This is a genomic window from Enterobacter sp. V87_3 (assembly GCF_029967835.1).
Classification (GTDB): domain Bacteria; phylum Pseudomonadota; class Gammaproteobacteria; order Enterobacterales; family Enterobacteriaceae; genus Enterobacter; species Enterobacter cancerogenus.
Genome location: NZ_JASCAM010000035.1, coordinates 1 through 115,343 on the forward strand (window position 1 = coordinate 1; position 115,343 = coordinate 115,343).

The 115,343-nt window shown below is 56.8% G+C and carries 99 protein-coding genes and 1 pseudogene (1 of these 100 running past the window's edge); 39 read left to right on the forward strand and 61 right to left on the reverse strand.

The genetic code is table 11. The features are described from left to right. Positions 1–147: 147 nt before the first annotated feature. Together mobB and mobA are read right to left on the reverse strand one after the other, a co-directional pair. On the reverse strand, positions 148–651 hold the full coding sequence (mobB, locus tag QLG21_RS21605; RefSeq protein WP_137903736.1) for a molybdopterin-guanine dinucleotide biosynthesis protein MobB: 504 nt from the start codon (positions 649–651) through the stop codon (positions 148–150). Continuing rightward, complete coding sequence (gene mobA, locus QLG21_RS21610) at positions 648–1,232, reverse strand: molybdenum cofactor guanylyltransferase MobA (RefSeq protein WP_137903737.1); 585 nt, start codon at positions 1,230–1,232, stop codon at positions 648–650. The genes mobB and mobA overlap by 4 nt, the downstream gene beginning before the upstream one ends. Positions 1,233–1,300: 68 nt before the next feature. Here mobA and QLG21_RS21615 point away from each other — a divergent pair, with 68 nt between their 5' ends. The 3 genes from QLG21_RS21615 (at position 1,301) to dsbA (ending at position 3,283) form a co-directional block, all read left to right on the forward strand. Beyond that, positions 1,301–1,570: a YihD family protein gene (locus QLG21_RS21615; protein ID WP_003861904.1), complete on the forward strand. Its 270-nt coding sequence runs from the start codon at positions 1,301–1,303 to the stop codon at positions 1,568–1,570. Between the two features lie 75 nt (positions 1,571–1,645). Then, positions 1,646–2,632, forward strand: coding sequence for a serine/threonine protein kinase (locus QLG21_RS21620; protein ID WP_137903738.1), 987 nt, complete (start codon positions 1,646–1,648; stop codon positions 2,630–2,632). A 27-nt stretch (positions 2,633–2,659) separates the two neighbouring features. Then, on the forward strand, positions 2,660–3,283 hold the full coding sequence (gene dsbA, locus QLG21_RS21625) for a thiol:disulfide interchange protein DsbA (protein ID WP_006179098.1): 624 nt from the start codon (positions 2,660–2,662) through the stop codon (positions 3,281–3,283). 16 nt (positions 3,284–3,299) lie between these two features. On the opposite strand, the gene QLG21_RS21630 is transcribed toward dsbA, so the two are convergent. Next, positions 3,300–4,208, reverse strand: coding sequence for an acyltransferase (locus tag QLG21_RS21630; protein ID WP_282485202.1), 909 nt, complete (start codon positions 4,206–4,208; stop codon positions 3,300–3,302). Between the two features lie 437 nt (positions 4,209–4,645). On the opposite strand from QLG21_RS21630, the gene polA reads away from it, so the two are divergent. Beyond that, entirely contained in the window at positions 4,646–7,438 is a 2,793-nt protein-coding gene (gene polA / locus QLG21_RS21635; RefSeq protein ID WP_282485203.1) for a DNA polymerase I, read from the forward strand. 312 nt (positions 7,439–7,750) lie between these two features. Here the strand turns inward: polA and yihA are convergent, their stop codons facing one another. Continuing rightward, on the reverse strand, positions 7,751–8,380 hold the full coding sequence (yihA, locus tag QLG21_RS21640) for a ribosome biogenesis GTP-binding protein YihA/YsxC (RefSeq protein ID WP_006179101.1): 630 nt from the start codon (positions 8,378–8,380) through the stop codon (positions 7,751–7,753). 578 nt (positions 8,381–8,958) lie between these two features. On the opposite strand from yihA, the gene yihI reads away from it, so the two are divergent. Both yihI and hemN read left to right on the forward strand, forming a co-directional pair. Then, positions 8,959–9,474: a Der GTPase-activating protein YihI gene (gene yihI / locus QLG21_RS21645; RefSeq protein ID WP_282485204.1), complete on the forward strand. Its 516-nt coding sequence runs from the start codon at positions 8,959–8,961 to the stop codon at positions 9,472–9,474. Between the two features lie 188 nt (positions 9,475–9,662). Beyond that, positions 9,663–11,036: an oxygen-independent coproporphyrinogen III oxidase gene (hemN, locus tag QLG21_RS21650; protein WP_282485205.1), complete on the forward strand. Its 1,374-nt coding sequence runs from the start codon at positions 9,663–9,665 to the stop codon at positions 11,034–11,036. A gap of 100 nt (positions 11,037–11,136) precedes the next feature. Here hemN and QLG21_RS21655 read toward each other — a convergent pair whose 3' ends face one another. From QLG21_RS21655 to QLG21_RS21675, 5 genes are all read right to left on the reverse strand, one after another. After that, positions 11,137–11,247, reverse strand: coding sequence for a YshB family small membrane protein (locus tag QLG21_RS21655; RefSeq protein ID WP_042322634.1), 111 nt, complete (start codon positions 11,245–11,247; stop codon positions 11,137–11,139). 110 nt (positions 11,248–11,357) lie between these two features. Further along, a complete protein-coding gene (glnG, locus tag QLG21_RS21660) occupies positions 11,358–12,770 on the reverse strand; it encodes a nitrogen regulation protein NR(I) (RefSeq protein WP_006179104.1) in 1,413 nt (470 codons plus the stop codon). 11 nt (positions 12,771–12,781) lie between these two features. After that, on the reverse strand, positions 12,782–13,831 hold the full coding sequence (gene glnL / locus QLG21_RS21665) for a nitrogen regulation protein NR(II) (RefSeq protein WP_088209358.1): 1,050 nt from the start codon (positions 13,829–13,831) through the stop codon (positions 12,782–12,784). A gap of 298 nt (positions 13,832–14,129) precedes the next feature. After that, positions 14,130–15,539, reverse strand: a complete 1,410-nt coding sequence (gene glnA, locus QLG21_RS21670) for a glutamate--ammonia ligase (RefSeq protein WP_137903744.1) — start codon at positions 15,537–15,539, stop codon at positions 14,130–14,132. A gap of 2 nt (positions 15,540–15,541) precedes the next feature. Then, positions 15,542–15,826 (reverse strand): hypothetical protein, encoded by a 285-nt coding sequence (locus QLG21_RS21675; RefSeq protein WP_042322639.1) that lies wholly within the window; start codon positions 15,824–15,826, stop codon positions 15,542–15,544. A 101-nt stretch (positions 15,827–15,927) separates the two neighbouring features. Here QLG21_RS21675 and typA point away from each other — a divergent pair, with 101 nt between their 5' ends. Further along, on the forward strand, positions 15,928–17,751 hold the full coding sequence (typA, locus tag QLG21_RS21680; RefSeq protein WP_006179110.1) for a ribosome-dependent GTPase TypA: 1,824 nt from the start codon (positions 15,928–15,930) through the stop codon (positions 17,749–17,751). A gap of 82 nt (positions 17,752–17,833) precedes the next feature. Here the strand turns inward: typA and QLG21_RS21685 are convergent, their stop codons facing one another. Genes QLG21_RS21685 through yihU form a run of 6 tightly spaced genes read right to left on the reverse strand, consistent with a single transcriptional unit; the run spans position 17,834 to position 25,810 of the window. After that, positions 17,834–19,258 carry an MFS transporter gene (locus QLG21_RS21685; protein ID WP_101738524.1) on the reverse strand — a complete coding sequence of 475 codons (1,425 nt, stop codon included), beginning with the start codon at positions 19,256–19,258 and terminating at the stop codon, positions 17,834–17,836. 43 nt (positions 19,259–19,301) lie between these two features. Further along, the gene (locus QLG21_RS21690; protein WP_282485206.1) at positions 19,302–20,684 is read right to left on the reverse strand and encodes an MFS transporter; all 1,383 of its coding nucleotides are present in this window, start codon (positions 20,682–20,684) and stop codon (positions 19,302–19,304) included. A 45-nt stretch (positions 20,685–20,729) separates the two neighbouring features. Beyond that, entirely contained in the window at positions 20,730–22,754 is a 2,025-nt protein-coding gene (locus QLG21_RS21695; RefSeq protein ID WP_282485207.1) for an alpha-glucosidase, read from the reverse strand. A 16-nt stretch (positions 22,755–22,770) separates the two neighbouring features. After that, positions 22,771–24,012 carry a sulfoquinovose isomerase gene (yihS, locus tag QLG21_RS21700; RefSeq protein ID WP_058610705.1) on the reverse strand — a complete coding sequence of 414 codons (1,242 nt, stop codon included), beginning with the start codon at positions 24,010–24,012 and terminating at the stop codon, positions 22,771–22,773. A 14-nt stretch (positions 24,013–24,026) separates the two neighbouring features. Further along, on the reverse strand, positions 24,027–24,902 hold the full coding sequence (yihT, locus tag QLG21_RS21705; protein ID WP_137903746.1) for a sulfofructosephosphate aldolase: 876 nt from the start codon (positions 24,900–24,902) through the stop codon (positions 24,027–24,029). A 17-nt stretch (positions 24,903–24,919) separates the two neighbouring features. Further along, positions 24,920–25,810, reverse strand: a complete 891-nt coding sequence (gene yihU / locus QLG21_RS21710) for a sulfolactaldehyde 3-reductase (protein ID WP_137903747.1) — start codon at positions 25,808–25,810, stop codon at positions 24,920–24,922. Positions 25,811–25,964: 154 nt separating this feature from the next. Here yihU and QLG21_RS21715 point away from each other — a divergent pair, with 154 nt between their 5' ends. The 6 genes from QLG21_RS21715 to fabY all read left to right on the forward strand — a co-directional run bounded on the left by QLG21_RS21715 (position 25,965) and on the right by fabY (position 30,701). Continuing rightward, positions 25,965–26,861, forward strand: a complete 897-nt coding sequence (locus QLG21_RS21715) for a sugar kinase (protein WP_137903748.1) — start codon at positions 25,965–25,967, stop codon at positions 26,859–26,861. Positions 26,862–26,895: 34 nt separating this feature from the next. Then, positions 26,896–27,687 carry a DeoR/GlpR family DNA-binding transcription regulator gene (locus QLG21_RS21720; RefSeq protein ID WP_282485208.1) on the forward strand — a complete coding sequence of 264 codons (792 nt, stop codon included), beginning with the start codon at positions 26,896–26,898 and terminating at the stop codon, positions 27,685–27,687. A gap of 119 nt (positions 27,688–27,806) precedes the next feature. Beyond that, positions 27,807–28,406: a glucose-1-phosphatase gene (gene yihX, locus QLG21_RS21725; protein WP_042322647.1), complete on the forward strand. Its 600-nt coding sequence runs from the start codon at positions 27,807–27,809 to the stop codon at positions 28,404–28,406. Continuing rightward, complete coding sequence (locus QLG21_RS21730; protein ID WP_006179120.1) at positions 28,400–29,281, forward strand: virulence factor BrkB family protein; 882 nt, start codon at positions 28,400–28,402, stop codon at positions 29,279–29,281. The genes yihX and QLG21_RS21730 overlap by 7 nt, the downstream gene beginning before the upstream one ends. Beyond that, the gene (gene dtd / locus QLG21_RS21735; RefSeq protein WP_006179121.1) at positions 29,278–29,715 is read left to right on the forward strand and encodes a D-aminoacyl-tRNA deacylase; all 438 of its coding nucleotides are present in this window, start codon (positions 29,278–29,280) and stop codon (positions 29,713–29,715) included. Before QLG21_RS21730 ends, dtd begins: the two co-directional genes overlap by 4 nt. Positions 29,716–29,759: 44 nt before the next feature. Further along, a complete protein-coding gene (gene fabY, locus QLG21_RS21740; protein ID WP_042322650.1) occupies positions 29,760–30,701 on the forward strand; it encodes a fatty acid biosynthesis protein FabY in 942 nt (313 codons plus the stop codon). A gap of 48 nt (positions 30,702–30,749) precedes the next feature. On the opposite strand, the gene QLG21_RS21745 is transcribed toward fabY, so the two are convergent. The 9 genes and pseudogenes from QLG21_RS21745 to fdnG all read right to left on the reverse strand — a co-directional run bounded on the left by QLG21_RS21745 (position 30,750) and on the right by fdnG (position 49,411). After that, complete coding sequence (locus QLG21_RS21745) at positions 30,750–31,310, reverse strand: Ail/Lom family outer membrane beta-barrel protein (RefSeq protein ID WP_282485209.1); 561 nt, start codon at positions 31,308–31,310, stop codon at positions 30,750–30,752. A gap of 828 nt (positions 31,311–32,138) precedes the next feature. Beyond that, positions 32,139–32,681 (reverse strand): immunity 42 family protein, encoded by a 543-nt coding sequence (locus QLG21_RS21750; protein ID WP_282485210.1) that lies wholly within the window; start codon positions 32,679–32,681, stop codon positions 32,139–32,141. A 2-nt stretch (positions 32,682–32,683) separates the two neighbouring features. Then, the gene (locus tag QLG21_RS21755) at positions 32,684–41,494 is read right to left on the reverse strand and encodes a hemagglutinin repeat-containing protein (RefSeq protein ID WP_282485211.1); all 8,811 of its coding nucleotides are present in this window, start codon (positions 41,492–41,494) and stop codon (positions 32,684–32,686) included. An 18-nt stretch (positions 41,495–41,512) separates the two neighbouring features. Continuing rightward, positions 41,513–42,025, reverse strand: a complete 513-nt coding sequence (locus QLG21_RS21760; protein ID WP_282485212.1) for a toxin-activating lysine-acyltransferase — start codon at positions 42,023–42,025, stop codon at positions 41,513–41,515. Between the two features lie 2 nt (positions 42,026–42,027). After that, positions 42,028–43,713: pseudogene (locus QLG21_RS21765) on the reverse strand (ShlB/FhaC/HecB family hemolysin secretion/activation protein). 174 nt (positions 43,714–43,887) lie between these two features. After that, a complete protein-coding gene (gene fdhE, locus QLG21_RS21770; protein ID WP_137903757.1) occupies positions 43,888–44,817 on the reverse strand; it encodes a formate dehydrogenase accessory protein FdhE in 930 nt (309 codons plus the stop codon). After that, positions 44,814–45,449 carry a formate dehydrogenase cytochrome b556 subunit gene (fdoI, locus tag QLG21_RS21775; protein ID WP_006179126.1) on the reverse strand — a complete coding sequence of 212 codons (636 nt, stop codon included), beginning with the start codon at positions 45,447–45,449 and terminating at the stop codon, positions 44,814–44,816. Before fdoI ends, fdhE begins: the two co-directional genes overlap by 4 nt. Further along, positions 45,446–46,348 carry a formate dehydrogenase subunit beta gene (gene fdxH, locus QLG21_RS21780; protein WP_006179127.1) on the reverse strand — a complete coding sequence of 301 codons (903 nt, stop codon included), beginning with the start codon at positions 46,346–46,348 and terminating at the stop codon, positions 45,446–45,448. Before fdxH ends, fdoI begins: the two co-directional genes overlap by 4 nt. 12 nt (positions 46,349–46,360) lie before the next feature. Beyond that, positions 46,361–49,411: a formate dehydrogenase-N subunit alpha gene (gene fdnG / locus QLG21_RS21785; protein ID WP_088209362.1), complete on the reverse strand. Its 3,051-nt coding sequence runs from the start codon at positions 49,409–49,411 to the stop codon at positions 46,361–46,363. Between the two features lie 381 nt (positions 49,412–49,792). Between fdnG and fdhD the strand changes: the two genes are divergently transcribed. Both fdhD and QLG21_RS21795 read left to right on the forward strand, forming a co-directional pair. After that, on the forward strand, positions 49,793–50,629 hold the full coding sequence (gene fdhD / locus QLG21_RS21790) for a formate dehydrogenase accessory sulfurtransferase FdhD (RefSeq protein WP_042322655.1): 837 nt from the start codon (positions 49,793–49,795) through the stop codon (positions 50,627–50,629). Positions 50,630–50,744: 115 nt separating this feature from the next. Next, complete coding sequence (locus QLG21_RS21795; protein ID WP_102892110.1) at positions 50,745–50,957, forward strand: DUF1471 domain-containing protein; 213 nt, start codon at positions 50,745–50,747, stop codon at positions 50,955–50,957. 51 nt (positions 50,958–51,008) lie between these two features. Here the strand turns inward: QLG21_RS21795 and QLG21_RS21800 are convergent, their stop codons facing one another. The 6 genes from QLG21_RS21800 to QLG21_RS21825 form a co-directional block, all read right to left on the reverse strand. Next, a complete protein-coding gene (locus QLG21_RS21800) occupies positions 51,009–52,751 on the reverse strand; it encodes a putative frv operon regulatory protein (RefSeq protein ID WP_137903758.1) in 1,743 nt (580 codons plus the stop codon). 9 nt (positions 52,752–52,760) lie between these two features. Continuing rightward, complete coding sequence (locus QLG21_RS21805; RefSeq protein WP_137903759.1) at positions 52,761–53,822, reverse strand: aminopeptidase; 1,062 nt, start codon at positions 53,820–53,822, stop codon at positions 52,761–52,763. Next, the gene (locus QLG21_RS21810) at positions 53,812–55,257 is read right to left on the reverse strand and encodes a PTS fructose-like transporter subunit IIBC (RefSeq protein WP_137903760.1); all 1,446 of its coding nucleotides are present in this window, start codon (positions 55,255–55,257) and stop codon (positions 53,812–53,814) included. Before QLG21_RS21810 ends, QLG21_RS21805 begins: the two co-directional genes overlap by 11 nt. A 9-nt stretch (positions 55,258–55,266) precedes the next feature. Beyond that, complete coding sequence (locus QLG21_RS21815; RefSeq protein WP_137903761.1) at positions 55,267–55,713, reverse strand: PTS fructose transporter subunit IIA; 447 nt, start codon at positions 55,711–55,713, stop codon at positions 55,267–55,269. A gap of 186 nt (positions 55,714–55,899) precedes the next feature. Beyond that, positions 55,900–56,223: an AzlD domain-containing protein gene (locus QLG21_RS21820; protein WP_006179137.1), complete on the reverse strand. Its 324-nt coding sequence runs from the start codon at positions 56,221–56,223 to the stop codon at positions 55,900–55,902. Continuing rightward, the gene (locus QLG21_RS21825) at positions 56,223–56,882 is read right to left on the reverse strand and encodes an AzlC family ABC transporter permease (RefSeq protein WP_006179138.1); all 660 of its coding nucleotides are present in this window, start codon (positions 56,880–56,882) and stop codon (positions 56,223–56,225) included. The genes QLG21_RS21820 and QLG21_RS21825 overlap by 1 nt, the downstream gene beginning before the upstream one ends. Before the next feature lie 102 nt (positions 56,883–56,984). Between QLG21_RS21825 and QLG21_RS21830 the strand changes: the two genes are divergently transcribed. Continuing rightward, positions 56,985–57,533: an XRE family transcriptional regulator gene (locus QLG21_RS21830; RefSeq protein ID WP_282485213.1), complete on the forward strand. Its 549-nt coding sequence runs from the start codon at positions 56,985–56,987 to the stop codon at positions 57,531–57,533. A 79-nt stretch (positions 57,534–57,612) separates the two neighbouring features. Here QLG21_RS21830 and tssD read toward each other — a convergent pair whose 3' ends face one another. From tssD to rhaB, 12 genes are all read right to left on the reverse strand, one after another. After that, entirely contained in the window at positions 57,613–58,104 is a 492-nt protein-coding gene (gene tssD / locus QLG21_RS21835) for a type VI secretion system tube protein TssD (RefSeq protein WP_042322658.1), read from the reverse strand. A 1-nt stretch (position 58,105) separates the two neighbouring features. Then, positions 58,106–58,378 carry a hypothetical protein gene (locus QLG21_RS21840; protein ID WP_137903763.1) on the reverse strand — a complete coding sequence of 91 codons (273 nt, stop codon included), beginning with the start codon at positions 58,376–58,378 and terminating at the stop codon, positions 58,106–58,108. Then, entirely contained in the window at positions 58,353–58,874 is a 522-nt protein-coding gene (locus QLG21_RS21845; protein WP_137903764.1) for a DUF2778 domain-containing protein, read from the reverse strand. Before QLG21_RS21845 ends, QLG21_RS21840 begins: the two co-directional genes overlap by 26 nt. A 355-nt stretch (positions 58,875–59,229) precedes the next feature. Beyond that, positions 59,230–59,544: an L-rhamnose mutarotase gene (rhaM, locus tag QLG21_RS21850; protein ID WP_137903765.1), complete on the reverse strand. Its 315-nt coding sequence runs from the start codon at positions 59,542–59,544 to the stop codon at positions 59,230–59,232. After that, the gene (gene fucO, locus QLG21_RS21855; RefSeq protein WP_137903766.1) at positions 59,541–60,689 is read right to left on the reverse strand and encodes a lactaldehyde reductase; all 1,149 of its coding nucleotides are present in this window, start codon (positions 60,687–60,689) and stop codon (positions 59,541–59,543) included. The genes rhaM and fucO overlap by 4 nt, the downstream gene beginning before the upstream one ends. A 96-nt stretch (positions 60,690–60,785) precedes the next feature. Beyond that, positions 60,786–61,793: an ABC transporter permease gene (locus QLG21_RS21860; RefSeq protein WP_006179145.1), complete on the reverse strand. Its 1,008-nt coding sequence runs from the start codon at positions 61,791–61,793 to the stop codon at positions 60,786–60,788. Next, on the reverse strand, positions 61,790–62,794 hold the full coding sequence (locus QLG21_RS21865; protein ID WP_006179146.1) for an ABC transporter permease: 1,005 nt from the start codon (positions 62,792–62,794) through the stop codon (positions 61,790–61,792). Before QLG21_RS21865 ends, QLG21_RS21860 begins: the two co-directional genes overlap by 4 nt. Further along, positions 62,794–64,296 carry a sugar ABC transporter ATP-binding protein gene (locus QLG21_RS21870; RefSeq protein ID WP_282485214.1) on the reverse strand — a complete coding sequence of 501 codons (1,503 nt, stop codon included), beginning with the start codon at positions 64,294–64,296 and terminating at the stop codon, positions 62,794–62,796. Before QLG21_RS21870 ends, QLG21_RS21865 begins: the two co-directional genes overlap by 1 nt. Positions 64,297–64,406: 110 nt before the next feature. After that, complete coding sequence (gene rhaS / locus QLG21_RS21875; RefSeq protein WP_006179148.1) at positions 64,407–65,393, reverse strand: rhamnose ABC transporter substrate-binding protein; 987 nt, start codon at positions 65,391–65,393, stop codon at positions 64,407–64,409. Between the two features lie 78 nt (positions 65,394–65,471). After that, entirely contained in the window at positions 65,472–66,302 is an 831-nt protein-coding gene (gene rhaD / locus QLG21_RS21880; RefSeq protein ID WP_137903768.1) for a rhamnulose-1-phosphate aldolase, read from the reverse strand. Between the two features lie 96 nt (positions 66,303–66,398). Then, positions 66,399–67,658: an L-rhamnose isomerase gene (rhaA, locus tag QLG21_RS21885; protein ID WP_282485215.1), complete on the reverse strand. Its 1,260-nt coding sequence runs from the start codon at positions 67,656–67,658 to the stop codon at positions 66,399–66,401. Then, positions 67,655–69,124, reverse strand: a complete 1,470-nt coding sequence (rhaB, locus tag QLG21_RS21890; protein WP_282485216.1) for a rhamnulokinase — start codon at positions 69,122–69,124, stop codon at positions 67,655–67,657. The genes rhaA and rhaB overlap by 4 nt, the downstream gene beginning before the upstream one ends. A gap of 301 nt (positions 69,125–69,425) precedes the next feature. Between rhaB and rhaS (QLG21_RS21895) the strand changes: the two genes are divergently transcribed. Beyond that, on the forward strand, positions 69,426–70,262 hold the full coding sequence (gene rhaS, locus QLG21_RS21895; protein ID WP_088209376.1) for an HTH-type transcriptional activator RhaS: 837 nt from the start codon (positions 69,426–69,428) through the stop codon (positions 70,260–70,262). A 73-nt stretch (positions 70,263–70,335) separates the two neighbouring features. Beyond that, on the forward strand, positions 70,336–71,184 hold the full coding sequence (gene rhaR / locus QLG21_RS21900) for an HTH-type transcriptional activator RhaR (RefSeq protein ID WP_006179153.1): 849 nt from the start codon (positions 70,336–70,338) through the stop codon (positions 71,182–71,184). Here rhaR and rhaT read toward each other — a convergent pair whose 3' ends face one another. After that, positions 71,185–72,219, reverse strand: coding sequence for an L-rhamnose/proton symporter RhaT (rhaT, locus tag QLG21_RS21905; RefSeq protein ID WP_058610685.1), 1,035 nt, complete (start codon positions 72,217–72,219; stop codon positions 71,185–71,187). A gap of 288 nt (positions 72,220–72,507) precedes the next feature. On the opposite strand from rhaT, the gene sodA reads away from it, so the two are divergent. Together sodA and yiiM are read left to right on the forward strand one after the other, a co-directional pair. Then, positions 72,508–73,128, forward strand: coding sequence for a superoxide dismutase [Mn] (sodA, locus tag QLG21_RS21910; RefSeq protein WP_014833772.1), 621 nt, complete (start codon positions 72,508–72,510; stop codon positions 73,126–73,128). A 66-nt stretch (positions 73,129–73,194) separates the two neighbouring features. Next, entirely contained in the window at positions 73,195–73,869 is a 675-nt protein-coding gene (gene yiiM / locus QLG21_RS21915; protein WP_006179157.1) for a 6-hydroxyaminopurine reductase, read from the forward strand. 116 nt (positions 73,870–73,985) lie between these two features. On the opposite strand, the gene cpxA is transcribed toward yiiM, so the two are convergent. Continuing rightward, a complete protein-coding gene (gene cpxA / locus QLG21_RS21920; RefSeq protein WP_006179158.1) occupies positions 73,986–75,359 on the reverse strand; it encodes an envelope stress sensor histidine kinase CpxA in 1,374 nt (457 codons plus the stop codon). After that, positions 75,356–76,054 carry an envelope stress response regulator transcription factor CpxR gene (gene cpxR / locus QLG21_RS21925; protein WP_006179159.1) on the reverse strand — a complete coding sequence of 233 codons (699 nt, stop codon included), beginning with the start codon at positions 76,052–76,054 and terminating at the stop codon, positions 75,356–75,358. The genes cpxA and cpxR overlap by 4 nt, the downstream gene beginning before the upstream one ends. 150 nt (positions 76,055–76,204) lie before the next feature. On the opposite strand from cpxR, the gene cpxP reads away from it, so the two are divergent. From cpxP to QLG21_RS21955, 6 genes are all read left to right on the forward strand, one after another. After that, complete coding sequence (gene cpxP / locus QLG21_RS21930; protein WP_006179160.1) at positions 76,205–76,711, forward strand: cell-envelope stress modulator CpxP; 507 nt, start codon at positions 76,205–76,207, stop codon at positions 76,709–76,711. A gap of 153 nt (positions 76,712–76,864) precedes the next feature. After that, positions 76,865–77,758 carry a CDF family cation-efflux transporter FieF gene (fieF, locus tag QLG21_RS21935; protein ID WP_042322666.1) on the forward strand — a complete coding sequence of 298 codons (894 nt, stop codon included), beginning with the start codon at positions 76,865–76,867 and terminating at the stop codon, positions 77,756–77,758. A gap of 174 nt (positions 77,759–77,932) precedes the next feature. Then, on the forward strand, positions 77,933–78,895 hold the full coding sequence (pfkA, locus tag QLG21_RS21940; protein ID WP_131635617.1) for a 6-phosphofructokinase: 963 nt from the start codon (positions 77,933–77,935) through the stop codon (positions 78,893–78,895). 212 nt (positions 78,896–79,107) lie between these two features. Then, the gene (locus QLG21_RS21945) at positions 79,108–80,097 is read left to right on the forward strand and encodes a sulfate ABC transporter substrate-binding protein (protein ID WP_006179164.1); all 990 of its coding nucleotides are present in this window, start codon (positions 79,108–79,110) and stop codon (positions 80,095–80,097) included. Between the two features lie 110 nt (positions 80,098–80,207). After that, positions 80,208–80,951 (forward strand): CDP-diacylglycerol diphosphatase, encoded by a 744-nt coding sequence (locus tag QLG21_RS21950; protein WP_042322668.1) that lies wholly within the window; start codon positions 80,208–80,210, stop codon positions 80,949–80,951. Between the two features lie 73 nt (positions 80,952–81,024). Next, positions 81,025–82,329 (forward strand): SLC13 family permease, encoded by a 1,305-nt coding sequence (locus tag QLG21_RS21955; protein ID WP_137903773.1) that lies wholly within the window; start codon positions 81,025–81,027, stop codon positions 82,327–82,329. A gap of 80 nt (positions 82,330–82,409) precedes the next feature. Here the strand turns inward: QLG21_RS21955 and tpiA are convergent, their stop codons facing one another. Together tpiA and QLG21_RS21965 are read right to left on the reverse strand one after the other, a co-directional pair. Next, positions 82,410–83,177: a triose-phosphate isomerase gene (gene tpiA / locus QLG21_RS21960; RefSeq protein WP_042322670.1), complete on the reverse strand. Its 768-nt coding sequence runs from the start codon at positions 83,175–83,177 to the stop codon at positions 82,410–82,412. Between the two features lie 111 nt (positions 83,178–83,288). After that, positions 83,289–83,885 (reverse strand): DUF1454 family protein, encoded by a 597-nt coding sequence (locus QLG21_RS21965; protein WP_137903774.1) that lies wholly within the window; start codon positions 83,883–83,885, stop codon positions 83,289–83,291. A gap of 112 nt (positions 83,886–83,997) precedes the next feature. On the opposite strand from QLG21_RS21965, the gene QLG21_RS21970 reads away from it, so the two are divergent. Then, entirely contained in the window at positions 83,998–84,417 is a 420-nt protein-coding gene (locus tag QLG21_RS21970; protein ID WP_006179169.1) for a DUF805 domain-containing protein, read from the forward strand. Here QLG21_RS21970 and fpr read toward each other — a convergent pair whose 3' ends face one another. From fpr to QLG21_RS21990, 4 genes are all read right to left on the reverse strand, one after another. After that, entirely contained in the window at positions 84,418–85,164 is a 747-nt protein-coding gene (gene fpr / locus QLG21_RS21975; protein ID WP_282485217.1) for a ferredoxin--NADP(+) reductase, read from the reverse strand. A gap of 96 nt (positions 85,165–85,260) precedes the next feature. Then, the gene (gene glpX, locus QLG21_RS21980; protein WP_282485218.1) at positions 85,261–86,271 is read right to left on the reverse strand and encodes a class II fructose-bisphosphatase; all 1,011 of its coding nucleotides are present in this window, start codon (positions 86,269–86,271) and stop codon (positions 85,261–85,263) included. Positions 86,272–86,393: 122 nt separating this feature from the next. Continuing rightward, a complete protein-coding gene (glpK, locus tag QLG21_RS21985; protein WP_006179172.1) occupies positions 86,394–87,902 on the reverse strand; it encodes a glycerol kinase GlpK in 1,509 nt (502 codons plus the stop codon). Positions 87,903–87,923: 21 nt separating this feature from the next. Next, entirely contained in the window at positions 87,924–88,769 is an 846-nt protein-coding gene (locus QLG21_RS21990; protein WP_006179173.1) for an MIP/aquaporin family protein, read from the reverse strand. Between the two features lie 398 nt (positions 88,770–89,167). On the opposite strand from QLG21_RS21990, the gene zapB reads away from it, so the two are divergent. The 3 genes from zapB to QLG21_RS22005 all read left to right on the forward strand — a co-directional run bounded on the left by zapB (position 89,168) and on the right by QLG21_RS22005 (position 90,552). Beyond that, positions 89,168–89,407, forward strand: coding sequence for a septal ring assembly protein ZapB (gene zapB / locus QLG21_RS21995; protein ID WP_006179174.1), 240 nt, complete (start codon positions 89,168–89,170; stop codon positions 89,405–89,407). Between the two features lie 93 nt (positions 89,408–89,500). After that, the gene (locus tag QLG21_RS22000) at positions 89,501–90,169 is read left to right on the forward strand and encodes a hypothetical protein (RefSeq protein ID WP_282485219.1); all 669 of its coding nucleotides are present in this window, start codon (positions 89,501–89,503) and stop codon (positions 90,167–90,169) included. After that, positions 90,166–90,552, forward strand: coding sequence for a hypothetical protein (locus QLG21_RS22005; RefSeq protein ID WP_282485220.1), 387 nt, complete (start codon positions 90,166–90,168; stop codon positions 90,550–90,552). The genes QLG21_RS22000 and QLG21_RS22005 overlap by 4 nt, the downstream gene beginning before the upstream one ends. Positions 90,553–90,588: 36 nt before the next feature. Here the strand turns inward: QLG21_RS22005 and rraA are convergent, their stop codons facing one another. The 7 genes from rraA to priA all read right to left on the reverse strand — a co-directional run bounded on the left by rraA (position 90,589) and on the right by priA (position 98,563). Beyond that, positions 90,589–91,074: a ribonuclease E activity regulator RraA gene (gene rraA, locus QLG21_RS22010; protein ID WP_006179176.1), complete on the reverse strand. Its 486-nt coding sequence runs from the start codon at positions 91,072–91,074 to the stop codon at positions 90,589–90,591. A 92-nt stretch (positions 91,075–91,166) separates the two neighbouring features. Continuing rightward, positions 91,167–92,087, reverse strand: a complete 921-nt coding sequence (menA, locus tag QLG21_RS22015) for a 1,4-dihydroxy-2-naphthoate polyprenyltransferase (RefSeq protein ID WP_006179177.1) — start codon at positions 92,085–92,087, stop codon at positions 91,167–91,169. 68 nt (positions 92,088–92,155) lie between these two features. Beyond that, entirely contained in the window at positions 92,156–93,487 is a 1,332-nt protein-coding gene (gene hslU / locus QLG21_RS22020) for an HslU--HslV peptidase ATPase subunit (RefSeq protein WP_006179178.1), read from the reverse strand. A 9-nt stretch (positions 93,488–93,496) separates the two neighbouring features. Further along, on the reverse strand, positions 93,497–94,027 hold the full coding sequence (gene hslV, locus QLG21_RS22025; protein WP_101738496.1) for an ATP-dependent protease subunit HslV: 531 nt from the start codon (positions 94,025–94,027) through the stop codon (positions 93,497–93,499). A gap of 94 nt (positions 94,028–94,121) precedes the next feature. Continuing rightward, entirely contained in the window at positions 94,122–95,129 is a 1,008-nt protein-coding gene (ftsN, locus tag QLG21_RS22030) for a cell division protein FtsN (RefSeq protein WP_042322677.1), read from the reverse strand. Positions 95,130–95,221: 92 nt separating this feature from the next. Further along, positions 95,222–96,247, reverse strand: coding sequence for a DNA-binding transcriptional regulator CytR (gene cytR / locus QLG21_RS22035; RefSeq protein WP_058610680.1), 1,026 nt, complete (start codon positions 96,245–96,247; stop codon positions 95,222–95,224). A gap of 120 nt (positions 96,248–96,367) precedes the next feature. Continuing rightward, positions 96,368–98,563, reverse strand: coding sequence for a primosomal protein N' (gene priA / locus QLG21_RS22040; protein ID WP_101738494.1), 2,196 nt, complete (start codon positions 98,561–98,563; stop codon positions 96,368–96,370). A gap of 200 nt (positions 98,564–98,763) precedes the next feature. Here priA and rpmE point away from each other — a divergent pair, with 200 nt between their 5' ends. Further along, the gene (gene rpmE / locus QLG21_RS22045; RefSeq protein WP_003862040.1) at positions 98,764–98,976 is read left to right on the forward strand and encodes a 50S ribosomal protein L31; all 213 of its coding nucleotides are present in this window, start codon (positions 98,764–98,766) and stop codon (positions 98,974–98,976) included. A 48-nt stretch (positions 98,977–99,024) separates the two neighbouring features. Here rpmE and metJ read toward each other — a convergent pair whose 3' ends face one another. After that, on the reverse strand, positions 99,025–99,342 hold the full coding sequence (metJ, locus tag QLG21_RS22050; protein WP_006179183.1) for a met regulon transcriptional regulator MetJ: 318 nt from the start codon (positions 99,340–99,342) through the stop codon (positions 99,025–99,027). A 275-nt stretch (positions 99,343–99,617) separates the two neighbouring features. On the opposite strand from metJ, the gene metB reads away from it, so the two are divergent. The 4 genes from metB (at position 99,618) to katG (ending at position 106,754) form a co-directional block, all read left to right on the forward strand. Then, positions 99,618–100,778, forward strand: coding sequence for a cystathionine gamma-synthase (gene metB, locus QLG21_RS22055; RefSeq protein WP_058610678.1), 1,161 nt, complete (start codon positions 99,618–99,620; stop codon positions 100,776–100,778). A 2-nt stretch (positions 100,779–100,780) separates the two neighbouring features. Further along, complete coding sequence (locus tag QLG21_RS22060) at positions 100,781–103,213, forward strand: bifunctional aspartate kinase/homoserine dehydrogenase II (protein WP_006179186.1); 2,433 nt, start codon at positions 100,781–100,783, stop codon at positions 103,211–103,213. A 261-nt stretch (positions 103,214–103,474) separates the two neighbouring features. Beyond that, entirely contained in the window at positions 103,475–104,365 is an 891-nt protein-coding gene (gene metF / locus QLG21_RS22065) for a methylenetetrahydrofolate reductase (RefSeq protein ID WP_006179187.1), read from the forward strand. A 208-nt stretch (positions 104,366–104,573) separates the two neighbouring features. Continuing rightward, positions 104,574–106,754, forward strand: coding sequence for a catalase/peroxidase HPI (gene katG, locus QLG21_RS22070; RefSeq protein ID WP_282485221.1), 2,181 nt, complete (start codon positions 104,574–104,576; stop codon positions 106,752–106,754). Between the two features lie 93 nt (positions 106,755–106,847). Here the strand turns inward: katG and ppc are convergent, their stop codons facing one another. Together ppc and argE are read right to left on the reverse strand one after the other, a co-directional pair. Next, positions 106,848–109,499 (reverse strand): phosphoenolpyruvate carboxylase, encoded by a 2,652-nt coding sequence (ppc, locus tag QLG21_RS22075; RefSeq protein WP_101738491.1) that lies wholly within the window; start codon positions 109,497–109,499, stop codon positions 106,848–106,850. Positions 109,500–109,770: 271 nt separating this feature from the next. After that, complete coding sequence (gene argE / locus QLG21_RS22080) at positions 109,771–110,922, reverse strand: acetylornithine deacetylase (RefSeq protein WP_058610676.1); 1,152 nt, start codon at positions 110,920–110,922, stop codon at positions 109,771–109,773. 88 nt (positions 110,923–111,010) lie between these two features. Here argE and argC point away from each other — a divergent pair, with 88 nt between their 5' ends. From argC to oxyR, 4 genes are all read left to right on the forward strand, one after another. Further along, positions 111,011–112,015: an N-acetyl-gamma-glutamyl-phosphate reductase gene (gene argC, locus QLG21_RS22085; protein ID WP_088209382.1), complete on the forward strand. Its 1,005-nt coding sequence runs from the start codon at positions 111,011–111,013 to the stop codon at positions 112,013–112,015. Between the two features lie 6 nt (positions 112,016–112,021). After that, a complete protein-coding gene (argB, locus tag QLG21_RS22090) occupies positions 112,022–112,798 on the forward strand; it encodes an acetylglutamate kinase (RefSeq protein ID WP_282485222.1) in 777 nt (258 codons plus the stop codon). Between the two features lie 77 nt (positions 112,799–112,875). Then, on the forward strand, positions 112,876–114,249 hold the full coding sequence (gene argH / locus QLG21_RS22095; protein WP_282485223.1) for an argininosuccinate lyase: 1,374 nt from the start codon (positions 112,876–112,878) through the stop codon (positions 114,247–114,249). 324 nt (positions 114,250–114,573) lie between these two features. Then, a protein-coding gene (gene oxyR, locus QLG21_RS22100; RefSeq protein WP_006179194.1) for a DNA-binding transcriptional regulator OxyR crosses the window boundary here: on the forward strand, positions 114,574–115,343 show its 5' portion. The gene runs 148 nt beyond the window's last position; the window shows 770 of its 918 coding nt (coding positions 1–770); it begins with the start codon at positions 114,574–114,576; its stop codon lies beyond the right edge, outside the window.

Consider the following 115,343-nt stretch of genomic DNA (forward strand, 5'->3'; position numbering starts at 1 on the left):
GCCGATGGTAGTGTGGGGTCTCCCCATGTGAGAGTAGGGAACTGCCAGGCATCAATTAAGTAAAGAGGCCATCCGGAAGGATGGCCTTTTTGCGTTTATACGATGCATAAAATTCAGTTCGGCTAAGGCAAATTCGCTATCCGGCAATCAGACCGCACACCACCCCACAATAAACGCCGCAATCTCATCGATATTGTTCAAATCCAAAACCGGCACGTCCAGCGACAACGCAATATCACTGGCCACCGCAATCACATGCTCGTCCAGCGTCAGTTCGGCAATATCATGCCCGGCATCGCGTCTGAACAGCAGGATCTTTGCAACAGCCTCATGCTTAAACCCCTCAACCAGCACCAGATCCAGCGTGGTATGGTCCATCCTGCTCACCAGATAAGCGAGATCCAGCGGCGCTTCGTCAGGGGTTTCCGACATTAACGCCCAACGTTGCTGACTCGCCACCATCGTTTGTGCTGCACCTGCCTTACGCAACTCATAACTGTCTTTCCCCGGTTTATCGACATCCATATTATGGTGCGTGTGCTTAATCAGCCCGGGGCGTAAACCTCTGGCGCACAGGGCAGGTATAAGTTGTTTCAGCAGCGTGGTTTTTCCGGTGCCGCTCCAGGCTGAGATAGCTAAAACAGGCGTCATTTTTTCTCCTGCATTGTCTGTAAATCTTCCAGCGTATTGACGTTCACAAACGCAGATTTCAGATCGCTAAAATCAACGGAATGGCCGCCTGACTGGCGCATAAAGACCATTACCCTGCGTTCGCCTGCCGCCAGATAATCCTGCAACGCTGGGATTAACGTTCTGTGTATCAACGCAATCGTCGGGTGGTCGCGCTCGCCGTCATGCGCCCAGACCACGGGGGAATCACCGCGCTGCTGAACCATCCGCTCAACCAGACACGCGGGAATAAATGGCGTATCGCATGAACAGAAGACAAACCATTCCCCCCGATCCTGCTGCATGACTGAGAGCATTCCAGCCAGCGGCCCGGGATAATCAGCTAGCGTATCCTGATAGACAGGCAGCCCGCTACGCTGATAAATATCGATATGGCGGTTAGCACTCAGTACCCTTGCAGATACCTGGCCCGCAAGCGCATCCGCAACGTGCTGCCATAAGGGTTTTCCATTAAGAAGCTGGAGGCCCTTATCTTTTCCGCCCATACGCGTCGCTCTCCCCCCGGCCAGAACGACCCCAATAATTTCCTGGCTCTGATTCACTAATATCGCCTCTTTTATTGTGGGTTTGACCCTGTTAACGTATCTCTCTAAATGAAAGGAGCACGACCATGAAATGTAAACGTCTGAATGAAGTTATTGAACTCCTTCAGCCAGCCTGGCAAAAAGAGCCGGAGCTGAATCTGATGCAATTTTTACAGAAACTGGCGAAAGAGTCAGGTTTTGACGGTGAACTGGCAGACCTTTCTGACGACATCCTGATCTACCACCTTAAAATGCGTGATTCTGCGAAAGATGCTGTTATTCCTGGTATTCAGAAAGATTATGAGGAAGATTTTAAAACCGCATTGCTGCGCGCACGTGGCGTAATTAAAGAGTAAAAGCTTGTAAGCGGCCCCACCGAAATCGCCACAAGATGATATCCTGAATCATTCGTATAATTTCCGGATGATCGGATGAACGACCAGGCTTTTACTTTCCAGACACTACACCCGGATACCATTATGGATGCCCTCTTTGAGCAGGGAATTCGGGTGGATTCTGGGCTTACTCCGTTAAATAGCTATGAAAACCGCGTTTACCAATTTCAGGACGAAGATCGTCAGCGCTTTGTCGTAAAGTTTTATCGCCCTGAGCGTTGGTCTGCAGAACAAATCCAGGAAGAACATCAGTTCGCCCACGATCTGCTGAATGACGATGTTCCCGTTGCCGCGCCGCTGATGTTCGATAATCAAACGCTGCTCACGCACCAGGGGTTTTACTACGCCGTATTTCCAAGCCTGGGTGGACGGCAGTTTGAAGCCGATAATATCGATCAGATGGAGTGGGTTGCGCGCTACCTTGGCCGCATTCATCAAACGGGACGCAAAACGCCGTTTATTGCACGCCCGACAATCGGTATTCAGGAATACCTTCTTGAACCCCGCCAGGTATTTGCTACCTCAACCCTTATTCCTAAAGCATTAAAAGATGATTTTCTTAATGCGACCGATAAACTGATTGATGCGGTGACAGCCTGCTGGCGGGATGATATTCCCACCTTGCGGCTGCATGGTGATTGCCACGCCGGGAATATCCTCTGGCGCGATGGTCCGCTGTTTGTCGATCTCGATGATGCCCGTATGGGGCCAGCGGTTCAGGATCTGTGGATGCTGCTTAACGGCGATAAAGCCGAGCAGCGAATGCAGCTTGAAACCATCATTGAAGCTTACGAAGAATTCAGCCCGTTCGATTCAGACGAAATTGCCTTGATTGAACCTTTACGTGCGATGCGTTTTGTTTATTATCTCGCATGGTTAATCAGGCGTTGGGATGACCCCGCATTTCCCCGGAATTTCCCATGGCTTACCGGGGAGGATTACTGGCGTAACCAGATATCCACATTTACTGAGCAGGTTAAGGTTTTACAGGAACCCCCTTTGCAATTAACGCCGATGTATTAATAGGACACACCCAGGAGAGAGTTGATCATGAAAAAAATTTGGCTGGCGCTGGCAGGTATGATTCTGGCATTTAGCGCTTCTGCTGCGCAGTTTACCGACGGCAAGCAGTACATCACGCTGGACAAGCCCGTTGCTGGCGAGCCTCAGGTGCTGGAGTTCTTCTCATTCTATTGCCCGCACTGCTATCAGTTCGAGGAAGTTCTTCATGTTTCTGACAACGTGAAGAAAAAGCTGCCGGAAGGCACCAAAATGACTAAATACCACGTTGAGTTCCTTGGCCCACTGGGCAAAGACCTGACTCAGGCGTGGGCGGTTGCGATTGCACTGGGTGTAGAAGATAAAGTTACTGCGCCACTGTTTGAAGCCGTACAGAAAACCCAAACCGTCCAAAACACCGCGGATATTCGCAAAGTATTCGTAGATGCGGGCGTAAAAGGTGAAGATTACGATGCGGCCTGGAACAGCTTTGTCGTGAAATCCCTGGTTGCTCAGCAGGAAAAAGCCGCTGCCGATCTGCAGCTGCAGGGCGTTCCGGCGATGTTTGTTAACGGTAAATACCAGCTGAATATGCAGGGTATGGATACCAGCAGCATGGATATCTTCGTACAGCAGTACGCCGATACCGTGAAATACCTGGTCGAGAAGAAGTAATAAAACAAAACGCCGGTCAATGACCGGCGTTTTTGTATGAATCTTTGATGTTGTCTATCTGCTCGTCTTTCTCTTTCCAGAGCGTATTAAGCCACTGCTGGAAACGACGTTTGAAGTTCTTGTCATTCACGTAATCGCCGTGTAGCCCGGTATCAATGGGAACCAGGTCAACGCGAACCACAATGCGCGTCAGTTTCCCGCTGAGCATATCGTAAAACGGCGTCTTGTCATTTTCCGGATAGCAAAGCGTAACGTTAAGTAGCTTGTCGAACTGCTCACCCAGAACGTTAAGCGCCATCGCAATACCGGCAGCCTTCGGTGGCAGCAAATTTCGGAAGGGAGAACGCGTCTGCAAATGCTTCTCGTGGGTAAAACGAGAGCCCTCGACAAAATTCACAATGGTTGTCGGGTGCGCGCGAAACTTCTCGCAGGAGAGACGCGTGGTTTCCACATCCTTGCCGCGCCGCTCAGGGTGACGAATCAAATAGCTGCGTGAATAGCGTTTCATAAACGGCATATCCAGCGCCCAGCAGGCCAGGCCGATAAAAGGCACCCAGGCCAGCTGCTGCTTGAGAAAATATTTATTCATGGGAATGTGGTTGCGAAACAGCACGCATAAAATCACGATATCCGCCCAGCTGCGATGATTGCAGATAAGCAGGTACCAGTTCTTTTTGTCCAGCGCTTCCAGACCTTCTACATCCCATTTCAAATGCGGATTCAAACGCAGCAGGAGCGCCAGCCCTTCGCACCAGCAATACATCATAAAATTGCAAAACGTGGAAACCGCTCGCCAGACACCAGGCACGGGAAGCAGCAGTTTAATTATTCCGGCGACGATAATGGGCACAGAACAGGCGACAGTAACCAGAATAGTTAAAATGACGCTTAACAGCAGTGTTAATGCAGCGAGTAATCTCGACATGGTGAGCTTTTTCAAATAGTTAGCTTAAATTGGCAGCCGGCTACCCGGTGCTGGGCGCTGATTCTATCAGAAATTAGCCAGATAAATGGTGCTTTCACGCGGCAAGCTTGCCGCTTTTAACGGGCAGGCCCGAATTTCCAAACGCCATTCAGCGAACGGTTCTTATATCCACATAGACTAAAAAGTCAGCAATAAGACATATTATTTAAGATCGCCATTTATATTTCTGATTTTAAAGATGAAATTTTAAATTGAGTAACGATCGTTGCGCTCGTTTTTAAAATGAATTGAAAGTATTCACAAACTTATCCACAGTTTGATCTTTGCGAGCGATCTTCACGATCGCAAAATCTTTTGCTGTATCAGGCGCTAATAACTGATGTTTTCATCCTTATGTGGCATCCTTTACCCATAAATTGATTAAAGGCACGCACACTATGGTTCAGATCCCAGAAAACCCTCTTATTCTCGTCGACGGCTCTTCATACCTGTATCGGGCGTATCATGCGTTTCCTCCTCTGACCAATAGCGCAGGGGAACCAACCGGCGCGATGTACGGCGTGCTTAACATGCTGCGCAGTTTGATTCTCCAGTATCAGCCAACCCATGCGGCTGTCGTTTTTGATGCGAAAGGCAAAACGTTCCGCGACGAGCTGTTCGAGCATTACAAATCTCATCGCCCGCCAATGCCAGACGATCTGCGTGCGCAGATCGAACCGCTGCATACCATGGTAAAAGCGATGGGCCTTCCGTTACTGGCGGTTTCAGGCGTTGAAGCGGATGACGTGATCGGCACGCTGGCGCGCGAAGCTGAAAAAATGGGCCGCCCCGTTCTGATCAGCACCGGCGATAAAGACATGGCGCAGCTGGTGACGCCGGGGATCACCCTGATTAACACCATGACCAACACCATTCTGGGGCCAGAAGAGGTGGTGGCTAAATATGGCGTGCCGCCAGAGTTGATCATCGACTTCCTCGCCCTGATGGGCGACTCGTCGGATAACATTCCTGGCGTACCGGGTGTCGGTGAAAAAACCGCTCAGGCGCTGCTGCAGGGCCTCGGTGGATTAGACACGCTATACGCTGAGTCTGACAAAATCGCCGGTCTCACCTTCCGTGGCGCAAAAACCATGGCGACGAAACTGCAAGATAACAAAGAGGTTGCCTACCTTTCCTATCAGCTGGCAACCATTAAAACAGACGTGGAGCTGGAACTGACCTGCGAGCAGCTTCATGTTCAGGAGCCTGCTGCTGAAGAGCTGCTCGGCCTGTTTAAGAAATACGAATTCAAGCGCTGGACCGCCGATGTCGAAGCAGGCAAATGGCTTCAGGCTAAAGGGTCTAAACCGGCAGCGAAGGTGAAAGAGACCATTGCGGTGGATGCCGAAGAACCAGAAGACGAAGAGGCCGTCACGCTCTCGTTTGAACACTATGAAACCATTCTCGACGAATCACTGCTGGTTGAATGGATTGAAAAGCTGAAAAAAGCGCCGGTATTTGCCTTTGATACCGAAACCGACAGCCTCGATAACATCTCTGCCAATATGGTAGGTCTCTCCTTTGCCACAGCGCCGGGCGTGGCCGCCTATGTGCCTGTCGCGCACGACTACCTTGATGCACCCGATCAGATCCCGCGCGACCGCGTGCTGGAGCTGATGAAACCTGTTCTGGAAGATGAAAAGGCGCTTAAGGTGGGGCAAAACCTGAAATTTGACCGCGGCATTCTGCAAAACTACGGCATTGAGCTGCGCGGGATCGCCTTTGACACCATGCTGGAATCCTACATTCTGGACAGCGTGGCTGGCCGTCATGATATGGATTCACTCTCCGATCGCTGGCTGAAGCACAAAACCATCACCTTTGAAGAGATTGCGGGGAAAGGCAAAAATCAGCTGACCTTTAACCAGATCGCCCTCGAAGAAGCGAGCCGCTACGCGGCGGAAGATGCTGACGTAACGCTGCAGCTGCACTTGAAAATGTGGCCGAAACTGCAGAAGCACGAAGGTCCGCTGAATGTGTTCCAGCATATTGAAATGCCGCTGGTGCCGGTGCTGTCTCGCATTGAGCGTAACGGCGTGAAGATTGATCCAACCGTACTGCATAACCACTCTGGCGAGCTGGCGCAGCGCCTGACCGAGCTTGAGCAAAAAGCCCATGAGCTGGCGGGCGAACCGTTTAACCTCTCGTCACCGAAACAGCTGCAAACGATTCTGTTTGAAAAGCAGGGGATCAAGCCGCTGAAGAAAACCCCTGGCGGCGCGCCGTCGACCTCTGAAGAGGTGCTTGAGGAGCTGGCGCTGGATTATCCGCTGCCAAAAGTGATCCTTCAGTATCGCGGGCTGGCGAAACTGAAATCGACCTACACCGACAAGCTGCCGCTGATGATCAACCCGAAAACGGGCCGCGTGCACACCTCTTATCATCAGGCGGTTGCGGCAACCGGGCGTCTCTCATCGACCGATCCGAACCTGCAAAATATCCCGGTGCGCAACGAGGAAGGGCGTCGTATTCGTCAGGCCTTTATTGCGCCGGACGATTATCTGATTGTTTCTGCGGACTACTCGCAAATCGAGCTGCGCATTATGGCGCATCTGTCCCGTGATAAAGGCCTGCTCACCGCCTTCGCGGAAGGTCAGGACATTCACCGGGCAACGGCTGCCGAAGTCTTTGGCCTGCCGCTGGAGAGCGTGACCAACGAACAGCGCCGTAGCGCGAAGGCGATCAACTTCGGTCTGATTTACGGGATGAGCGCCTTTGGTCTTTCTCGTCAGCTCAACATCCCGCGCAAAGAGTCGCAGAAGTATATGGATCTCTACTTCGAGCGCTACCCGGGCGTGCTTGAATATATGGAATGTACGCGCGCGCAGGCGAAAGAGAAGGGCTACGTAGAGACGCTGGACGGCCGCCGTCTCTACCTGCCGGACATCAAATCCAGCAACGCAGCACGCCGTGCGGGTGCTGAACGCGCCGCGATCAACGCCCCAATGCAGGGCACCGCAGCGGATATCATCAAACGCGCGATGATCGCCGTGGATGCCTGGTTGGAAAAAGAGAAGCCGCGCGTAAAAATGATTATGCAGGTACACGATGAACTGGTGTTCGAAGTGCACAAAGACGATCTGGAATCGGTCTCCCGCAAGATCCACGAACTGATGGAAAACAGCATGACGCTGGACGTGCCGTTGCTGGTGGAAGTCGGAAGCGGTGAAAACTGGGATCAGGCTCACTAAGCGTTCACGGAATAACGCGCGTTTTATGTAAGTAAGCAACATAATGACGCGCGTTTTGTGACGATCATTAGAATTACCTATGTAAAGAATGAAAAAAAACTACGAAAAGTGCTTTTTCTACAGATAAAAAAGGGGTAGAGTTAACGACGTAGGGTACAGAGGTAAGATGTTCTATCTTTCAGACCTTTTACTTCACGTAATCGGATTTGGCTGAATATTTTAGCCGCCCCAGTCAGTAATGACTGGGGCGTTTTTTATTGCGGCAAAGAAAATGCCGGGCAAAAAAAAGCGCGGACTGTGCCGCGCCTGAAATTACTCTTCTTCCGCTTCGGTTGCGGGTTCCAGGTCGTTAAACCAGCTGTCGAGCTTCTGACGCAGCTTATCCACGCCCTGCTTTTTCAGCGAAGAGAACGGTTCAACCTGCACGTCGCCGTTGAAAGCCAGCACCGCTTCGCGAACCATATTCACCTGCGCTTTACGCGCGCCGCTTGCCAGCTTATCCGCTTTTGTCAGCAGCACCAGTACGGCAATATCACTCTCTACCGCCCAGGCGATCATCTGCTGATCGAGATCTTTAAGCGGGTGACGAATATCCATCAGCACCACCAGGCCTTTCAGGCACAGGCGTTTCTCCAGGTATTCACCCAGCGCGCGCTGCCATTTGATCTTCATCTCTTCCGGGACCTGGGCATAACCGTAGCCCGGCAAGTCGACCAGGCGTTTGCCTTCTGCCACTTCAAACAGGTTAATCAGCTGAGTACGGCCAGGTGTTTTTGAGGTACGGGCCAGGCTCTTCTGATTTGTCAGCGTATTCAGAGCGCTGGATTTCCCCGCATTGGAGCGGCCAGCAAATGCCACCTCAATACCGGTATCGGATGGCAGGTGGCGGATATCGGGCGCACTGGTGACAAAATGCGTCTGTTGGTAGTTCCAGGTAGTCACGTGGTCGTCTCCAAAATTCGTAATCTGGGGGGATTATACCTGAATGCGGGCAAAAGGCTTTTCCCATCGTAACAAGCCTGTAAGCTAAAACCATGAGGTTTGTAAGAGATCTGCCATCCATACTATGGGAGATTTAAGAGAAATCGCAGAGGCGAAAAAAGGCAATTCATTTAAAATCAGATAGTTGGTAATGAGTAATTATCTGAAAATCCGTTTTTGTACTCTTTTGATGCTTGTTAGTTTAAGTGAACAAGGTAAAGTGTGCGTCAAGGCGAGGACGCCAACAGGATAACGACTTAAGGATAAGGGTCAGGAGCGCCAGGAGGCGAAGACTCAGGATTGTCAGGATGACCAGCGCCTGGAGGCGTTTTAACAGGAAACGGAACCGTATCACGGACGGTATCAGCCAACGGATAAACAGGGTTTGTTGTAGGCGAACACGGAATGTGTAACCCGTTAAGGGTTGAGAGTCAGGAAAAAAGGCGACAGATTGCTCTGTCGCCTTTTTTCTTTGCTTGCTTTCTGCTAGATTTCGCCGCAATTCTATACTGAATAAAACGACGTTAAGATAAAACATCATGAAAAAACCGACATCCGCAGCGGGTGCTAAGCGCCCTGCAAAAGCACGCCGCAAAACGCGCGAAGAACTCAACCTGGAAGCGCGCGATCGCAAACGCGATAAAAAACATCGTGGTCATGCAGCGGGTAGCCGTACAAGCGGTGACGGTGCAGCAGGCGCTTCTGCGAAAAACAAACAGCAGAAAGATCCGCGTATTGGCAGCAAAACGCCCATTCCTCTGGGCGTGACAGACACCCCGGTCACTAAGCAGCACAAACCAAAGAGCGAGAAACCTATGCTTTCACCGCAGGCTGAGCTGGACATGCTGGAGAACGACGAGCGCCTGGACGCGCTGCTGGAACGTCTTGAAGAAGGTGAAACCCTGACCGCAGAAGAGCAGTCCTGGGTGGATGCCAAACTGGACCGCATCGACGAGCTGATGCAGAAGCTTGGTCTGTCTTACGATGATGAAGACGACGAAGAGGAAGAAGAAAAGCAGGAAGACATGATGCGTCTTCTGAAGGGTGGAAACTAACATTTGCACCCGGCAGGTACAGTCGTCCTGCTTATAACCCTTCCGGTTATATGTTATCTGGTGTGGTTATTCGTTAAACTACGGCGGTTGTCGCGGCGACAGACGTGGCTGCGCACCCGAATGATGGCCCGCAATGGGGCCAGAACGGGCCGCCGTATACGAACGCGACACCAACGGAAGGAGTGAGCATGTCTGTACCATCAATCGACTGGGATTTGGCCCTGATTCAGAAATATAACTATTCCGGGCCGCGCTATACCTCATACCCCACGGCGCTGGAGTTTTCCGACGCCTTCGGTGAGGCTGATTTTCAGCAGGCCGTCGCGCGCTACCCCGAGCGTCCGCTGTCGCTCTACGTCCACATTCCGTTCTGCCACAAGCTCTGCTACTTCTGCGGCTGCAATAAAATCGTGACCCGCCAGCAGCATAAGGCCGATCAGTATCTGGATGCGCTTGAGCAGGAAATCCTGCACCGCGCACCGCTGTTTGCTGGCCGTCAGGTTAGCCAGCTGCACTGGGGCGGCGGCACGCCAACCTATCTTAATAAAGCACAAATCAGCCGTTTGATGACGCTGCTGCGCGGCAACTTCAGGTTTAACGACGATGCCGAAATCTCGATCGAAGTCGATCCGCGCGAAATTGAGCTGGATGTGCTGGATCACTTACGCGCAGAAGGTTTTAACCGCCTGAGCATGGGCGTGCAGGACTTTAACAAAGAGGTGCAGCGTCTGGTGAACCGTGAGCAGGACGAAGAATTTATCTTTGCCTTGCTCAACCACGCCCGCGATATCGGCTTTACCTCGACCAATATTGACCTGATCTACGGCCTGCCGAAGCAGACGCCGGAGAGCTTTGCCTTTACGCTCAAGCGCGTGGCCGAACTTAATCCGGATCGCCTGAGCGTGTTTAACTACGCGCATCTCCCGACGCTGTTCGCCGCTCAGCGCAAAATTAAAGATGCCGATTTGCCTTCTGCCCAGCAGAAGCTGGATATCCTGCAGGAAACCATCGCGTCGCTGACCGAAACCGGCTATCAGTTTATCGGTATGGACCACTTCGCCCGTCCGGATGACGAACTGGCGATTGCCCAGCGTGAAGGGGTCTTGCACCGCAATTTCCAGGGTTACACCACCCAGGGCGATACCGATCTGCTCGGGATGGGCGTTTCCGCCATCAGCATGATTGGCGACTGCTACGCGCAAAACCAGAAAGAGCTGAAGCTGTACTATCAGCAGGTGGATGACACCGGCAACGCGCTGTGGCGCGGCATCGCGTTAACGCGCGATGACTGCATTCGTCGGGATGTGATTAAAGCGCTTATCTGCAACTTCCGCCTCGATTTCAGCGAGATTGAAGCGCAGTGGGATCTGCAGTTCAGCGAGTACTTTGCGGAAGATCTGAAGCTGATTGCGCCGCTGGCAAAAGATGGGCTGGTGGACGTCACCGACAACGCGATTGTGGTTACGCCAAAAGGGCGTCTGCTGATCCGTAACATCTGCATGTGCTTTGACGCCTATCTGCGGCAAAAGGCGCGTTTACAGCAGTTCTCGCGGGTGATTTAAGCGGCAATGCCGGGTGGCGCTTCGCTTACCCGGCCTACGTTTCACGCTTTTGTAGGCCGGGTAAGGCGAAGCCGTCACCCGGCTTCTCATCGCCAGCTCTCTAGCTAAGCAGCCCCACCAGCGCTGCACACAGGACGGCAGCAACGGCGGTTTGCGGTGTGTGGCTTTCAGCGGCTCCGCTTGAGAGCAGAGTGATTAATGATTCCAGCATGATGGTCCCCCCAAATTTCCGGGCACGATCATACAAAACTCATCGGAACAGTAAAGCGCAAAATAACGGCAATTTGCGCTCAACTAATAATCTTTACACAGCGGTAAAGATCACTCCATTCCCAGCTCTTTTAGCTTACGCGTCAGGGTATTACGGCCCCATCCCAGCAGGCGAGCCGCCTCCTGTTTATGTCCCTGCGTATGGCGCAGCGCGGTGGTTAACAGCGTGCGTTCCATCTCAGGCTGCGCTTCGGAAAGCAGGTTTTGATGACCGGAACGCAACGCGCGGTCGGCCCACTGCGCCAGAAGCGTCGCCCAGCTGTCCGAAATCGTAGAGCCGGTGTTGCTTTCTGGGGCGGTGGCCTCAAAGAGTTCTGCCGGTAAATCCTGAATCAAGACTTCCTGGCCCGCCGCCATCACCGTAAGCCAGCGGCAGGTATTTTCCAGCTGACGCACGTTACCCGGCCATGCCAGCCGGGTGAGGGCCGCATCGGTCTCCGGATGGAGCAGTTTGGCTTCCACACCGAGTTCACGCGCGGCGACCTGCAGGAAGTGACGCGCCAGGCGGGGAATATCCTCCCGACGCTCACGCAGCGGTGGGAGATGAACGCGGATGACGTTCAGGCGATGGAACAAATCCTCGCGGAATTTGCCCTCCTGCACGCGCAGCTCCAGGTTCTGGTGGGTGGCGGCAATAATGCGCACGTCCACTTTTACCGGAGCGTAGCCGCCCACGCGATAAAACTGACCGTCAGCCAGCACGCGCAGCAGGCGGGTCTGAACATCCAGCGGCATATCGCCGATTTCATCCAGGAACAGTGTTCCCCCGTCGGCCTGTTCGAAACGCCCCTGACGAATGGTATTCGCCCCGGTAAACGCCCCTTTTTCATGGCCGAACAGCTCGGATTCAATTAAATCTTTTGGAATGGCCGCCATGTTCAGGGCGATGAAAGGCGATTTTGCGCGCGGGCTATGGCGATGCAGCGCATGCGCGACCAGCTCTTTACCCGTTCCCGATTCACCGTTAATCAGAACGCTGATGGACGAACGCGACAGGCGGCCAATAATGCGAAACACATCCTGCATGGCAGGCGCTTCACCGATAATATCCGCCGTCGGGCCAAAAACGGGCGCGTTACGGGGCTGCTGCTGCTCCTGATAGTGGCTGATGGCGCGCTCAACCAGCGCAACCGCTTCGTCAATATCAAACGGCTTAGGCAGATAATCAAATGCCCCTTGCTGGTAGGCGCTGACGGCCGCATCCAGATCGGAGTGCGCCGTCATTATGATGACCGGAAGCATAGGATGGCGCTGCTTGATCTGCTTTAACAGCGCCAGACCGTCCATACCCGGCATGCGAATATCGGAGAGCAGCACGTCCGGCGTTTTTGTGGTCAGGGCATCAAGCACGTCGCTGCCGCTTTCAAACGTCGTACAGGTTAATCCCGCCCCCGTGAGTGCGCGTTCAAGCACCCAACGGATGGAGCTATCGTCATCGACTACCCAGACTATCCCTCGTTGCATAAACGTCACCTTTATTTTTTAATCGGCAGGAAAACCGAAAACTCGGTATGTCCCGGCCAACTGGTAAATTCAATTTTGCCGGAGTGTTGGTCGATCAGATTACGGGCAATGGATAACCCTAAACCGGTACCGCCCTCGCGGCCGCTGACCATCGGGTAGAACAGGGTGTCCTGCAAATGCGGCGGAATACCCGGCCCGTTATCTTCAACGTCGATACGCGCCGCCAGACGATAGCGTTCGCCATGAAGCGTCAGCTGGAACGCGGTACGGGTGCGCAGAATGATTTCGCCGCCCTCCGGGCCTAACGCCTGGAGCGCGTTGCGTACAATATTCAGCAGAACCTGTTCAATCTGGTCCGGATCGTGCGCAAGTTCCGGCAGGCTTGGGTCGTAATCACGCACCAGCGTGACGTTCTTCGGCAGCTCCATCGAGACCAGCTTCACGACGCGCTCAGCCACTTTGTGGATGCTTTCAGAGATGTGCATGCCAGGCTGTTGCGGCCCGAGCAGGCGGTCAACCAGATTACGCAGGCGGTCTGCCTGCTCAATGATGACGTTGGTGTACTCGGCAAGCTCCGGGTCCGGCAGCGCTTTGGTTAACAGCTGCGCTGCGCCCCGTAATCCGCCCAGCGGGTTTTTGATTTCATGTGCCAGGCCGCGCACCAGATCGCGGGCGGCAATCTGCTGAGCGTGCTGGAGCTGCTCCTGACTCAGGCGTCGTTGGTTATCCATCGGGGCCATTTCCAGCAGGATAAGGCCGTCAGGCAGGCGCTGCGCCGTCAGCGAAAGAATATGCGACCGCCCGTCGATCACCAGCGTCACTTCGTTATCGGTAAACCCCTGGCCCGCCAGCAAGCTTTCCTGCATCAGTGCGATGTTCAGCGAAAAATAGCTCAGCAGTTCAGGAAGCGGGGTACCAAACAGTTTGCGCGCGCTTTGGGCGAGCAGTTGCTGCGCCGCCGGGTTGGCGTAATGCACCGCCAGCTCGTCGTCGACCAGCAAAATACTGTTAATCAAAGAATTGAGGATCTGCCCAGCATCGGGCAGCGTGCCAGTTGCCATTCAGCAGTCTCCTGGAGTTGGCTGCACTAATTTAGTGCAGTATAGCGTTTTAGACGAAAAAAGCGCGTGAGATCAGTTTGTTGGTGGAGAAAAAAGCCCATCCGAAGATGGGCTGAAAGTTTCCACGGCAACTAAAACCTGCGTCTTTCTCGCGACACCTGCGTTGGCCGCTTTCGTTCACCCCGATCACTTACTGATGTAAGCTCCCGGGGACTCACTCAATTGCCGCCTTGCTGTAGCAAGAAATCCATTGGTTTTTAAACTCTCACGACACATCGTGCAGAGTTTTCATTCTTCATTAAACGCTGTAGTACAGTTCGAACTCAACCGGGTGCGGCGTCATGCGTACGCGGTCGTTTTCTTCGGTGCGCAGCGCGATATAAGCGTCGATAGCTTCATCGGTGAACACGCCACCCGCGGTCAGGAACTCACGGTCTGCGTCCAGCGCCTGCAGGGCTTCTTCCAGAGAGCCAGCAACCTGTGGGATCTCTTTCGCTTCTTCTGGCGGCAGGTCGTACAGGTTTTTGTCCATGGCTTCGCCAGGGTGGATCTTGTTCTTAATACCGTCCAGGCCGGCCATCAGCAGCGCGGCGAAGCACAGGTACGGGTTAGCCGCTGGATCCGGGAAGCGCACTTCGATACGACGCGCTTTCGGAGACGCAACAACCGGGATACGGATAGACGCAGAACGGTTACGGGCAGAGTAGGCCAGCATGACCGGCGCTTCGTAGCCTGGGACCAGACGCTTGTAGGAGTTCGTGGTTGGGTTCGCCAGGGCGTTGATGGCTTTAGCGTGTTTGATCACACCGCCAATGTAGTGCAGCGCCTGCTCGGACAGACCGGCATACTTGTCGCCAGAGAACAGGTTGGTACCGTTCTTGGACAGAGACATGTGGCAGTGCATACCGGAACCGTTATCGCCAAACATCGGTTTTGGCATGAAGGTCGCGGTTTTACCGAAACGGTGCGCCACGTTGTGAACAACGTATTTGTAGATCTGAATCTCGTCCGCTTTTTTGGTCATGGTGTTGAAGCGGGTCGCGATTTCGTTCTGGCCAGCGGTCGCCACTTCGTGGTGATGCGCTTCAACGACCAGGCCCATCTCTTCCATGATCAGACACATGGTAGAGCGGATGTCCTGTGAAGAATCGACCGGAGGAACCGGGAAGTAACCGCCTTTCACGCCAGGACGGTGACCTTTGTTACCACCTTCGTATTTGGTGGAAGAGTTCCATGCGCCTTCGATGTCATCGATAGCCACGTGGGAACCCGAAATGGTCGCGCCGAAACGAATGTCGTCAAACAGGAAGAACTCTGGCTCTGGCCCAAACAGAACGGTGTCTGCAATACCGGTAGAACGCAGGTACTCTTCAGCACGTTTCGCGATGGAACGCGGGTCGCGGTCATAGCCCTGCAGCGTGCCTGGCTCAAGGATATCGCAACGGATGATCAGCGTAGACTCTTCGAAGAACGGGTCAATGAGCGCAGTCGTGGCATCTGGCATCAGAACCATGTCGGATTCGTTAATACCTTTCCAGCCACCAATGGAGGAGCCGTCAAACATTTTGCCTTCTTCAAAGAATTCGGCGTTTACCTGATGAGCAGGAATTGTGACGTGCTGTTCTTTACCTTTGGTATCGGTGAAGCGCAGATCAACAAACTTCACTTCATGTTCGTTCAGCATCGTCAAAACGTGTTCAGCGGACATACTTAACTCTCCAGATTGGTCATTGTCGTCGTGGTAACGAGGTCTTCAAATTCTGCTTTGGCCTGGCTGCGAGCCATTTTTTTGGCGTATTTTTGTAAAGCGAAATCTGTGCCAACTTTTAAAACACCCCCAAAAGGCGTTATCATGCGCACCATAGTGCAAAAGACCTGCACTACAATGGATTTGTTGCACCAGTATAGTGCTTCAATGTGAACATTGAGCACCATATTGGTGCAATTTACGTTAAAGTGCCCTGTTACCGCTCCGTGAAAGCGATCACAAAGCATCTCTGCAATACTTGTTTGCGGGGGATGTTTGTGATCCTGTTTTGTAGTGCGATTAATCCGTGTACAATAACGCGCTATTTCTAAATGCCTGAGGCAAAGTTGTGATCGAAAAATTGCGTAACATCGCCATCATCGCGCACGTTGACCATGGTAAAACTACCCTGGTTGATAAGCTGCTGCAGCAGTCCGGTACGTTTGATGCTCGTGCCGAAACTCAAGAGCGTGTGATGGACTCCAACGATTTGGAGAAAGAGCGTGGGATTACCATCCTCGCCAAAAACACCGCCATCAAATGGAATGACTACCGTATCAACATCGTTGATACCCCAGGCCACGCCGACTTCGGTGGTGAAGTTGAACGTGTAATGTCCATGGTAGACTCCGTTCTGCTGGTCGTTGACGCAATGGATGGCCCAATGCCGCAGACGCGCTTTGTGACCAAAAAGGCGTTTGCCCATGGTCTGAAGCCAATCGTCGTTATCAACAAAGTTGACCGTCCGGGCGCGCGTCCTGACTGGGTTGTAGACCAGGTATTCGACCTGTTCGTTAACCTCGACGCGACCGACGAGCAGCTGGACTTCCCTATCGTTTACGCGTCTGCGCTGAACGGTATTGCAGGTCTGGACCACGAAGATATGGCGGAAGACATGACCCCGCTGTATCAGACGATTGTTGACCGTGTTCCTGCACCAAACGTTGATCTCGACGGCACCCTGCAGATGCAGATCTCTCAGCTCGACTACAACAACTACGTTGGTGTTATCGGCATTGGTCGTATCAAGCGCGGTAAAGTTAAGCCTAACCAGCAGGTCACTATCATCGATAGCGAAGGCAAAACCCGTAACGGTAAAGTGGGCAAAGTGCTGACTCACCTGGGTCTTGAGCGTATCGATAGCGACATCGCTGAAGCGGGCGACATCATTGCCATCACCGGTCTGGGTGAGCTGAACATCTCCGACACCATCTGCGACCCGCAGAATGTTGAAGCGCTGCCAGCCCTGTCCGTTGATGAACCAACCGTATCCATGTTCTTCAACGTCAACACCTCTCCGTTCTGTGGTAAAGAAGGTAAGTTCGTTACCTCTCGTCAGATCCTTGACCGCCTGAACAAAGAGCTGGTGCACAACGTTGCGCTGCGCGTTGAAGAAACCCCAGATGCGGACGCTTTCCGCGTTTCCGGTCGTGGTGAGCTGCACCTGTCAGTTCTGATCGAAAACATGCGTCGTGAAGGTTTCGAGATGGCGGTTTCCCGTCCGAAAGTTATCTTCCGCGAAATCGATGGCCGTAAACAAGAGCCGTTCGAGAACGTAACGCTGGACGTTGAAGAGCAGCATCAGGGTTCTGTCATGCAGGCTCTGGGTGAGCGTAAAGGCGACCTGAAAAACATGAATCCAGATGGCAAAGGCCGCGTACGTCTCGACTACGTGATCCCAAGCCGTGGCCTGATCGGCTTCCGTTCTGAGTTCATGACCATGACCTCTGGTACCGGTCTGCTGTACTCCACCTTCAGCCACTACGACGACGTTCGTCCAGGCGAAGTTGGTCAGCGTAACAACGGCGTTCTGATCTCCAACGGTCAGGGTAAAGCGGTTGCGTTCGCCCTGTTCAGCCTGCAGGACCGCGGTAAGCTGTTCCTGGGTCACGGTGCAGAAGTTTACGAAGGCCAGATCATCGGTATTCACAGTCGTTCTAACGACCTGACTGTAAACTGCCTGACCGGTAAGAAACTGACCAACATGCGTGCGTCCGGTACTGACGAAGCGACGGTTCTGGTTCCACCGATCAAGATGACGCTGGAGCAAGCTCTGGAATTCATCGATGACGACGAACTGGTAGAAGTGACTCCACTGTCTATCCGTATCCGTAAACGTCACCTGACCGAGAACGATCGTAAACGTGCTATGCGCGGTGCGAAAGAAGAGTAATACGGTCTTCCGTAGGCCGGGTTAAGCGTACGCGCCACCCGGCAAGTAAAAAGCCGCTGATCCCTCAGCGGCTTTTTTATGGCTAAACGCTGGTGGCGGAAACCCGCTTTTCCGGACCGTACGCGGCCATAACTTCCGCTGTTTTTTTCCGTTTGCCGATCTCCTCGATAATAAACGCGAAGCGCGCTTCGTTGAGTTTATAGAAGAGTCCCATGGTCACGGCGGCGATAATCGCCAGGCCGCACGGCCAGAGGAAAATTAGCTGGCGCAAGCCGAGCAGCGTACTGGCGCTCTGCACGGCATGAGGAATATACCCAATCTGCGTCAGCATTATGCCCGGCAGGAATCCGGCGAGGGCGGCGGAGATTTTGCGCGAGAAGGTATAGCCGGTATACACCGACCCTTCGGCGCGAATGCCCGTTTTCCATTCGCCGTAATCTACCGTATCCGGCACCAGCGCCCAGTTCAGGCTGTTCACAAACGCCGTGCCGAAAAAGGCCATACAGGAAAAGAGCACGAACAGCAGCGAGCTGGTCCCCCAGAAGAAGTTCAGCACATCGCCTATCGCCCACAGCGCCAGCCCACCCAGATAGACCGGCTTCTTGCCAAAACGCTTCACCGCACCGGGCACCAGAAACACGCCAATCAGAATGCAGCCCATGCTGAAAAAACCCATCCACGACAGCAAATGCAGATCGTTGAGCACGTACTGGGTGTAATAGACCTGAATCGCCAGCTTGATGTTAAACGCCGCCAGGGTGCAGAGGTTCGCGATGCACAGCACCAGCAGCGGTGGGTTGCGGAAGATAGCGCAGAATGACTTCAGGATGCCGGGCTTATGGTGATCGGGCGAGATTTCGACATACCGCTCTTTTACGCCGCTGTAGCACCACCACATGCAGAATAAGCCGCCGGTGACAAACACCAGCGCGGCCACCAGATAGCCGAGGGAGGGCTGGCTGACGAACAGCGCCTGAATGGGCATAAAGCCGACGGTGCAGAGTAACAGCCCCACCGTCGCGCCGCCCTGACGCCAGGCCGCAAGCTGCGCCCGCTCATTCGGGTTTTTGGTGATAGCCGGCACCATCGCACCGTAAGAGCAGTTCATCAGGCTATAGCACAGGCCGAACATCATAAAGAGCACGGTGGCGAGGGCCGTTTTCACCGTCAGGCTAAAATCGTTGGCCATAAACTGCGCCGTGGCAACCAGCGCCACCGGTACGGAGGCATACAGAATGAATGGCCGGAACTTTCCCCTCGCGCCGATATGACGCCGGGAGTCCAGCAGCACCCCGGTCAGCATGTCGGTAAAGGCGGTAAAAAACTTCGCAACCAGAAAAATAATGCCGCCGTAAAAGGCGGGCATACCCAGCTCGTCGGTATAAAACTTCAGCAGATACAGCGTGCCGATACAGAGCATCAGGTTCGAGCCAAAATCGCCCATCCCATAGGCGCACTTCTCGCGCAGGCTCAGCTTCAGGGTTAACGGATCAGGAGTGTGTGTCATGGTCGATCCTCTACGCGCCCCGCAGGGCGCGCGCTCAAGTCATTCAGGCTGTACGTTTGCGCAGTTCAATTTCTTCCACGATGCGCACATACATCTTCTCGTTGAGGTTGTAGAAGCAGCCCATCGCCACGATGGTGATGACCGCCAGCAGGCTCGGGTAGATAAATATCAGCTGCCGTAGCCCTTCAACCGTTCCGTCAGACTGCACCACGTTGGGCACATAGCCGATTTGCGTCAGCATAATCCCCGGGAAAAAGCCCGCCAGCGCCTGGGAAACCTTACGGAAGAAGGTAAACCCGGTATAGACCGTCCCTTCGGAGCGTACGCCGGTGCGCCACTCGCCGTACTCCACGGTATCGGACACCAGCGCCCAGTTCAGGCTGTTCACAAACGCGGAGCCGAAGAACGCCAGGCATGAGAACGCCACAAAGCTCACCGAGCCGCCGCCGAAGAAGTAGTTGAGCAGATCGCCGGCCACCCAAATCATCAGCCCGCTGATGTAGACCTTTTTCTTACCGAAGCGACGCACCGCGCCGGGCATCATAAACACGCCGATAAAAATACAGCCCATACTGAAGAAGCCCATGTACGACAGCAGGATCGGGTTGTTCAAAACGTACTGCGTGTAGTAGACCTGGATGGCGAGTTTGACGTTAAAGGCCCCCAGCGTGCAGAGGTTGGCAATGCAGAGAATAAACAGCGGGCGGTTGCCGGCGATGGCGCGAAACGACTGCAGCAGGCCCGGCTTTTGAGCGGGGTTAGCGGGCTGCGCCTCGACGTAGCGCTCGGTCACGCCCTTATAGCACCACCACATAAAGAACAGCCCGAACAACGAGAACAGGGTGGCGGCAAAGATATAGCCCAGCTGATCATTGCCTTCAATCAGGTTCATCACCGGGACAAAGCCGACGGTACACAGCAGCAGGCCCAGCGTCGCGCCGCCCTGACGCCAGGCCGCCAGCGCGGCGCGCTCGTCCGGGTTTTTGGTAATGGCGGGCACCATGGCGCCGTAAGAGCAGTTCATCATGCTGAAGAACAGGCCGTACAGCATGAACAGCACCGTCGCCATCACCGTTTTGCCGGTCATCTCAAACGGTGTGCCGACGAAGTTTGCAATCGCCAGCAGCGTGACCGGAAACGCCGCATACAGCACGAACGGGCGGAATTTGCCCTTCGGCCCAATCTTGCGCCGGGAATCAAGCATGATCCCGGTACCCATATCGGTAAAGGCGGTAAAGAACTTGGCGATCAGGAAAATAATGCCGCCGTAGGTGCCCGGCAGGCCCAGCACGTCGGTGTAAAATTTCAGCAGGTACAGCGTGCCGATATCCAGCAGGATGTTAGAGCCGAGATCGCCCATCCCGTAGGCGAGTTTTTCTTTAAACGGCAGGCGTAGGGTTGCCGGATCAGAAGTATGTTGACTCATTATTGTTCTCCGTCTGCCCGCAGGTCTCCCTGCGGGCGAGCCTTATCAGATATGACGTAAGGTGCTAAATAGATCTGCCCATTCGCTTTGCTGGCGATAGAACACCGGCGGTTTGCCGAGCGGGGCTTCAACGGTCACGTCACCGCCCTGACAGGTTTCTCCCGTCCAGGCATTCACCCAGGTGTCCTGTGGCAGGTACAGGGTCCAGTCGGTGCGGCCCTCTTCGTGAACGGGTGCCACCAGCAGATCGCGGCCAAACAGGTACTGATACTTCAGCGTGTAGGCGCGCGCGTCGTCTTCGTAGTGCAGGAACAGCGGGCGCATCACCGGCAGGCCCGTTTTAGCGTTCCGCACAACCGCGGCTTTGATATACGGCTTGAGCGTGGTGAAGACCCTGGTCATCCGCGCGAAGTGGGCGATGGTTTCGGCGTCGGCGTCGAACTGCCAGTTATCGCCAGGGCGATTGCCTTCGTGGGTACGCATCATCGGCGTGAAGGCGCTGAAATCGCACCAGCGCAGCAGCAACTCTTTGCTGCGCTTCATCCCGAACAGCGTGGTATAACCGCCGATATCGCTGTGGTGCAGGCCGTGGCCGGTCATCGCCAGCGAGAGCGCCGCGGGAACAACCGAGGCCAGGCCGTCGTCGAGGCTCCAGTCGACGTTTTGATCGCCAGCCCACATCATCACCGAGTGCTTCTGGCTGCCGGTATAGCCCGCGCGCATAAAGAACAGGATCTCACCGAGTTTGCCGGTCTCCTCCAGCGCCTCGTAGTTACATTTCGCCCACAGTGCAGGCCAGGCGTTATGCATAATTTCCGCGCTTACGCCGTTATGCAGGAAGGTGTCGGTCGGCAGATACTCGCCGAAATCGGCCATCCAGCCGCCGCAGCCCAGTTCGATCAGGTTCTTTTTGATGACCTCTTTGTACCAGTCATAGGCTTCGGGGTTGGTCAGGTCGATAACGCCCGCGTAAAACTCGCCGAATTCGACGTGATAATCCTTACCCTCGGCGTTTTTGGTCAGATAGCCGCGTTTCGCTGCTTCTTCGCACAGGTCGCGATCGCTGGCGACGTACGGGTTGATGTAGGAGAGGAACTGCACGCCCTCCTGCTTCCATTGCGGAATGCGGGTATCCAGCTGCGGATAAAGCTCGCTGTTCCACTTCCAGTTCCACATCACGCGTTTGCCGAAGGAGGTCATGCGAATGCCGGACCAGTCCTGCGCCCAGATACCGTTCACCTTCACGCCGCCGTTACGCATGGCATCGAGCTTCTGCTGACACACGTCGGTGCCGCCCTGAATGCCGAGCGTCACGCCATCATAAACCCAGTCCGGCAGTTCCGGCTGACGGCCCAGCAGGGCGGTGAGTTTTTCCAGCAGATCGACGTAGGTTTCTGCACATTCGAAGCGCAGCGTGGCGTTATCTTCCCAGAAGGCCAGCTCATGGTAGCCCGGCGCGCTGAAGTCGAAATTCATGTAGCAGCTGTTATCGACGTGGCAGTAGTACTTTTGGGTGCTCACAAAGGTGGGCTGCGGGAAGAAGGTCCAGTAGTAGTCGCCGCCGGCGTTCTCTTTACAGTCGGCCTGCCAGGTCACGTAAGTTTGCTTGTTACGGCCCACGCCCTGCTCGCTGGTCCACAGCGGGAACGGCTTGCCGCGCAGGTCAAAGTAGGAGAACTGCTCCCCGCAGCCGTAGATATGATCCTCCGGCTGCGCTGCCAGCCGCAGCCAGATGCGGTTATGGCTGGTGGCGTCGTTTTGCAGCTTGAGTTCCAGGCGACCTTCTGCATCCACACCGATCCGCAGCGTGGCGCTCACCGCGTCGCCGCGGGTGAAGCGGATCGCCCAGCCCGCGTCTTGCTGCGTAACCGTAGCCTCGGTCAGCGCGATCTTCTCATTGAGATTATCTTTGATGCTGAAGTTGCCGCGAAACATCTCAATGTCCGCCTCACCCGCACCGATCCACAGGCAGGGCGCATCGGCGGAGTGGGACACAATCAGGCGATCCTGCCAGCGCAGGGTGAAACCTGTTTCAGTATTCTTTAAATCAATATCATGTAGGGTACGCATATAAACTCCGTTTTTATTATTTAGCCAGGCTGTCCAGCAAACCGGCGGCTACGGCAGGGGCTAAGCCCGGTGCCAGCGGCAGGCGGGGGATCACCAGGCAGTGCAGCAGATGATAGATATCCTGCTTGCCGTCCCAGACTTTGGTGGTCACTTCGTTATGGATGTCCAGCTCCTGCCACCACGACCCGTTTTCGTAATCCATCAGGTATTTGATGCAGTAATCCCACCACGTCTGATACCACGTCTCGTACTGCGCCTCACCGGTGACCGTATAGAGCGCATAGGCCGTGCCCATCGCCTCGACGATCGGCCAGCGCACGCGTTCGCGCACGATAGGCTTGCCGTCCCAGCCCACGGAGTAGACAAAACCATCGGCCCCGTCGGGCGCCCAGGCGTCGCGGATGGTGGCGTGGAACAAGCCTTTCGCATCTTCCAGCAGCCACGCTGGCGGTGTTTCAAAGCGCGCTTCCAGCGCGGCGCGCAGGTGCAGCATCAGGCGGCCCCACTCGATCCAGTGGCCCGGCGTGCCGCCGTAGGCGCGGAAGCGGTGGGCGGGGTTATCGATGTTGTAATCGCGGATCGGGTTCCAGTGAGTGTCGAAATGCTCGTTAACGCGATAATCTCCCTTGCGCGCCACGTCGTGAATAATCACCGAGGCAATGCGCAAGGCGCGGTCGAGCCATTTACGATCGTGCGTCACGTCATAGACGATCAGGAAGGCTTCCACGGCGTGCATATTGGCGTTACCGCCGCGGTAATCTTCGGTCTTGCTGAATGCTTCATCCCAGGATTCGAGGCACATCTGCTCCTCTTCGCTCCAGAAATAGCGCTCGATCACCGCAATCGCCTCGTCGAGAAGCGGGCGCGCCTGCGGGTGGCCGGTGGTTACGGCGCTTGCCGCACCCAACAGCACGAAGAAGTGCTGATAACCCTGCTTGGAGGCGTCGACCACGCCCTCGTCGTTAACGCAGGCGTACCAGCCGCCGTGCTGGCTGTCGCGCAGCGGGCCGTTAAGGGCGTTGATGCCGTGCTCAACCAGCGCATACGCGCCGGGACGCCCCATGTTGGCGGCAACGGCGTAAACGTGCAGCATGCGGGCGGTGATCCACAGGTGGGTGCCCATATCGCTACGCACCTGGCCGTTATTGCCCAGCCAGCCGAAGCCGGTCGGCACGGCGGCGTTTTTACCGAAATCGAGAATGCGGTCAGTCTCTTGCTCAAGCCAGCGGTTGTGGCTCAGGGTGTTAAACCATTTCATGTTCAGGTCCTTTCTTAACGGCGTGCCATCATTTCGTCGACGATCTCACCTAAACGCTGCAATTTCGGTACAGAAATATCGCGAAGCATCATTTCGGTGTCCGGCAGACCCACCACCGATGACCAGACGGCCCGACCAGCGAGGAAACCGGATGCGCCCGCCTGCATGGCAACCTGTACCGCGCGGGGGAAGAGTTTGTCGTCCACGCCGGAAGAGAGGATCACCCACGGCATGGCGATGTTCTCGTTCAGCTTCTGCGAGGCGGTCAGCAGCGCCTGCTGAGAACCTTTGCCGAACAGCGGCATCTCCACCTTGTAGAGATCGGCACCGCTGTCGCCGAGCTCTTTTGCCGCCTCAATAATCGCCTGTTCGCGATTAAAGGTGGCCCCGCGACGCGGCGGGCGAACAACGGGCTCGATAATGCTCAGCAATCCGTTGTCGTGACACAGCTGGTTAAACGCCTTCACCATCTCCAGACGCTGCTGCGGATCTTCATCGCTGCGCCAGAGCACCAGCAGTTTCAGCGCCTTGCCGCCGTCGCGTTTAACCGCCTGTGTGTCGATATTTTTATCAATCACCACGCTGTCGACCGGAATACCGTTCCCCGGAATAAACTCGTCGGCGGCCACAATCATTGCGCAGCTTTTGGCCACCGCCTGCTGCTCGACAATCTGGCGATAGCAAAACTGCTGGTCGACCAGGATCGCAGAGGCATACGGCGAGAGAATTTTGGCCGCGTTGACCTTAAAATCGGTCAGGTGTTGGTCGCTGACCGGCACCGGGGCACCCGCCGCGGCAAACATCAGGCGCATCGCCTCGCGCTGGTCAACGGCCAGCATTGCAAAACCGCCGGAAGGCCGGGTGATATCGTTCAGGGTGTACGTCGTCATTTCTCAATCCTTTCCTGTCAGTGTGATTTTTTCAGCCCGGCGGATGTACGAACCTGTTCAAGAATGGCCGTCCAGTCTTCGCGCCCGCGTCCGGCGGCGCGCGCCTGGTTATAGACCTCACGCGAGGCGGCACCCAGCGGCATCGGGACGTGCAGCTGGTTTGCGACATCCAGGGCGATCCCCAGATCTTTATGCGCCAGGTCGATCATGAACGCGGGCGTAAGATCGCCTTTCAGCACCTTGTTCGGCCAGGAGGTGGTGAAGTGGCCTTTACCCGCTGGCGTACCGCTCATCACCTTCAGCGCGACATCGAAGGAGAGGCCGAGTGCTTCACACAGCACGGCTGCCTCGGCGGAAAGCGCGTTGAGGGCGATGCTCATGTAGTTGTTGATAAGCTTCACGCGGATCCCCATGCCCGGGCCGCCCGCGTTGACCAGTTCGTTGCCCATCGCCATCAGCACCGGGGTGGCGCGCTCAACCTGCTGCGCTGTGCCGCCCGCCAGCAGGAGTAATGTCCCGGCGATGGCATGGTCGGAGGTGCGTCCGACGGGAACGTCCATCATGCTGAAACCTAACTCAGCCATTTCGCCGATCAGGGCGTCGGTTTGCAGCGGGTGAATAGTGGACATATCAATGACCAGCGCGTCGCGGGATAATCCTTCACACACGCCCAGCTCGCCAAACAGCACCGAGCGCACCAGGTCGCCATTTGGCAGCATGGTGATGACAAACTCGGCCCCTCTTGCTGCCTGTTCAGGCGTTTCTGCTGCCTGCGCGCCGCAGTCCACCAGCGCCTGTACGGCCTGCGGGTTCACGTCGAAGACGCGAAGCGAATGGTCGTGCTTCAGCAGATTCTTCGCCATTGGCGCGCCCATCTGCCCTAAACCGATAAATGCGATTGCTGACATCTCTCTCTCCTGTCACATCGTGTCAAGTATTGCGCGTTTTTGTTGTCTGTTTTTGATCGTATTTGTAATTTATGGTCAAAAAATTGACACGGGTCACTTTTTAAACATTTGGTGAAATTAAAATGAGAGCATCAAAAACGCATAAGGATTGACCATGACTCGCATCGTTTGTGTCGGCATTACCGTGCTGGATCGCATCTGGTATCTCGATGATTTGCCGAAAGAAGGGGGGAAATATGTCGCTCAAAACTATACGGAAGTGGGCGGTGGTCCGGCGGCTACGGCGGCGGTGGCGGCAGCGAAACTCGGGGCAAGCGTGGACTTTATTGGCCGGGTGGGTGATGACGATACCGGCAACCGACTGCTCGCGGAGCTGGAGTCCCTGGGGGTGAAGACGCGTTTTACCCGCGTAGTGAAGGGGGCGCGTTCTTCGCAATCGGCGGTTCTGGTGGATGCGAAAGGGGAGCGGATTATCGCTAACTACCCCAGCCCTGACCTTCCGCCAGACGCAGACTGGCTTGCGGATATCGATTTTTCACAGTGGGATATAGTGCTGGCGGACGTGCGCTGGCACGACGGCGCAAAGCAGGCGTTCACCCTTGCGCGCCAGCAGGGGGTGCAAACCCTGCTTGATGCGGATGTCACGCCGCAGGACATTGCTGAGCTAATTGCGCTAAGCGACCATGCGGCCTTTTCCGCACCGGGCCTGTGGCGTTTAGCGCAGCGGGAGGAGACGGAGGAGGCGCTCAATAAAGCGCAAACGCTCACAAACGGTCACGTCTACGTTACGCAGGGCAGTGAAGGGTGCTACTGGCTGGAGAACGGACAGCTTTGCCATCAGCCGGGATTCAGCGTGGACGTTGTGGATACCACGGGCGCGGGGGATGTTTTTCACGGTGCGCTGGCGGTCAGCCTGGCGCAGCGCGCGCCTGCACGGGACGCCGTGCGCTTTGCCAGCGCGGTCGCGGCGCTGAAGTGTACCCGCCCCGGCGGACGTGCGGGGATCCCTGACTGTGATCAAACCCGCTCTTTCTTGTCACTTTTTGTATAAAATGCTCAATGTGATGGTTTTCAAAGGACAACCCATGAGCCTTACCGAATTGACCGGTAACCCGCGTCACGATCGGCTGCTTACGCTTATCGCCGAACGTGGCTATATGAACATCGATGAACTGGCGCAGCTACTGGATGTCTCGACGCAGACGATACGACGGGATATTCGTAAGCTGAGCGAGCAGGGGCTGATCACGCGTCATCACGGTGGCGCGGGGCGGGCGTCAAGCGTGGTCAACACGGCCTTTGAACAGCGCGAAGTCTCCCTGACGGAAGAGAAGCGGGCCATTGCCGAAGCCATAGCTGATTACATTCCCGATGGGTCGACCGTGTTTATCACCATTGGTACAACGGTGGAGCACGTTGCGTGGGCGTTGTTAAACCATAACCACCTGCGCATCATCACCAACAGCCTGCGGGTGGCGCACATTCTCTACAAAAATCCGCGCTTTGAGGTGATGGTGCCGGGCGGGACGTTACGCCCGCATAACGGGGGCATCATCGGCGCTGCCGCCACGGCGTTCGTCTCGGGCTTTCGGGCGGATTACCTGGTCACCAGCGTCGGGGCGATTGAGCAGGACGGTGCGATGATGGAGTTTGATGTCAACGAGGCCAGCGTGGTGAAAACGATGATGACCCACGCCCGACACATTTTGCTGGCGGCCGATCACACCAAGTACCACGCCTCGGCTGCGGTCGAGATCGGTAACGTGGCGCAGGCGACGGCGCTCTTCACCGACGAAGGTCCGGGTGCCACGCTGCAAAACTATCTCAAATCCAGCAAAGTCGAGGTGGTGGTCGTTAACGACCACGTGCCGGGTTAATTCCTATCACGGCCCGACGGTGTGGTCGGGCTATGCCTTTCCCGAAGCTGAATCTGGCGCATAGCCAAACCTTATCTTTCCCGCTACAGTTACTTTTCCACGGCGAAAAGGAGATAAACATGCTTTATATCTTTGACTTAGGAAATGTAATCGTCGATATCGATTTTAATCGAGTGCTGGGCGCATGGAGCGATTTTAGCCGTGTACCGCTGGCGACGATAAAACAGAATTTTAAGATGGGTGAGACTTTCCATCAGCACGAGCGCGGTGAAATCAGCGACGAAGAGTTCGCAGAGCGTCTCAGCCATGAAATGGATCTGCCGTTAAGCTATGAGCAGTTTTCTCACGGCTGGCAGGCGGTATTTGTGGCGATCCGCCCGGAAGTGATCGCGATCATGCAAAAACTGCGCGAGCAGGGGCACCGTGTGGTGGTCCTGTCGAACACCAACCGCCTGCATACCACATTCTGGCCTGATGAATACCCTGAGATCCAGACGGCTGCAGACAAAATCTACCTGTCTCAGGAGATGGGCATGCGCAAACCGGAAGCGCGGATCTATCAGGCCGTGCTCCAATCGGAAGGTTTCACTGCCGCCGATGCGGTCTTTTTCGACGACAATGCCGATAATATAGAAGGCGCTAACCAGCTAGGCATCACCTCTATTCTGGTGACCGGAAAAGAGACGATACCGGACTACTTTGCGAAGCAGTTATGCTAAAAACCGTTCATCAAAAAGCCACGCACCATACGCGTCCGCTGCGTGCGTGGCTGAAACTCCTCTGGCACCGCATTGATGAGGACAACATGACCACGCTGGCGGGTAATCTCGCCTATGTGTCGTTGCTTTCGCTCGTGCCGCTGGTGGCCGTTATTTTTGCGCTGTTTTCCGCCTTCCCCATGTTTTCGGACGTCAGCCTGCAGCTTCGCCATTTCGTGTTTGCGAACTTCATTCCGGCAACGGGCGATGTGATTCAGAACTACATCGAGCAGTTCGTTGCCAACTCCAGCAAAATGACCGCCGTCGGCGCATGCGGGCTAATCGTCACGGCGCTGCTGCTGATGTACTCCATTGATAGCGCGCTTAACGCGATCTGGCGCAGCAAAAAGGTTCGCCCCAAGGTTTACTCCTTTGCCGTGTACTGGATGATTTTGACGCTGGGTCCGCTGCTGGCGGGGGCCAGTCTGGCCATCAGTTCGTATCTCCTTTCACTGCGCTGGGCGAGCGATCTCAACACCGTGATTGATAACGTTTTGCGCATCTTCCCGCTGATTTTATCGTGGCTGTCGTTCTGGCTGCTTTACAGTGTCGTTCCCACGACGCGCGTGCCAAACCGCGATGCGGTTGTTGGAGCGCTGGTGGCGGCTGTGCTCTTTGAATTGGGCAAAAAAGGCTTTGCCCTTTACATCACGATGTTCCCGTCTTACCAGCTGATTTACGGCGTGCTGGCGGTGATCCCCATTTTGTTTGTCTGGGTTTACTGGACCTGGTGTATCGTCTTGCTAGGCGCCGAAATAACTGTCACTCTCGGGGTCTACCGCGAACTCAAACAAGAAGCACTGGCTGAAAAACAACGAGAAGCAGACCAACCATGATTGCATTGATTCAACGCGTAACCCGTGCCAGCGTCACCGTGGAGGGTGAGGTGACGGGTGAAATTGGCCCGGGACTTTTGGTGTTGTTAGGTGTCGAAAAGGATGACGACGAACAAAAGGCTAATCGCCTGTGCGAGCGCGTGCTGGGCTACCGCATCTTCAGCGATGCCGAAGGTAAGATGAACCTGAACGTTCAGCAGGCGGGTGGCAGCGTGCTGGTCGTTTCCCAGTTCACGCTGGCAGCTGATACCGAACGCGGCATGCGCCCAGGCTTCTCCAGAGGCGCTGCGCCCGATCGCGCTGAAGCGCTTTATGAATACTTTGTTGAACGTTGTCGCCAACAGGACATGCATACGCAAACCGGACGATTCGCTGCAGATATGCAGGTCTCGCTGGTGAACGATGGCCCCGTCACCTTCTGGCTGCAGGTATGAGCCAGCTGGCGGCGTGGCCGCGGTTAACAAGAGAGAGTACACCTATGTATCACCTTCGAGTACCGCAAACGGAAGAAGAGTTAGAGGTTTACTACCAGTTCCGCTGGGAAATGCTGCGCAAGCCGTTACATCAACCTAAAGGTTCAGAACGCGACGCCTGGGACGCCATGGCGCACCATCAGATGGTGGTCGATGAAGAGGGCAACCTGGTCGCTGTCGGACGTTTGTATATCAATGCTGATAACGAGGCCTCCATCCGGTTTATGGCGGTGCATCCCTCCGTTCAGGACAAGGGGCTGGGAACGCTGATGGCGATGACCCTGGAGTCCGTCGCGCGTCAGGAAGGGGTAAAGCGCGTGACCTGTAGCGCCCGCGAAGACGCCGTGGAGTTCTTCGCCAAGCTCGGTTTTGTTAATCAGGGCGAAATCGCCGCGCCGCAAACCACGCCAATCCGCCACTTTCTGATGATCAAACCTATCGCCACCCTGGACGATATTCTGCACCGTGCCGACTGGTGCGGACAGCTGCAGCAGGCCTGGTATCAGCACATTCCGCTCAGCGAAAAGATGGGCGTGCGTATCCAGCAGTACACCGGACAAAAATTCATCACCACCATGCCGGAAACCGGCAACCAGAACCCACACCACACCTTGTTTGCCGGCAGCTTGTTCTCGCTGGCGACGCTCACCGGCTGGGGGCTGATCTGGCTGATGCTGCGCGAGCGTCATCTCGGCGGCACCATCATCCTGGCGGATGCCCATATTCGCTACAGCGCCCCTATCAGCGGTAAGCCAGGCGCGGTGGCCGACCTGGGTGCGCTCGGCGGCGATCTCGACCGCCTGGCGCGAGGCCGCAAGGCGCGCGTGCAGATGCAGGTCGAGCTCTTCGGCGATGATACCCCGGGAGCGGTGTTTGAAGGGACGTATATCGTTCTGCCCGCCAGGCCCTACGGCGCGTTTGAAGAGGGCGGGAACGAGGAAGAGTAGTGATAGTGAAAGAGAGTTATCTTTTTAGAAGATAACTCTCATGTTGTATTAGAAGCGGTAGCCGATGCCAAAAATAAATCCATTGATGGCATAATTACCATCCAGATCGGCTTTCGTTCCTTCATATCCGAGCGTCATCGAAATATTTTCGACAGGATTAATCATCAGGCCTGCAGCATAGGCAAAAGAGGTCGATTTTTCAGAAAGACTTTCATGGCCCGTATAATCGACATAAGCGTCAACCCAGGTTGTTTCTCCCGTTGCCTTAATATAAGAGATGCCACCCAGAGCATACAGGGAAATATAATCGTTAATACGGTATGCCGGACCTGCAAGCACGGAATAATATTTCACATCGACTTCATTTTTCACGAAGTCGTTAGCCACATAATACTGATTGGAACCATCAGCTTGCATATAGGTGAAAGAGCCAACAATGCTCAACGGTGATTGAAACTCGTAGCGATATTGCAGGTTAACGCCGCTCATGCTGTTGAAGTTTTGCACATCAGCGTGGGCATAGCCAATGGATAAGGTTTGTTCGTTAGCAAAGGTTGAACCACTTGCCACTGCGGTTGCCAGTAGGATCGCCAGCGATATTTTATTCACTTATTTATTCCATTTATATTTTTTATCAGGGAAGCTGATTTTAAATTAGCAGTGGTAATAAAAATAGAGCGCAAGGGGTTAATAAGGTTTATTTAGGAATAAATTTAGAGTTGTATTTCGAATGTACAAATGCATTCCCAGAACGATGATACTCGTTCGAGTAATAGTTGTATCCTGAAGGCTGTCTGGAAGGGCTAAGTATCACGCCAATCAATGAATTGCAGGTGCAGAAATGTCGAAGGACGTTCCTTGGCAGAGTGATATGGGGGATTTGCTAATAATTCAGAGGGATAGTTAACAGTAAAAGAAAGATCCCGGCTAAGGCCGGGAACGGTTATATAGTTATATTAGTGGATGTTAAATCGATATTTTATCCATAAGCCAATCACTATTACACTGCTAACAAATGAGCCCATTTTAACACCTAAAAATAAAGTGTTAATAACGGATATATTAGCTTGTCCTGTTTCAAGATAAAAAATAACAGGATTAATAAGAAGCGCAAAAAATGAGCTCAGACTCATGATTATCATCAGGACGCTGAATACAGTGATCCAACGGTAGAAATCATTTTTCATTTTCCGTACTCCACTGTAAATTATTCATGGTTTTGGAACCACCTTGTGCTATGGATTCTGTAAAGAGTGTTGATATAGAATTACCTGTTATTCCAGGTATTGCTGACAAAGGTAATGATTTACTTATACCCATTCCCATATCTGTCCATTCATAGTTCCCGAAACTGATCGAGGCGATCGTCAAGCCGCGGCGGTAAGGTTCTAACAGGCTGTTTTGTAAATCAAAAGCCCGGCCAGATGGCCGGGATATTTAACTTAGAAGAGAATCTGCATATTCTTTTACATTGGACATGATTTTAATTATTTCTTGCTTTGATATGGTGACGTCCTCTAACAACGGTTTAGCAATGTACTCCCATATATTTCTTTCTTCACTTTCATCTTTAATAATGTGTTGTATTGTGCCGCCAATTATTCTCAATGATGTATCGTTTGCGACGGCAAAAAAACATCCACCAAATGCACTGACGTTTGATGATGTAATACAATAGTCAAATACTTGTTCAGGATACTCATCCTCTTCTGTAGGCTCAGGATAGGTTAAGTAAAACAAACGATTAAAAGCATCCTCTGTAGGTAAAGAAAAAATCTCTTTATTTTGAGGATGTGATATCAAAGCACAATCGTTAGCAATAACCTCACGGAGATCAGCGAGCAACGTCGAAGTCCTAACATCACCTGGATATAAATTTCCATTTATGACTAAATAAAACAATCCATTTTTGATGGTTTCTCCCCATTGAGGGATATATTCTGTCCAAATAGCAAAACGATATGGATCACCAAAAATCATATTTATCTCCATTTTCCTGGTAAACCGAGTTCTTTTTTAACACTATTTGGAACATCGCTTTTCTTTAACGGAACAGTTTTATCTCCTGTGCTACCAGACCAGTGCCATGTTCCATCATTTGTATTGGTAAATTGATGAACATTTCCTTCTGCATCAATTGCATATCGTTTTTTTCCACCTACAACTGATGTTCCAAATAGGTCTATAGAATTTTTGGGTTCAGTCCCAGCATTAAAGCTATAACCTTGTTGTCCCGGTGTATGTTTCGGGTTGGATTGATAATTCAAGCCATTTTTTGCAGAGGTCGCAGTAGGTGTAGGTAATGGACTACCTTTACCGGCCTTACTTATCCCACCAAATGCCGAAGCCGCAGTACTTGCTAAAATACCTGCCTGAACTTCATCCAGACCATATTCTTTCTGGAGTGCTTCAGATACTTTTTGAGTGGCAACAACACCTTCAGCCTGCATCTGCTGCGCAAACGTAGCCGTCAGATTGTAAACCATCTTGAGCGGGATATCCTCTCCCAGAGCACGATCTATTGCCTGTTTCACCGCCAGGCTGTCGGTCAGCACATCACCATATTTCTGCTGGCAGGTCGTTGGATTGGCCGCACAGTCACTGATAAGCTGCTGTTGTTGAGAGGTACTCAGTTCCTCATACTTTTTGATAATGCTTTTACAGTCCCCGCCGTTAGCCTGACAGGACTTCATTTCAGCTGACCAGGCATATATTTGCTTGCTGTTCAGATAGTTATTCTCAACCACCGTCTTCCCGGCCTGAGCCCCGTCAATGGCGCTGGCCGTGCCGTCTCCCGCGACACCACCCGCAATCCCTGCGGCCAGGGTTGCCAGGGCGCTGATGGTCTGCTTTTCACTTTCGCTCAACGCAGTAACATCCTTGCCGTACATCTCCAGCGCAATACTGCCTGCCAGCTCCCCGGCGGCGGCGCCCGCCGTACCCGCAAGCGTGTCTTTCCCCTGCATCGCCGCCAGCACGGCATTCGCCACTGCGTGGGCAGCGGCTTTTTCCATCGTTTCGTCCAGCCCGGAACGGTGCCCGATAATTTCCGCCACGTACGGTGCGGCTGCCCCGGCCAGTGCGGCACTGATGTCACCTCCCGACAGCCCCTGAGCGGCGGCGGTGGCTGCCTGAATGGCGCGCTGCATGCCGCTGCCCGTGCCGTATTCTGCCTGCGCGTCCCGGTAGGCCTGGGTTTCTTTCAGCTGCCCGGCGGTCATCTCAGGATGCACCCTGCGCGCCTCCTCCAGCGCGTTCAGCTCACCCTGCGTCCGGGCAATATCCGCCACCTGGCTGCCGATATCCCCGACAAGCTGTGCTTCCTCCATCCTGCGCTGCTCTTTCTCCCTGTCGAAGATGGTGTCGATGCTGCTGTTTGCATTAGCCGTATCGCGGCTCAGGTCCGCCACGTCCTGCGCCTGACGCGCCTTGTCGCGAACCACCAGCGTGCCGCTTTCAATGGCCGCGCGCGTCGTGCCCTCCGCGCTGTCGCTGCTGTCCGCCCCGACCAGCAGGTTACTCGCCATATTCCCCGCGAACTGTCCGGGAAGGCTGCCTCCGGAACTGATGCCCGCGCTCTGGTGCTCCACGTCGTATTCAGCGGTGTTGTGGATTTCGCGCCAGCCGAGCGTCCCGGTGTCGAGGCGGTTTTTATCCGCGGTGGCGGTGGAGGCGATAATCGCGCCGTCGAGCTGCGTGTGGCTGCCCACGGAGATATCGAACCCGCCGTTGCCTGCAAAGATGCCGGTCTGCTCCTTCACGGAGGCATAGTCACTGGACATTTTATCCCGGCTGTAATTAACACTGGCGGAGCCGCTCATGGAGCCGAACGTGAAGCTGCCCCCGGCGCTGGCGTTCTGTTGTGTGCTGTCGTAGCGGTCGGTGTCCTGCTCGCTGGCAAGGGTCAGGTTGCGGCCGATGTCTGCCACAACGGTATTGCCGCTGACCTGTGCCCCGGCGAGCGTGGCGTCACGCCCGCTGACGATGCTGAGCGTCTCCCCGGCCTTCACGGTGGTTTCGGTGTGGGTGGTGCCGTTCCCGCTCTCCTTGCCTTTGCCGCCGTTCACGCTGGCAGAGGCGGTGATACCCCAGCCGCCGGAGCCAGTGCCGATACCGACGCCCGCGCTGCCGCCGTGGCTTTCGTTTTTGCCGTCCAGCCCGGCGGTGTTCAGCGCCGATATCAGGTTCACGTCCTGGCTTGCCTGCAGCAGCAGGTCGTTTTTCGCGTCAAGCTGGCTGCCGTGGACAAGCACGTCGCCGTCCGTCGCCACCACCGTGAGGTTATTCCCGGCGGTGAGGCTGCTGCCTTTCGCCGTGGTCTGCGTGCTGGTCTGGGTGGATGTTGACGACTGGCTGCCGTAAGAGAGGCTGATGCCGACGGTGTTGTCATTGCCTTTCTGGTTGCCGGTGGCCTGGTCGAGCAGGACGGACTGCGCGCCCTGTCCGAGGGTCAGCGCGCCTTTCACAGCCTGCAGTGCGGCCAGCCGGTCGTTATCGGTCTCACCGGCCTGCTTCAGGGTGTGGACGCTGCTGTCGAGCGCACCGCCCGCCGCGCCGGACAGCGCAAGCGTCAGGCCGGAGGATTTCTGCTCCACGGTGTGGGTCTGCGTGCCGCTCTCCGTGGCGGCGGTGATGCTGACGTTTTTGCCAGCCAGCGTCATGTCGTGCCCGGCAATCAGGTCGGTGCCGTGGACGTTCAGATCACTGCCTGCGCTCAGGGTGACGTTGCCGTCAACAGAGCCGACGGTGCTTCCGCGCAGGGTGGTGTCCTGCGCGGTATCGGTGACCTTCAGGCTCTGGCTACCGTAGCTGAAACCGATGCCGCCCGTGCCGGACAGGCCCGATTTTTTCTCCTGCCGCTGATGGCTCTCCTGACTGTGCTCTTCCGCCGTGGTCAGGGTCAGGTTGTTGCCCGCGGCCAACCGGACATCATTATCGCCAACGATATCACTGCCCTGAACAAGCAGATTATTACCCGCCTGCAGGGTGACGGTGTCGCCGCTGAACAGGGCGCCCTGTGCGGTCTCGCGGTTAACTACATCGTGGGTCGTCACGGTCTTTTTCGACAGTGCGCCGCTGCTGCCGCTGGATTTATGGTGCGACTCAAATTCACTGCTGTCAGTCGCGGCCGTGATGGAAAGATCATGCCCGGCACTCACGGTGAGGCGATCGCCCGCGTCGACGGAGGCCGCCTGTACGTTCACGTCGCGTCCGGCCATCATCAGAACATCGCCCCCGCCAGCGACCTCGCTTCCCACCTGCTGCGTGACGGATTGCTTCAGCCAGTTGTCTTTATCCCAGGTCAGGTTATCGCTGGCCGAGGTGGTGACGGTCGACAGGTTTAGATCCCGCCCGGCGTTGAGCACCGACTGACTGTCACTGCCGCTGTTCACCACCTGCGCACCGGTCAGGCTGAGATCGCGCCCGGCGTTCAACACCAGCTTACCGTCATCGCCCTGAACGTATATCCCCGCCACACGCTCAACGGTGGTGCGTTCAAAGCTGTTTTCCCCGGCGGTGCTCTCTGCACTACGGGTGGTGGTGGTGATGTTGATGTCCCGTCCGGCAGAGGCCAGAACGGAATGGTTGCCGGAAATCGTGCCGCCAATGTTGCTGATGTCCGTGCGGGCGAGCAGGCTGACGTCTGCCCCCTGAATCGACCCGGCCTTGTTGGTGATGTTGTCGGCGCTAAGCTGGACCGCTTCGCGCCCATGAAGGGTGCCGCTGTTGACCAGGTCGCGGTTCAGGTTCATCACCAGATTTTGGCCGCCCATCAGTGCGCCGCTGCCGTCAATGTCGCCAGGCTGTACGCGAACATATACCTGCGGCACCGTGACCGTTTGCCAGCTTCCGTCTGCAAGCTGCACCCGGGTGTTGACCAGCCAGACCATGTCCTCTGTCAGCAGGCTCATCTGTTCAGCGGTGAGTGCCACGCCAGGAATCAGCTGATGCGCTTGCCCGAAAGCAATACCCGCATCCATCAGTGCCCTGAACTGGGTCTCATCATCACGGTAGTCACCCAGATAACGCCCGCCAGTGAGGGCGATGATCTGCTCGCGCACCAGTCGCTGCTCGTAATAGCCGTCGCCAAGCCGCTTGTGCACGTTGTTGGGATCCATCGTGAACGCATTCTGCATGTAATCACTGCCGAGCCATGTTTTGTCGTTGGTGAAGCGTGGGTCGGTTTCGATCAGATAATGCGCGTTCGGGTCCGGTAACGTATTAAACAGGCTGCTGTCCGGCAGGCGGGTGTCTGGCCCTGCCGCACGGATTACCACGTCCTGCGCATCGCTGGCGGGCGTTTCGATCCATTTGCCTGGGGTCATTCCGGCAGGCAGTTCAGGGGACGAGGTATCCTGTCCGGGTGAGCGGGTCTCCACGCTAACCGTCAGGCTGCCCGCCTCATTGAGCGTGGCGTCCGTTCCGCGTGCGGTGGCAGGGGAGAGGGTAATATCGCTGCCCTCAGCCTGGCTGTTGCCCTCCATGCGTCCGGGATTCAGGGAGATGGACTGGATCACCACTGGCGGCACATAGTCTGAGGTGCTCTTGCCCTGAGAGTCGCCGCCCTTTTTAGATTTGCGGCTGTAGTGCGTCACCGAGCCTGCATCGGTGATCCAGCGGCTGCCTTCCGGCATCACGTTATCTACCGAATCGGCGAAGATACCGAGCGTTCCTCCCGCCACAATCTGGCTTTTATCGTTCAGTACCTGGTCCGCCGCGATCAGCATGTTCCCACCGGAAAGGATTTTGCCCGGGTCACTCTCGGCAATGATCTCTTCTTCGATGGTGCGGGTGTAGTTGTACTCGTAAAAGTTATCATTGTTGGCCCCGGTATCGTCCGGGGTATTGAGGTTCAGCAGGCTGTCGGCAGAGTTATGATCGACAAACACCCCTTCGGCATCGGCATCCCAGCGGTCAGGCGATCCCTTGTGCTGATACTCGTGTATCTCTTCCGTGGAGATCAACGCCACTTCGGTGCTGAAGCGATCGTTGACGTTGTTGATCTGGCCGACGGACAGCGCCATATCACCTGCGGATTCAATGGTCGCGCTGTGGTTGTTCAGCGTCTTTGCCTGACCGGTGGCAAAGCCACTGGCATCGGCCTGTCCGCCGATAGCCAGCGCACCGTCGCTGTAGATCAGCGCATGATCGCGGTTGTTAATGGTGTTAGCGCCAATATCCACGCGCTGACGCCCGGCGATGGTCGCCGCTTTTCCGCCCTGAGCCAGGTTATTCAGCGTTGTCGCCTGAAGTGAAAGATGGTCACCGTAAATGCGGCCAGTACCCGCGTTCGTTATGGTTCCGGCACGCAGCCACGTCTGGCTACCATCGATAAGACCATTGTTGTCGAGCGAACCGGCAACCGACAGCCAGGTCGCACCCGCAGCTATTTCACCGGAGATCGTGTTGATGAGGCTTCCGGCAGAAAAGTCGAGTGTTGTACCAGCCAGCAGGTTACCGGAGTTGGTCACGCGGCCTGGGGTGGTAAAGGTCATGCTGCCGTTGGCAATGACATCACCCGTATTGTTGAAGGCCTGGCGTGTGCGAAGGGTCATGTCGCCAAGGGACAGCAGCTGGCCGTCACCGGTGATGTCGTGTGCGTCGATATCCGTGTTTTCACCACCGATGACCACGCCGACGGTGTTGATGAGGTGCATGGCTGCCCCACTCAGCGACAGTGCGCCAGCGGCGGACAGCTCACCCTCGGTGTTATCCAGGGTTTCGGCACTGGCGATGGTTAACGTATTGCCTGCCAGCGCCGTTCCCTGAGCATTATCAAACTGCTGGCTGTTGATAGTCACATCCAGCCCTTCAATGCCCTTTTCTTCGGTCTGAGTATTGCTGTTGATCAGAGAGGCGGCGTTCAGCGTCACCGTTGCGCCACTGCGTATCAGGCCCAGCGTGTTGTCGATTGCGCCCGATACGGCGTTCACCACCAGGTTGCTTAAAGACTGGATCTGCCCGTCCTGGTTATCAAGACGATCGAGGGTGAGGGCAATCTCCTGCTCACCAACCAGACGCCCGCCGGAACGGTTATCCAGCGAGGTTGCCCGCAGCGTAAAATCACCCTTTGCCCCCAGCGTACCGGCCTGGTTGTTCAACCCGGCGGTCGCCAGCTGCATAGCCGCCAGACTGTAGAGTGTTCCCTCGCGGTTATCCAGCTGATAGCCATGTGTATCCAGGACAATCCCGCTCCCCTGAATGATCCCCTGACGGTTATCGGTATCGCTGTGTGTGGCGAGCGTTAGCGTATCCAGGGCAAACAGCGTTCCGGCGATATTGCTAAAGCGTGTGGCGTCCAGTGTGGCCTGTTTTTCGGCGAGCAGTACGCCTGCATCATTTTGCAGATCGGTCGTCGTCATCGTCAGGTTTCCCTGGCTCACGATGCCGCCCGCATCGCCGCTGTCGCGGTTGCTGATATGTTCAATGGCCAGGGTAATATTGCCCCCGCTCTGTACCAGCCCGCCGCTGTCGTTATTCAGACGTTGCCCGGTGATGGCGAGATCGCGCTGGGCGGCAATCATCCCTCTCTGGTTGGTTATCCGGGCCGTGTCTATACGCGCATCTTTACCGGATACCAGAGTGCCTTGGGTGTTATCCAGCGACCCTGCATGAATATTCAGCGAGCCAGTCGCGCTAAGGGTACCGTCGCGGTTATCCAGGTTATCAACCAGCGCCAGCGACAGGTTGTTGCCCGCGCTGAGCGTACCGCGCTGGTTGTCAACGGCGTGCACATTCAGTTGCAGGATAGAATCAGAGGCCAGCGTACCGTCGCGGTTATCTACGTCTTTGGCCCAAATGGCAGTCTCTTTCGCCCCGGCAAGCATGCCGTGCTGGTTGTTAATGCTACCAGCGTTTACATGCAGTGTGCCAAAGCTGACGATGCCGCCCGTCGTCAGGTTATCTTTGTTTGAAATGCTGGAGCCGTGGGTGTCGACGAACATGTCCGCGCCGGACTGAATCAAACCTTCGTCGTTATTCAAACCGATGCTGTCGAGCGTCAATGCCTCATGGGAGGCGATGGTCCCACCGAGGTTAGTCAGCGCTTTGCTGCTGGTCAGCCCGATGCGGCCTTTTTCAGCGCTGATAAAGCCCCCACTATTGTCCAGCCCATCGGCGGCCACGCTGATGCTGCCTGCCGCAGCCAGTTCGCCCTCACGGTTATCCGTCAGGCCCGCCGTTTTTATCGTCAACGTGCCGGTATCAGCGGCGATAATCTGGCCCTGGCGGTTATCCAGCGATGCGGCGTTGACAGTCACCGTGGCGTTGGCGGCAATGCTGCCTTCGCGGTTATCAATACCGTCCTGATGGTTCAGCGTCAGTTCACGTGTGCCGCTCTGGCTAATCTGACCTTTCTGGTTTTGCAGGCGTTTAGCGGTGAGCGTGAGTTGATCGGCTGCGAGCAGGCCACCCTTGTTGTTGAGTGTGCCTGCGGTCGTCGCGCGAAGCGTGTCCCGGGCAACGATCTGCGCGCTGTGGGTGCTGAGATCGCCTTGTCCGGCGTTAAGGGTGATGGTGTTACCCTGCGTCACGCTGCCTGATGCATCCAGCCCCCGGCCTGTTGCTGTGATATTACCTCCCGCTGCATTCACGCCGTGCATCTCCAGCTTGCCGCTGGCGCTTAGCGTCAGGTCACCGCTGCTGCCCGTTCTGCCGTCTGGTTGCACCCCGGATGCCAGCGTTCCGGTGCTGGCGATGTCCGTACCGGTCAGGTTGACGTTATGTTCAGCAGCAATCGAACCGCTGTTTTGCACGGAGGCCGTGCTGGAAAGCGTCGTATCCGTGGAAGCCCAGACGGCACCGCTGTTTTCAATACGTCCGTCGGCGGAGAGGGTGACTGTCCCGGCTTGTGCACCGATACTGCCTGCATTGCGCACCCCGACGCCTTTCTCCGTTCCCAGCAGGCGGATTTTCCCGGCGTACATGCCGCCGACCTGTGAGACATCCAGCGCCAGCACGGGTTTCGCTGCGTCGTTACCGGCGAGGGCTGTGACCTGTTCGTGGGCCGCATCCACCGCGTTGCGTCCGGTGGTGACGCGTAAATCCTGGGCGTGAATGGCGGCATTCACCTGTACCGCCCGGGCGATGATATCGGTGTGCTCCTGGCCGGTGGAGTCCAGCCCGTTTCCGTTCACGGTAACGTCGCCGCGCTCCACCTGATATCCGGTTATCCGGCCATCCTGCATCTGCGCGGTGCCTGTCGTCAGCGTGGCGCGTCCGGCATTAATAAAGCCGCAGCCGTTGCAGGTGATGCCCGACGGGCTGGCGATCACCACGTCAGCCTTCTGTCCAGCCACCTCAATGTAGCCGTTGAGCTGGCTCGGGTTGCGCGCGTTCACCTCGTTGAGGATGACTTTAGCCTCGCCTTTCGCCAGCCACGGGTTGGCGGTCACCATCCCGCCGAGCTGGGTTGACGTGTTTTTATGGGAGTTGTTCAGAATGGCCCCATCCTGGCCGACGTCAAACCGGCTGAAGGTGTTGCGGGATACACCCCCTGCCGATGGGGTCTGGATATTCACCTGCGTCGTGCCGTTAGCGGTGCTGATGACGGTGGGTTGTTGTTTACCGGGGGCGGAGGCGTCCGCCACAATCCCGGCAGCCTGCACCGTTATCGCACCAGAGGCCAGCCACAGAGCAAGGCTGAGGGTACCCACGCGGCAGACTAGGCGCTGAAGGCTCCGCCCGATGCCGCAGGAGGATGCGCTGCCCGAACAGCTCCGGGCAAGCTCAGAGACGACCATCAGCATGCCGCGGGCTTTATTAAAGACGATGCGATACAAACGTTTGTTCATGGTGAAATCCTTTTATTTTTATCCGTGCAGGAGATGCATCTTTTTCCAGTTCAGCAGCGCATCGCGCGTGACCCGTTTGCCATAAAACGTGTTGATGCGACGGCCTTTCTCCGCGCCCCGGTGCCAGAGTCCGCGGGCAATTTGATGGGGGAAAATCTCCTCGCGCAGAAGGTGGAACATGGCTTCTGCGTGGCCAAACGGCGCGATAAAATCGCGAAACCACATCCGATCGCCGTTACACCAGTCCTCTTCCGGGAGAACAACCGGCGATTGGGTGAGATAGCGGTGTTCGGCTTCTTCGCTCATCCATGCCCAGCTCAGGAAAAAGACCGGGCGGCCTTTCTCCTCGACCAGCACGTACTGCTGGCGTTTAATGATGGGCAGCAGTACCACGGGCAGGACGTGCAGCGGCGCGTCACGGTGGTTGAGTGAATGCATCCAGAGCCAGACCGACGCGCCAAGCACTTCTGCTTCATTCAGCGTCACGGCGTGGAGCAGCGGACAATGAACCGTCAAATCGCCATAGCGCATGGTTAAAAATCCATATTCAGGTTGAAGCCGAAGGTCGCCGGGCTGGTTTTAAAGCCGTCAGGACGGGAGAACGGCACGCCGGCGAAGGCGTCGTATCCCACCTTCCAGAGCGCACCGCGCAGGCCGGCTGCGCCACCGGCCAGATGATTGCCCGTGAGGTACTCTGTTCCCTTGCCTGCAACCTCGCCGTAGTCGGCAGCCAGATAAAATTCACTTCCCGCAAGCGGGGTCTGCCAGGAGAGATCGTTGCGCACCAGCCAGCCGCGATCGGCGTTAAGCGTGCGTTCGCCGTCAAAGCCGCGCACCGTCCAGCGCCCGCCAATGGAGAACTGATCCTGTGAGGTGAGCGGCGTGTTGCTGGTCTGACGCTGCCAGGCCACGTCGTAGCGGAAGTGCTGTGTACTCAGTTCAAACGGCAGGCTCAGGCGTGCATCGGTGCGAAGAATGCGGCTTAGCGCCGTGGCTTCTTCGAACACCTCCTCGGGGGCGGGCTGAGCGCCAAACCACCGCGTGCCGCGCTGATAGCTGATACCCGCATCAAGCGTGGCAGGGCCAATGTAGTGACGATGCTGAAGCCCGGCCTTCCAGGAGGATACGTGACGGCGCTGAACCTCAACCTCGGTGTCATTGATGTAGTTCTGCGTTGTCCGGCTCTCTACGTCCCAGGTGAACGTGGTTTTCTGCGCGCTGCTGCGGTGCAGAACGCGGCTGGCCTGCGCCACCAGACTCTGGCTTTTACCGCTGTAACGAATATCGCCGTTTAGCCCCGCCACGGTCTGGTGATAGTGGTAATCGCTGCCTGTGACTGAAAATGCCCACCAGCCCACGGGGACAGACCAGTGGGCGCTAAGGTTCTGGTTGCCTTTTTCCGGCCCGGTCTGGAGGTCATGATTAATGGAAAACCAGAAGAGATCGCTCAGCGCCAGCGGGTTATCCAGCGAGAGCGTTAGCCCACCCTGATAGCGGCCCGTTGATGAGGTGCCTGAATCATCAAGCGACAGACCCAGCCGCCAGAACTTGCTCTGCTGGCGGGTGATCACAATATCACTCTCGCCCGGCTGTTCCGCCGGAACGATATCCATCTCGACCTGAACGGTGGGCAGACGCTGGAGGTTCTCCAGCCCCTGTTCGATATCCCGTTAATCCAGCAGATTACCGTCATGCGCCGGAAAGGCGCTGTAAAGCCACAGCCAGCGGCTGCTGTTGTCGGTTAATGAGACGTGGCGGATTTTCCCTGGGATGACGGTCAGCGCTAAATGCCCGCTTTTTACATCCTGCGCGGGTGCCAGCACGCGTGCTGTCGTCCAGCCATGGGCGATAAGCCGGTTTTGCAGCAGGCTCATGACGTGGTTAATACCCTGTGCGCCCAGGCATTTACCCACGGCCTGATTGGCAATGCGCTGTAGCGGCACCCAGTGCGGGAGCGTGTCATGTCCAGCCAACGTGACATCATGGATCGTAAAGCAGGGCGTTTCGGCGGCGAACTCCCCGCTATCGTCACGTTTCGCAGAGGTTTGCAGACGAACGTCGGGTGTTTGTGGCGTCAGCTGGGTTTCCAGCGCCTGTTGACGATGCTGTTGCAGGATAAATTGCTCGTCGCCCGGTGCGGCGGCGGCGGCGGAAGAGAGGCAGAGAAAAACGCAGCTAAACGAAAAGCGCGTGAGGGGCGCTAAGAATCGAAATTCCATTTCGACATATTCCCTTGCAGTTTGTCATGTTTTGTTAAGGCGGGAATAGTGGCGAAGAAAGGTCGATTTATCTACGTAAGGAGGGGTAAACGAAATCCGAAAATGGAGCGAAATGGCTGGGAATTAGTGCGGAAACGGAACGTGGCTCGCAAAAGTACGAGCCACTACAGGAGATTACTCCCCTTCGCCCGGGAACAGGAACGGGTTGATAGAGCTACGGGCAAAGCCCTCCTGCTCCATTTTGGCGTCCAGGATCAGCGAGGCGAGATCGTCCGCCACGGCTTCGACTTTCGGGTCTTTTTCCTGATACAGAATCTTCAGGTACGTCCCGCAGTCGCCGCAGCTTTCGGCTTTCACCGCCGCGTCTTCATTTTCCAGCGACCAGTAGTTGAGATCGCGGGTCTGCTCGCAGTTGCTGCATTTGATGCGTACCACGTGCCACTCGGTTTCACACAGGTTGCAATGCAGGTAGCGCAGCCCCTGGGTGGTACCGATCTGCACCATGCTGGTGACCGGCATTGAGCCGCACACCGGGCAGAACTGACGCGCTTCGCCGTATTCGGCGCGGGCTTTGCCTGGGATCAGGCTTGCCATTTGTGCCCAGTAGAGCGACAGCGCAGCCCAGATAAACGGCGCTTTGTCGCTGCTGACCTGCGAGAAGTCGGAAGCAAACAGCGCGCTCGCCATCTCTTCCAGCTCCATGTCAGAGGCTTTTTCCAGGTTTTCAATCACCGCCAGCGCGGTGCCGCTCATCTCCGGCTTCAGCTCGGCAATCAGCGAATGCAGCAGCCTGTGCCAGTGTTTATCACGCGGCAGCACGTGAATATCCAGCGGCGGTTTGCCCTGCGCATTGGCTTCTTTAATGCGCGCGGTCAGGTCGATTTGCAGCGGGTGGTCGTACAGCACCACTTCCTGCGCGTGCGCGATGAGCGCGGCAAAACGCAGAAAATCGCCCAGCGGGTTATTCTCTGCCAGCTCGCGCAGACGCTCTGCGCGGCGGTTATAGAGGTTCTTGAGTCTGGGGAATAACAACGGCGGAATGTAATCCGCCGTGCGTTTCTCGCTCGAACCCAGCTCATCTTGCGGGATTATGCGAATACTCATTCAGATGACTTTTCCTGTTTCTGGCGGACTTCACGGTACCAGCGCGGGTGATGTTTCTTCGCCCACGTCTTTGTAACCCATCCTTCCACCATCGCGGTAATGGTGCCTTTAACCCAAAGGGCGGCGTAAATATGCACCATGATAACCACAATTAACGCCACTGCGGCAAATGAATGCAACATCAGCGCGAATCGGATCACCGGGATTGAGAAAGCAGGCGCAAAATACGGACGCCAGATGATCACGCCGCTGACCAGCAACAGGACCAGGAAGATAATCGCCGCCCAGAATACGCATTTCTGGCCGAAGTTATAACGCCCGGTGTCACCCACTTCCTCGTTGACGACGATCTTACGAATATTCTTCGCCCAAAAGATATCATCCCGATTGATTAGATTATGGTGCCAGTATCGGAAAAACATGATGATGAACGACGCGAACATGATGACGCCAACAAACGGGTGCAGTATACGCGCCAGCTGCGGTGTCCCCATGATCTGCATCAGCCAGTTGAAGGACGGGAAGAAGAATCCCAGCCCGCTTATCGCCGCCAGCATGAAGCAGAAGGCGGTGACCCAGTGGTTGATGCGTTCCGGCGCGGTATAGCGCACGATGGTGTCACGTCTTTTCATTTGCGCACCTCGTCTTTCTCTTCATGCAGGTTATCGTCTTCCTCTTCCGCACGGTTCGGACCGACACCGACATAGTGGAAGATGCTCGCGGCGAAGGTAGCAGCAAAACCGACCGCTGCCAGCGGTTTCCAGATGCCTTTCCAGAACTTCACGGTAGCGCTGATTTCCGGATTCTCCGGCAGGCCGTGATACAGATTCGGCTTGTCGGCGTGGTGCAGTACGTACATGACGTGCGTCCCACCCACTCCGGACGGATCGTACAGGCCTGCGTTATCGTAACCACGGGTTTTCAGCTCGCCCACGCGTTCTGCCGCCAGTGTTTTCATATCCTCTTTGGAGCCAAAGTGGATTGCACCGGTCGGGCAGGTCTTCACGCATGCCGGTTCCTGGCCGACGTTCACGCGGTCAACGCACAGCGTACATTTATAGACGCGGTTGTCTTCCGGGTTCAGACGCGGCACGTCGAACGGACAGCCCGCAATGCAGTAGCCGCAGCCAATACACTGCTCGGACTGGAAGTCGACGATGCCGTTAGCATACTGAATGATCGCCCCTTCCGACGGGCACGCCTTCAGGCAGCCCGGGTCCGCGCAGTGCATACAGCCGTCTTTGCGGATCAGCCATTCCAGCTTGTCGTTCTGCTCCACTTCAGAGAAACGCATCACCGTCCAGGACTTGGCGGTCAGATCCGCCGGGTTATCGTACACCCCGACGTTGTGACCCACTTCGTCACGGATGTCGTTCCACTCGGAACAGGCCACCTGACAGGCTTTACAGCCGATACAGGTGGTCACGTCGATAAGCTTCGCTACTTCCTGCTGGTGGTCCCGCGCCTGAGGCGCGGGCGTGAAACTGTTAGTCGCGGAACGACGGATAATGTCTTGAGATTGATAAGCCATAGGTCGTCTCCGTTACACCTTTTCCACGTTCACGAGGAAGGCCTTAAACTCCGGCGTCTGCGTGTTCGCATCACCGACGAACGGCGTCAGGGTGTTCGCAATGAACCCTTTCTTCGCCACGCCCTCGTAACCCCAGTGAATCGGGATGCCGATGGTATCCACTTCCTGACCGTGAACGTTCAGCGTGCGAATACGCTTGGTCACCACCGCCTTGGCCTTGATATAGCCGCGGTTGGAGGAGACTTTCACGGTATCGCCATGGGTGATGCCGAGCTTGTTCGCCAGCTTCTCGCCGATCTCCACAAACTGCTCCGGCTGCGCAATGGCGTTCAGCAGCGCGTGCTTGGTCCAGTAGTGGAAGTGCTCGGTCAGACGGTAAGTGGTGCCCACGTACGGGAACTTGTCTTTTTTACCCAGCGCTTCAAAGTCGCCTTTGAAGATACGCGCGGCCGGGTTAGAGACCACGTTCGGGTGCAGCGGGTTGGTGCCCAGTGGCGTTTCAAACGGCTCGTAGTGTTCCGGGAACGGACCTTCCGCCATCTTATCGATAGCGAACAGACGCCCCATCCCTTCAGGCTGCATGATAAACGGCCCGACGTCGCTGCCTGGTGCTGCGGTGCTGTAGTCCGGAATATCCACGCCGCCCCACTTCGCGCCGTCCCACTTCAGCAACTGACGCTTCGGATCCCACGGATTACCCTGCGGGTCTGCGGAGGCACGGTTATAGAGGATGCGGCGGTTCAACGGCCATGACCAGGCCCAGCCCAGCGTATTGCCGAGGCCCGACGGGTCGGCGTTATCGCGGTTGGCCATCTGGTTGCCTTTCGGCGTCCAGCTCCCGGCAAAGATCCAGCAGCCGCTGGACGTGGTGCCGTCGTCGCGCAGGTGCGCGAAGGTACTGAGCTGATCGCCTTTTTTCGCCAGCACGGCGCCGGTCGCCGGGTCGATAACGTCTGCCAGCGCCTTACCGTTGCTCTCCATCGCCACTTCTTCTGGCGACGGGTTCTCCGGCGTCGAGTAGTTCCAGGTCATGTTCAGCACCGGTTCCGGGTTCGCACCGCCTTCAGCAGCGTACATCTTACGCATGCGCAAGAAGATACCGGCCAGGATCTCGCCGTCGTTCATGGCGATGCCAGGGGCGTCCGCGCCTTTCCAGTGCCACTGCAGCCAGCGTCCGGAGTTGACGATAGAACCGTTCTCTTCCGCAAAGCAGGTAGACGGCAGGCGGAACACTTCGGTCTGGATCTTCGACGGATCGACGTCGTTCGATTCACCGTGGTTTTGCCAGAAGGTTGACGTCTCGGTGTTGAGCGGGTCAATCGTCACCAGGAATTTCAGCTTCGACAGCGACTCAACAACCTTGTTTTTGTTCGGGAACGAGGCGACCGGGTTAAAGCCCTGGCATAAGTAGCCGTTGACCTTGCCCTGGTGCATCATCTCGAAGTACTGAAGGACGTCGTAGCCTTTGTCCCACTTCGGCAGCCAGTCAAAGCCCCAGCTGTTTTCCGCCGTCGCTTTATCGCCGAAGAACGCCTTCATCATCGAGACGAAGAACTTCGGATAGTTGCCCCAGTAGTTCACCTGTCCTTCGAGCAGCGGTTTTGGCGTGCTGGCCGTCAGGTAGGTTTGCAGATCCGTCTGTTTTTCGCTTGGCAGGTTCATATAACCGGTCAGGCTCTGCGACAGCAGGCCGAGGTCGGTCAGGCCCTGAATGTTGGAGTGACCGCGCAGGGCGTTCACGCCGCCGCCTGCCATTCCCATATTGCCGAGCAGGAGCTGAACCATCGCCATGGTACGGATGTTCTGCGCGCCGATGGAGTGCTGCGTCCAGCCGAGTGCGTACAGGAACGACGCGGTTTTGTCTTTCGCGCTGGTTTCGGCGATCAGCTCGCACACCTTCAGGAAGTCCGCTTTCGGCGTTCCGCAGATGTTTTCGACCACCTCTGGCGTATAGCGGGAGACGTGCTCTTTCAGCAGGTTCCACACGCAACGCGGGTGTTGCAGGGTCTTATCGCGCTTGGCAAAGCCGTTCTCATCAAGCTCGTAGTTCCAGCTGGTTTTGTCGTATTTGCGTTTTTCGGCGTCGTAACCGCTGAACAGGCCATCTTCGAAGTGGTAATCCTCACGCACGATCAGGCTGGCGTTGGTATAGGCTTCGGTGTACTCGCGGTTATATTTTTCGTTGGTCATCAGGTACAGCAATACGCCTGACAGGAAAGTGATGTCAGTACCTGAACGAATAGGGGTGTAGAAATCCGCCACTGACGCTGTACGCGTAAAGCGGGGATCGATCACAATCAATTTCGCGCCGTTATGGATTTTGGCTTCCATCGCCCAGCGGAACCCGACAGGGTGCGCTTCAGCGGCGTTACCGCCCATCACCACGACAAGGTTGGCGTTCTTGATGTCGACCCAGTGGTTGGTCATCGCACCGCGACCAAATGTTGGAGCAAGACTTGCTACCGTTGGTCCGTGTCAGACACGCGCCTGGTTGTCGACCGCGAGCATACCGAGTGCGCGCGTGAATTTCTGGGTTAAATAGCCGGTTTCGTTGCTGGAGGCAGATGCGCACAGCATACCGGTAGAGAGCCAGCGGTTAACCGTTACGCCCTCGGCGTTCTGAGGAATAAAGTTGGCATCGCGATCTTCTTTCATCAGTTTTGCGATGCGGTCAAACGCCTCTTCCCAGCTGATTTGCTGCCATTTGTCGGAGCCGGGCGCGCGATATTCTGGGTATTTGAGGCGGCTTTCTGAATGGATAAAGTCCACCAGACCGGCCCCTTTCGGGCATAACGCACCACGGTTGACCGGGTGATCCGGGTCGCCTTCGATGTGGAAGATAGATGCTTTGGCGTTTTTTGCACCGTCGCCGAGGCTATACATCAACAGCCCACAGCCGACGGAGCAATACGTGCAGGTGTTACGGGTTTCGCGGGTGCGCAGCAGTTTGTACTGCCGTGTTTCCGCCAGCGCTACGCCCGGGGCAAAGCCCAGCGCCGCTGCCGTAGTGCCTGCCATACCGCCAGCGCAGATCTTAAAGAACTGCCTTCTGCTGACCTGCATGGGTCACTCCTTCGTTAATTTCGACATTGCTTTATTGTTTTGCTTTGCGGTCAAAAAATCGCCGCAAAGGTGAAAATTTGCGTTAATCCCGCAGTTCCACGAGGGATATCGTCAGAATACCACAATGTCGGTAAGCCTGTTTCAATAGCGTTAAAACAAAGTGAGCGTATTATCACTGTATTGATTATAAATTGTGATATATGTCACATGGCACCCGATTTATGTTAAAGAGGTGTAGCCGCGCCTGCATTGCGCCTCTCCCTAATGAGTAGGTAAACTGACGGGCAATGGGTGATGAAAAGTTGATCCATACTATGCGTAAGGCCTGCCGTTTGTGATGCAATAGCAGGCTCACTTCTGTGGTTGTTCAGGAATACCGTTGTGTTTAAACAAAACCGTGCTGCCCACGCGTTACCACTGCCTGCTGGCACTGTGGAACGGTCGGTACACAGACCGCCCCACATAACCCATGCCACGCCCGATTATCTGGCGGAAGAAGTACCCGTTGCCCTGGTGTACAACGGAATTTCGCATGTGGTGATGATGGCCTCCCCGAAAGATCTCGAGCTGTTCGCCATTGGGTTTTCCCTGTCGGAAGGCATTATTGCGCGTCCGCAGGATATCTATGGCATGGACGTGGTGCAGGCCTGTAACGGGCTGGAAGTCCAGATCGAGCTTTCCAGCCGCCGCTTTATGGGGCTGAAAGAGCGCCGTCGCGCGCTGGCCGGGCGCACCGGTTGCGGGGTGTGTGGCGTTGAACAACTCAACGATATCGGCAAGCCCATCGCGCCGCTGCCGTTCACCCAAACGTTCGATTTGGCGCACCTTGATAGGGCGCTGGAGCAACTGAACACAGTCCAGCCCATCGGGCAACTGAGCGGCTGTACGCATGCGGCGGCCTGGGTGTTGCCGTGCGGAACAATTGCGGGTGGACATGAAGACGTGGGCCGCCACGTGGCGCTGGACAAGCTGTTGGGCCGTCGGGCGCGCGAAAGCGACGTCTGGCAGCAGGGCGCCGCGCTGGTCTCAAGCCGGGCAAGCTATGAGATGGTGCAGAAAGCGGCGATGTGCGGCGTGGAAATTCTGTTTGCCGTATCGGCGGCCACTACGCTGGCAGTGGAAGTGGCGGAGCGCTGCAACCTGACGCTGGTGGGGTTCTGCAAGCCGGGAAGAGCCACAATCTATACCCATGAACAGCGACTACTTGTTAATCAATAAATTTGAATAATGTGAGCAAATCCTTCCGCTTTTAGTTGGTCGGGATGAGGTCTATTATTTATCTCATCAAGGCACGGTGCCTTACCTAAACAACTTAATGAAAGGGTTTAAACACATGAACAGCATCAAAACTTTTGTCGCAGTTATCGCTCTGGCTACCTCTTTTGGTTCATTCGCAGCACAATCCGTGACGGCTACCGCCTCTACGCTTGATGGTGCAGAAGCTAAAATCGCCGCACAGGCTCAGGAAGCGGGCGCGTCCTCTTACAAAATCACCCAGGCGTTCACCGGTAACCGCGTACACATGACGGCAGAACTGAACAAATAAGCCGTACAGCCGCTGTCCCAGGCTCTTCGGAGCCGGGACAGGTTCCCTCTCTCAGTGCAGTAACGCAATAAATCCCTCGTAATGCCCCACGCTCTCAATCCGCTGCGACGAATGGCGGCTTAACACGCTCGCTAAAAAGCTAAAAATTTTCAGCTCTTGTCGATTCTCCGCGCTGGCACAGGCGATAAGCACATGCATAACGCTTTCACCGTTCACCCGAATCGCGCGTTCAAGCGTAATAAAATATCCCCGAAAGGGGCGTTGCACCTCGCTCCAGCAGTGGGGGATCGCCACATGATTCACCACCAGATTCTCGCCTTCCCGCTCGCGCTGACAGATGCGCAGGGCTTCATCCTGCGTAATAGCGGTTTTCACAAACAGCTGCGTGGTGACGGCGGCGATGACCTCGTCCCAGCTTTCGTCCGGGCCGTTCGTATAATGAAATGAACCTTCAGGTGGGAAAAAACGGTCGGGCTGCTGGCGGATAAACGCCGACGCGAGAAAATCTTTAATCTGCTCGATACCCGCCGCGGTAATGATATTGCGGATAGGCAGCACGTCTCGCTGGCTGTCATCCAGCAAATAGTGGCTGTTATTCACAATCAGGGCTGGCTGGCATTCGTCCTGAACTGCCGCCAGCGCCTCGGGCGTGAGCACCACCACCACCCGGCAGTTCATCACCTCCCGTTCTATGGCCATTTTATTGATGGTCGCAATGGCGTTTTGATCGGCAAGTAAAACGATTGGCGTCCATTCGCTATGGTGCCGCTCAAGCGCGCAGGCAAAATAGAGGCCAGGGAGATCGCTGTCGATAAGCGGTATATCCATTACCTTTCGCAGCTGATTGATAAATTTCACGCTCATATCAAACGCCGCAGGCCAGGCCGCTTTGAGATGATTCATCGAGCCAGGCCGGCTTTCGGGAAACCAGTTTGGCATGGCAACGCATCTTTTCAGATGCGCGGTCAGTTCGTCCGTGAGCTGCGCATCAATCGCCTGCGGCTGGACGGGGGAGGCCAGGGTGGTGAGGTGGTCCGCGACGTACTGCGGGGTTATCGCATTTGCACTGTGCTGTAAGCGGTCCAGCCTGCGGGACAACACGCTCAGGACGTCAGGCCCCGGCCAAAGCCCCGCCTGTTCACAGCACGCTTCAAGCGCGTCCGTGTCAGGGCAACCGGCCGAAAGAATCGGGTGCTGGCGCAGCGCGTAAACGGCCAGGAGGACGCTGACCAGATAGTCGCCATGAATATCCGGCCACGCCGTGAGCATCTGGCAGCGTGCGTGCAGCCTGCCCAGGACCGCCGGGTTTATGCCCGGCAGCGGGTAGACCAGCGGATCTTTTTTGAAGAGGTTCGCCAGCAGGATAATGCGTTTGTCCTGATCGACGTCGACGAAGTACCCGGCGCCTGGCCTGCTGGCAAGGGTAAAGGCGCGCGCGTATCGCTGGCGGAGTCGCGGCAGGCGTTCCGCAATCCAGGCATCGGGAAGATTAAGCGCATCCGCCAGCTGCGCCCGGGTCGTGACCGGGCGGATCAGCAGCAACGCCAGCAACCGGTCATCATTATCATGACGCTGTAAAAGCTGGAAATACTGTTTCCTGTCAATGATATCCAGCTGATACACCGCGCTGCCGGAGGCGCTGATCCGCGCCTTGCCGCCGAGGGTAAAATTGATGTAGTCGATATCCCGCAGGATGGTGCGGGCGGAAACGCCGGTTTGCTGCGCCAGCGTGCCCGGCGCGGCGGGCTGTGACTCCAGCGCATTGAGTAAGGCCAACTGGCGTTCGTTGAGCATGACCGATCCTTAGCGAAAATCCGTGAGCGCGGCGACCTGCCTGTCATCCAGCGACATCAGCAGGTTATGCACCATCTTCAGCGCCGCGTCATAATCCTTTTCAGCGATCATACCGCTGTTGGCGTGCAGATAACGTGTCGGCAAGCAAAGTGCGACGACTGGCCGGCCGCCGCCCATCACGTTATAACGCCCGCCATCGGTCGCGCCGGTTTTCATGGTGCTGAACTGCAGCGGTGCTTGCGCGTTTTCCGCGCTCTGTTTGAGTAAAGCAAGCAGCTTCTGATTAGCAAAATAGCGTTTATCGAACAGCATCACGCCGGGGCCGTGGCCGACTTTCAGCGGATATTTCACGCCGTCGATGCCGGGAACATCGCCCGCGACGGCGGTATCAAGCACGATCACCACGTCGGGTTTGACGCACTCTGCGGAGGTTTGCGCCCCGCGTAAACCAACCTCCTCCTCGACGCTGCCCACGCCGTACAGGCGGATGTTAGGGTTATTGACGCCGATCAGCAATTCGGCCATCAGGGCGCAGCCCACGCGGTTATCCAGCGCTTTGGCGACGATTTTGTCCTCTCCCCAGCGGGCAAAGTTGGCCTCGGGGCTGACAAAATCACCCATCCGAATGCCGAGTTTTTCCACCTCTTCGCGGCTGTTCGCGCCAATATCGATAAACATATCCTCAATATTCATCGGCTGCTGCTTTTGCTTTTCGCTCAGCGCATGGGGCGCAACGGACCCGATAATGCCCGGGATTTTCTTGCCTTCGCGGGTGCGGAGGGTGACCCGATGGTTAAGCATTGACTGGCTCCACCAGCCGCCGACGGTGTCAAACCGAATAAACCCCGCCTCGGTGATGTGGGTGACCATAAAGCCCACTTCGTCCATATGCCCGACGATAGCCACTTTGGGCCCGCGTGAACCTTTGCGGGCGATGACGCTGCCCAGCCCGTCGAAGGTGATTTCGTCGGCATGGTGGTGCAGGGCGTCGATCAGAATGGTGCGGACTTCCTGCTCATCGCCGCTGACCGCGCTGGCATCGCAGAGCGATTTCAGTAACTCAATGTTCATGTGCAACCTCCGGACGGGCGGCTTTACGCTTCAGCCACCAGCCCTTTAACACGATTATTAACGTAATGTTTATTGCCAGACCGATGCCCAGCACCAGATAGAACGCGCCCGCCGGAGACATCAGGCCAATCAGCGGGTCAAACACGCCCAGCCCCGGTGCGAGACGCTGGAGGCCAAACGAGAGGGTCAGCATGCCCGCAATGCCGCCGCTGAGGGTATTCGCGGTAAGCATCGGCAGCGGCGCCGCCAGCGCGTAGGGGATTGCCGGTTCGGTGGCTACGGTTGCACCCACCACGATGGCGCTGCTGGCTGCCGCTTTCTCCTGCTGGGTGAAAAGCCCGGGAGCAAGATAGGTTGCGATGCCCGCCGCGACGGGCGGCATCAGCGCGACCACGCCGACGATGGCGTACCAGTCGTAGATGTGTTTTTCCAGTAGCGAGAAGCAGAAAAACCACGCGGTTTTATTGACCGGGCCGCCCATGTCAAACGCCAGCATCGCGCCCACGAGGAACGCTGCGCCAAGCTTCATCGACGGCGGAATGGTATTGAGGAGGTGCAGCAGGCCGCCCATCAGATCGGACATCAACGGGCCGATCGCGTAGTAAGTCAGCACACCGAAGACGAGAAGCGTCACAAACGGGATCAGCATAGAGCCGAGCAGCGGCTGCAGCGCCTTGCCGAGCCTGAGCTTGCGAAACCACAGCACGAAATAGCCGATAGCCAGTCCCAGCACGACCGCCCCGAGGAAACCCGCCCCGGACTGCGTGCCGAGCAGCCCTTTATCGTTCGCCAGATAACACACCAGAAAAGCCGGAGCGAACGCCGGTTTATCGCCAATCGACAGGGCGATGTACGCGCCCATAATCGGGATCATAAAGGTAAAGCCGAGATAACCGATGGACTCCACCACCCAGGCAAACGAAGGCGTACCTTTCGCCATATCGGTATAGGGCAGGCCAAGCTGGACAAGCATATTAGCGAGTGCCACCAGAATACCGCCGCCAATCACAAACGGCAGCGCGGCTGAGACGCCCGCCATCAGGTGGCTCATCACGCTGCCTTTCTGCACATCCTGTTTGCCCAGCTTTACGGCGCTATCGGCAGTGAACCGCTGCGATTGCGTGGATAAGTTGTTAAAAATAGCGTCGATATTCTTCAGCGCGTGTGAAATCGGGATCTGGAAAACCTGTTTCCCGGCAAAACGGGCGCGATCGTCGGCGCTAAGCCCACGACCGGTTGCCAGAATCACGTAGTCCGCTTCACGGATCGCCTCATCGCTCAGATGATTTTCCACCCCGCTGGAACCCTGGGTCTCAACCTGAATGGTATGCCCTAAAGCACGCGCCTTTCGCTCCAGCGCCTCGGCCACCATATAGGTGTGCGCAATGCCTGCCGGACAGTTAGTAATGGCGACAAGCCGTAACGTCGTTTCCATCGCTCGCTCCTATTCGCCCAATGTCTGGTTGAGCAGCGCCAGGATCTGGTGCCGATCGCCCTGCTTGAGCTGTGAAATAAACGCCGGATGAATGATCTTCCGGCACAGGGTGCCAATCATTTTCACCTGCCCGTCTTCCCCCTGTTGCGGCACGCCAAGGCAGATCCAGCAGGTTACCGCTTCGCCGTCGCTGGCTTTCCAGTCGACGCCCGAGGCGTTACGCGCAAACAGCACGAAGGGCTGCTTCACCGCAGGGCTTTTGCCGTGGGGTACGGCGACACCCGAGCCAAAACCGGTGGAGTGCAGCTTTTCGCGCAACAGAAGCGTTTGTAAGAACGCGCCGCGGTCGCTGACGAAGCCATTTTGCCAGGCCATGTCCGCCAGCGTTTTGAGGATGGAATAGGGGGTGTTGCCATGGATATTGAGGTCGATACAGTCGGCTGTCAGGTGCGCCATCGTGTCACTCCGTTGAGAATTGCGTGACCTGATTCTACGGGGGCGGCGGCAGGAGGCTGAGCGTGAAAATGTCAGCCGGGCGTGACAAGACAGCACCGAACGGAAGCGAAAAAATGTGGGCGAGGCCACATACCGGAGAGGATTGATTTTCCTGACGAATATGACATCGTCAGGAAGGGAGGGGGATTAATGAATACCGGCCAGCCGCAGCAGTGCCGTCACGATTGCCGCCGCGATAATCACCACGATCAGCGGCATTTTTCGCCAGGCTAAAAACACCGCAAAGGCCACGCCGAGCACGCGAGCCATGCCGGCGAAATGCTCCCCTTCATAGAAGGTGGTCGCCAGCGCCACGGAAAAAAGCAGCACCGTCGCCGCATCCGACAGCAGCGCCTGAGAGCGTTCGGACAATGCCAGCCGACTGCCAAGCTTCGCCCCGCCAAGGCGCATGAGGTAGGTTCCCGCCGAGAGAATGGCGATGCCAAGAATAAATAGCGTCATGTTTTCCATTATTTTTTCCTCGCGGCGAGGCCCAGTAACGAGAGCAGTACCGGCAAGCCGACCGGGGCAAACGGCACGGCGGCCAGCGACAGCACCGCGCCGCTACAGGCGCGGATAAGCGTGGTGCGGTTTTTAAACGCCGGTACCACTAACGCCAGCAAAATGGCGGGGAAAACCGCGTCCAGGCCGATGGTTTCCGGGTCCGGCAGCAGTTTGCCGACCATCGCCCCCAGCAACGCGCCAAGCGGCCAGATGATGGCCACGCCCAGGCCGCACAGCCAGTAGGCGGCTTTACGCTGCTCGGGCGTGTTTTGCGACAGCCCAAACACCACGCTTTCGTCATTCATGATGTGGCAGCCCAGGAAGCTCAGGCCGCGTTTGCCGACCAGCTCGCGCACCGTGACGCCAAACGGAACGTGGCGGGCGTTAACCAGTAATCCCGCCGCCGCGGCCGCCAGCGGGTTACCGCCGCTCGCCACAATGCCGATAAACATAAACTCGGATGCACCCGCCAGCACGGTGAGTGACAGGACAAAGGGCACCCAGAGCGGAAACCCGTACGCCATCGCCAGCGATCCATAAGACATGCCGACGACGCCAACCGCCAGGCAGACCAGAACGATCGCTTTTATCGTGTCGCCTTTGAGGCAGGAGAGAGGATGCGTCATACAATTTTAGCCATATCGAACGTATTTCCATTATAATGAACGGATCAACGATGTTTTACAAGATGAACGAATCGTTCGTTTTAACAGAGTATAGGGCCGTTTATGACGCAGCCAATCAGCGTGATCGCCAAAAGTCTGGTGCGAGAACGCCTGCGAACCGGGCACTCACTGGCGGAAATTGCCCGCCGTGCCGGGATCGCGAAATCCACGCTTTCGCAGCTTGAGTCCGGCAACGGCAACCCGAGCCTGGAAACGCTCTGGTCGCTTTGCGTGGCGCTGGATATTCCCTTTGCCCGTCTGCTGGAGCCGCAGCTGCCCACGACGCAGGTGATCCGTCGGGGAGAAGGAACCAGGGTGATTGCCGGGCAGGCCAACTATGAAGCCATATTGCTGGCGGCATGCCCGCCGGGGGCGCGGCGTGATATCTATTTGCTGCTCACCCAGCCTGGCGCAGACCGCATTTCCCAGCCGCATCCGCCGGGATCGGTAGAGCACATTATCGTGACCCAGGGTCGCGCGAAAGTGGGGCTACTGGATAACCCGGAGGAGTTGGGGGAAGGGGACTACATCTGTTACCCGGCAGACCTGCCGCATATCTTTAAGGCGCTGGAGCCGGACACGCACGCGCTGCTGGTGGCGGAACAAAATTAACGATCACGTCGTTAAAAGCCATGGACAAATCGCCTGGGCTGTTTGCCACCACCGCCAGCAGCCCCGTGCCGCCTCATCTTCATGCCGTGGCGCGTTCGTTCCACGCGTCGCTATGCTGGATATTGCCGTCAACAATGCGCCAGGTAATTTTCTCATACTGCAAGCTGACGCTTTCGACGTGATTGATTTTATCGTTGGCTGCGATTTTCACGTTTGGCACGCTACAGTTAACGCCGGTTACCTTTACGTTCTCCATAAACACGGTGTAATAACACACCTCCTGACCTGCATCGTTGATGTGATAGAACTTAATTTCTGCGCTTTTCAGCGCCTGGCCGGTGGCAGCGGCTTTATAAAGATAGGGAGTAGAACTATCCACTTCCTTTTCGATTCTCATTGAAGAGTGCTGACGCGTACCGGTGATTGCCCCATTAGCGCTGTCTACCGGCAAATTGACGCCATGACTCAGCCCGATAATCTCAATGCTTCCTTCGCGGTCTTTGACATCTACTGAGCCTTTGATATCTGCACCGCCATCGTCTTTGAGCCACATATAGGGAGGAATTGGCATGTTATGTGTTCCTTATTTTTTTGAGTAACTTCATTGTTAAGAGATAGAGGGGCGCTGTAATGAGTAGAATGGCCATCAGCCCAATGTAGGTATAAACCTCATAAAGAGCATCCTGACCTATCTCACCCGCCCCATAAAATACTTCACCGATCCGGTGTGCTAATTCATAGTCAAACCAACCTTCAGCGGGGCCCAGAGTACGCCCTACGGGGAAAGACAAAGCGATAAAGTAAATCGTCTTCGCAACCCTACGTACAAGTTTTGGTAAAGCCACCGTCAATCACCTCTACCCAACCTCGGGCCATAAGGGAACGCATACAAGGTATTTGCATTTGCGTTGTGTTCATCAATGCATCTCTTATTATCCCGTAATCGGAGTTATGGGCGATAGTGATGCAGCCCTCGGAGATAGTCCCAGGGTGGAGCCTGAATAGACCTCGCTGAACGTGCTCAACCCACGTTCCATCGTCTATGCCGAAGTCATCCCTGTATAACGCAAACCACTCATCGCGGTTAAACTCTGCGCCGTAAAAATACCGATTGACGAGATCTTGCGATTTCGCTTTCAACGCGGAGGCGAAGCCGCCGTTCCCACGCTCAATGATCCAGTATTTGCCTGGTGGCAATGGACCTTGGGTGGGGATGGCTGCGCAACTGGCATTATTTCGGTAGGTACCCTGCCCGGAGTGAGCCATAAAAACCCCGACCCCATACAGGTTAAAGGGCGCATAATCTGCACCATTAAGTATCAACGTTCCGTGTAAGGCCATATTTACCCACCTCTTATTACACCCATCAACACTACTGCCATTACAGAGGCCGAAAATGTCATCCTCATCTCGTCCTTGTCATGTGCCTGTTCGCTTAAGCGTATGCCCGATGCCGTTTAAGAAGGTAAAGGCTGATCATATTTACGCCCTATCGATGCCTTTTTGAGACATTGACCAGGCATTTTTTAACCAAATTAAGGGGAGTGAATGAAAACTCGAGAAAAGTGCCGTATGACTACCGGCTCTGTCAGCAAGACAGCGAAGAAAGTGAATAACGGTTTGTCCCTTATTCCACGCGGGAACGATGCAATTACCGTCTTATGACGCTGCCGCGAAGGCGGCAGCGTAAAACGCATTATTCCAGGTAAAACACCTCTATCAACTCCGCGCTCACCGGGCTGTTGTCCGGGTTCGACGGCATAACCTCGCGCATGTGTTTCCACCAGCGTTGGCAGACGTCGGTACTTGCTACCGCGTTCCAGCGCGCTTCGGATTCAATCTCTACGGTTGCGAACAGCAGGTGGCGTTCCTTGTCGAGATAGATGGCGTAATGGTGCGCGCCGTGGTCTTTCAGCACAGCTTCCAGCTCTGGCCAGATGGGATTGTGGCGGCGCGCGTACTCTTCGTGCGCGTCCGGGTTAACCTGCATGACAAACGCTTTGCGGATCATAATGCCTCCAGGTACAGCTCGCGGACCTCATCGCGGCTGGCGGTTCGCGGGTTGCAAGGTGCGCACGGGTCGGCGAGGGCTTTATCCAGCCAGCCTTCGATGTCCGCTTTGGTTACGCCGAGCTGGCTAAAGCCGGACGGAATGCCGACGCGGGTACTCAGATCGCGAATCGCCTGAATGGCTGACATACTTGCTGCTTCATCGCTCATCCCGCGCGTATCGACACCCATCGCCTGCGCCACGCGGGCAAAGCGCGCCACCGCGTTCGGGCGGTTAAAGTTTTCGATGATCGGCAGCAGGATGGCGTTACACACGCCGTGCGGCAGGTTGTGCGTCGCGCCCGGTTGATGCGCCAGGGCGTGAACCAGACCCAGACCGGCGCTGTTAAACGCCATGCCCGCAAGATACTGCCCGAACGCCATCTGCTCGCGGGCTTCAAGGTTATGGCCCTCGTCGACCACTTTCGGCAGCCACAGGGTGATCAGGCGAATCGCTTCCAGCGCGTTGGCGTCGGTGAGCGGGTGCGCACCTACGGAAACGTAGGCTTCGATGGCGTGGGTCAGGGCGTCCATCCCCGTCGCGGCGGTGACGGAAGCCGGAATATCAAGCATCACGCTGGCGTCGTCCACGGCAATATCCGGGATGATGTTCGGATCGATAATCACCTCTTTCACCTGACGCGCGGAATCAATAATTACCGCGTTGCTGGTCATCTCCGCCGCCGTACCGGCGGTGGTATTGATCGCTACCAGCGGCACGCCCGCGTTTTTCACCTTGCCGACGCCGGAGTAGGCGGTGGACGGGCCGGGGTTAGCGGTCAGAATTTTGATCGCCTTAGCGGTATCGATCGGGCTGCCGCCGCCGAAGGCGATCAGGTAATCACACTCCGCGTCGCGGAATGCCGCAAACCCCTGTTGCACCAGCGCTTCCGTTGGGTTCGGGAACACCTCATCAAACAGGTGATACGACATCTCGTGGGCATCCAGTGCGGTAAACAGGCTGTCGAGCAGGCCGAGTTTAACCAGCTGGCCGTCGGTGACAATCAGCGCTTTTCCCCACTGCTTGTTCGCCACCAGGTTGACCATATCGCCGATTGCGCCCGCGCCGTGCAGGCTGATTTTAGGAAGCGCCAACATAAAGCTCATGATAATTCTCCTTAATTACTGTGATTTTTATGCCCGGCGGCGCTGCGCTTGCGCGGGCCTGCGATCCGCAGACCGGGTAAACGTAGTGCCACCCGGCTATGGAATCCGTCTTCGCTGCATCATCCGTCGCGTGATAATCGGCAGTGAAATCACCACGATCAGCATTGCGCCGACGATCACTGACATCACGATGCCGGGCACGTTTAGCAGGCTCAGGCCAAAGGTCACCAGCCCCATCAGGAAGGCGGCGATGATCACGCCGACCATGCTGCCGGACCCGCCTAAAATATTGACGCCGCCGAGCACCGCCATCGTCACCACCGCCAGTTCCCAGCCCATCGCAATCGTCGGGCGCGTGCTGCCCAGGCGCGAGGTGAGCAGCACCGAGGCGAGGCCCGCCATCAGCCCCACCAGCGCAAACAGGATCAGGTTGTGGCGTTTAACGTTGATCCCGGCATACCACGCGCCGGTCGGGTTATTGCCGATGGCGTACGTGCGGCGACCAAAGTTGGTGCGGTGCAGCACAAAGGCAAACACGGCTGCCAGCACGATAAACAGCGCAAACTCAAACGACAGCGCGCCCCAGACGTAGCCTTGCCCCAGCCACGCGAAGCTCTCCGGGTAGCTGTTCAGCGCCTGATCACCCAGCAGGATGTAGGTGATCCCGCGGTACAGGCTCATGGTGCCGATGGTGATGACGATGGACGACAGGTTAAAGCGCGTCACCAGAATGCCGTTGAACAGCCCGCACAGCAGCCCGACGCCTAATCCCACGCACACCAGCAGGGGCGTATCCATGCCCGCCGCCGCGCAAAAACCCATCGCCGTAGAGCTGAGCGCGATGGTCGAGGCCACCGACAGGTCAATCTCACGGGCGATAATTAGCATCGCCATCGGCAGGACGATGATCGCCTTCTCGGTGAAGTTGAACGTCGCGTCGGAGAGGTTCCAGACGTTGAGGAAGTAAGGCGAGGCGAGGGCGTTGCCCACGAACACCGCCAGCGTAACGGCCAGCAGGAAACCTTCCCAGCACAGCAGGCGCTGGAGCAGGCCCGGCGCAGCAGGCACGTTTTTGATCTCTTCAGTGGTCATCATTTTGCTCATGATTTCACCGCCAGTTTCTGACGCGCCAGCGCCGCGTCGCGCAGGATCAGCCTGCCTTTACGTTTGTTGCCGCGTTCGTTGAGCAGCACCGCAATGACGATCACCGTGCCGGAAATCGCCATTTGCCAGAACGGCGAGACGCCGATTACCGGCAGGGCGTTATTGATGACGCCGAGGAACAGCGCGCCGAACAGACAGCCGAGCACGCGCCCGGTGCCGCCCATGGTGCTGATCCCACCAATCACACAGGCTGCCACGACCTGCAGCTCAAAACCGTTAGCCACGTCGACATACGCAACGGCAAAGCGGGAGATCCACAGATAGCCGCAGAAGCCAGCCAGCAGGCCGGAAAGGCAGAAGCTGACGAACTGCATTTTTCCGACGTTGATCCCGGTGTAATACGCTGCGGTAGCGTTGCCGCCTGCGGTATACAGCGCGCGGCCGGTGCGGCTGTAGCGCAGGAAGTAGCCCACCAGCAGCAGCGCGGCAACGGCGCACCAGCTTAGCACCGGCAGGCCCAACACCGCCGCGCGCGGCAGGCCGAGGAAGTCCGCGCTCATCTGGTTGGCGTTGACCCAGCCGCCGCCGGAAAGCAGAAAGATAATTCCGCGATAAATGCTCATGGTGCCGAGGGTGACCACAATCGCCGGAATACCCAGTTTCCACACCAGCAGGCCGTTAATCATCCCCATTACCAGCCCGAGCGCGCTTGCCAGCATCAGTAGCCCCCAGACGGGCACGTCCGGGTAGTGGAAGTTAATCAGCGCGACGATCATCCCGGTTAGCGCCAGGTTGGCCGCCATGGAGAGGTCGATGCCTTTGGTCAGCAGCACCATCATCTGCCCGAGGGCGAGAACGATCAGAATCGACGTGTCATTGAATATCTCCACCAGGTTGCCCGGCGCGAGAAACGACGGCACGCGGCTGCCGATGGCGACAATCATCAGCACAATGACCGCGCCCAGCAGGGCTTCACGGTGTTTCATCAGTGAGTTAAGCATCACGCCGCCTCCTGTTTTACACCGCTGGCGGCGCTGACGATGGTTTCCGCCGTCGCGTCGCCCGCCTGATATTCGGCCACCATCAGCCCTTCGTGCATCACGATGATGCGGTCCGCCATGCCCATCACTTCCGGCAGATCGGACGAGACCATAATCACCGCCAGCCCCTGACCCACCAGTTCAGACATAAATTGATGAACGGCGGCTTTTGAGCCGATATCGATGCCTTTAGTCGGCTCATCGAGGATGATCACGTCAGGATGCGTCGCCAGCCACTTGCCGATCACCACCTTTTGCTGGTTGCCGCCGGAGAGGGTTTCCACCGCCTGTTTCCAGCTAAAGGCTTTGACCTGCAGGCGGGTGGCGTATTCGTCAGCCAGTCGCCATTCGCGGTCGTCATGCAGCACGCCGTTCGGGTTAAGTTTGCCGAGCTGCGGCAGACTGATGTTCTGCGCAATCGGCAGCGCGATAATCGCCCCCTGTTTCTGGCGTTCTTCCGGCACGCAGACAATGCCGGCGTTGATGGCGTCCGCCGGCTGGCGGAAATGCTGCGTTTTACCGTTAAGCACAATCTCGCCCGAGGACGGACGGGTGATGCCGGAAAGCGCCTGCATCAACTCGGTACGACCCGCGCCGACCAGCCCGTAAAAACCGAGGATCTCGCCCTTGCGCAGGGAGAACGAGATATTAGCGAACTCGGTCGGGTGGCAAAGATTTTTCACCTCCAGCACCGTCTCGCCTTTTTCGCAGTCGACTTTCGGGAAGGTCTGGGTAATGGCCCGCCCGACCATCATCGACACCATCCGCTCTTCGGTGATCGCGTTTATCGATCCTTCCCCGACAAACACGCCGTCGCGCAAAATGGTGTAGTGATCCGCCAGCTCAAAAATCTCGTCGAACTTGTGGGAGATAAACAGGATCGCTTTTCCCTCCTGCTTCAGGCGCTCCACTATCTGATAGAACTCGAGAATTTCATGCTGCGACAGCGCGGCGGTCGGTTCATCAAGGATCACCACCTGCGCCTCAAACGACAGCGCGCGGGCGATGGCGACCATATGACGCTGGGCGATGCTCAGGGTTTTCAGCGTTGCGCGCGGGTCGATCTGCACTTCCAGACGCGTGAGGATAGCCTGCGCCCGACGGTGCATCGCCGGCCAGTCGAGGGTGTTGAAAACGCCTTTACAGAGATACTGGCCGACAAAAATATTTTCGGTGACCGACAGTTCATCGAACAGCACCGTTTCCTGATGAATGGCGGTAATGCCGATCTTGTGCGCCGATTCCGGCGTCGGGAGGTGTACAGGGATAGCCTTATAGAGGATTTCGCCCTCGTCAGGCTGATAAATGCCGGTCATCACTTTGACCAGCGTCGATTTGCCCGCGCCGTTTTCGCCGATAAGCGCGGTCACTTTGCCGGGCCACAGCGCAAGCTGCACATTCTCAAGGGCGCGCACCCCGGGGAAGACCTTGGTGATGCCCGAAAGCTGTAGCAATGGGGTCATGATAGTTCTCCGTTAGATCCCCTCTCCCCTCGGGAGAGGATTAGGGTGAGGGGAGATGCGGCCTGATGCCCTCACCCCGACCCTCTCCCACAGGGAGAGGGAGATAAGGGTTAGAAGATCTTCGAGAACTTATCAATGTTGCTGGCATCGTAGACGAACGGCTCGGCCATCGCCCCGTTGCCGTCGGCATCCAGCTTCACTTTGCCGAGTTTGCCCATGCTGGCTTCGCCTTTGGTGGCGGTGCCTTTTACCAGGTCATCCGCCAGATAGGTGGCAGCGTAGCCAAGGTCAATCGGGTTCCAGATGGCAAAACTCTTGCTTGCCCCGGATTTCACCGCGCCCGCCATTTCAGACGGTAGACCTAAACCGGTGACGTACACTTTGCCGATCTTGCCCTGGTCTTTGACCGCCTGCGCGGCGGCCACAATGCCCACCGACGACGGCGAGACGATCACCTTCAGGTCAGGCCAGGTTTTCAGCAGGCCGACCGCTTCGCGGTAGCTTTTGTCAGAGAGATCGTCGCCGTAGGCCACGGTCACCAGATTGACGGACGGGTACTTCGGCAGCACCTTTTTCATCTCCGCAATCCAGGTATTCTGGTTGGTTGAGGTTGGCGTGGCGCTCAGCACCGCCACGTCGCCTTTCTCGACGTTCAGCGCTTTTAGCGCGTCGGCGGCAAGTTTGACGTTGGTTTCACCGATCAGGGCGTTGTTCGACGGGTTCAGGTGGATTTGACGCCCGGCCTTCGCCACGCCGGAATCCCACGAGACAACCTTGATGCCGCGCTGCATCGCTTTTTTCAGCACCGGCACGACCGCATCCGGATCGTTCGCCGAGATGGCGATCGCATCCACGCCCTGGGCGATCAGCCCGTTCAGCACTTCGATCTGCGCTTCCGCCGTGGTGGTGGTCGGGCCGGTATAAATCACTTTTACATCGCCTAACTCTTTGGCCGCCTCCTGCGCGCCAACGTTCGCTGCCTCGAAGAATCCATTCCCTAAGGACTTCGCCACGAGGGCGATTTTCACTTCTGCTAAAGCGGAACCGGACAACGCCAGTGCGGCAACGGTGAGGATCAAGCTTGTCTTTATTTTCATTGCTTTTACTCCACATGAGTCAGTTGTAGGGATTGCAGGTGGTTTTCGCCCCGTCTCAATGAGCGGGGCGCGATGTTTTTATGGGTACAATGCTAACGCTGACTGCATTGGGGTGACGCCGAAGCGTTTGCCCAGCGCGATCAGCTCTTCACGGGTGATGGTCTGCTTCATGCCGCCCATGGCGTAGACTTTCACCAGCACTTCAGCCGACTTCTCGGCGGTGTCGATCAGGCCAAAGGTTTCATCCAGCGTCGGGCCGCTGCCGAACACGCCGTGGAACGGCCACAGCACCAGGGAATGTTTTTGCATATCCGTCGCGGTGGCCTGGCCGATCTCGTCGGTGCCCGGCACCATCCACGGCAGAATGCCCACGCCGTCCGGGAAGACCACCAGACATTCGGTACTGCCTTCCCACAGCTTGCGGGTGATCAAATCCGAACTGTTTTCCAGCACGTAGGTCAGGGCAATCAGGTTGGTGGCGTGGCAATGCATGATCACGCGGTCTTTGCCCTGGGTCGCCTTGATGCGCTCGCAGTGGGAAAGGAAGTGCGCAGGCAGTTCAGAGGTGGGCACCGCCTCGTCCGTCAGCCCCCAAAGAATGTGGTAGCCTGCGCCGTCGCTGTCCACTTTCACCACCCCGAGGTTGGCCTGCGGGTCAAGCTGCACGTTGCGGAAAAACTTGCCGGAACCGGTGACGATAAACGGCGTATTGGCGAGCAGCGGCATCGGCTGGCTTAGCGCGATATAGCGCGGCTGCGGATGGAAATCGGCGACGTACGGCTCGATGTCCGCGTCGTCCAGACGCAGCGTCAGGTTGCCGCCGTTACGCTCGTCCCAGCCCTTGAGCCAGGCGTCGGAGGTGGCTTTGATCATGCCCTGGACGAACCAGGAGGTGGTGATGGTCTGCATACTGTGTTTCCTTTGAAAATGCCGGGTGGCGCTACGCTTACCCGGCCTACTCTTACCTGTAGGCCCGGCAAGCAACGCGCCGCCGGGCAATGTTTTTTACTGACGAGCGGTGAGAACGTCTTTCTCATACGCCCGCACGTTATCCAGCCACTGGCTGCCCGCCGGGGCGTCGTGACGCTGGCAGTACATCTCCCACACCGCCTGCCACGGCAGGGATTTCTGCTCCTCCAGCAGCGCCAGACGGGCGGTGTAGTCGCCGTTTTCCTCCAGCTGCTTCAGCGCGGCGGTTGGCTCCAGCAGGGCGCGCAGCAGAGCTTTCTTCATATTGCGGGTGCCGATAACCCACGCCGCGATGCGGTTGATGGAGGCGTCAAAGAAATCGAGGCCAATGTGCACGCGGTCGAACAGGTCGTGGCGGATGATTTCGCTGGCGATTGACTGAGTTTCGTCATCCAGCAACACCACGTGGTCGCTGTCCCAGCGCACCGGACGGCTGACGTGCAGCAGCAGGCGCGGCACGTAGAGCATGGCGGCGGAGATTTTGTCGGAGATCACCTCCGTCGGGTGGAAGTGACCGGCGTCCAGGCACAGCGCGGTCTGGCGGCTGGTGGCGTAGCCCATGTAGAACTCGTTCGAGCCGACGGTGTAGCTCTCCGCGCCGATGCCGAACAGCTTGCTCTCCACGGCGTCGATGTGGTGCGCCGGGTCCAGTTTTTCGCTGATGGCTTCATCCAGTGCGGCCAGCAGGCGCTGACGCGGCGCCAGGCGGTCAACGGTGATGTCCTTCATGCCGTCCGGGATCCAGATGTTCATCACCGACGGCGTGCCGAGTTGCTCGCCGAAGTACGCCGAGACGCGGCGGCTGGCTTTGACGTGGTCAATCCAGAACTGGCGGATTTCATCGTTGGCGTGGGCGAGGGTAAAGCCATCGGCGCTCAGCGGGTGCGAGAAGCAGGACGGGTTAAAGTCCAGCCCCAGCCGGTTGGCTTTGGCCCACGCCACCCAGTTCGTAAAGTGTTCCGGTTTGATCTCGTTACGCGCCACCGGCTCGTCGGATTCGAGATAGATGGCGTGCAGATTCAGGCGTTTTGGCCCCGGGATCAGGCTCAGCGCCAGCTCCAGGTCGGCACGCAGTTCGCTGGCGTTGCGCGCTTTGCCCGGATAATTACCCGTTGCCTGAATACCACCCGTCAGCGAACCGCCTGGGTTTTCGAAACCGGCGACGTCATCGCCCTGCCAGCAGTGCATAGAGACGGGCAGACGGTCGAGCTGGCGCAGCGCCGCGTCGACATCCACGCCGACGGCGGCGAAACGCTGTTTAGCCAGGTCCCAGGCTTGTTCAAGTTGAGTGGTCATGCGCAAAGCTCCTTAGTCAGTCGTTTTTGCTGAAACTGCGCCCGGTAGCGGGCAATGTCATGGCAGGGATGGGGAGTGAAGGTGGTCAGGCCATAGTTGTCGGCCACTACCGAGCGGAAATCGTCGACGCTCGCCAGTTCGTCCAGGGTCATCAGCTGAATGCCGATATTGCCGAGCGTGGAGGCCTCAACCGGCCCGGCGACGACGGTGATCCCGCAGGCGTCGGCGCAAAGCTGGTTCAGCAGCTGGTTCTGGCAGCCGCCGCCAACGATGTGCAACCGGCTGAACGGCCTGCCGCGAAGGCTCACCAGTTCGTCGAGAATGTCGGCATACAGCAGGGCGAGGCTGTCAAAAATACAGCGCGCCAGCTCGGCAGGGCGGGACGGCACCGGCTGGCCGGCCTCGACGCAGGCGGCCTGGATCTCGGCGCTCATGTGCGCCGGGTTAATAAAGCGGTCGTCATTGGGGTTGATCAGGTACGTACAGGCCGTCAGCTTTTCGGTTTGTGCAATCAGCGAGGCCAGGTCGGTGATGTTCTGCTCTTTCAGCACCCGCTGGAGCAGCCACAGCCCCATGATGTTCTTTAACACCCGGTAACGGCCTTCTGCGCCGCCCTCGTTGGTGATGTTCGCCGCCAGCGCGGCGTCGCTGGTGTAGGGCGTTTTGCTCTCAAAGCCCATCAGCGACCAGGTGCCGGAAGAGAGATAGGCCGCGTCTTTGTCGGCAAGCGGCGCGGCGATGACCGCGCTGGCGGTATCGTGACTCGCCACGGCCACCACCGGGATCGGATTGCCCTGCGGGCAGACCCACTCGCCAATCACATTGCCCGGATGGGTCGGCGTGCCAAACCACGACGGCGAGGCGCCCGTCCAGGCCAGCAGGTTTTCGTCCCAGTTATCGGAATTGATGTTCACCAGCTGCGTGGTGGTGGCGTTGGTGTATTCCCAGTTCAGGTTGCCGGTCAGGCGGTAGCTGAAGTAGTCGGGGATCAGCAGGGCGTGCGCCGCCTTTGCTGCCAGTTCCGGCTGCTGTTCAACCAGGGCGCGCAGCTGATACAGGGTGTTAAACGGCAGGAACTGAATGCCGCTGCGCCCGTAGATCGCCTCTTTGCCCAGCTGGGCGATGGCATGCGCCATGACGCCGTCGGTACGGCTGTCGCGGTAAGAGACGGGCAGGCCGACGCGTTCGCCAGCGTCGTCCAGCAGGACGTAATCCACGCCCCAGGTATCAATTCCGATGCTGTCGATACGGATGCCGTCATTGCAGACATTCTCAAGCCCGGTACGGATTGCCGCCTCCAGGCCGTCAATGTCCCAGGTATCAAAGCCGTCCCGCTTTTGCAGGCAGTTGGCAAAACGGTGCATTTCGCGAAGCGAAAGCGTGCGCTGGCTACGGTCCCAGGTCGCCAGCATTACGCGGCCGCTGGATGCGCCTAAATCGACAGCCACACAATGGCGAAAAGTCATGGTCACGTCCTTTCTCAAGTCATTAGCGGTGAGTGTAAGAAAGGGAAGAAAAAGGCACCTTCTCGCCAGTGACAGGGCAAATCGCGCGCTGGCAAGAAAGCAAAGGTGAACGTGAGGCAGTTCACAGTTTCCAGTAATGACGGGATTTTCAGGCAGTGTGACGCTTACCGCATTTCCCGATCTTTCCGCCCGTTTCTTGAAAAACGGACAGCTTTTGCGAGGTTTGCTGCTGAAAATTTAAGGTGCGTGCGCCGGGCCTTAATTACTATTTTGAGAACTTTTCTCATTGGTGGGGGCCGTTATGACCGTACTACACAGCGTGGATTTTTTTCCTTCGGGCGGGTCGCCTGTCGCGATTGAGCCACGGCTCCCGCAGGCAGCGTTTCCGGAACATCATCATGATTTCCATGAGATTGTGATTGTTGAGCACGGCACGGGCATTCACGTCTTCAACGGCCAGCCGTACACCATCAGCGGTGGCACGGTCTGCTTTGTACGCGATCACGATCGGCATTTATACGAACATACCGACAACCTGTGCCTGACCAACGTGCTGTATCGCTCGCCAGATGCGTTCCAGTTTTTGTCCGGGCTTAATCAGCTTTTGCCCCAGGAGAAAGACGGGCACTATCCGTCGCACTGGCGGGTTAATCAGTCCACGTTGCAGCAGGTGCGCCAGCTGGTGAGCCAGATGGAGCAGAGCGAGGAGGGGCTGGAGACGCACGTCGTTGCCACGCGTGAACTCCTGTTTATGCAACTGCTGGTGCTGCTGCGCCGCAGTAGCCTGGTGGAGGGGCTGGAAAATAACGCTGCGCGCCTTAACCAGCTGATGGCCTGGCTGGAAGATCACTTTGCTGAGGATATCTGCTGGGAAACGCTGGCGGATGATTTCTCGCTGTCGCTGCGAACCCTGCACCGCCAGCTGAAGCAGCACACCGGACTGACCCCACAGCGCTATCTTAACCGCCTGCGCTTAATCAAGGCCCGGCATCTGCTGCGCCACACGGATGAAAGCGTCACGGACATCGCTTATCGTTGCGGTTTCGGCGACAGTAACCACTTTTCGACGCTGTTTCGCCGTGAATTTAGCTGGTCGCCGCGCGACATTCGCCAGGGCAAGGACGCGTCGCTTCAGTAACGCGAGGGCAATCACCGTTTTTTCGCCGCAAAAAGGCTAATAATGTCAGGTTATTCGCCCGTGAGGTTGTGGTGTGGCTGCTCAGTTAATTCTTCGCAAAGATGATTTTTTTGCCTCCGCAGGCCAGGCCGTTGCGGTGGCCGATCGCTATCCGCAAAACGTCTTTGCCGAACACACGCATGAATTTTGCGAGCTGGTGCTGGTGTGGCGGGGCAACGGCCTGCACGTCCTTAACGACCGGCCTTACCGCATCACGCGCGGGGATCTGTTTTACATTCGCGCCGAGGACAAACACTCCTACGCCTCGGTGAACGACCTGGTGTTGCAGAACGTCATCTACTGCCCAGACAGGCTCAAACTCAACGTCGACTGGGCCGCAAACATTCCGGGGTTTGTTGATGCGAAGGGCGCACCGCACTGGCGCTTAAGCAGCAACGGCATGACCCAGGTCCGGCAGGTGATTTCCCAGCTTGAACAGGAGAGCCTGAAAAACGATCCCGAGGCTAACCAGATGGCGGAGCTGCTCTTTGCCCAGCTGGTAATGACCCTCAAGCGCTATCGTTATGCCACCGACAACCCCTCCGCCACCACTCAGGAGGCGCTGCTTGATAAGCTCATCACCCAACTTGCGGGCAGCCTGAACAAGAGTTTCGTGCTGGAAAAGTTCTGCGAGCAGGAGCAGTGCAGCGAACGCGCGTTACGCCAGCAGTTCCGCACCCAGACCGGGATGACGGTGAACCACTATCTGCGCCAGCTGCGCATCTGCCACGCTCAGTATTTGCTCCAGCATACGGAGCTGATGGTGAGTGAGGTGGCGATGCGCTGCGGCTTTGAGGACAGCAACTACTTTTCGGTGGTGTTTAACCGCGAGGTGGGGATGACGCCGGTACAGTGGCGTCATCGTAGTCGAAAGGCGGCGTGATCAGTTCGCCATGCCGAGGCCAACAATGTTGGCAGCGATAATAATCACCACGCAGCCGAGGCTCAGCACGCCCACCGGACGACGCCCGGCGTTGTTCCACTCCTTCAGCACCAGCCCCACCAGGCCGCCGCACAGCACGTAGAAGCTCATGTGCAGCATCCAGCTCATGTAATCGTACTGCGCCGGAATGCTGGCGTGGCCCCAGGCGTAGAAGAAGAACTGCAGATACCACATCAGCCCACCCAACGCGGAGAGCAGCACGTTGGTTACGATCAGCGGTTTTGCCAGCGAGAAGTCGGCTTTTACCGACAGGTTCTTCACTTTTGCCAGACGAATAAAGCAGAAGCCCAGGTTGACCAGCGCGCCGCCGCCCATGATCACCACGTAGCTTGGCAGGGCAACGTACAGCGGGTCGACGCCCAGCGCGGCGGCGGCTTCGTGCATCGGTTTGGCGGCGTTCATGGCGAAGGACATACCGGCGGAGAAGATGCCGCACATTACCGCCAGCAGCAGCCCTTTCTTCAGGTTGAAGTCCTCGGCTTTGATGCCCATCTTGCGCTCTTTAAGCTGGCCCGCGCGGGTCACGATGCCCACGCCGATCACCGCGACCAGCACGCCCAGCAGCGTCATGCGCCCGCCTTCGGTATTGATCAGCACGTCGAAATTGCCGTTGAGGATTGGCGTCATCAGGGTGCCGACAATCAGCGTAATGCCAATCGCGATGCCGATACCCATCGACATGCCGAGGTAGCGCATGGTGAGGCCATAGTTGATGTTGCCGATGCCCCACATCGCGCCAAACAGGAAGACCGGCAGCAGGGTAGAGGCGCTGAAGGAGGAGAAATAGCCCCAGAAATCGGGCAGGAGCATGGCGCTGATGGTCCACGGCAAAATCAGCCATGACACCGTACCGCCGACGGACCACATGGTTTCCCATGACCAATGTTTAACCTTTTTAAACGGGGCATAGAAACAGGCTGCACTGGCTGCGCCTATCAAATGCCAGAAAATACCCATCGTAATCGCATGATTCATTTTTACATCCTCATCGTTTTTATAGTCGGTGGCTTCCCGCCGACTTGATGAGTGTAAAAATTAGGCGGTTTGGGAACCTTCAGAAGGTTGCCGCACTTTTGTTCAGGATGGCAATCAGCACGTTAACCGCGTGAGCAGACTCACAATTTCGCGATGAGAGGGAAAATGAATAACCTTATAAAAACTACGGCATTGATAATCATTTTCAATATCATTTAATTAACTATAATGAACCAACTGCTTACGCGGCATTAACAGCTGTGCCGCCCGACACTAATGGAGAGGATTATGAGTTATACACTGCCATCCCTGCCGTATGCCTACGACGCACTGGAACCGCATTTCGACAAGCAGACGATGGAAATCCATCACACTAAACACCACCAGACCTACGTGAACAACGCCAACGCTGCGCTGGAAAGCCTGCCAGAGTTCGCTAGTCTGCCGGTTGAAGAGCTGATCACCAAACTGGACCAGCTGCCAGCAGACAAGAAAACCGTTCTGCGTAACAACGCTGGCGGCCACGCTAACCACAGCCTGTTCTGGAAAGGCCTGAAAACCGGTACTACCCTGCAGGGCGACCTGAAAGCGGCTATCGAGCGCGACTTCGGTTCCGTAGACAACTTCAAAGCGGAATTCGAGAAAGCCGCTGCGACCCGTTTCGGCTCTGGCTGGGCGTGGCTGGTCCTGAAAGGTGACAAACTGGCGGTGGTTTCTACCGCAAACCAGGACTCCCCGCTGATGGGTGAAGCGATCTCTGGCGCATCCGGTTTCCCAATCCTGGGCCTGGACGTGTGGGAACACGCTTACTACCTGAAGTTCCAGAACCGTCGTCCAGACTACATCAAAGCCTTCTGGGACGTGGTGAACTGGGACGAAGCTGCAGCGCGTTTCGCCGCGAAAAAATAAGGTTGCATTGACGCCTGTGAGAAGCGAGTCTGATGACTCGCTTTTTTTGTATCTGAAGGAGTAGAGATGCACTACCCGGTCAACGTGTTTACAGGCAAGGTAACGGAGTACGAAGGCAGCCGCCCGAGCGCCATCGCCAAAGTGCAGGTTGACGGCGAGTTGAGCCTCACCGAGCGCGGTCTTGTGGGCGATGAGCAGGCCGAAAAGAAAATTCACGGCGGGCCGGAGCGCGCGCTGTGCCACTATCCGCGTGAGCATTATGCTTACTGGATGAGTGAATTCCCCGAGCAGGCGGAGCGCTTCGTCGCCCCCGCCTTTGGCGAGAACCTCTCTACCGAGGGGCTGACCGAGCAAAACGTCTTTATCGGCGATATCTTCCGCTGGGGCGATGCCCTGATTCAGGTGACGCAGCCGCGCTCGCCGTGCTTCAAGCTGAACTACCATTTTGGCATTGAAGATATGTCCGCCCGGCTGCAAAGCGCCGGTAAAACCGGCTGGCTCTACCGCGTGGTGCTGGCGGGGAACGTTTCGGCGGATGCCCCGCTGGCGCTCGTTTCACGCGTGAGTGATGTGTCGGTGTACGACGCCTGCGCGATCGCCTGGCATATGCCCTTTGACGATGAGCAGTATCATCGCCTGCTGTCAGCGGCAGGGCTATCGACAAGCTGGACCAGAACGATGCAGAAAAGGCGTTTAAGCAACAAAATTGAGGATAATTCGCGAAGATTGTGGGGAAGATAATCCCTTCTGGCGAAATGCAGGCCGGGTAAGGCGAAGCCGCCGCCCGGCTTTTTTGTTGGCATCTTGCGTGAGTTTGCCCGGTGGCGCTGCGCTTACCGGGCCTGCAAAACGAACAGCTACGAACGCTTATACAACGGCAGCCACAGCGTTAACCGCAGTCCACCCAGCGGGCTGTCGTCGGCTTTCACCCAGCCACGATGCTGCTGCATGGCGGTTTCAACAATCGCCAGCCCCAGCCCCGTGCCGCCGGACTCGCGGTCACGCGCCTCGTCGGTACGGTAGAACGGACGGAAAATCTGCTCGCGATCTTCCGGACTCACGCCCGGGCCGTCGTCGTCCACGATGATGGTGATCCCGTCTTTATCCACCGAGAACGCCACCTCAATCTTCGTGTGCGAGTAGCGCAGGGCGTTACGCACGATATTCTCCAGCGCGCTTTCCAGTGCGTTAGGGTTACCGTACAGCGGCCATGGGCCTGGCGGGAAGTTAACGGTGAACGATTTCCCCATCTGCTCGGCTTCGAATGCCGCGTTATCCAGCACCTCATGCCACAGATGGTTGGCTTTGACCGTTTCGCTCACCAGCGCGTTTTTCTGCTGGTTGCGCGACATCACCAGCAAATCGTTGATCATGCTGTCCAGACGATGCGCTTCGGTTTCAATACGCTCCAGCTCTTTGCTCTCGCCGCTGCGGCGGCGCAACAGCGCGGTGCCAAGCTGCAGTCGCGTGAGCGGGGTGCGCAGTTCGTGGGAGATGTCCGATAGCAGGCGTTGCTGCGCGGTCATCATGCGGTCTAGGGCGCTCACCATCTGGTTAAAACTGGTCCCGGCGGCCAGGAACTCCTGCGGCCCGGCTTCCAGCTCGGGATGTTGTCTCAGGTTGCCCTGAGCCACTTCGTCGGCGGCGTTTTTCAACTTACGTGCCGGTTTCGCCAGGCTCCACGCCAGCCAGAGCAGCAGCGGCGAGCTGAGCAGCATAGTCACAATCAGCAGCAGAAGCGGGCGGTCGAACAGCAGGTTGATGAAATCTGTCTGGGAGCTGCTCGCAGGGCGAATCAGATAGAGCTGATAGTTATCCTCCCCGTCTCTGACGGAGAAAGGCCCTACCATCTCAACCCGGCCATATTTTTTCTTCTGAGGGTGGTCGGCGTTATCCGCCTGGCCAATGAAGTTGCGGATGATCTGCATTTCATTGCGATCGGCCCCAATGACGCGGCCTTCGCTGGTCACCAGCAGAAGACGTTGTCCGGGCGGCGCCCACTTGTCGATAGCGCGAAACAGCCTGCGCCACCACATCAAATCGTTTGGCGGATCGTTTGCCAGCTCGGCTTCGACGTGTTGTTCGATCATCACGCCCTGACGTTGCTCACTGTCGAGAAGCTCCGTCATCTGGCGTGAGTCGAGTTTTGGCAACATCAGTACGAGCATTAAAACCAGTGCCAGCGTCAGCCAGAAGATGGCGAAGATGCGGGCGGTTAAGCTGCCTATCATGAAGCGGAAACCATCAGATAACCGCGACCACGTAGGGTTTTAAACCACGGGTGACCGTCTTTACGCTCCGGTAATTTACGGCGCAGGTTAGAAATATGCATGTCGATGGCGCGGTCAAACGGCGTGAGACGTTTGCCCAGCACTTCCTGACTCAGGTGTTCACGCGATACCACCTGGCCGAGATGCTGCGCCAGCAGATAAAGCAGGGTGAACTCGGTGCCGGTTAATTCCAGCGTCTGGCCGTCAAAGCTGGCTTCCTGACGACCCGGGTTCAGGCTCAGGGAATCCACTTCCAGCGTCGGCGAGCTGTTGTCCGTATTTTGCTGCTGCTCGCTCCAGTGGGAACGACGCAGGATTGCGCGAATACGGGCCACCAGTTCACGGTCGTTGAACGGTTTCGGTAAATAGTCATCCGCACCCAGCTCAAGGCCAAGGACACGGTCAAGTTCGCTGCCGCGTGCGGTCAGCATGATAACGGGGGTCTGGTGCGTCTGGCGAAGCTCTTTCAGCGTATCAATGCCGTTTTTCTTCGGCATCATAACGTCGAGCAAAAGTAGATCGATGCTGTCATCAAGGAGACTCAGCGCCTGCTCGCCATCGTGGGCAACCAGAACGTTGAAACCTTCCATGTCGAGCAACTCCTTTAAAAGGGAAGTCAGCTCTCGGTCATCATCAACTAACAGAATTTTATTCATTGTTTAAATACCTCCGAGGCAGAAATTACGACATCAAGGCTATCTAATCCATGACTTTACGTTGTTTTACACCCCCTGACGCATGTTTGCAGCCTGAATCGTAGACTGTCTCTCGTTGAATCGCGACATGAAAGATTTTGGGAGCAAGTGATGCGCAAAGTTACCGCTGCCGTCATGGCCTCAACGCTGGCCTTCAGTGCGTTTAGCCAGGCTGCTGTAGCTATCATCGGCGATACCGGTTCCTCGCAGGAGGGCGCAGCGCAGAATAGCAGCCAAAGCCATATGTTTGACGGCATAAGTTTAACCGAACATCAACGCCAACAGATGCGAGATCTGATGCAGAGGGCACGACATGAGCAGCCCCCTGTTAATGTTAGCGAAATGGAGACAATGCACCGCCTTGTCACCGCAGAAAATTTTGACGAAAGCGCTGTACGCGCTCAGGCCGAAAAAATGGCTCAGGAACAGGTTGACCGCCAGGTAGAGATGGCGAAGGTCCGCAACCAGATGTTCCACCTGCTATCGCCCGAGCAGCAAGCGGTTTTGAACGACAAACATCAGCAACGAATGGACCAGTTGCGTGAGGTTGCACGGATGCAGCGAAGCTCAGAAACAACGTTTTTCAGTAGCAATAGCAGCACCCGTAGTAACCAGTAAACCCTGTTTTCCTTGCCATAGACACCATCCCTGTCTTCCCCCACATGATGTGGGGGTTTTTTTTGCCCGTCGTTCAGGTTTGTTAACCTTTTATTCATCCTTAGACTCCTCTTCCATCCGTTATACTAGCGCCATGGCATGACAGGAGTGTTTATGAATCAATCCTATGGCCGGCTGGTTAGCCGGGCCGCAATAGCCGCGACGGTGATGGCGTCGTGTTTGCTGATTATCAAAATTTTTGCGTGGTGGTACACGGGCTCGGTCAGTATTCTGGCTGCCCTGGTGGACTCGCTGGTGGATATTGCCGCCTCGCTGACCAACCTGCTGGTGGTGCGCTATTCGCTGCAACCGGCTGATGAAGAGCACACCTTCGGGCACGGAAAGGCGGAATCTCTGGCGGCGCTGGCGCAAAGCATGTTTATTTCCGGTTCGGCGCTGTTCCTGTTTTTAACCGGCATTCAGCATCTCGCCTCGCCGACACCGATGAACGATCCGGGCGTCGGCGTGGCTGTTACGGTAATCGCACTTATAAGCACTCTTGTTCTGGTAACGTTCCAGCGCTGGGTCGTGCGTAAAACGCAAAGCCAGGCGGTACGGGCAGATATGCTTCATTATCAGTCTGATGTTATGATGAATGGGGCGATTCTTATTGCGCTCGGTCTGGCCTGGTATGGCTGGCATCGTGCGGACGCGTTGTTTGCGTTAGGAATTGGCGTCTATATCTTGTATAGCGCTTTACGGATGGGGTATGACGCGGTGCAATCGCTTCTCGACCGCGCGCTTCCGGACGCAGAACGCGATGATATATATTCCATCGTGACCTCCTGGCCCGGCGTCAGTGGGGCACACGATCTTCGTACGCGGCAGTCAGGGCCGACCCGCTTTATTCAGATTCACATAGAAATGGAAGACAACCTGCCGTTGGTTCAGGCTCACATCATAGCTGAGCAGGTCGAGCAGGCAATTTTGCAGCGTTTTCCTGGTTCAGACGTCATCATTCACCAGGACCCCTGCTCGGTTGTACCCGGACACGTTCAGCTTTCGTAATACGGTGTAAAAAAGTGAGCCAGGCCAGCATTTTGTGTATAAATTACCGCCATAGGGTCTGACCTGAATCAATTCAGCTGGAAGAGATTGATATACTATTTGCAGTATTCGTTGATGGAATAATTTCTTTCGGCAACAGATTTCAATTTTGCATTCCTAAGTTCAGAGGTAGTCATGATTAAGAAAATCGGTGTGTTGACAAGCGGCGGTGATGCGCCCGGCATGAACGCGGCAATTCGTGGGGTTGTTCGTGCAGCCCTGACCGAAGGTCTGGAAGTGTTTGGCGTCTATGACGGTTACCTGGGCCTGTATGAAGACCGTATGGTTCAGCTCGACCGTTACAGCGTGTCTGACATGATCAACCGTGGCGGCACCTTCCTCGGCTCCGCACGCTTCCCGGAATTCCGTGACGAACACGTTCGTGAAGTGGCTATCGAAAACATGAAAAAACGTGGCCTCGATGCGCTGGTTGTTATCGGCGGTGACGGTTCCTACATGGGTGCAAAACGTCTGACTGAAATGGGCTTCCCGTGCATCGGCCTGCCGGGCACCATCGACAACGACATCAAAGGCACCGACTACACCATCGGTTTCTTCACCGCACTGGGTACCGTTGTTGAAGCGATTGATCGTCTGCGCGACACCTCTTCTTCTCACCAGCGTATCTCCATCGTGGAAGTGATGGGTCGCTACTGTGGCGATCTGACCCTGGCGGCGGCGATTGCGGGTGGCTGTGAGTTCATCGTGGTGCCGGAAGTGGAGTTCAGCCGTGAAGATCTGGTGAACGAAATCAAAGCCGGTATCGCGAAAGGTAAGAAACACGCGATCGTGGCCATCACCGAGCACATCTGTGATGTGGATGAACTGGCGAAGTACATCGAAACCGAAACCAAGCGCGAAACCCGTGCAACCGTACTCGGCCACATCCAGCGCGGCGGCTCCCCAGGGCCATACGACCGTATCCTGGCGTCCCGCATGGGCGCGTATGCGATCGATCTGCTGCTGCAGGGCCACGGTGGCCGCTGCGTCGGTATTCAGAACGAAAAACTGGTACACCATGACATCATCGACGCGATTGAAAACATGAAGCGTCCGTTCAAAGGTGACTGGCTGGACTGCGCGAAAAAACTGTACTAATCGGCTCTGTTGCCCGGTGGCGCAGCGCTTACCGGGCCTACAAAAGTTTGGTTCGTAGGCCGGGTAAGGCGTAGCCGCCACCCGGCTTTTTTACGCACTCAATCTCCTTTTTTATTCCTCAAAGTTATAGCCAATCTTTTTTTATTCTTTAATCATCGGTTAGCTTTCTGGCACGCTGCAATCATCAAAACATTGCATAAGAGAGCCGGGCGATGAACAAGTGGGGCGTAGGGTTAACATTATTGCTGGCATCGACCAGCGTGCTGGCAAAGGACATTCAGCTTCTGAACGTGTCGTACGACCCGACGCGTGAGCTGTACGATCAGTATAACAAGGCCTTTGCGGCGCACTGGAAGCAGGAAACCGGTGATAACGTGGTGGTTCGCCAGTCGCACGGCGGTTCCGGTAAGCAGGCAACCTCGGTCATCAACGGCATTGAAGCCGATGTCGTCACCCTGGCGCTGGCTTACGACGTAGACGCCATTGCCGCGCGTGGCCGTATTGATAAGAACTGGATCAAACGCCTCCCGGACAACTCCGCGCCGTACACCTCGACCATCGTTTTCCTGGTGCGTAAAGGCAACCCGAAACAGATCCATGACTGGAACGACCTGGTCAAGCCGGGCGTTTCCGTGATCACCCCGAACCCGAAAAGCTCCGGCGGCGCGCGCTGGAACTACCTGGCGGCCTGGGGCTACGCACTACACCACAACAACGGTGACCAGGCGAAAGCCCAGGATTTCGTCAAAGCGCTGTATAAAAACGTTGAAGTGCTGGATTCCGGCGCGCGTGGCGCAACCAATACCTTCGTGGAGCGCGGCATTGGTGACGTGTTGATTGCGTGGGAAAACGAAGCCCTGCTGGCGACTAACGAGCTGGGCAAAGACAAGTTTGAAATCGTCACCCCGAGCGAATCTATCCTCGCCGAACCGACTGTCTCCATCGTCGATAAGGTAGTGGAGAAAAAGGATACCAAAGCGGTGGCTGAGGCCTATCTGAAGTATCTCTACTCGCCGGAAGGCCAGGACATTGCCGCGAAAAACTTCTATCGTCCGCGCGATCCGGCGGTTGCGAAGAAGTACGAGAACGCCTTCCCGAAACTGAAACTCTTCACCATTGATGAGGAATTTGGCGGCTGGGCCAACGCGCAGAAAACGCATTTCTCCAATGGCGGCACCTTCGACCAGATCAGCAAACGCTAGCCTTTCGCACAGAACGACACGGTGACCCGGTGTGAGAAATCCACCGGGTTTTTTATTTGGTCATCATTTTGCGTTACTCTTTTGCCTCTATGAAAAACAGGGAACGCGTTGTGAAAAAAATACTTTTGCTCATTTTGATTGTTATCGTGCTCGCCGCAGGGGGCTGGTACTTTTTAAAAGCGGGTAATTCGAATGCGCTGCGTCATATCGTGCTCGACCAGTGCGTGCCTAATCAGCTTAAAAACGATAACCCTGCGCCGTGCGCAGAGGTGAAGCCGGATGCAGGCTACGTAGTGTTTAAAGACCGCAACGGTCCGCTGCAGTATCTGCTGATGCCCACCTACCGCATCAATGGCACCGAAAGCCCGCTCCTGACCGAGCCTCAAACCCCTAACTTCTTCTGGCTGGCGTGGCAGTCGCGTAACTTTATGAGCCAGAAGCGCGGCGCAGACGTGCCGGACAGCGCCGTCTCACTGACCATCAACTCCCCGACTGGCCGCACGCAGAACCATTTCCATATTCACATCTCCTGCCTGCGTCCGGACGTGCGGCAAAAGCTGGACGCCAGCCAGGGGCAGATCAGCACCCAGTGGCTGCCGCTTCCCGGCGGACTGGAAGGGCATGAATATCTCGCCCGCAGGGTGACGGAAAACGAGCTGGTACAGCGCAGCCCGTTCATGATGCTGGCGGAAGAGCTGCCGGAAGCGCGCGACCATATGGGACGCTTCGCGCTGGCGATGGCGCAGCAGTCTGACGGCTCATTTGTTCTGCTGGCGACCGAACGTAACCTGCTCACCCTTAACCGCGCATCCGCTGAGGAATTACAGGATCATCAATGCGATATCCTGAAGTGACCCCACCATAAATAGCGTTTACTCGCCCTGCCTGTCGCCGTAGACTTGCTGAAAAAATCTACAGGAGACAGGCATGTCGCTCTGGTTCACTCACCCTCTGTTTCTGCCCTCGCTGATTGTTGGCGTCACCATTGTGCTCTGGGCGACATCGCTGCTGCCGGAGTTCATTACCGCGCTGCTGTTTTTCACGGCGGCGATGGCCACCAAAATAGCCCCGCCGGACGTTATTTTCGGCGGTTTTGCGTCGTCCGCTTTCTGGCTGGTGTTCAGCGGGTTTGTGCTGGGCGTGGCGATCCGTAAAACCGGCCTCGCGGACAGGGCCGCGCGGGCATTGTCCGCGAAACTGACCGACTCCTGGGTACTGATGGTGGCAAGCGTGGTGCTGCTCAGCTACGCGCTGGCGTTTGTGATGCCGTCGAACATGGGACGTATTGCACTGCTGATGCCGATTGTCGCCGCCATGGCGAAGCGGGCCGGTATTCCTGATGGCTCCCGCGCCTGGTTTGGCCTGGCGCTGGCGGTCGGATTCGGCACGTTCCAGCTCTCCGCGACCATTCTGCCAGCCAACGTTCCCAACCTGGTGATGAGCGGCGCGGCGGAAGGTTCGTACGGGATCCACCTCAACTATGTGCCGTACCTGCTGCTGCATACGCCGGTGCTGGGCATTCTCAAAGGTCTGATTCTGATCGGCCTGATCTGCTGGCTGTTTCCCGGCAGCCCAAAGCCGCCGCGCAATCTGGCACCCTCTGAGCCGATGGGGCGGGACGAAAAGCGTCTCGCCTGGCTGCTGGCGGTCGTGCTGGTGATGTGGGTCACCGAGAGCTGGCACGGCGTGGGACCCGCCTGGACGGGTCTGGCGGCATCGGTCATCGTCATGCTGCCGCGTATTGGCTTTATCACCGGAGAGGAGTTCTCGGCGGGAGTGAACATGCGCACCTGCATTTATGTGGCGGGCATTCTCGGGCTGGCGATTACCGTCACGCAGACCGGTATCGGTGCGGCGGTGGGGGAGGCGTTGCTGCACGTTATGCCGCTGGATGCAGACAGGCCGTTTACCAGCTTCCTGGCGCTGACGGGGATCACCACCGCGCTCAACTTCATCATGACGGCCAACGGCGTTCCGGCGCTGTACACCACGCTGGCGCAGAGCTTCGCGGATGCGACCGGCTTCCCGCTGCTGTCGGTGATCATGATTCAGGTGCTGGGGTATTCCACGCCGCTGCTGCCGTATCAGGCGTCGCCGATTGTGGTGGCGATGGGGTTAGGGAAGGTGCCTGCGAGGGCGGGGATGTTGTTGTGTCTGGCACTGGCGATAGCGACCTATATGGTGCTGCTGCCGCTGGATTATCTGTGGTTTAGCTTGCTGGGACGGCTGTAAAAAAGCCCGGTGGCGCTGACGCTTACCGGGCCTACAGAACCGTAGGGCGGGTTAGCTAAGCGCCACCCGCCACAACAGCATTACGCCTGTTTAGCGGCTTCTGCTGCTTTAACGATCACCGCGAAAGCGTCGGCTTTCAGGGATGCGCCGCCAACCAGCGCGCCGTCGATGTCCGGCTGGGTGAACAGCTCAGCGGCGTTCGCTGCATTTACGGAACCGCCGTACTGGATGATAACCTGCTCAGCCACTTTCGCGTCTGCTTTAGCAATGTGGTCACGGATAAATTTGTGAACCGCCTGCGCCTGCGCTGGGGTTGCTGATTTGCCGGTACCGATAGCCCAGACTGGCTCGTAAGCGATAACCGCGCCTTCGAACGCGCTCGCGCCCTGGGTTTTCAGTACGGCGTCGATCTGACGAGCACACACTTCTTCGGTTTTACCCGCTTCGTTTTCTGCTTCGGTTTCACCGATGCACAGAACCGGGATCAGACCCTGCTCTTTCAGCACGGCGAATTTCTTCGCGATAAACTCGTCGGATTCTTTGTGGTAGGTGCGACGCTCAGAGTGGCCGATGATGATGTATTTCGCGCCGATATCTTTCAGCATTTCAGCGGAGGTTTCACCGGTGAATGCGCCAGACAGATTAACGTCAACGTTCTGAGCACCCAGCACGATGTGGCTGCCGTCAGCGGCACGTTTAGCCAGGTCCAGGTACATATCCGGTGGCGCGATAGCAACCGCACAGCCCGTTACGCCAGCCAGCTCTTTACGCAGGTTCGCAACCAGCTCGTTTACCATGTGGCGGCTGCCGTTCAGTTTCCAGTTACCCATCACTAAAGGATGTCGCATTTTAATTCTCCACGCTAAATAAGCGAATTAAGGAATATGGCCACCCTTAAGGGCGGCATGGTCTGTGAATCAGTATAGAGATTTTCCCTCGAAAGGCTTTGCTTTTTGTCATTAATTCGCCCCTCCGAGCGGGTCTGATAGTGCCAGCTTAATCGGTTCAACAGCGAAGGTCAGTCCCTTTTCGCCATTATCTGCCACCACATAGCGAACGGCACCTTCGGTCTCGGCGTAATAGTGTTTGTTTTTACCCGCAGTGAGCAGTTTTTGCAGCTTTTGCTGGCTCTGCGCTTTGGTTAAGGCCGGGGTAAAAGCGCGCAGCACGGCGCTCATGTATTCATGGGCTTTCGCTTTTGCCGCTTTCTGTTCAGGCCCCTGGATGGGCAGCCAGGTTATCTGCATGCTTTTGATTTTTAACGTTCCACGCTCCAGCGCGGTTGAGGCATACAGATTTTCGTTAATCTTGCTGGCTGCGCGGGTGAGGGTCGAGGTATCCCGGGCGCTCTCGATAGAGCGAAATTCATCCAGCGGCAGGGTTGGGTTGTCTTTGTTAAAGGCTTCGCGGAACTGGCTGATGGAGCGATCGAACGACGGCGCGCCCGCAAGCAGATAGGGCGCGGCAGCAGGAGCGGCGTTGTCGGCGGCGTGCAGGGTGACGCTGGCGCTCAGCATCGCTAAACACAGTAACAGAGAGTATGCCGAACTTTTCATCAATATTGCCCCTGGCCGTCAATGGCCATGATTAAAACGATATATGCCTGGCTTGTCAAAAGGTCACCACTCCAGGGTAAAATGCGCGCTATATCATAATAAGGAACCTTACATGACCATACAGCAGTGGCTGTTTTCATTCAAAGGGCGTATCGGACGCCGGGACTTCTGGATATGGATAGTGACGTGGATCGTCGCTATGCTGGCGCTGTTTTTCGTGGCGTTCAATGCGTGGCTGAGCACGCAAACTGCGGCCTTTGCGCTGGTGTGCCTGCTGTGGCCAACGGCGGCAGTGGTGGTAAAACGCCTGCACGATCGCGGCCGCTCCGGCGCATGGGCATTTCTGATTATTCTGGCGTGGATGCTGGTGGCAGGGGACTGGTCGATACTGCCATCCATCCTCCCGTGGGTGGTTGGCCTGCTGTTGCCGACCATTATCTTTGTGATGATGATTATCGATCTGGGCGCGTTTATCGGCACCCAGAGCGAAAACAAATACGGTAAAGACACCCTTGAGGTGAAGTACCGCTGATCACCAGTAGTGTTCAGCCGTCATATGGCCCGGTCGGCGGCGAAGGTGCTTCGTCATCTGCCGGGTATCCTTCAGAAGCTGCTGCGTATCCCTGACCATCTGCGGGTTACCGCACAGCATCACGTGGCTGGTTTCCGTATTCATCGGTAAACCAACCGCCGCTTCCAGCGCACCGCTCTCAATCAACGCCGGCACGCGTCCCGTCAGCGAGCCTGCCGCCGTTTCGCGGCTGACCACGGTCTGAATTTTCAGCTTCCCGGCATAGCGCTGCTCCAGCGCCTGCATTTGCGGCAGATAGCTCAAATCAGCGGCATAGCGCGCGGCGTGTACCAGCACGATATTCTTAAAACGCTCAAGATCTTTGCCGTACTCCAGAATGGAGAGGTAAGGGCCGATGGCGGTCCCGGTCGCCAGCATCCACAGGGTGTCGCAGTCCGGAATTTCGTCCAGCACGAAGAAGCCTGCGGCTTCGCTGACAATCTGCACCTCGTCGCCGGGCTTCAGCGCGGCGAGGCGCGGGCTGAGCTTGCCGTCCGGGACGGTAACCAGATAAAACTCAAGGTCCGGGTTATCCGGCTCGTTGACGTATGAATAGGCGCGCTGTACGCGCTCGCCGTCGACATCCAGCCCCAGCTTCGCAAATTGCCCTGCGGTAAACGGATGAACCGGAGCGTGAAGGGTGAGACTAAATAGCGCATCGGTCCAGAACTGTACCTTTGTGACTTTACCCGTTACCCAGTCCGCCATGATCTTCTCCTGTGCTGTTTCTCTGCTCTATCTTCCGGTCTTGCGGTGAAGATTTCCAGCCCATTCGGGCCGGAAAGCTCAATCGATCAAACGGTTTTACAGAATGTGGGTCTGCACGTCCGGGTCTTTACGATCGAGATAGTGGATAGACTGAATGCGGCGAATGGTGCGTGATTTTCCGCGGATCAGCAGCGTTTCGGTGGTCGCCATATTGCCCTTGCGGGTAATACCGTCCAGCAGATCGCCTTTAGTGATGCCGGTTGCAGAGAAGACCACGTTATCGCTGCGCGCCATGTCGTTTAACGCCAGTACCCTGTTGGCTTCAATGCCCATCGCCGCACAGCGTGCCAGCTCGTTCTCGCCAATGCGACGGTTCTCTTCGCTGTCGCCTTTAACGTCGTGACGCGCCAGCAGGCGGGCCTGCATATCGCCGTCGAGCGCGCGGATCACCGCCGCGGAGACCACGCCTTCCGGCGCGCCGCCGATGCCGTAAAGCACGTCCACTTCGCTGTCAGGCATGCAGGTCAGGATGGAGGCGGCGACGTCGCCGTCCGGGATGGCAAAGACGCGCACGCCGAGCTTTTGCATTTGGGTGATGGTGGCGTCGTGGCGCGGTTTCGCCAGAATGGTGACGGTCAGTTCACCGAGCGGTTTACCCAGCGCCTCGGCGACGTTGCGCAGGTTCTCTTCCAGCGGCAGGTTAAGGTCGATTGCGCCCTTCGCGCCGGGGCCGACGATTAGCTTTTCCATGTACATATCTGGCGCATTGAGGAAGCAACCTTTATCGCCGACCGCCAGCACTGCCAGGGCATTGGCCTGGCCCATCGCCGTCATGCGGGTGCCTTCAATGGGGTCGACGGCGATATCCACGGCATCGCCCTTGCCGGTACCGACTTTTTCACCGATGTAGAGCATCGGCGCTTCGTCGATCTCGCCTTCGCCAATCACGATGGTGCCGTCGATGTTGACCTGATTGAGGACAATGCGCATGGCATGGACAGCTGCGCCGTCGGCGGTATTTTTGTCGCCACGGCCAAGCCATTTATAGCCAGCCAGGGCGGCGGCTTCGGTGACGCGGGAAAACTCGATGGCAAGTTCACGTTTCATGAGGTACTCGTGCAATCAAAAAGAATTGCACGAAGTTTATCACAGAGTGGGGTGGGGTGCGGGACCGGTGCGGTCTGGGCCCCTCACCCTGACCCTCTCCCCATGGGAGAGGGAATAGATGATTACTCGTCGTGCTCTTCCCACGCCAGAGCGCGCTTCACCGCTTTCTTCCAGCCGCTGTAGCGGTAGTTGCGCTCGGTGGTTTCGATACCCGGGCGGAATTCGCGTTCGATGACCGCTTTCTCCTGCAGTTCGTCCAGGTTCTGCCAGAAACCGACCGCCAGACCGGCGAGGTACGCCGCGCCAAGCGCCGTAACTTCGCGCACTTCAGGACGCTCCACGCGGGTGCCCAGAATGTCGGACTGGAACTGCATCAGGAAGTTGTTGGCGACCGCGCCGCCGTCCACGCGCAGGGCGTGAAGACGAATGCCGGAGTCGGCCTGCATCGCTTCCAGCACATCGCGCGTCTGGTAGGCAATGGACTCCAGCGTCGCGCGGATGATGTGGTTTGAGTTCACGCCGCGCGTCAGGCCGAAAATAGCACCGCGCGCATACGGGTCCCAGTAGGGAGCGCCAAGGCCGGTGAAGGCAGGCACCACGTATACGCCGTTGGTGTCTTTCACCTTGGTGGCGAAATATTCGGAGTCAAACGCGTCGCTGATGAGCTTCATCTCGTCGCGCAGCCACTGAATAGACGCGCCTGCCATGAATACTGCGCCTTCCAGAGCGTAGTTCACTTCGCCGCGTGGGCCGCAGGCGATAGTCGTCAGCAGGCCGTTCTCTGATTTCACCGCCTTCTCGCCGGTGTTCATCAGCATAAAGCAGCCGGTGCCGTAGGTGTTCTTCGCCATCCCTTCCTTAACACACAGCTGGCCGAACAGCGCCGCCTGCTGATCGCCAGCGATACCGGCGATAGGGATACGCGTGCCGCCTTTACCGCCGATGTTGGTCTGGCCGTACACTTCGGAGGACTTGCGTACCTGTGGCAGCATGGCGCGTGGGATATCCAGCGCGTCCAGCATCTTGTCATCCCACTCGAGGGTGTTGATGTTGAACAGCATGGTGCGCGAGGCGTTGGTGTAGTCGGTGACGTGCACGCGTCCCTGGGTCATCTTCCAGATAAGCCAGGTATCGACGGTGCCGAACAGCAGCTCGCCGCGTTTTGCGCGCTCGCGTGAGCCTTCGACGTGGTCGAGGATCCACTTCACCTTGGTGCCGGAGAAGTACGGGTCAATGACCAGCCCGGTGGCGCTACGGATGTACTCTTCCATGCCGTCGCGTTTCAGCTTTTCGCAAATTTCCGAGGTGCGGCGGCACTGCCAGACGATGGCGTTGTAAATCGGTTTGCCGGTTTCGCGTTCCCAGACAACGGTGGTTTCACGCTGGTTGGTGATGCCGATGGCGGCAATCTCGTCGGAGCTGATGTCGGCTTTCGCCAGCACTTCGACCAGAGTAGAGCTTTGTGACGCCCAGATCTCCATTGGGTCGTGCTCTACCCAGCCTGGACGAGGATAAATTTGTTCAAATTCGCGCTGTGACACGCTGACGATGTTCGCGTCATGATCCATTACGACAGCGCGGGAGCTGGTGGTGCCCTGGTCGAGCGCAACGATATATTTTTTTTCGGTCATGGTTTGTGTCCCGTAGTCAGTTTACAGCGAAGCTTTTTGTTGTGTGGCGGAGGTCGTCTCTTTCTCCTCTTCCACACAGGTGTCGCACGGTAAGTGGCGACCAATTAATTTGCGATAGCCGAATGCGCCCAGCGCCGCCCCTACGATTGGCCCGAACAGCGGCACCAGGAAGTAAGGAATGTCTTTGCCGCCGGTGAAGGCAACGTCGCCCCAGCCCGCGAAGAACGCGAAGGTTTTCGGCCCCAGGTCACGCGCCGGGTTCATCGCAAAGCCTGTCAGAGGCCCCATAGATGCCCCGATGACGGCGATCAGCAGGCCAATCAGCAGAGGCGCCAGCGGGCCGCGCGGGATACCGTTCCCGTCATCGCCCAGCGCCATGATAACGCCCATCAGAATAGCGGTAATCACCATTTCAACTGCGAACGCCTGCACAAAATTGATATGCGGGTTCGGATAGGTGGAGAAGATGCCAGCCAGTTCCAGGCTGTCGACACTGCCGCGAACCATATGATGCGTTTGTTCGAAGTCGCTGAAAAGATTGTAATAAAGCCCGTAAACTAACGCCGCTGCGCAAAACGCGCCGGCAAATTGAGAAAGGATAAAGGGTACGACTTTGCGTCCGTCGAAGCACGCGAACAGCCACAGCGCGATGGTCACCGCCGGGTTAAGATGTGCACCGGAAACCCCTGCGGTCAGGTAGATGGCCATCGCCACGCCCAGACCCCAGATGATGCTGATTTCCCACTGACCGAAACTGGCACCCGCCACTTTCAGTGCTGCGACACAGCCCACTCCGAAGAATATCAACAACCCGGTACCCAGAAACTCGGCAATGCACTGGCCTTTTAAGGTTGATGTCTGACTCATAATCGGAATCCTGAAGAAATTGAATGTTTTTTGTTAGCATGACCGCCCGTGACAGCCATGGTGCCCTGTAGACACGGTGTTAATTTATCGTTAACGAGCAAAAACGAGAAATATCGAAATCAAAATGTGTGGTCTGTGTCAATAAAATGAGCGTTTTCGCGCCATAAAGCGCGTTTTTGCATCACGACAGGAATGAGAGCTGAATCATTTCATTAACTAAAGAGTTAACAATTTAGGGGTATATGCCGCGAACGCACCAGGATGACGCTGAAAAGTGTTGCAAAGCGCGATCTGCGCGGTCTGTCGCTGGACAGAGAGCGTCGCGCTCCATACAATCGACGCTATGTCGTGCGCGTTTACGTTAAAGCGTCGCCTTGCAATTCAGGAGAGGTAGCATCATGTCTTTAGAAGTGTTTGAGAAACTGGAATCGAAAGTACAGCAGGCGATCGACACCATCACCCTGCTGCAGATGGAAATTGAAGAGCTGAAAGAGAAGAATAACTCCCTGTCACAGGAAGTTCAGAATGCTCAGCACAGCCGCGAAGAACTGGAGCGTGAAAACCACCAGCTGCGCGAACAGCAGAATGGCTGGCAGGATCGTCTGCAGGCGCTTCTGGGACGTATGGAAGAAGTGTAATTCCGAATTCGTACAAAAGGCACGCTAAATGCGTGCCTTTTTTATTTCATCGAAATAGACTCGCTTGATACGACAACTCACACGGAACGCGAGATGACGAAACGAAGCGATATTATTGATAACACTGACAGATATATCACCCGGGAATCTCAGTACGGTCTCATTTATACGGAAAATTTAGGATGGATCGATTTGGGGCACGCCAATCCCGCTGGAGCCGAACGTTTATGGCAACAAATGACGATGCGGCGCGGTGGAGATAATGAATGGTTTGAAGTGACCTACCATCAGAGTATGTCGAAAAAATGGTGGGGGGCTCAGTCTACTACAGGTATATACCGACGCTTCTTAGTGAGAAGAGGGCTGAGTGACAGGGTATTAAAGGGGGTCGCGTTATCCATCTTTATGAGTACTTCACATCAGTTTGAGTCATTACAGGCCTTTTGGCCGTATGTCGTCATAACCGACAGCGGATACAGTGCAGAGGATTTAGCTTCCAATCTGTTCGGCTTTTGCCAGGCAGTGGATTACACGGATTACACTTCTTTTCTTCATATATGCCCCAAAGAGCAGGCATGGCGTATCTGGGATTATTATGGTCCAGTTGGACAGTTTAAGAATAAAAGCGTGCTCCCTTTACTTTTCCCTGACCCAGCCGATACAAGCTGTACACACCAACCCTACTCTGGGAGCCTGCCCGCTTTTATGTCATTGATCGAGCCAGTAGCCGATCCAAATATCATTCGTGAATTGCGCATATGAAGAAATATTTCCTTATTTTAACGTTCTCTGCGCTGGCGATACTTTATTGTCTTTTGATGACGTGTTCCTTCATGGATGAGGAATTCACGCAACGTGATTTTCTTCAATATTATTTATTAACACCTGAACCGCTCAGGCAGGCACCCAGGGTTGCATCGCACTGGTATTTCACCCGTCACGCCGATGAGGGAAGTGGCTTGCAGATCAGTACGCTTACGTTTACGGATATTGAAGGGGATAAAATCCAGTCGATAGCTGAAAAGCTCAACGCTTATATTGATAGCTATCCCGACCATCGTGTTCAGATGGGGATTGCTGTCGAGGAGCGGAAGGGAACGTATGAACTTCGTGTCACCCATTATGAATCGGGTGAGGATAAATAAAAAAAAGGCCATCCGTTTTGTCGATGGCCTTTATCGTTACTCAATATCCAGCGCATCCTCAGAAAGGATAATCCCGGTATTGTCGGCATAGAGATGGTCGCCGGAGAAGAAGGTCACGCCGCCGAAATTCACGCGGATGTCGCTTTCGCCGATGCCGTCACCTGCTGCACCCACCGGAATGGCTGCGATAGCCTGGATGCCGATATCCAGGTCTTCCAGATCGTCCACCTGGCGCACGGAGCCGTAGACCACAATCCCTTCCCACTCGTTTTGCGCGGCAAGACGGGCAAGGTCAGCGTCGATCAGGGCGCGGCGCACTGAGCCACCGCCATCGACCAGCAGAACGCGGCCACGGCCATTCTGTTCGAGCAGATCGTACAGCAACCCGTTATCCTCGAAACATTTCACCGTGATGATTTGTCCGCCAAACGACGACCGTCCACCAAAGTTGGAGAACAGCGGTTCAACGACGTTGACATCTTCCTGGTAGATGTCACAAAGCTCGGAGGTATCGTATTTCATAGGTTTAACGCTCAGTTGCTGCGAATGTGTTCAGTATATCGTGCGAAAGGCGTTGTTGGCAAAATCATCAATTGTTAATTGATATTTGTCAGTTAACGCAGCGTCTGGCTCAGGACAATCCCGATGACGAACAGCAGGTTAGTTAACAGCGCCCCTTTTACCGTGCGTTCGAGCATCGGCGGCATGGCGGACGGGCTAAGTTCGCGCATCACGAAGCGCGCCTGTTTCACCAGCAGCGGTGCGGCGAGTATAAACAGCCAGCCCCACAGGCTGTGCAGTGAAATCAGGTTAAACAGCGCCAGGCAAATCAGCGCCCCCATCAGCAGGCAGACGTGGTAGCGGCGTGCATTTACCGGGCCGAGGCGCACCGCGAGCGTGTTCTTACCGTTTACGCGGTCGCTGTCGATATCGCGCAGGTTGTTGATGTTGAGCACCGCCGTCGCCAGCAGGCCGCAGGCGGTCGCCGGCAGGAACAGGGCAGGGATCAGCGTATGCGTCTGTAAGTACCAGCTCCCCATCACGCTCAGCCAGCCGAAGAAGACCAGGACTGAAATATCACCCAGACCAATATAACCGTAGGGCCGCGTACCAACGGTATAGGTAATGGCCGCGATAATGGCGAGCAGGCCCAGCACCAGGAAGCCAATAAAATCGCTTGTGGTTTTAGACGCTACCGTCACCAGCGCCAGGCCGGACACGCAAATCAGCGCCACGGTGATAATCAGCGCCCGTTTCATCTGCGCCTGGGTGATCACCCCTTTTTGCATCCCACGCAGTGGCCCGATGCGGTCAGGCTTGTCGCTGCCCTTTACCGCGTCGCCATAGTCGTTGGCGAGGTTGGAGAGGATTTGCAGCAGACCGGCGGTAATCAACGCCAGCCCCGCCACCCACGGATCGAAATGCCCTTGCCACCAGGCAAGCGCAGTACCGACGACGATCGCGGCGAAGGCCAAAGGAAGGGTTTTAGGGCGTAAACTTTCGAGCCACGCCTGAGTACGGCTGATATCAGTCATAGTTATTTAGCCAATAAAAATGGGGGCATTAGCCCCCATCAACAGTGATGAAAATGCAATAACCGCGATTATAGGATAAAACGGCTCAGATCTTCATCTGCCACTAACGCATCCAGGTGTTTACCCACATATTCTGCGTTGATGGTAATGCTTTCGCCATTGAGGTCGCTCGCATCATAAGAGATGTCTTCCATCAGGCGTTCCAGTACGGTGTGCAGACGACGCGCGCCGATGTTCTCGGTCGTTTCGTTAACCTGCCATGCCGCCTGAGCGATGCGTTTAATGCCATCCTCGGTGAACTCGATGTTTACGCCTTCGGTTGCCATCAGCGCTTTGTACTGTACGGTCACAGAGGCGTTTGGCTCGGTCAGGATGCGCTCGAAATCTTCGGTGGTCAGCGCCTGCAGCTCAACGCGGATCGGCAGACGACCCTGCAGTTCCGGGATCAGGTCAGACGGTTTGGCCACCTGGAACGCACCAGAGGCGATAAACAGGATGTGGTCGGTTTTGACCATGCCGTGTTTAGTGGAGACGGTGCAGCCTTCAACCAGCGGCAGCAGGTCGCGCTGAACGCCTTCACGGGAAACGTCCGGGCCTGAGGATTCACCGCGCTTACAGATTTTGTCGATTTCATCGATAAACACAATGCCGTGCTGCTCAACCGCGTCGATAGCATCCTGCTTCAGCTCTTCCGGGTTCACCAGCTTCGCCGCTTCTTCTTCGATCAGCAGCTTCATCGCGTCTTTGATTTTCAGCTTACGCGCTTTCTGCTTCTGGCCACCCAGGTTCTGGAACATGGACTGCAGCTGGCTGGTCATCTCTTCCATGCCAGGAGGGGCCATGATTTCAACGCCCATTGGCGCAGCGGCGAGATCGATTTCAATCTCTTTGTCGTCCAGCTCGCCTTCGCGCAGCTTCTTCCGGAACGCCTGACGCGCCGCAGACGGCTCAGCCTGCTGTTCCGCCTGGCCCCAGTTGTTTTTGGCCGGTGGGATCAGCACGTCGAGAATACGTTCTTCGGCCATCTCTTCGGCGCGATAGCGGTTCTTCTCGATAGCCTGAACGCGCACCATCTTGATCGCCGAATCGGTCAGATCGCGGATGATGGAGTCCACTTCTTTACCCACATAGCCCACTTCGGTGAACTTGGTGGCTTCAACTTTGATGAACGGCGCGTTAGCCAGTTTCGCCAGACGACGAGCGATTTCGGTTTTACCGACGCCGGTCGGGCCGATCATCAGAATGTTTTTTGGGGTCACTTCATGGCGCAGCTCTTCATCAAGCTGCATGCGACGCCAGCGGTTACGCAGGGCAATCGCCACGGAACGCTTGGCATTGTCCTGGCCGATAATGTGTTTGTTCAGTTCGCTGACAATTTCGCGTGGGGTCATTTCAGACATGGGAGATCCTTACGCTTTAGAGGTCAATTCTTCGATGGTGTGATTGTGGTTGGTATAGATGCAGATATCACCTGCAATATCCAACGCTTTCACCGCGATATCGCGCGCGTTCATGTCGGTATTTTCCAACAGCGCGCGGGCAGCTGCCTGAGCGTATGGGCCGCCAGAGCCGATGGCAATCAGGTCGTTTTCTGGCTGGATCACGTCACCGTTACCGGTGATGATCAGCGAGGCGTTTTCGTCGGCCACGGCCAGCAGCGCTTCGAGCTTGCGCAGCATGCGGTCGGTACGCCAGTCTTTCGCCAGCTCAACGGCGGCTTTCACCAGATGACCCTGGTGCATTTCCAGTTTGCGTTCAAACAGTTCAAACAGCGTGAAGGCATCGGCAGTGCCGCCTGCAAAACCGGCGATCACTTTGTCGTTATAGAGACGACGCACTTTCTTCACGTTGCCTTTCATGACGGTATTACCCAGCGTGGCCTGGCCGTCCCCGGCAATTACCACCTGGCCGTTACGGCGTACACTTACTATTGTTGTCACGAGCAGACCCCCTGGTTACAGAATCGGGAAACAGAAGCCCTGAGCCTGTGCTCAGGGCTGAATAGAATGATAGATGGGGGGGATTTTGGGGGTTTCAACCCCCGGAAGCGAGTCGAATGCAGTTTGTGTGGCCCGCGACCTTCAGACGGGAAATGGTGCCATCGGCATTTTCTTTGCCTTTCACCGGACCAATCACCACGCGATTCCAGCCGTTATTGGTGGTAATGCGTGAATCAAACCCTTCGAACGCCAGCTGAGCACGGACGGTTTCCGCCTGCTCTGCGCCTTTAAACGAACCACACTGCACCATCCAGCGACGTTCATCTTTTTTCTCAGCCGTTTGCTTCGGCGCCTCGGTCTCTTTGGTGACCGGTGCGGCCTGCTGCGTTTTCGGCTGCTGCGCGGTGGTATGCGCCGGCGTTTGCAGCAGATCCTGATACGGCTGGGCGGCTTGCTTTTGCGGCTGCGCTTTTGGCTGCTGGGCAGGCTGCGTTTGTACCGTGCGCGTTTGCTGCTGCGGCTGCTGATAAGGCTGTTCCGTCACCCGCGGCTGCGAGCGAGGCTGCTGTACCGGCTGGGTTTGCGCCCACTGCTGCTGCTGTTGCTGCTGTTGGATCTGAGCCTGGCGCTGACGCTGCAACTGCAACGTTTGCTGACGCTGAGCGGGCGTTTGTTCATTCCACGGGACTTCGTTCAGCTGCGTTGGCTGCTGGCGCATATCGGCCTGCATCTGGGCCAAGAGCTGACGCTGTTCATCCGTGAGCTGATCGGCGTTCTTCACTTCGCCACCGGCGGACGGTTCGGTAGGCGCACGCACGCCCGGCTGGCGGCTTTCCAGCTCTTTAATGTAACGCCAGCGTTCTTCAGGTTTTGGCGGTAAGCCATTGCCAACCACTTTGTTGCCCTGAAGCGCCTCGGACTCTTCTTTCTTATGGTGCGTGATAAAGTACAGGCCACCAATAAAGGCGACCAGTACAGCCGCAGCAATAGCGACCATCGCTGGCGAGACAGCAGGCAGGCTACGTTGCTTGTTCCTTGAGCCACTCTTTTTGCGTCGCGAAGGTGCCGGCTGGCCGCGACGTACATAATCTCGTTGTGCCACTATCGTTTCGCTGTATTTATTCGTTCGTCAGCCCGCCATGTTACTTAAGCGGCGGGGCTTTGACCAGACAGTGAGTCTTAAAGAGGTTTACTTTAAGTCAATGCCTGGGTAGAGCCGCGCACAATTAGCTCGCAGTCGAGCAGTCGCGAGCCGCTGCTAACTGTTTGACCATGCAGCTGATCCAGCAAAAGCAGCATCGCTTCACGGCCAATCTGGTAGCGGGGTTGTGCAACGGTTGAGAGCGGTGGATCGCAAAATTCCGAAAGCGAAATGTTATCGAAGCCGATAATCGACAAGTCTTTCGGCACGCGCAGCCCACGGCGTTTGGCATAAGACAAGGCCCCCAGCGCCATGACGTCGCTGTGACAGAACACAGCGGTAGGTGGCTCCGGCAGCGCCAGCAGTTTCTCCAGCGCCTGCCCGCCCGCTTCATAGGTGAAATCCCCACGAGCAATATAGTGCGGGTCGACGACGGCACCGGCGCGACGCAGCGCCTGAACATAACCCTGCAGGCGATAATGGCACAGCGGCATCTCTTCCGGGCCAGCGATACAACCGATGCGCTTATGCCCCAGCTCCTGAAGATAGTTCACGGCATTAAAGGCGGCGGTGAGGTTGTCGATATGCACGGTCGGCAGTTCAAGTTCCGGCGCAAACTCGTTAGCCATCACCATCGGCGGTAAATTGCGTTGTTCTTCGATGCTGGCGTCAAACGGCAGGCGCGAGCCAAGCAGCAGCATGCCGTCGATCTGCTTGGTGATAATAAGGTCGATGAAGGTCTTTTCCTGCTGGTTCTGATGGGCGCAGTCGCCAATCAGAACGAGGTAGCCTTGTTCCGCCGCCGTGACTTCAATACCGCGGATAATCTCGCTGAAGAAGGGATCGCAGATGTCCGGGACAATCACAAGGATAGTGCGCGATTCGTTACGCTTCACGTTACGGCCCATCGCCTGCGGGAAATACCCGACTTCCAGGGCCGCTTGCTCCACCCGATGGCGGGTCGCCTGGGAGACTTTATCCGGGTTCATTAATGCGCGGGACACGGTTGCCGTAGAAACTTGCGCTTTCTCGGCAACGTCTTTCATGGTCGCCGAGGCAACCTCTTTCCTGGACTTCAACGTCTTCTCCTCGCATGAACACCGAACTTCTCACCTTGCCATTTTTACAGATTGTTAATGGAATCGGTTACAGAATTTTCATGAAAAGTGTGAGGAATGTTGGATTTTTTCGATCCGTATTCAGCCTTCTATCGGATCGACGTCAAGAACCCACTTCACTTTACGCGCGTCCGGCAGCGTGTTGATCAGCGCCAGCGTAGCGCTCACGATGTGCTGTAAGCGGATGCGGGAGGGATGTTGCAGCAAAATCTGCCAGCGGAATCGCCCGCCACGCTTGGCGGCCAGCGCCGGAACAGGCCCTAAAATCCACAGCTGATTATCCACCAGAGGGCTGGCCTGCAGGAGATTTCGCAGCTGCTGGAGGAAAAGCGGCGCCTGCTGGTTGTTATGATCTTCTGCACGGATGATGACGTGGCTGGTCCACGGCGGAAGCTGCATTGTCTGGCGCTCAGCCAGCGCCTGCTCGGCAAAGGCATCGTAGCCTTTATGCAGCAGGATTTGCAGCAGCGGATGTTCAGGATGGTGCGTTTGCAGCACCACTTCCCCCTGTTTCCCGGCACGTCCGGCACGCCCGGCAACCTGGGTATAGAGCTGGGCGAAACGTTCCGCGGATCGGAAATCCGCGGAGAAGAGCGCGCCATCGACATCCAGCAGGGCGACCAGCGTAACGTCCGGGAAGTGGTGTCCTTTAGCCAGCATCTGGGTGCCAATCAGGATACGCGCACCGCCGCGATGCACTTCCGCCAGCTGTTGTTCCAGCGCCCCTTTCCGGCTGGTGGTGTCCCGGTCAATGCGTGAGATAGGCACGTCAGGGAAGAAGGGGGCGAGCGTCTGTTCCAGCTGTTCCGTACCCAGCCCGACCGGCACGATATGCGTGGAGCCGCACGACGGGCACTGTCGCGGCACCGGGCGCTGGCTGTCGCAGTGGTGGCAGCGCAAATGACGCTGGGCCTGGTGGAAGGTGTAGTAATGGTCGCAGCGCGGACACTCGGCAATCCAGCCGCAGTCGTGACACAGCAGCGCAGGGGCAAATCCGCGGCGGTTAAGGAACAGGATCACCTGGTTGCCCGCCTGCAGATGCTGGCGCATGCGGGTGATGAGCGCCGGGGCGAGCCCCGCCTGCACCTGCTGACCTTTCAAATCCAGCACGTGCTGGATGGCCGGGCGAGCATTGCCCGCGCGGCGCGTCAGGCGCAGCATGTGGTATTTGCGCTGGCGTACGTTATGCAGCGTTTCGAGCGCAGGCGTGGCGGAACCCAGAATAATAGGGATCTGCTCGCTATGGGCGCGATAGACCGCTAAGTCACGGGCGTGGTAGCGCCAGCCTTCCTGCTGTTTATAGGAACTGTCGTGCTCTTCGTCGATCACGATAACGCCGAGATTTTTAAACGGCGTAAATAAAGAAGAACGCGTACCGATGACAATCGCCGCCTCGCCATTTTTGGCTTTCAGCCAGGCGCTGAGGCGTTCACTGTCGTTCAGACCGGAGTGAAGCACCTCAACCGGCGCATTAAAGCGCTCGCGAAAACGGGCGATGGTTTGCGGCGTGAGGCCGATTTCCGGCACCATCACCAGCGCCTGTTTGCCCTGCGCGAGCACGTTTTCCAGTACGCTCAGGTAGACTTCGGTCTTGCCGGAACCGGTGACGCCCGCCAGCAGCCAGGCGGAGAAATGATCCGATGCACTGTGGATTGCACCCACCGCAGTCGCCTGTTCGGTGTTGAGGCGCAGGCGATCGCCCGAAACGGAAAAGCTCTCCCGCCAGTCTTGTTGCGCGGGCGCTTCGCTGCCAAGTTCGCTCAGTCCTTTCTTGCGCAGTGCCTGCAGCGCGGTTTCGCTGACCTCAAGTTCATTCACCTGATGCCGCCAGATTTTCCCCTGGCGCAGCGCCGCCAGCGCCTGCTGCTGTTTCTGCGAGCGCTTCAGACTGTTGATATCTACGGCCTGGCCCTGTTCGGTGGCAAACCAGTACCACATCGGCGCGTGGCAGGCGTTTTTCCCCTGACGCAGCAGTATGGGCAGCGCATGAAACAGGACATCGCCAATCGGGTGATGGTAGTAATCCGCCGCCCACAGCAGCAGTCGCCAGGTGCTGGTGGAGTAAACCGGTTCGTTGTCCAGCACCGCTATGACTGATTTCAGCTCATTCAGCGGCAGCTCGCTTTTTTCACTGACGGAAACCACAATGCCTGTGCGCTGCTGTTTGCCAAACGGCACGGTCACGCGACAGCCCGCTGTGGCGCTCATGCTGTCGGGCAGCAGATAGTCAAAGGTGCGGGGAAGCGGAACGGGCAGGGCTACGTGAGCAACGGGCATCGAATCTTCCTGACTTGAAAAGTGGCGCGTTAGTATACACATTAGAGAAAGCGGCGTGCGGATCAGTTTGCATACGCTGGTTAAATTCTGTATGATTCGCCGCCTTTGGTGTACTTTACGCCAAAGAACTTACATTCAACATCGCGTGGTGTCTGGCGTTAGGGCTGGAAGAGCGACGCGGCCTTAACTGAGGTTCTCCCATGAAAAAAGATATTCACCCGAAATACGAAATGATTACTGCAAACTGTTCTTGCGGTAACTCTATCCAGATCCGCTCTACCGTGGGCCACGATCTGAACCTGGACGTGTGCGGCAAATGCCACCCGTTCTACACTGGTAAGCAGCGTGATGTTGCAACCGGTGGCCGTGTTGACCGCTTCAACAAGCGTTTCAGCATCCCGGGCGCTAAGTAAGTTTCCCGAAAAAAAGGCACCGCAAGGTGCCTTTTTTGTATCCGCTAATCAGTATTCCCACGTATCCGGGTCGATACCCAGTTCACGCATGATCACCTTCGCCTCTTCCGGAATTTCATCACTACGCTCTTTGCGCAGATCGTCGTCGTTTGGCAACGGTTGGCCGGTAAACGCGTGCAGGAATGCTTCGCACAGCAGCTCGCTGTTCGTCGCGTGACGCAGGTTGTTCACCTGACGACGCGTACGTTCATCGGTGAGGATCTTCAACACTTTCAGAGGAATGGAAACCGTAATTTTCTTTACTTGCTCACTCTTCTTACCGTGCTCAGCGTATGGGCTGATATATTCGCCGCTCCATTCAGCCATGAGATACCTTTAATCCTCTCAGTCATTAATCTAAAGGTGCAAAACCGTAACTGACGGTTCTGAACCGGAATCTTGTGTAGTTTACCGTAGAGACGATACCGTGGCACGGATATTGCCGCTGCAGCGTGCACTAAAGCATATAATTTTAACGGCTATTTGCGCATTGCTCAATCTATACGCAAAGAAGTTTAGATGTCCAGATGTATTGACGTCCATACTTTCAATGTTTACTCTGGTGCCTGACTTTTCACCTAATTAGCCAGGAAGCCTTCACCATGACGCGTAAACAGGCCACCATCGCAGTGCGTAGCGGATTGAATGATGACGAGCAGTACGGCTGTGTTGTCCCGCCTATTCACCTCTCCAGTACGTATAATTTCACCGGATTTAATGAACCCCGCGCGCATGACTACTCGCGTCGCGGCAACCCGACGCGTGATGTTACCCAGCGTGCGCTGGCGGAGCTGGAAGGTGGCGCAGGGGCGGTACTGACCAATACCGGCATGTCGGCGATCCACCTGGTGACCACCGTCTTCCTGAAACCTGGCGACCTTCTGGTTGCGCCGCACGACTGCTACGGCGGCAGCTATCGTCTGTTTGACAGCCTGGCAAAACGCGGCTGCTACCGCGTGCTGTTTGTCGATCAAAACGACGAACAGGCGCTAAAACAGGCGCTTGCAGAGCAGCCGAAGCTGGTGCTGGTGGAAAGTCCAAGCAATCCATTGCTGCGCGTTGTCGATATTGCGAAAATTTGTCAGCTCGCAAGGGATGCGGGAGCGATAAGTGTAGTGGATAATACGTTCCTCAGTCCGGCCCTTCAGAACCCGCTGGCACTGGGTGCAGATCTGGTATTGCATTCATGCACTAAATATCTGAACGGCCATTCTGACGTGGTGGCGGGCGTGGTGATTGCAAAAGATCCCGACGTTGTCACTGAACTGGCATGGTGGGCCAATAATATTGGCGTCACCGCGGGTGCCTTCGACAGCTACCTGCTGTTACGCGGCATTCGCACGCTGTCCCCACGCATGGAGGTGGCGCAGCGTAACGCCCAGGCGATCGTGGATTTCCTGCAAACACAGCCGCTGGTGAAGAAACTGTATCACCCGTCGCTGCCGGAAAATCAGGGCCACGAGATTGCCGCGCGCCAGCAGAAAGGGTTTGGCGCGATGTTAAGTTTTGAACTGGACGGCGACGAGCAAACGCTGCGTCGCTTCCTGAGCGGGCTGTCATTGTTTACGCTGGCGGAATCCTTAGGTGGGGTTGAAAGCTTGATCTCCCACGCCGCGACCATGACGCACGCAGGTATGGCACCGGAAGCCCGTGCCGCCGCCGGTATTTCTGAGACGCTGCTGCGTATCTCAACCGGTATTGAAGATTCTGAAGATTTAATTGCCGATCTGGAAAATGGCTTCCGGGTCGCAGCCAAGGGGTAATCATGAGTGTGATAGCGCAGGCAGGGGCGAAGGGTCGTCAACTGCACAAGTTTGGTGGTAGTAGTCTTGCTGATGTGAAGTGTTACCTGCGTGTCGCAGGGATCATGACCGAGTATTCACAGCCGGGCGACATGATGGTTGTCTCCGCGGCGGGCAGCACCACCAACCAGCTGATTAGCTGGCTTAAGCTGAGCCAGACCGATCGCCTTTCTGCGCATCAGGTTCAACAGTCTTTACGCCGCTATCAGAGCGAGCTGATTGCCGGTTTGCTGCCAGCGGACGTGGCGGACGGGCTGATTAGCGCGTTCACGCACGACCTTGAACGTCTGGCCGCCCTGCTCGACAGCGGCATTACCGATGCAGTGTATGCCGAAGTGGTGGGGCACGGTGAAGTGTGGTCCGCCCGCCTGATGGCCGCCGTGCTGCAACACCTTGGCGTGGACGCGGCCTGGCTTGATGCGCGTGATTTCCTGCGTGCCGAGCGTGCCGCGCAGCCGCAGGTAGACGAAGGGTTATCTTATCCGCTGCTGCAACAGCTGCTGGTGCAGCATCCGGGCAAACGTATTGTGGTGACAGGCTTTATCAGCCGCAGCAGCGCGGGCGAAACCGTGCTGCTGGGGCGTAACGGCTCTGACTATTCAGCGACGCAAATCGGCGCGCTGGCGGGCGTATCCCGCGTCACCATCTGGAGCGACGTGGCCGGTGTTTACAGCGCCGACCCGCGTAAGGTGAAAGATGCCTGCCTGCTGCCGCTGCTGCGTCTGGACGAGGCCAGCGAACTGGCACGCCTGGCAGCGCCGGTTCTGCACGCCCGTACGCTGCAGCCGGTGTCCGGCAGCGATATCGACCTGCAGCTGCGCTGTAGCTATACCCCTGAACAAGGCTCTACGCGCATTGAACGCGTGCTGGCCTCAGGTACCGGGGCGCGTATTGTCACCAGCCATGACGACATCTGCCTGATTGAGTTCCAGGTGCCTGCGGGCCAGGATTTCAAACTGGCGCAAAAGGACATCGATCTGATCCTCAAGCGTGCGCAGGTTCGTCCGCTGGCCGTGGGCGTGCATAACGACCGCCAGCTGCTGCAGTTCTGCTACACCGCTGAAGTGGCGGATAGCGCGCTGAAAATTCTGGATGAAGCGGGCCTGCCGGGCGAGCTTCGTCTGCGTCAGGGGCTGGCGCTGGTGGCGATGGTCGGGGCGGGCGTCACCCGTAACCCGCTGCATTGCCACCGTTTCTGGCAGCAACTTAAGGGCCAGCCGGTGGAATTTACCTGGCAGTCGGAAGAGGGCATCAGCCTGGTGGCCGTGCTGCGTAAAGGGCCGACCGAAAGCCTGATCCAGGGGCTGCATACCTCGCTGTTCCGTGCGGAAAAACGCATTGGCCTGGTGCTGTTCGGGAAAGGCAATATTGGTTCACGCTGGCTGGAGCTGTTCGCGCGCGAGCAGGTCACGCTCTCGGCGCGTACCGGATTCGAATTTATTCTCGCAGGCGTGGTGGACAGTCGCCGCAGCCTGCTGAACTACGACGGGCTGGACGCCAGCCGTGCGCTGGCTTTCTTTAACGATGAAGCGGTCGAACAGGACGAAGAGTCGCTGTTCTTGTGGATGCGCGCGCACCCGTATGACGACCTGGTAGTGCTGGACGTGACCGCCAGCGAACAGCTTGCCGATCAGTATCTGGATTTCGCCAGCCACGGGTTCCACGTCATCAGCGCCAACAAACTGGCTGGGGCGAGCAGCACCGATAAGTATCGCCAGATCCACGATGCGTTCGAGAAAACGGGTCGCCACTGGCTGTATAACGCCACGGTCGGCGCGGGTCTGCCGGTCAACCACACCGTGCGTGATCTGATTGACAGCGGCGACAGTATCCTGGCGATCAGCGGCATCTTCTCCGGCACGCTCTCGTGGCTGTTCCTGCAGTTTGACGGCACCGTGCCGTTCACCGACCTGGTGGATCAGGCGTGGCAGCAGGGGTTAACCGAGCCTGACCCGCGCGTTGACCTCGCCGGAAAAGACGTGATGCGTAAGCTGGTTATTCTGGCGCGCGAGGCGGGCTATGACATCGAGCCGGATGCGGTCCGCGTCGAGTCGCTGGTGCCTTCTGGCTGTGAGGAAGGGTCGGTCGATCACTTCTTCGAAAATGGCGACGAGCTGAACGAGCAGATGGTGCAACGTCTGGAAGCGGCAAACGAGATGGGGCTAGTGCTGCGCTACGTGGCACGCTTCGAGGCGAACGGCAAAGCGCGCGTGGGTGTGGAGGCGGTTCGTCCTGAACACCCGCTGGCGGCGCTGCTGCCGTGCGATAACGTCTTCGCCATCGAAAGCCGCTGGTACCGCGATAACCCGCTGGTGATCCGTGGACCGGGCGCAGGGCGTGATGTGACCGCCGGGGCGATCCAGTCGGACATCAACCGTCTGGCTAAACTGCTGTAGTTTCAAAGATACCCCTCACCCTAACCCTCTCCCCACAGGGGAGAGGGGACGGCTCGGTGCTGTTTTCCCCCTCGCCGGGGTTAGGGGACGCCCAAACCCCATCATGAACTCCCCTCAACTCCCCCTGAGCATTCCTCACCGTTAATGTTGATTATTTCTGTTGACGCCACTCCGCTTTTCCGTCATTTTTACATCTGGACGTCTAAACGTATAGAAGTTCACAACACAACACATAACGACACGCGATTGATGAGGTAAGGTATGAGCTTTTTTCACGCCAACCAGCGGGAAGCCCTGAATCAGAGCCTGGCCGAAGTAAATGGCCAGATTAACGTCTCTTTTGAATTTTTCCCGCCGCGCACCAGTGAAATGGAGCAAACCCTCTGGAGCTCTATCGATCGCCTGAGCAGCCTGAAGCCGAAGTTTGTCTCCGTCACCTATGGCGCAAATTCCGGTGAGCGTGACCGTACACACAGCATTATTAAAGGCATTAAAGATCGTACCGGTCTGGAAGCTGCGCCGCACCTGACCTGCATCGACGCTACGCCTGACGAACTGCGGACAATTGCCCAGGATTACTGGAACAACGGCATTCGCCATATCGTTGCGCTGCGCGGGGATTTGCCGCCGGGGAGCGGTAAGCCGGACATGTACGCTACTGACCTGGTCGCGCTGCTGAAAGACGTGGCGGATTTTGATATTTCCGTTGCCGCCTACCCGGAAGTTCATCCGGAGGCGAAAAGCGCCCAGGCGGATCTGCTTAACCTGAGGCGCAAAGTCGAGGCCGGTGCTAACCGCGCCATCACGCAATTTTTCTTCGACGTGGAAAGCTATCTGCGCTTTCGCGACCGCTGCGTCTCTGCGGGTATCGACGTTGAAATTATTCCAGGCATCCTGCCGGTATCCAACTTCAAACAGGCGAAGAAATTTGCCGACATGACCAACGTGCGCATCCCGCTGTGGATGTCAAAAATGTACGAAGGGCTGGACGATGACCCGGAAACCCGCAAGCTGGTGGGGGCCAATATCGCGATGGACATGGTGAAGATTTTAAGCCGCGAAGGGGTGAAAGATTTCCACTTCTATACGCTGAACCGCGCGGAGATGAGCTATGCGATATGTCACACCCTTGGCGTCAGACCCGGTTTGTAACAAATAAAAGCCCTCTTCGGAGGGTTTTTTGATTTCTAAGGGTTTTATTTCTCTGTTGTTTCGACGATGCTGGTTTTGACGCTCTATAGTCACATATTTTCTACTGGAAATTAAACGGAATTAACTATCGAATCTGTGGATTATCCCAACTATACCTTATCGATTAAGGCGTATATCGTAACGGTAACACAGCAAAGGGAGTACAACGATGAGCACGTCAGACGAGACCAATAAAATGGCTTCGATCGGCAAATGCCCGTTCCATCAGGGTGGCGTCGATCATAGCGCGGGGGCGGGTACCAGCAGTAAAGAGTGGTGGCCTAAACAACTCCGCATTGACCTTCTTAATCAGCATTCCAGCCGTTCTAACCCTTTGGGTGAAGACTTCGACTACCGCAAAGAATTCAGCAAGCTTGACTACTCCGCCCTGAAAGGCGATCTCAAAGCCCTATTGACCGACTCACAACCGTGGTGGCCTGCCGACTGGGGCAGCTATGCGGGCCTGTTTATTCGTATGGCCTGGCACGGTGCGGGCACTTACCGTTCCGTTGACGGACGCGGAGGGGCAGGGCGCGGGCAACAGCGCTTTGCGCCGCTGAACTCCTGGCCTGATAACGTGAGCCTGGATAAAGCCCGTCGTTTACTGTGGCCTGTTAAGCAAAAATACGGACAAAAAATCTCCTGGGCTGACCTGTTTATCCTCGCGGGTAACGTGGCGCTGGAAAACTCCGGCTTCCGCACCTTCGGGTTTGGTGCAGGTCGTGAAGACGTCTGGGAACCGGATTTAGACGTCAACTGGGGCGATGAAACGACCTGGCTGAAACACCGCGATCCGGAAGCGCTGGCAAAACGTCCGCTGGCCGCCACCGAAATGGGCCTGATTTACGTGAACCCGGAAGGGCCAAATGCCAGCGGCGATCCGCTGTCTGCCGCCGCTGCCATCCGCGCGACGTTCGGTAACATGGGCATGAACGACGAAGAGACCGTCGCACTGATTGCCGGTGGTCACACCCTGGGTAAAACCCACGGCGCGGGCGAAGCCACGCACGTCGGGACCGATCCGGAAGCCTCTCCGATTGAAGCGCAGGGCCTGGGCTGGACCAGCACGCACGGTACCGGGATTGGCGCAGACGCTATTACCTCCGGTCTGGAAGTTATCTGGTCACAAACACCGACCCAGTGGAGCAACTACTTCTTCGAGAACCTGTTTAAATACGAATGGGTGCAGACCCGCAGCCCGGCTGGCGCTATTCAGTTTGAAGCCGTGGATGCACCGGACATCATGCCGGACCCATTCGACCCGTCGAAAAAACGTAAGCCAACCATGCTGGTCACCGACCTGACGCTGCGTTTCGACCCGGAATTCGAAAAAATTTCGCGTCGCTTCCTGAACGATCCACAGGCTTTCAACGAAGCCTTCGCCCGTGCGTGGTTCAAACTGACCCACCGCGATATGGGACCAAAATCGCGTTACATTGGTCCGGAAGTGCCGAAAGAAGATCTGATCTGGCAAGATCCGCTGCCGCAGCCGGTGTTCAATCCTACCCCGGAAGACATTGAAAGCCTGAAGGCGGAAATCGTGGCCTCTGGCTTGTCCGTGAGCGAACTGGTCTCTGTGGCCTGGGCGTCTGCATCGACCTTCCGCGGTGGCGATAAGCGTGGCGGTGCCAACGGCGCACGTCTGGCGCTGGCTCCTCAGCGCGACTGGGATGTTAACGCCGCTGCCGTGCGTGCGTTACCGGCGCTGGAAGCCATTCAGCGTACCACCAACAAGGCGTCGCTGGCGGATATCATCGTGCTGGCGGGCGTGGTCGGCGTTGAGCAGGCGGCGAAAGCCGCAGGTGTCTATGTCACCGTGCCGTTTACGCCGGGCCGTGTGGATGCGCGTCAGGACCAGACGGATATCGAGATGTTTAACCTGCTCGAGCCGATTGCCGATGGCTTCCGTAACTACCGTGCGCAGGTGGATGTGTCCACAACCGAGTCATTGCTGATTGATAAAGCCCAGCAGCTGACGTTGACCGCACCGGAACTGACCGTACTGATCGGCGGCCTGCGCGTGCTGGGGGCGAACTTTGATGGCAGCAAGAACGGCGTGTTCACCAACCGCGAAGGCGTGCTGAGCAATGACTTCTTCGTCAATCTGCTGGATATGAATACCCAGTGGAAGGCGACCGACGAGTCGAACGAGCTGTTTGCCGGGAGCGATCGTGCCAGCGGTGAAGTGAAGTACACCGCGACGCGCGCTGACCTGGTGTTCGGTTCGAACGCCGTGCTTCGTGCGCTGGCCGAGGTTTACGCCAGCAACGATGCCAGCGAGAAGTTTGTCCGCGACTTCGTGGCAGCCTGGGCACGAGTGATGGATTTGGACCGTTTTGACGTGAAGTAACCCGTACATCGGTTAAAAAAATCCCCGCTTCGGCGGGGATTTTTGTCATTGTGTGAAAGCAACGTGCGAAAGCCGTCCGTGTTAGAACCGCGATTAACCCGTGTTACGCATACCTGCCGCAACGCCTGCAATCGTCACCATCAGCGCCTGCTCGACGCGAGGGTCCGGCTCTTTACCTTCCTCTTCGGCGAGACGGGAACGGTGCAGCAGTTCGGCCTGCAGTACGTTCAGCGGGTCGGTGTAGACATTACGCAGCTGGATAGACTCGGCAATCCACGGCAGATCTTCCATCAGGTGCGAATCGTTAGCGATATCCAGAACCACTTTGATGTCGCCTTCCAGCAGCTCACGCAGCTCTTTCCCCAGCGCCCAAAGTTCTGGTTTCACCAGGCGCTGATCGTAGTATTCCGCCAGCCACAGGTCGGCTTTCGAGAAGACCATCTCCAGCATGCCCAGACGGGTTGAGAAGAACGGCCAGTCGCGGCACATGCTTTCCAGCTCGCTCTGCTTACCGTCTTCCACCACTTTCTGCAGCGCCGCACCGGCGCCCAGCCAGGCTGGCAGCATCAGGCGGTTTTGCGTCCAGGCGAAGATCCACGGAATGGCACGCAGCGACTCGACGCCACCGGTCGGGCGACGTTTGGCCGGACGCGATCCCAGCGGCAGCTTGCCCAGCTCCTGCTCAGGCGTGGCGGAACGGAAGTAAGGCACGAAATCTTTGTTTTCACGCACGTAGCCGCGGTACAGATCGCAGGAGGTATCCGACAGCTCGTCCATGATGTGGCACCAGGAGGCTTTCGGCTCCGGCGGTGGCAGCAGGTTCGCTTCCAGAATCGCGCTGGTGTAGAGCGACAGGCTGCTGATGGTCACTTCCGGCAGGCCGTATTTGAAGCGGATCATCTCGCCCTGTTCGGTCACGCGCAGGCCGCCTTTCAGGCTGCCCGGCGGCTGGGAGAGCAGCGCCGCGTGCGCAGGGGCGCCGCCACGTCCGATTGAACCACCGCGACCGTGGAACAGCGTCAGCTCAATGCCCGCTTTCTCGCAGGTTTTGATCAGCGCGTCCTGTGCCTGGTACTGTGCCCAGGACGCCGCCATCACGCCCGCGTCTTTTGCGGAGTCGGAATAGCCAATCATCACCATCTGTTTGCCCTGGATGAAGCCGCGATACCAGTCGATGTTCAGCAGCTGGGTCATCACGTCGTTGGCGTTGTTCAGGTCATCGAGGGTTTCAAACAGCGGTGCAACCGGCAGGGCATAGTCGATACCGGCCTCTTTAAGCAGCAGGTGAACACCCAGCACGTCGGACGGGGTTTTTGCCATTGAGATCACGTAGGCGGCCACCGATCCTTTCGGCGCATCGACGATCGCTTTACAGGTATTGAGCACCTCGCGGGTGTCGTTGCTTGGCTCCCAGCTGCGCGGCAGCAGCGGGCGCTTGGAGTTCAGTTCGCGGATCAGGAACGCCTGTTTGTCGGCTTCTGACCAGCTTTCATAGTCGCCGATGCCGAGATAGCGGGTCAGTTCGCCCAGCGCTTCGGTATGGCGGGTGCTTTCCTGACGCACGTCGATACGCACCAGCGGCACGCCGAAGCACTTTACGCGCCTGAGGGTGTCGAGCAGTTCGCCGTTGGCGATGATGCCCATGCCACAGGCCTGCAGCGACTGGTAACAGGCGTACAGCGGCTCCCAGAGCTGCTCGTTCTGGCTGAGCAGACCTTCCGGTTTAGGCAGGCGCTGGCCCTTGAGACGCGCTTCCAGCCAGGCCTGAGTGGCCATCAGCTGACCGCGCAGTTTTTTCATCAGATAACGATACGGTTCACTGGCGCCTTCTTCGCCAGCCAGCGCGCGCAGCTCCGGCGTGGCTTCCACCATCGACAGCTCGGAGATGAGTACCTGAATATCCTTCAGGAACAGATCCGTGGCTTTCCAGCGGCTCAGCAGCAGCACGTGGCGGGTAATTTCCGCCGTGACGTTCGGGTTGCCGTCGCGGTCACCACCCATCCAGGAGGTGAAGCGCACCGGGACAAAGTCGACCGGCAGGCGGTAGCCAAGGTTCTCTTCAAGCTGTTCGTTCAGCTCGCGCAGGTAGTTCGGTACCCCTTCCCACAGGCTGTTTTCCACCACCGCAAAGCCCCATTTGGCTTCGTCGACCGGGCTTGGGCGGTGCTTACGAATTTCATCGGTGTGCCAGGACTGGGCAATCAGCTGGCGCAGGCGGCGCATCAGCTGGTTACGCTCGTAATCGGCAATGTCTTTGTTATCCAGCTGCTTAAGGCAGCTGTTCACTTCCACCATTTTGTGGATCAGCGTACGACGGGTGATTTCCGTAGGGTGAGCGGTCAGTACCAGCTCAAGCGAAAGGGACTCCACCGCTTTTTTAATGATGTCTTCGTTGAGATCGGGCTGGTCTTTCAGTTTACGAAGCGTGCGGGCAATGACTTCCGGGTTGCTGGCCGCTTCGCCGTTGGGCGAAATGCTGTGATATTGCTCGGCGGTGTTGGCCAGATTCAGGAACTGGCTGAACGCGCGTGCAACAGGCAGCAGCTCATCGTTGGAGAGATTCTGCAAGGTCGTGAGCAGCTCCTGACGGTGAGCCTCGTTACCTGCACGGGAAGATTTGGACAGCTTGCGGATGGTTTCAACGCGGTCGAGAATGTTCTCACCTAACGCGTCTTTGATGGTATCTCCCAGCACTTTGCCGAGCATACTGACATTACTACGCAACGCGGAATATTGTTCGTTCATAAAAACCCAGTCACCCCATCATTTTTGTTTATGCCCAGTCGAAAATCGGGTGGACATTATTTTGTCATCTCCTCTTATAAAGCCACGTAAAACCCCCGTCGTCAATTGCTGCGAAAACGGTTCAGCAAACGAATAAATGCGGGTAATTTACGAAATTTAATTCGCTTCGCGTCAGATAAGAGATGCTTATGAGAATGTGATAGAGATCGCGGGAATTTTCCCTCTCACCCTAACCCTCTCCCACCGGGAGAGGGGATAGCGATGGTCAGTTTTAATGCCAGCAGAAGTGATGCACAACCTGAGTAATCAGCTCGCGGGTGGGTTTGATAAAGCGGGTTTCCAGGTACTCATCCGGCTGGTGGGCCTGGTTGATAGAACCCGGGCCAAGCACCAGCGTAGGGCACAGGGTCTGAATAAACGGCGCTTCGGTGCAGTAGTTCACCACATCGGTTTTCTCACCGAGCAGCTTTTCCACCACCTGGACCAGCTGGTGATCCGGCGGACATTCGTAGCCCGGGATCGGCGGATGCAGCTCAGAGACGGTCAGACGGCCCGGCCAGCGCTCGCTTACCGGGGCCAGTGCCTCATTCAGCAGGCCGTCGAGATCGCTTAGCGTCATGCCCGGTAGCGGACGGATATCCATGTGCAGTTCGCAGCAGGCGCAGATGCGGTTTGAGGCGTCGCCGCCGTGCAGGCTGCCGAGGTTCAGCGTCGGGTAAGGTACGGTGAAGGCTTCGTAGTGATAGCGCTCTTTAAGATCGTCGCGCAGGGTCATGATGCGGCCAATGGCGTCGTGCATCAGCTCAATGGCGTTCACGCCGCGCGCCGGATCGCTGGAGTGGCCGGACTGGCCCAGTACGCGCACCGCCGTTGAGATATGGCCTTTATGGGCGCGAATCGGTTGCAACGACGTGGGCTCACCGATGATCGCGCAGTCCGGGCGAATGGCCGTGTTTTCCGAGAAGTAGCGTGCGCCCGCCATGCTGGTCTCTTCATCGGCGGTCGCCAGTATGTAGAGCGGCTTTTTCAGCGTTGTCACGTCGACGTCACGCAGCGCGTCGAGGATAAAGGCGAAGAAGCCTTTCATATCGGCGGTGCCCAGACCGTACAGCTTGTTGTCGTGTTCGGTCAGGGTGAACGGGTCGCGCGTCCAGCGGCCATCGTCAAACGGCACGGTATCGGTGTGGCCGGCTAGCAGCAGGCCGCCCGCTCCGGTTCCGGTACTGGCGAGCAGGTTAAATTTATGGCGCGTGCCGGGGACGGGCTGAACCTCAACGTTAAAGCCCAAATCGCTAAACCAGCCCGCCAGCAGATTGATTAAAGACTCATTGCTCTGATCCAGCGCTTCTTCGGTTGCGCTGATGGACGGTGTGGCAATCAGGGCGCGGTAAATCTCGATAAATGGCGGTAAGTTCATTTTCATTGTTGACACACCTTAGGTCGTGATAGTATCAATATTCATGCAATAAATGTGAATAAAAATACATTAACGTTGAGCATAAAGGAACCCGATGTTGAATACGCTGATTGTAGGCGCTAGCGGTTATGCGGGCGCAGAGCTTGTAAGCTACGTGAATCGCCATCCTCATATGACCATAACCGCTTTGACCGTGTCAGCGCAAAGCAATGATGCAGGAAAGTTAATCTCTGAATTGCATCCGCAGCTCCGGGGTATTGTCGATCTGCCTTTGCAGCCAATGTCTGATATCAGCGCGTTCACCGACGGCGTGGACGTGGTGTTTTTAGCCACCGCGCACGAGGTCAGCCACGACCTGGCACCGCAGTTTCTGGCGGCGGGTTGTGTGGTGTTCGACCTCTCCGGTGCATTCCGCGTGAACGACGCCGCGTTCTATGAAAAATACTACGGTTTCACTCATCAGCACCCGGCACTGCTTGAACAGGCGGTGTACGGCCTGGCGGAGTGGAATGCGGACCGGCTGAAAGAGGCAAACCTGATCGCCGTGCCGGGCTGCTACCCGACGGCGGCGCAGCTCTCCCTGAAGCCGCTGATCGATGCGGGTCTGCTGGATCTCAACCAGTGGCCGGTGATCAACGCCACCAGCGGCGTAAGCGGTGCTGGCCGCAAGGCTGCAATGTCCAATAGCTTCTGTGAAGTGAGCCTTCAACCGTACGGCGTGTTTAACCACCGCCATCATCCTGAAATCACGACCCATCTGGGCGCGGACGTCATCTTTACGCCGCATCTGGGCAACTTCCCGCGCGGGATCCTCGAAACCATTACCTGCCGCCTGAAGCCGGGCGTTACTCAAGACCAGGTAAGCGAGGCCTTTACCCAGGCATATGCGGATAAACCGCTGGTGCGTCTGTATAACAAAGGCGTCCCGGCGCTGAAAAACGTGGTCGGTCTGCCGTTCTGCGACATCGGCTTTGCCGTGCAGGGCGAGCACCTGATTGTGGTGGCGGCCGAAGATAACCTGCTGAAAGGCGCTGCCGCTCAGGCCATGCAGTGCGCCAATATTCGTTTCGGCTTCCCTGAAGCGCAGTCTCTTATTTAAGGTGTGATGATGAACCCATTAATTATCAAACTCGGCGGCGTGCTGCTGGACAGCGAAGAAGCGCTGGAGCGTCTTTTTACCGCACTGGTGAACTATCGTGAGTCGCACCAGCGTCCGCTGGTCATCGTCCACGGCGGCGGCTGCGTGGTGGATGAGCTGATGAAAGGGCTTAACCTGCCGGTGACCAAGAAAAACGGCCTGCGCGTCACGCCTGCCGACCAGATTGACATCATTACCGGTGCACTGGCGGGAACGGCGAACAAGACGCTGCTGGCGTGGGCGAAGAAGCATCACATTGCTTCCGTGGGCCTTTATCTGGGCGACGGCGACAGCGTAAAAGTGACCCAGCTCGACGAAGCGCTCGGCCACGTTGGACTGGCGCAGCCGGGTTCGCCTAAGCTGATTAACACTCTGCTGGATGGCGGGTTCCTGCCGGTCGTCAGCTCTATCGGCGTGACCGAAGAGGGCGAGCTGATGAACGTCAACGCTGACCAGGCGGCGACGGCGCTGGCGGCTACGCTTGGCGCAGACCTGATCCTGCTCTCCGACGTGAGCGGTATTCTGGACGGCAAGGGCCAGCGCATTGCGGAGATGACGGCGGCGAAAGCCGAGCAGCTCATCGACCAGGGCATTATTACCGACGGCATGATCGTCAAAGTGAACGCGGCGCTGGATGCCGCCCGCACGCTGGGCCGCCCGGTGGATATCGCCTCCTGGCGTCACGCGGAACAGCTGCCGGCGCTGTTTAACGGCATGCCAATAGGCACGCGTATTCTGGCGTAATCAATTTACAGTTTTGCAGGCCCGGTAAGCGTAGCGCCACCGGGCAATGAAATTCAAAGATATAAAGGAAGCATGTTATGGCACTTTGGGGTGGGCGTTTTACACAGGCAGCGGATCAGCGGTTCAAACAGTTCAACGACTCGTTGCGTTTCGACTATCGCCTGGCCGAACAGGATATTGTCGGCTCTGTGGCCTGGTCCAAAGCGTTGGTCACCGTTGGCGTGCTGACCGCAGACGAACAGCTGCAGCTGGAAGAGGCGCTGAATAACCTGCTGGAAGAGGTGCGTCTGGATCCGGCGCAAATTCTCCAGAGCGATGCTGAAGACATTCACAGCTGGGTGGAAAGCAAACTGATCGATAAAGTCGGCCAGCTGGGTAAAAAGCTGCACACCGGGCGTAGCCGTAACGACCAGGTAGCGACCGATCTCAAGCTGTGGTGTAAAGATACCGTGGCCGAGCTGCTGGCGGCCAACCGTCAATTGCAGAGCGCGCTGGTGGAGACCGCGCAGAACAACCAGGACGCGGTGATGCCGGGTTATACCCACCTGCAGCGCGCGCAGCCGGTGACCTTTGCTCACTGGTGTCTGGCCTATGTGGAGATGCTGGCGCGTGACGAAAGCCGTCTGCAGGATACCCTGAAGCGTCTGGACGTCAGCCCGCTGGGCTGCGGGGCGCTGGCGGGAACGGCGTATGAAATCAACCGGGAGCAGCTGGCAGGCTGGCTGGGCTTTGCCTCCGCCACCCGTAACAGCCTGGACAGCGTCTCTGACCGTGACCATGTGCTGGAGCTGCTGTCTAACGCATCCATCGGAATGGTGCATCTCTCGCGCTTTGCCGAAGACCTGATCTTCTTCAACTCCGGTGAAGCCGGTTTCGTTGAGCTGTCTGACCGCGTGACCTCCGGCTCTTCCCTGATGCCGCAGAAGAAAAACCCGGATGCGCTGGAGCTGATCCGCGGCAAGTGCGGCCGCGTGCAGGGCGCGCTGACCGGCATGATGATGACCCTGAAAGGGCTGCCGCTGGCGTACAACAAAGATATGCAGGAAGACAAAGAAGGGCTGTTCGACGCGCTCGACACCTGGCTGGATTGCCTGCACATGGGCGCGCTGGTGCTGGACGGCATTCAGGTGAAACGTCCGCGTTGTCAGGAAGCGGCCCAGCAGGGTTATGCCAACTCGACCGAGCTGGCGGATTACCTGGTAGCGAAAGGCGTACCGTTTCGTGAAGCGCACCATATTGTGGGTGAAGCGGTGGTCGAAGCGATCCGTCAGGGGAAACCGCTGGAGGATCTGCCCCTGGCTGACCTGCAGAAATTCAGTGCGGTGATCGGGGAGGATGTTTACCCGATTCTGGCGCTGCAGTCGTGCCTGGACAAGCGTGCGGCTAAAGGTGGCGTGTCGCCGAAGCAGGTGGCGCAGGCGATTGCGGATGCGAAAAACCGCCTGGTTTGATGAGTGCGGGCTGGTGCCCTCACCCCGGCCCTCTCCCACGGGGAGAGGGAGCAAACACTAAAAATGGCAACTTCGGTTGCCATTTTGCTTTTATCTCCGGGCTTTTTACGCAAAAAAATGCGGACCACGGGGTCCGCAAAAGTTCACGTTGGCTTTATTTTTTCGAGTTTTGAGAGAAACTCGCTGACGGGCGGGGACGTCAAGGGTCAAACACGTACCGCCTCGTCTCTGTGGTGTATTATTCAACAGAATGCTTGATAGGGATAATCGTTCGTTGCTATGCTATCTATCGCCATGAACTATCGTGGCGACGGAGGATGAATAATGAATATTCGTGATCTTGAATACCTGGTAGCGTTAGCCGAGCATCGTCATTTTCGCCGCGCGGCAGATTCCTGCCACGTCAGCCAGCCCACGCTGAGCGGTCAGATCCGCAAGCTGGAGGATGAGCTGGGCGTGATGCTGCTTGAGCGCACCAGCCGTAAGGTACTGTTCACCCAGGCCGGTCTTCTGCTGGTGGATCAGGCGCGCACCGTGCTGCGCGAGGTCAAAGTGCTCAAGGAAATGGCAAGCCAGCAGGGGGAGACGATGTCCGGCCCGCTGCATATTGGCCTGATCCCAACCGTTGGCCCGTACCTGTTGCCGCAGATTATTCCCATGCTGCATCAGACGTTCCCTAAACTCGAAATGTATCTCCACGAAGCGCAAACCCATCAGCTGCTGGCGCAGCTCGATAGCGGCAAGCTCGACTGCGCGATCCTGGCGCTGGTCAAAGAGAGTGAAGCTTTTATCGAAGTGCCGCTGTTCGACGAGCCGATGATGCTGGCGATCTATGAAGATCACCCGTGGGCGAACCGCGATCGCGTGCCGATGGCCGATCTGGCCGGTGAAAAGCTGCTGATGCTGGAAGATGGACACTGCCTGCGCGATCAGGCGATGGGCTTCTGCTTTGAAGCGGGTGCGGATGAAGATACCCACTTCCGCGCAACCAGCCTGGAAACGCTGCGTAACATGGTGGCGGCGGGAAGCGGCATTACGCTGTTGCCTGCACTGGCCGTGCCGCGCGAGCGCAAGCGTGACGGTGTGGTCTATCT

Excerpts from the sequence above, each read along its gene's own strand:
- mobB (WP_137903736.1), bottom strand. The coding sequence starts at position 651 with ATGACGCCTGTTTTAGCTATCTCAGCCTGGAGCGGCACCGGAAAAACC.
- QLG21_RS21615 (WP_003861904.1), top strand. The coding sequence starts at position 1,301 with ATGAAATGTAAACGTCTGAATGAAGTTATTGAACTCCTTCAGCCAGCC.
- QLG21_RS21620 (WP_137903738.1), top strand. The coding sequence starts at position 1,646 with ATGAACGACCAGGCTTTTACTTTCCAGACACTACACCCGGATACCATT.
- dsbA (WP_006179098.1), top strand. The coding sequence starts at position 2,660 with ATGAAAAAAATTTGGCTGGCGCTGGCAGGTATGATTCTGGCATTTAGC.
- QLG21_RS21630 (WP_282485202.1), bottom strand. The coding sequence starts at position 4,208 with ATGTCGAGATTACTCGCTGCATTAACACTGCTGTTAAGCGTCATTTTA.
- polA (WP_282485203.1), top strand. The coding sequence starts at position 4,646 with ATGGTTCAGATCCCAGAAAACCCTCTTATTCTCGTCGACGGCTCTTCA.
- yihI (WP_282485204.1), top strand. The coding sequence starts at position 8,959 with ATGAAAAAACCGACATCCGCAGCGGGTGCTAAGCGCCCTGCAAAAGCA.
- hemN (WP_282485205.1), top strand. The coding sequence starts at position 9,663 with ATGTCTGTACCATCAATCGACTGGGATTTGGCCCTGATTCAGAAATAT.
- QLG21_RS21655 (WP_042322634.1), bottom strand. The coding sequence starts at position 11,247 with ATGCTGGAATCATTAATCACTCTGCTCTCAAGCGGAGCCGCTGAAAGC.
- glnG (WP_006179104.1), bottom strand. The coding sequence starts at position 12,770 with ATGCAACGAGGGATAGTCTGGGTAGTCGATGACGATAGCTCCATCCGT.
- glnL (WP_088209358.1), bottom strand. The coding sequence starts at position 13,831 with ATGGCAACTGGCACGCTGCCCGATGCTGGGCAGATCCTCAATTCTTTG.
- glnA (WP_137903744.1), bottom strand. The coding sequence starts at position 15,539 with ATGTCCGCTGAACACGTTTTGACGATGCTGAACGAACATGAAGTGAAG.
- QLG21_RS21675 (WP_042322639.1), bottom strand. The coding sequence starts at position 15,826 with ATGCTTTGTGATCGCTTTCACGGAGCGGTAACAGGGCACTTTAACGTA.
- QLG21_RS21685 (WP_101738524.1), bottom strand. The coding sequence starts at position 19,258 with ATGACACACACTCCTGATCCGTTAACCCTGAAGCTGAGCCTGCGCGAG.
- QLG21_RS21690 (WP_282485206.1), bottom strand. The coding sequence starts at position 20,684 with ATGAGTCAACATACTTCTGATCCGGCAACCCTACGCCTGCCGTTTAAA.
- QLG21_RS21695 (WP_282485207.1), bottom strand. The coding sequence starts at position 22,754 with ATGCGTACCCTACATGATATTGATTTAAAGAATACTGAAACAGGTTTC.
- yihS (WP_058610705.1), bottom strand. The coding sequence starts at position 24,012 with ATGAAATGGTTTAACACCCTGAGCCACAACCGCTGGCTTGAGCAAGAG.
- yihT (WP_137903746.1), bottom strand. The coding sequence starts at position 24,902 with ATGACGACGTACACCCTGAACGATATCACCCGGCCTTCCGGCGGTTTT.
- yihU (WP_137903747.1), bottom strand. The coding sequence starts at position 25,810 with ATGTCAGCAATCGCATTTATCGGTTTAGGGCAGATGGGCGCGCCAATG.
- QLG21_RS21715 (WP_137903748.1), top strand. The coding sequence starts at position 25,965 with ATGACTCGCATCGTTTGTGTCGGCATTACCGTGCTGGATCGCATCTGG.
- QLG21_RS21720 (WP_282485208.1), top strand. The coding sequence starts at position 26,896 with ATGAGCCTTACCGAATTGACCGGTAACCCGCGTCACGATCGGCTGCTT.
- yihX (WP_042322647.1), top strand. The coding sequence starts at position 27,807 with ATGCTTTATATCTTTGACTTAGGAAATGTAATCGTCGATATCGATTTT.
- QLG21_RS21730 (WP_006179120.1), top strand. The coding sequence starts at position 28,400 with ATGCTAAAAACCGTTCATCAAAAAGCCACGCACCATACGCGTCCGCTG.
- dtd (WP_006179121.1), top strand. The coding sequence starts at position 29,278 with ATGATTGCATTGATTCAACGCGTAACCCGTGCCAGCGTCACCGTGGAG.
- fabY (WP_042322650.1), top strand. The coding sequence starts at position 29,760 with ATGTATCACCTTCGAGTACCGCAAACGGAAGAAGAGTTAGAGGTTTAC.
- QLG21_RS21750 (WP_282485210.1), bottom strand. The coding sequence starts at position 32,681 with ATGATTTTTGGTGATCCATATCGTTTTGCTATTTGGACAGAATATATC.
- QLG21_RS21755 (WP_282485211.1), bottom strand. The coding sequence starts at position 41,494 with ATGAACAAACGTTTGTATCGCATCGTCTTTAATAAAGCCCGCGGCATG.
- QLG21_RS21760 (WP_282485212.1), bottom strand. The coding sequence starts at position 42,025 with ATGCGCTATGGCGATTTGACGGTTCATTGTCCGCTGCTCCACGCCGTG.
- fdhE (WP_137903757.1), bottom strand. The coding sequence starts at position 44,817 with ATGAGTATTCGCATAATCCCGCAAGATGAGCTGGGTTCGAGCGAGAAA.
- fdoI (WP_006179126.1), bottom strand. The coding sequence starts at position 45,449 with ATGAAAAGACGTGACACCATCGTGCGCTATACCGCGCCGGAACGCATC.
- fdxH (WP_006179127.1), bottom strand. The coding sequence starts at position 46,348 with ATGGCTTATCAATCTCAAGACATTATCCGTCGTTCCGCGACTAACAGT.
- QLG21_RS21795 (WP_102892110.1), top strand. The coding sequence starts at position 50,745 with ATGAACAGCATCAAAACTTTTGTCGCAGTTATCGCTCTGGCTACCTCT.
- QLG21_RS21800 (WP_137903758.1), bottom strand. The coding sequence starts at position 52,751 with ATGCTCAACGAACGCCAGTTGGCCTTACTCAATGCGCTGGAGTCACAG.
- QLG21_RS21805 (WP_137903759.1), bottom strand. The coding sequence starts at position 53,822 with ATGAACATTGAGTTACTGAAATCGCTCTGCGATGCCAGCGCGGTCAGC.
- QLG21_RS21810 (WP_137903760.1), bottom strand. The coding sequence starts at position 55,257 with ATGGAAACGACGTTACGGCTTGTCGCCATTACTAACTGTCCGGCAGGC.
- QLG21_RS21815 (WP_137903761.1), bottom strand. The coding sequence starts at position 55,713 with ATGGCGCACCTGACAGCCGACTGTATCGACCTCAATATCCATGGCAAC.
- QLG21_RS21820 (WP_006179137.1), bottom strand. The coding sequence starts at position 56,223 with ATGGAAAACATGACGCTATTTATTCTTGGCATCGCCATTCTCTCGGCG.
- QLG21_RS21825 (WP_006179138.1), bottom strand. The coding sequence starts at position 56,882 with ATGACGCATCCTCTCTCCTGCCTCAAAGGCGACACGATAAAAGCGATC.
- QLG21_RS21830 (WP_282485213.1), top strand. The coding sequence starts at position 56,985 with ATGACGCAGCCAATCAGCGTGATCGCCAAAAGTCTGGTGCGAGAACGC.
- tssD (WP_042322658.1), bottom strand. The coding sequence starts at position 58,104 with ATGCCAATTCCTCCCTATATGTGGCTCAAAGACGATGGCGGTGCAGAT.
- QLG21_RS21845 (WP_137903764.1), bottom strand. The coding sequence starts at position 58,874 with ATGGCCTTACACGGAACGTTGATACTTAATGGTGCAGATTATGCGCCC.
- rhaM (WP_137903765.1), bottom strand. The coding sequence starts at position 59,544 with ATGATCCGCAAAGCGTTTGTCATGCAGGTTAACCCGGACGCGCACGAA.
- fucO (WP_137903766.1), bottom strand. The coding sequence starts at position 60,689 with ATGAGCTTTATGTTGGCGCTTCCTAAAATCAGCCTGCACGGCGCGGGC.
- QLG21_RS21860 (WP_006179145.1), bottom strand. The coding sequence starts at position 61,793 with ATGAGCAAAATGATGACCACTGAAGAGATCAAAAACGTGCCTGCTGCG.
- QLG21_RS21865 (WP_006179146.1), bottom strand. The coding sequence starts at position 62,794 with ATGCTTAACTCACTGATGAAACACCGTGAAGCCCTGCTGGGCGCGGTC.
- QLG21_RS21870 (WP_282485214.1), bottom strand. The coding sequence starts at position 64,296 with ATGACCCCATTGCTACAGCTTTCGGGCATCACCAAGGTCTTCCCCGGG.
- rhaS (WP_006179148.1), bottom strand. The coding sequence starts at position 65,393 with ATGAAAATAAAGACAAGCTTGATCCTCACCGTTGCCGCACTGGCGTTG.
- rhaD (WP_137903768.1), bottom strand. The coding sequence starts at position 66,302 with ATGCAGACCATCACCACCTCCTGGTTCGTCCAGGGCATGATCAAAGCC.
- rhaA (WP_282485215.1), bottom strand. The coding sequence starts at position 67,658 with ATGACCACTCAACTTGAACAAGCCTGGGACCTGGCTAAACAGCGTTTC.
- rhaB (WP_282485216.1), bottom strand. The coding sequence starts at position 69,124 with ATGACTTTTCGCCATTGTGTGGCTGTCGATTTAGGCGCATCCAGCGGC.
- rhaS (WP_088209376.1), top strand. The coding sequence starts at position 69,426 with ATGACCGTACTACACAGCGTGGATTTTTTTCCTTCGGGCGGGTCGCCT.
- rhaT (WP_058610685.1), bottom strand. The coding sequence starts at position 72,219 with ATGAATCATGCGATTACGATGGGTATTTTCTGGCATTTGATAGGCGCA.
- sodA (WP_014833772.1), top strand. The coding sequence starts at position 72,508 with ATGAGTTATACACTGCCATCCCTGCCGTATGCCTACGACGCACTGGAA.
- yiiM (WP_006179157.1), top strand. The coding sequence starts at position 73,195 with ATGCACTACCCGGTCAACGTGTTTACAGGCAAGGTAACGGAGTACGAA.
- cpxA (WP_006179158.1), bottom strand. The coding sequence starts at position 75,359 with ATGATAGGCAGCTTAACCGCCCGCATCTTCGCCATCTTCTGGCTGACG.
- cpxR (WP_006179159.1), bottom strand. The coding sequence starts at position 76,054 with ATGAATAAAATTCTGTTAGTTGATGATGACCGAGAGCTGACTTCCCTT.
- cpxP (WP_006179160.1), top strand. The coding sequence starts at position 76,205 with ATGCGCAAAGTTACCGCTGCCGTCATGGCCTCAACGCTGGCCTTCAGT.
- fieF (WP_042322666.1), top strand. The coding sequence starts at position 76,865 with ATGAATCAATCCTATGGCCGGCTGGTTAGCCGGGCCGCAATAGCCGCG.
- pfkA (WP_131635617.1), top strand. The coding sequence starts at position 77,933 with ATGATTAAGAAAATCGGTGTGTTGACAAGCGGCGGTGATGCGCCCGGC.
- QLG21_RS21945 (WP_006179164.1), top strand. The coding sequence starts at position 79,108 with ATGAACAAGTGGGGCGTAGGGTTAACATTATTGCTGGCATCGACCAGC.
- QLG21_RS21955 (WP_137903773.1), top strand. The coding sequence starts at position 81,025 with ATGTCGCTCTGGTTCACTCACCCTCTGTTTCTGCCCTCGCTGATTGTT.
- tpiA (WP_042322670.1), bottom strand. The coding sequence starts at position 83,177 with ATGCGACATCCTTTAGTGATGGGTAACTGGAAACTGAACGGCAGCCGC.
- QLG21_RS21965 (WP_137903774.1), bottom strand. The coding sequence starts at position 83,885 with ATGAAAAGTTCGGCATACTCTCTGTTACTGTGTTTAGCGATGCTGAGC.
- QLG21_RS21970 (WP_006179169.1), top strand. The coding sequence starts at position 83,998 with ATGACCATACAGCAGTGGCTGTTTTCATTCAAAGGGCGTATCGGACGC.
- fpr (WP_282485217.1), bottom strand. The coding sequence starts at position 85,164 with ATGGCGGACTGGGTAACGGGTAAAGTCACAAAGGTACAGTTCTGGACC.
- glpX (WP_282485218.1), bottom strand. The coding sequence starts at position 86,271 with ATGAAACGTGAACTTGCCATCGAGTTTTCCCGCGTCACCGAAGCCGCC.
- glpK (WP_006179172.1), bottom strand. The coding sequence starts at position 87,902 with ATGACCGAAAAAAAATATATCGTTGCGCTCGACCAGGGCACCACCAGC.
- QLG21_RS21990 (WP_006179173.1), bottom strand. The coding sequence starts at position 88,769 with ATGAGTCAGACATCAACCTTAAAAGGCCAGTGCATTGCCGAGTTTCTG.
- zapB (WP_006179174.1), top strand. The coding sequence starts at position 89,168 with ATGTCTTTAGAAGTGTTTGAGAAACTGGAATCGAAAGTACAGCAGGCG.
- QLG21_RS22000 (WP_282485219.1), top strand. The coding sequence starts at position 89,501 with ATGACGAAACGAAGCGATATTATTGATAACACTGACAGATATATCACC.
- QLG21_RS22005 (WP_282485220.1), top strand. The coding sequence starts at position 90,166 with ATGAAGAAATATTTCCTTATTTTAACGTTCTCTGCGCTGGCGATACTT.
- rraA (WP_006179176.1), bottom strand. The coding sequence starts at position 91,074 with ATGAAATACGATACCTCCGAGCTTTGTGACATCTACCAGGAAGATGTC.
- menA (WP_006179177.1), bottom strand. The coding sequence starts at position 92,087 with ATGACTGATATCAGCCGTACTCAGGCGTGGCTCGAAAGTTTACGCCCT.
- hslU (WP_006179178.1), bottom strand. The coding sequence starts at position 93,487 with ATGTCTGAAATGACCCCACGCGAAATTGTCAGCGAACTGAACAAACAC.
- priA (WP_101738494.1), bottom strand. The coding sequence starts at position 98,563 with ATGCCCGTTGCTCACGTAGCCCTGCCCGTTCCGCTTCCCCGCACCTTT.
- rpmE (WP_003862040.1), top strand. The coding sequence starts at position 98,764 with ATGAAAAAAGATATTCACCCGAAATACGAAATGATTACTGCAAACTGT.
- metJ (WP_006179183.1), bottom strand. The coding sequence starts at position 99,342 with ATGGCTGAATGGAGCGGCGAATATATCAGCCCATACGCTGAGCACGGT.
- metB (WP_058610678.1), top strand. The coding sequence starts at position 99,618 with ATGACGCGTAAACAGGCCACCATCGCAGTGCGTAGCGGATTGAATGAT.
- QLG21_RS22060 (WP_006179186.1), top strand. The coding sequence starts at position 100,781 with ATGAGTGTGATAGCGCAGGCAGGGGCGAAGGGTCGTCAACTGCACAAG.
- metF (WP_006179187.1), top strand. The coding sequence starts at position 103,475 with ATGAGCTTTTTTCACGCCAACCAGCGGGAAGCCCTGAATCAGAGCCTG.
- katG (WP_282485221.1), top strand. The coding sequence starts at position 104,574 with ATGAGCACGTCAGACGAGACCAATAAAATGGCTTCGATCGGCAAATGC.
- ppc (WP_101738491.1), bottom strand. The coding sequence starts at position 109,499 with ATGAACGAACAATATTCCGCGTTGCGTAGTAATGTCAGTATGCTCGGC.
- argE (WP_058610676.1), bottom strand. The coding sequence starts at position 110,922 with ATGAAAATGAACTTACCGCCATTTATCGAGATTTACCGCGCCCTGATT.
- argC (WP_088209382.1), top strand. The coding sequence starts at position 111,011 with ATGTTGAATACGCTGATTGTAGGCGCTAGCGGTTATGCGGGCGCAGAG.
- argB (WP_282485222.1), top strand. The coding sequence starts at position 112,022 with ATGATGAACCCATTAATTATCAAACTCGGCGGCGTGCTGCTGGACAGC.
- argH (WP_282485223.1), top strand. The coding sequence starts at position 112,876 with ATGGCACTTTGGGGTGGGCGTTTTACACAGGCAGCGGATCAGCGGTTC.